The following is a 113,510-nucleotide window of genomic DNA, read 5'->3' as shown; positions in this document are numbered from 1 at the left end:
AACCACTTGCCGCTCTGCCACCGTCGGGCACCGCCGGCATCGATGCGCCTGAGCGGCAACACCGTTCCGACATCGGCGCCGAGGCCTTGTGCGAACACGCGGGCGAGCCGCTCACGCTCCATCGGGTCGGCGAGCTTGGCGTCCTCGACGACGACGTTCGCAGGCAGCCGCTGCTCGCGCCAGAGGTAGTAGTGCGTGTCCTCATGCGCCGCCATGGCGCAGCCGGGGTCGACCTGCAGCCGCTCGGCCAGCCGTTCGGCGAAGCGTCGGGCATCGGCTGCGGTCGCGGTGCCGCGATCATCGTCGGACGCGAGCAGCGCCTGGTCGCGCCACACCTTCTCGCCATCGGTGCGCCAGTGGCTGTAGAGCGACCAGCGCGGCAGCTGCTCGCCCGGGTACCACTTGCCCTGGCCGTATTGCAGCACCCCGCCCGGTGACCAGAGCCCGTGCAGACGGCGGAGGAGATGCCCCGCGATGCGCCGCTTGGTGGGGCCGAGCGCATCGGTGTTCCATTCGGCCGCATCACGATCCGAGGCCGCAACGAAGGTCGGCTCGCCACCCATGGTGAGGCGCACGCCGCCATTGGTCAGGGCACGGTCGACCAGCGCGCCCATCCGCTCCACCGCCTGCCACTCGGCGTCGGTATAGGGCTTGGTGACGCGCGGCGTTTCCGCCACCCGGGCAACGCTCATGGCAACGTCGAAGGTGGTCTTAGCCTTCTCGACGAGGCCGGTGATCGGCGCGGCGGAAATGGGATCAGGCGTGGCGGCGAGCGGGATGTGGCCTTCGCCGGCGAACAGCCCGGAGGTGGGGTCGAGCCCGACCCAGCCTGCGCCGGGGAGGTAGACCTCGCACCAGGCGTGCAGGTCGGTGAAGTCCGCCGTCGGGCCGGCTGGGCCGTCGACCGGCTTCTGGTCGGCGACGAGCTGGATCAGGTAGCCCGAGCAGAACCGCGCGGCGAAGCCGAGATGGCGCAGCGCCTGGACGAGCAGCCAGCCCGTGTCGCGGCAGGAGCCCTTCTTGTTGGCAAGCGTCTCCTCCGGCGTCCACACCCCCGGCTCGAGCCTGACGATGTAGGCGATGTCGGCCGCGAGCCTGGCGTTGATGCCGACGAGGAAATCCACCGTCCGCTGCGGCTCGCGCGGGATGGTGGCGAGGAACGCCTTGAGCAGCGGGCCCGGCGCCTCGACCTTGCGGAACGGCGCGAGTTCCTGATCGAGGATCGCGTCATAGGCGAAGGGCGTGTTCTCGGCTTCGGGTTCGAGGAAGAAGTCGAAGGGGTTGATGGTCGCCATGTCGGCGACGAGGTCGATCGTGACGTCGAAATGATCGACGCGTTCGGGGAACACGACGCGGGCGAGGAAGTTGCCCTGCGGGTCCTGCATCCAGTTGAGGAAATGCGGCTTGGGCGAAACGGTGAGGCTGTAGGAGAGGATGGGGGTGCGGCTGTGCGGCGCGGGGCGGAGGCGGATGGTCTGCGGCCCGAGGGTGACGAGCGTGTCATAGCGATAGGATGTCTTGTGCGTCAGCGCGACGTGAATGCTCATCGGTCCCCCGGCAGGTTCTGTGTCCAGAGCAGCGCCCGGCCTGCCCTGAACTCCACGCTTCCGGGGCGACATAGCACGCGCCGTGCCGTGTGGCGCTACGCGATCAGGCGCCCCGGATCCGCCAGCCGCGCGGCCTCGGCGAGCCCCAGCGCAGCCGGGTCGCGGCCGAGCACCAGGGCGGCGCAGAGCTTCGCGGCGGCAGGGGCGGTCTGGATGCCGTAGCCACCTTGGCCTGCCATCCAGAAGAACCCGTCCTCGCCCCTCGCAGGGCCGATCGCCAGCGAACGATCCGGCGTGAACGTGCGCAACCCCGCCCAGCGATGCTCGATCCGCGACACGGGAAGGTCGAGCGCCGCCTGGGCACGGTCGATCGCGAGTGCCAGGTCGAGCTCGTCGGGCTGCACGTCATGCGGCTCCATCGGCGTCTCGTCTGCCGGGGAAAGCATGAGCTTCCGCCGCGCCTCTGGCCGGGCGTACCAGCTGTGCGCCACATCGCCGACCAGCGGCCACGTCGCCGGATCATGCCCAGGCGGGCCGTCCACCAGCAGCGCCGTGCGCCGCATCGGGGTTAGGCCGATCGGCGCGACGCCGGCCAGCCGTGCCACCACATCGCCCCAGGCCCCGGCGGCGTCGACCAGCACGGGGGCGGCGAAGGCACCGGCCGGCGTCGCCACCTCCCACGCGCCGCCGCGGCGGCCGATCGCGTCCGCCCGCGCATCGGTCACCACCTGCCCATGGGCTGCGCGAAGCATCCGCAGATAGCCCTGGTGCAGGGCGGCGACGTCGATGTCGAACGCATCCTCCTCGATCGCCGCGCCCACGGCATAGCCCGGCCTGATCGCCGGCAGCAGCGCGCGCGCCTCGGCCTCGCTCAGCGGCCGCATCCCCTCGCCTTCCGCCAGCATCGCGGCGAGCTTCGCCTCCTGCCCCGCCGGGGCGAGGTTCAGCACGGCACGGCGGTGGGTGAGCGGATGGTCGACGAAGCCCGCGGGCGGGGTCTCGAAGAAGCCGCGGCTCGCGCCGGTGAGGATGCGCGCGTCGCGCGGCCCGTAGTTCAGGATCCAGAGCGCTGCCGAACGCCCTGTCGTGTGGTAGCCGGGCGTGCTCTCGGCCTCAAGCAGGACAACGCTGCGCCCGGCGGCGGCAAGTTCTGCGGCGACGGAGGCACCGGCGATGCCGGCGCCGATGACGATGATGTCGGTGCGGTGCATGGCGAGACCTTCGCCGCACCACCCGGCCCTGGCAAGACGGCTCAGCCGTCGGCGAGGCCGTCGCGCATCGCCCTGTTGACGGTGACGTGCAGCGAGAGATCGGGCTCGACCTCCTCGAGATCGCCGAGCACGACGGCGGCGAGCTTCAGCAGGTCCTCGCGCACATCCTCCGGCATCGCTTCGCCCGCTGCCGCGACATCGCCCAGCAACTGGCCCCAGAGCGCCTGCTGGTCGGCAAGCGCGCGGCGCCGGGCCAGCGGGTCTGCGCCCGCGGCAAGCAGCCCATCGGCGGCACGCGCAAAGGCTTCGACGGAGGGCAGGCGCAGATCGTCGTCGGCGAGTGTCATTGCTCCGCCCCGCGTGGACGGAACAGGGCGGCAAGCCGCTGCAGCAGGCTCGGCCGCGGCGGCACCTCGTCATCCCCCGCGGCGACGGCGAGTGCTGCGTTGAGGCTCTGGCGGTTGCGCAGCCGCCGCTGGTCGGCCGCGAGCCTGCCTTGCGCGAACAGCACCGCCCGGCGGGCTTCGGCGAGCGGCCCGGTGGGTACCAGCATCGCGGCGGCAAGCCGGGCCGAGGGCGCCTCGGCGATCGCGGCAAGGCTCTGGCGGATGTCATGCGAGGCGACGTAGATCGCCCCGCCGTCGAGGCCGGTGATCACGCGCAGGCCGCGCGGCGCGGAGCCGTCGAGCAGCGCGACGCCGTTGCACACGCCGCGCAGCCTGAGGCGGGCGGTGCCGAAGCCGCGCATCGCGGCGATCCGCTCCTCGCCCGTCGCGCGCGGATCGGCCAGGCTCTCGAGCAGCCAGCGCTGGTCATCGAGCAGGCCGGCGGCGCGGTCGAGCGCCGACAGCGCCTCGGCCACGGTGGCGATGCCGTTGGCGAGAGCGTGGTCGATCGCCGAGAGCCCTTCGGGAATGCCGCTGCCAAATGGTGCGGCAGCGTCGGGCGGGGCGAGGGTCGCGAGCCAGTCAGCCCTGACCGCGCCATGTCGGGCCGTGCCGCTTCCCGCCGTGCCTTTGGGAACGATGCGTCCTGTCTGAGCCATCGCCGCCTCACTCTCCTGCCGCTCGCCGTGCTGGCTGGCCGCCGCACCGTGGCCTGCCGCCCCTGTCATCAACCCGCGAGAGCATCGCAGGCTGCATTGAAGGCATGGTTAACCACACGAGACGCGTCTCATTTCCGCGTCCTCCGCCGTGTTGATCATGCCGCGCCCCGCATGAAGGTTACGTGACGAAGCGCACAGGCCATCGCGCGTGACGCATGTTTCGATTATCGTCGAATCATGGAAACAACAGAGGCCGCCAACATTCTCGCCGCCCTGGCACAGGAGACCAGGCTCTCGCTGGTCCGCCTGCTGATGGCGGCCGGGCCGTCCGGCCTCGCGGCCGGCGAGATCGCCGCGCGGCTCGGCGTCGTCCCCTCGACCCTCTCCTTCCACCTCGCCGCCCTCGACCGGGCCGGGCTGATCGTCGCGAGCCGCCAGGGGCGGTCGATCCGCTACGCAGCGCGCATCGTTGCGTTCCGCGCGCTGCTCTCCTTCCTGACCGAGACCTGCTGCGCCGGCAGCCCTGGGCGCTGCGGCGATCTCGCCAGCCTGTTGCCTGACATCCCCGATCCGGAGACCGAGACGATGACACCCGATCCACTGATTCCGGCCTTCAACGTGCTGTTCCTCTGCACGCGCAATTCCGCACGCTCGATCATGGCGGAAGCCATCCTCGGCAAGCACGGCGCCGGCCGGTTCCGCGCCTTCTCCGCCGGCTCCGACCCTGCCGCCACCCCTCTGCCGGAGGTGATGGAGAAGCTCGCCACCCTCGGCCATGACGTCGCTGGCCTCGCGAGCAAGTCGTGGGACCTTTTCACGGGGCCCGGCGCGCCGCGGATGGATTTCGTGATCGCGCTCTGCGACACGCTCGACAACCAGGCCTGCCCGGATTTCGGCGACCGTGCCGTCACCGGTGCGTGGCCGCTGCCTGACCCTGCCAAGTTCACCGGCAACGCGGCGGAACGGCAGACGCTGCTGAACGAGCTCTACGCCTCCTTGCGGCGGCGCATCGAGATCTTCATGAGCCTTCCTTTCGACACGCTCGACCGCATGGCGGCGAAGGCGCGCCTCGACGAGATCGGGGCCGGCGTGCCGCGCGGGGTCAACGCCTGATGCGCGTCGGCATCAACGGCATGGGGCGGATCGGGCGCCTCGCGCTCCGCGCGGCCATGGGGGGCGCGCACCGGCCGGGTGATGATCCCCGCGCCGCCAACCGGCTCGACATCGTTCACGTGAATGAGCTCAAGGGCGGTGCGGCCGCAACGGCGCACCTGCTGGAATTCGACACCATCCAGGGCCGATGGCGCACGCCGATCGCGGCCGAGGATGACGCGATCACCATCGCCGGCCGGCGCATCGGTTTCTCCGCGCACGCCAACCCGGCCGACATCCCCTGGGGCAAGGCGGGCGTCGACGTCGTGCTCGAATGCACCGGCAGGTTCGTCACGCCCGATACGATCGCGGGTCATTTCGAGCGCGGTGCGAAACGCGTGATCGTCGCCGCCCCCGTGAAGCACGAGGGTGCCCTCAACATCGTCGTCGGCGTGAACGACCATCTCTACGATCCGACGCGCCACCGCCTGCTGACGGCTGCCTCCTGCACCACCAACTGCCTCGCCCCGGTGGTGAAGGTGGTGCACGGGAAATTCGGCATCCGGCATGGCCAGATCACGACGATCCATGCGCCGACCAACACCAACGTCGTCGTCGATGCGCCGCACAAGGACCTGCGCCGCGCACGATCGGCCATGCTGTCGCTGCAGCCGACGACGACGGGTTCGGCCACCGCGATCGCACTGATCTACCCGGAGCTGAAGGGCAAGCTCAACGGCCACGCCGTGCGCGCGCCGATCCTCAACGCCTCGCTCACCGATTGCGTGTTCGAGCTCTCCCGCGCGGTAACAGCTGAGGAGGTGAACGCTGCCTTCGCCGCCGCCGAGGCTGGCGCGCTTGCCGGCATCCTCGGGCTCGAACACCGCGCCCTCGTCTCGGCCGACTATGCCGGCGACACGCGCTCCTGCATCGTCGATGCGCTCTCGACGCTGGTGACCGACGGCACGCTGCTCAAGGTCTATGCCTGGTACGACAACGAAATGGGCTATGCCTGCCGGATGGTCGATCTCGCCACCATCGTCGCCGACCGCGGGGTCTGAGGGCCGTGCGCAACTACGCCATCGTCACGGCAGCGTACTGGGGCTTCACGTTGACCGATGGCGCGTTGCGCATGCTCGTGCTGCTGCATTTCTTCCGGCTCGGCTTCTCGCCCTTCACGCTGGCCCTCCTCTTCGTGCTGTACGAGGCGGCGGGGATCGTCGCCAACCTGGTCGGCGGCTGGCTCGCTGTGCGCTTCGGCATCGCGCGCATGCTGGCGATCGGGCTTGCCACGCAGATTGCGGCGTTCCTGCTGCTCGCCGCCCTCGACCCTGGCTGGGGCCTCGCGCTGTCCGTCACCTGGGCTGTACTGGCGCAGGGCATCGCGGGGGTCGCGAAGGACCTGACCAAGACCGCCAGCAAGAGTGCCATCAAGCTCACCGCAGCCGAGACGGGCAACGCCGCGCTGTTCCGCTGGGTCGCGTGGTTCACCGGCTCGAAGAACGCGATGAAGGGGTTCGGGTTCTTCCTCGGCGGCGTCCTGCTTGAGGCACTCGGCTTCCGCCCTGCCCTGATCGCCATGGCCGGGGGGCTCGCGCTGGTGCTCGCGGGCGTGGTGCTCTCCCTGCCGCCGCTGCTCGGCCGCGCCAAGGCGTCGCGGACGGCGCGCGAGTTGTTCGCGAAGAACCGCGGCGTGAACCTGCTCGCGGCCGCGCGCATCGCGCTGTTCGGCGCGCGTGACGTGTGGTTCGTGGTCGGCCTGCCAGTGTTCCTCTACGCCGCCGGCTGGCGCTTCGCCGAGGTCGGGCTGTTCCTCGCGGTGTGGACGATCGGCTACGGCGCGGTGCAGGCGGCAGCCCCCGCGCTGGTTCCACGCTCGTCCGACGGGCTCACGCGCGAGGTACCGGCCGCGCGTGCCTGGGCAGCGGTGCTCGCGGCCATCCCGGCCATGCTCGCCCTCTTCCTCGCCTCCGACCTGCCGTGGCGGGCTGACCTCGTGGTGTGCGCGGGGCTCGGGCTGTTCGGCATCGCCTTCGCGGTGAACTCCTCGCTGCACTCGTACCTGGTGCTGGCCTATGCCGGGTCGGAGAAGGCGGCGGAGGATGTCGGGTTTTACTATGCCGCCAACGCGGCGGGACGGCTGATGGGAACGCTTGCCTCCGGCGCCCTCTATGGATGGGGCGGTCTCGGCGCGTGCCTCGCCGGCTCGGCGCTGCTGCTCGCGATCGCGGCGGCACTCTCCCTGCTGTTTCCCACCGTTGCCCGGGCGGAACCCGCCGCGGCCGATTGATCCGACAAACGTATCGGTTGCAAGACTCTGGCGTGACGCCCTCGTGTCCGTGTACGATAATTGTCAGGGGGTTGTGTTTATTGAGAGCGGGGGTTGACCGTGGCAGGAAGCCGCGGCCCTGGGGGCGATGGTTCGGGGGATTCGAGACCAGCCATGATGCCAGGGTCACACGCAACGCCAGAACCGGATGATGGGCGCGCGGCGACGCACGTCACGGTGCCGCCACCCGATATGCCACCCGATCTGCGTCCCGGGGCGTCTGACACGCATGGATGGGTGCTGATCGACGGTGTCGCGATCGGTCGCGCGCCGGCCGAGAGCAACATGGTCCTGCTGCACCCACAGTTCGGCTTGGCTTTGCTGCAACTCGAGCAGCATTTCAGCCCCGATGCGCTCTACCGCCTGCTCGAGCGCCTGGCGGTGACGGGCTTCCATGACGAGTTCCCCGGACGCTTGCCGAGCATCCACCGCCCGCTCAGGCCACAGGACGTTCCCTCGCTGCGCGCGAGCCTGGCGGAGTCCTTCGCCGGCCAGCCCGCGGTGTCGATCGCGGGGGAGGCGTGGATCGATGCCATCCGCCTCGCGTTGACGGGCGGCATCGCGCCGTGGATGCGGTCGGAGCGGAAGAAGGCCGCCGCAGCGGCCGCAGCCATGGGCACGGCAGCGGCCGAACCGCGCCCGCCAGCGCCAGTGATCTCGGCCCCCCCGCCGGCGATCGTCGCCGCCGCGGCACCACCGCGCGCGGAACCCGAGGTATCGGCTCCCGTGGCCGCGACACCGCCGGCACCGGCCAACGCACAAGGACGGTCGCGCTGGCCGCTGATGGCAGGGGCCGCGATCGCAGCAGGGATCGCGATCGTGATTGCGGTGCGCGTCGCGGCCCCACCAGCGCCCGACGGTGCGGTACCGGACGATGCAGCCCCGGCGGCGACGACGCAGCAACTGGCCGCGAACACCCGCGCGACGACGACGACCGACATCGCCGTGCGCACCGAGGCGCCGGCCACGCCCGCCATCGTCGTGGCAGCCGTGCCATCGCCCACTGCCCAGCTCCCCACTGCCCAACCGCCGAGTGCTGCGGTCCAGCCCGAGCAACCGATCGAGGAGCCGCCGCCCGCACTGATCGCCGAGGTGCTGGCCCAAGCGACCAGCCCGGCGACGACCGCGGCCCCGCCCCCTGCCCCAGTTGCAGTGCCAGTTGCAGCAGTTGCAGCACCAGTGGCAGCACCAGTCGCAGCACCAGTCGCAGCGCCAGTTGCAGCGCCAGTTGCAGCGCCAGTTGCAGCGCCGGGGCCCGAACCGATCGCGCCGCTGCCGGAACCCCCGCCCGCGCTGATCGCCGAGGCGCTGGTCCAAGCGACCAGCCCGGCGACCAGCCCGGCGACGACCGCGGCCGCGCCCCCTGCCCCAGTTGCAGTGCCAGTTGCAGCAGTTGCAGCACCAGTCGCAGCACCAGTTGCAGCGCCAGTTGCAGCGCCAGTTGCAGCGCCAGTTGCAGCGCCAGTTGCAGCGCCGGGGCCCGAACCGATCGCGCCGCTGCCGGAGCCCCCGCCCGCGCTGATCGCCCAGGCGCTGGCGGCACCACCGCCCCCGGAAGCACCCATCGCCGAACCACCCGCCCCCAACCTCGCCGCCGCCCTTGCTGCACCTCCGCCCCCCGTCGCGCCGATCGAGGAACCGCCCGCGCCGCTGATCGAGGCAGCGCTGGCCGCAGCCCCCCCTCCGCCGCTCGCACCGGTCGAGGAACCCCCGGCGGCGAACATCATGGCAGCGCTGGCCGCACCGCCGCCGCCCGAGGCACCGATCGCCGAGCCACCGATCGCAGAGATCGAGGCTGCGCTGGCCGCAGCTCCCCCTCCCCCGCTCGCCCCGGTCGAGGAGCCGCCGGTGCCCGAAATCGCAGCAGCCCTCGCCGCACCGCCGCCCGCCGAAGCGCCGATCGCCGAGCCGCCGCTGCCCAACCTCGCAGCCGCCCTTGCCGCCGAAGCCGCACGGCCGCCGGCGCCCCCAGAGGCGTCCCCACAGGCGTCCCCAGCGGCTCCCCGAACGGCACCCGTCATTGCCGCGCCGCCCGCGCCGTCCCAGCCAGCTGCGTCCGGTGCGGCCGCCCAGGCCCAGATCCCCGATCCACCCGCCGTGATCGGCGCGATGCTGCTGCGGGGCGAGGCATTGCTGACGCTTGGCGACATTTCGGGCGCGCGCCGCTTCTTCGAGCGCGCCGCCGCCTCGGGGAACGGCCCGGCAGCGCTCGCGATGGGCGGCACCTACGACCCCGGCGTGCTGGCCACCATCGGCGCGCGCGGTATCGCGCCTGACCGGACCGCCGCACTCGCCTGGTATCGCCGCGCCCACGCGCTCGGCGACCCGCGCGCGGCGGAACGCATCGCCACCCTCGAAGCATCACGGTGAGAGAGATGACAACAGCGCGACTGTCACGACGCAGCATTCTCGGCACATTCGGCGCCGCGCTCGCGCTGCCTGCAGCAGCGCAAGCTCCCGCACCTGCCGCGGCGCCGGCGGCATCAAGCCAGCAAAGCCTCGCCCAGACGCTCAGCGCCATGGCCGCGCGCGCCAATGCGGGCACCGTCGGCATCATCTCGGGCGGGGTGGACGGAACCTATGTCCGCTTCGCCGCCGACCTCGCCGCCGTTCTCGATGCCGGCGACAACCTCCGCGTCATCCCGGTGATCGGCAAGGGCTCGATCCAGAACATGCAGGACATCGTCCTGCTGCGCGGCATCGATATCGGCATCGTGCAGTCCGATGCGCTCGCCTTCGCGCGGCGTGAGCGGCTGCTGCCGGGCGTGACCACGCTGATCCAGTACATCACCAAGCTCTACGACGAGGAGATCCACATCCTCGCCCGCGAGGGAACGCCAGACCTCCAGGCGCTGGCGGGGCGCACCGTCAACGTCGATGGCCGCGGCAGCGGCACGGCGATGACCGCCTCGCTCGTGTTCGGCGCGCTGAACATCCCCATCACCGCCGCGAACGACCCGCAGGACGTCGCACTCGCCAAGCTCAGGCGCGGCGAGATCGATGCGATGGTGTTCGTCGCGGGCAAGCCCGCGCGGCTCTTCGCCGGCATCGAGCCTGGCTCCGGCCTTCGCTTCCTGCCCATCCCGGCAACCGCGGCCCTGCTGGAGACCTACCTGCCGACGGCGCTTCCGGCCGCCGACTATCCGAACCTCATCCCAGCCGGCGCGTCGGTCGAGACCATCGCTGTCGGGGCCGTCATGGCCGTCTATGCCTGGGCGCCGGGGACGGAGCGGCACCGCAAGGTGGCGCGCTTCGTTACCGCGCTCAACGCGAAGTTCGACCAGTTCCTGCGCCCGCCACGCCACCCGAAATGGCGCGAGGTGAACCTCGCCGCCCAGGTGCCCGGCTGGACGCGGTTCGACCATACCGCAGCGCCGCGCTGAACGGCGTCGGGGGGCGTTTCCCGCCACCCCACGCTTCGGCTATAGCGGGCGGATGATCCGCGTCCGCGACATCAAGCTGCCGCTCGACCATGCGCCGGGCGCGCTCGCCGCCGCTGTCGCCTCACGCCTCGGCGTGGCGGAAGCCACGCTCGGCGACGTCACGGTCGCGCGCCGGGCACATGATGCGCGGAAGAAATCGGCCATCGCGCTCATCTACACCGTCGATGTCAGCGTCGCCGACGAGGCCGCCCTGCTCAAGCGCAAGGCCGCCGACACGACGATCGGGCCCACGCCCGACACGCGCTACCGCCCCGTCGGGTCCGCCGGCGGCGGCGAGACGCGGCCCGTCGTGATCGGCTGCGGCCCGTGCGGGCTGTTCGCCGCGCTCATCCTCGCCGAGGCCGGCTTCCGGCCGATCATCCTCGATCGCGGCAAGGTGGTGCGCGAGCGGACGAAGGACACCTGGGGCTTCTGGCGGAAGTCGGAGCTCCAGCCCGAGAGCAACGTGCAGTTCGGCGAGGGTGGGGCCGGCACGTTCAGCGACGGCAAGCTTTACAGCCAGATCCGCGACCCAACCCATCTCGGCCGCAAGGTGCTGACCGAGTTCGTCGAAGCTGGCGCGCCGGAGGAGATCCTCTGGGTCGCCAAGCCGCATATCGGCACGTTCCGCCTGGTCTCGATGGTCGAGAAGATGCGCGCCAAGATCGAGGCGCTGGGAGGCGAGTACCGCTTCGGCACGAAGGTCGAGGACATCGTGGTCGAGACCGCGCGCGACGGCACGCGCGCGATCCGCGGCCTCGTGCTGGAAGGCGGCGAGGTGCTGCGCGCCGATCACGTCGTGCTCGCCGTCGGGCACAGCGCGCGCGACACCTTCGCGATGCTTGCCGCGCGCGGCGTGGCGATGGAGGCAAAGCCCTTCTCGATCGGCGTGCGCATCGAACACCCGCAATCTGTGATCGACCGGGCCCGCTACGGCGCCTTCGCCGGCCACAAGGTGCTGGGGGCCGCCGACTACAAGCTCGTCCACCACGCAGCGAACGGGCGGTCGGTGTACTCGTTCTGCATGTGCCCCGGGGGCACGGTGGTCGCTGCCGCCTCCGAGCCGGGGCGGGTGGTGACGAACGGGATGAGCCAGTATTCGCGGGCGGAGCGGAACGCGAACGCAGGCATCGTCGTCGGCATCAGCCCGGCCGATTACCCAGGCGGCCCTCTCGCCGGCATCGCGTTCCAGCGGCACTGGGAGGAACGCGCCTTCGCCGCCGGCGGCGGCACCTACGCAGCACCTGCCCAGCGCGTGGAGGATTTCCTCTCAGGCCGGCCCTCCACCGCGCTCGGCGCCGTCATCCCCTCCTATCGTCCCGGCGTGACGCCAACCGACCTTGCCGCCTGCCTGCCCGAATTCGCGGTCGCTGCGATCCGCGAGGCGCTGCCCGCGTTCGGCCGGCAGATCCCGGGCTTCGACATGGCGGATGCGGTGATGACGGGGGTTGAGACGCGCACCTCGTCGCCGCTGCGCATCGGCCGCGACCAGGCGTGCACGAGCCTCAACACGGCGGGCCTCTACCCGGCGGGCGAGGGGGCCGGATTCGCCGGCGGTATCCTCTCTGCGGGGGTCGATGGCATCCGCGTCGCCGAGGCCGTGATCGCGGCGCTGACATCCGCGCGCCAGCCCGCCCGCGCCGCGGGCTGAGCCTCGCCTTGAGGGATCGTTTACCCGGTCGCGCGTAGGGTCTTCCGAACTGGTGGTGGCACACGCCGCCGCGTGAGGAAGGACGATGATGCCAGGGGCCATCAACCCAGCTCAGACGGTGCTGATCCTGGACGACAACCCAGCCTTCGTGCGTGCCATAACGCTGGCCGCCGAAGCGTCGGGGCTTGCCGTGATCGCGACCGAGGAGATGGACGAGTTCGCCAGCTTCCTCGACCGCCCCGGCATCGCTGCCGCGATCGTCGATTGCCTGCTCGGCGATCACTCCGGCCTCGCCATCCTCGGCACGATTGCCGCGCACCGCGCCGACCTGCCAACGCTCGTCGTCTCCGGCTACGGCGAGACGATGCTCGCCCAGGCAGAACAGATCGGCCGCCGCCACGGGCTGCAGCGGCTCTCGACGCTGCCCAAGCCCTTCAGCATGGCCGATCTCCGCAGGTTCCTCGTCGGTGCCACGGCCGCTCAAGCCGCCTGAGACGGCGGCACCCGCATCGGGGCTGCACCGTCTCGGTGCGGCCGTTCCCTGGGCGATCGCCGCTCTCTCGCTCGCGCTTGCCATCGTCATCGGGGCGGGCGAGCTCTCACTGCGCGCCGCCATCATCGCCGATTCCGAGCGCGAGCTCCTGACGCTCAGCAAGACCATGGCGACCGCGACCGAGATCAAGCTCGCGAGCCTCGACAAGGCGCTGGAGCGCGTGGCCCGCCGCATGGGATCGATCGACCTCGCCGTCACGGCCGGTGCACGGCACGCCCATAATGCGCTCGCGCTCGAGCACCAGACGGCGTCCAGCATGCTCGCCATGCTCATCGTGTCGCCGGAGGGCGAGATCATCGCCTCCTCGCGCGCCGTCTTCGACGAGGGCGACCGCGAGCCGGCAGGGGCCTGGTCGAACCTCGCGGCGCTCGCTGCCGCACCAGCCGATCGCGCGGTCATCGGCACGCGCAGCGTCGGCACGGTCGAGGCGAGCCGTGGCATGGCGATCGTCACGATGTCGCGGCCGCTGATGGACGGGACCGCCTTCACCGGCGCCGTCGAGGCGCTGCTCTCGCTCGACACGAGCGACGGGCTGCTGCAGGCGCCGCCCTTGCCCGATGGCACGACGCTCACACTCGCGGCGGCCGATGGCGCTGTTCTCATGCGCCTCGGCGCGTCGCCAGACAAGGTGGAGGACGAAGTCGTCGCCACGACGGCGCTGCAGGGCTATGGGCTGACGATCGTCGCAGCGCGGCCGATGGCCAGCGTGCTGGGGGCCTGGCACCGGAACTTGCGGATCATGGGGCCCGTCGCGCTGCTGCTGTGCCTCGCAGGGCTCGCCGTCGCTTTGCTCGCCCGCTGGGCGATGGCGCGGCAGGCCTCCCTCGCCGAGGCGCTGGCGGAGCGCGCGCGCACGGCGGACGCGATCGCCGACTCGGTCGATGCGGTGCTGTGGAGCCTCGATGCGCGGACCGGCAGCTTCCTGCACATGTCGCCCTCCGTTGCGCGCATCACCGGCCATCCACCCGCGGTCCTGGTCGCGCGACCGGATGCGTGGCTTGACATCGTCCACCCCGATGATCGCGAAATCGCCCGCGCCGCCTTCGCCGACAAGCCCGAGCAGGTGACGATCGAGTACAGGATGGTGCAGGCCAATGGCGGCGAGGTGGTGCTGCGCGACAGCGCGCGCGCCGTGCGCGATGCCGCGGGCACCATCCTCCGCTATGACGGCATGGCGATCGACGTGACCGACCAGCGCCGCACGGAGGCAGCGCTCGACGAGGCGCGCGGCATCGCGCGGCTTGGCGTGTGGCAGATCCACCTGCCCGACTGGCGCCTCGAATGGTCGCCGGAGCTCTATGCGATGTTCGGCGTCGATCCCGCACGTTTCCGACCCTGCCTCGGCAATGTCATGGCCCTGGTCCACCCCGACGATGTGGCGGATGTGCAGGCGCGGCATCAGGCCGCACTTGGTGGCGAGGAGCAGGACTACACCTTCCGCATCCTCCGGCCCGACGGCGGCATCGGCTGGATCTGGTCACGCGTCAGGCTCGCGCGTGGTGGCGACGGGTCCAATCTCCGCCTCTGGGGCGTGTGCCAGGACATCACGGACCGCAAGCGGTCGGAGGAGCGCCTCGCGCGCTCCGCGCATCTGGCCGCGCTGGGCGAACTCACCGGCGGGATCGCGCATGACTTCAACAACCTGCTCGGCGTGGTCCGCCTCAACCTCGACCTGATCACGACGACGCAGACGCCGGCGGTGGTGGAGGAATGCGCGGCGAGCGCACTCGCGGCCGCCGAGAGCGGCGCGCGGCTGACCGCACAGCTGCTCGCCTTCGCCCGCCGCCAGCCGATGCGCCCGACCACCGTGCCGATCGACGCGGCGCTGGCCGGCGTCGCGCAGATGCTCGATCGCGCGCTCGGCAGCGGCGTGACGCTCACGGTCGAGACGCAGGATGATGACCTGGCGATCGAGGCTGACCAGGCGCAGTTCGAATCGGCATTGATGAACCTCGCACTCAATGCCCGCGATGCCATGCCGCGCGGCGGCACGATCACACTGCGGGCCGAGGTGGCGTTGCCGGATGCGGCGGAGCGCGAGGCCCTCGGCCCTGGGCCACATGTCGCGGTGTCGGTGATCGATGACGGCATGGGCATGCCGCCCGACGTACTGGCCCGCGCGGCGGAGCCGTTCTTCACGACGAAGGGTGGCGGCAAAGGCTCCGGCCTCGGGCTTGCGATGGTCTACGGCTTCGCGCGCCAGGCCGGTGGTGAGATGCGCATCGAGAGCAGGCTGGGTGCCGGCACGCGCGTGACGCTGTGGCTGAAGCGCGCAACCCTCGCCGCCAGCACCGAGGGCAACGCCGCGATGGGCAGCATCTGCCTCTGCGGCACCGCCGTGCTGGTGGAGGATGAGGCAGGGCTGCGGCGTGCAACCACGGCGATCCTCACCGGCGCGGGTCTCGTCGTGCATGAGGCGGGCTCCGCCGCGGAGGCGCTTGCGCTGATCGAGGCGCTGCCCACCCCGCCCGACCTGCTGCTGTCGGACGTGACACTCGGCGGCACGATGGATGGGTTCTCGCTCGCCCGCACCGTGCGCGAAGCGGTGCCCGGCATCGCCGTTCTGCTCGTCTCCGGCTATGCCGGGCAGGATGCGGTACCGGATGGCGAGACGGTGCTGCGCAAGCCCTATGGCGCGCCGACGCTGCTCGCCGCCGTGGCGGAAACGCTGGCCGCGCGGGAGGCCGGGGCGCGTGCCGCGGCCTAGGGCACCTTCCGACCGATTGGAATCAATCGACCGGAACGTCGTGCCCTGGAAACATGAATGGATAGACCAGCGCCCGACCCGATGGAGCCAGGCGGCTCCATCAGGTCGGGCCAAGCGCTGCTCTAGCGCGGGGTCATCGATGCAGAGCGCGGCAGCTGCGATGAGACTGCGTTCAACTCGGGGTAGTTGCTAAGCATTGGCGCCCCGAGCAGAGGCTTATGGGCACCCTGATGGCAACTCGCGCAATTGACCTTCAGCGCGTCGCCATGGGGGCCGAGGCGGGACATCGTTGCCGAGCCACGCTCAGGGGGACCGTTTCGGTTTGCGGCCCAGAGTGGGGTCAGCGGTTCGATATAGGTGTTGTTGATTTCCCGCACCATCCTGATGCCGTGCCACGCAGAATGCCGTTGCGGTGGCGCATCGTTCCAGTTCGCGAAGTTCTGTGTGTTATGGCAGAATGTACAGTTGGCACCTGTCGCCTGGGAGAAGTGCATCATCAGGCCGTATGTCCATTCGGTCTGCTTGATCGACGCACGATTGTCCGGGCCATGCGGGGTGGTGCCGGCAACCCGGATGGGGAGTGCGTCGCGGAAGAAGGCCGTGAACGGATCGTAGGGGAGAGAAGTCAGTCCAGCGGCAGACGAGACAACATTCTGCCCTGCCGAGCTTGCAAGCATCGATGAGCTGCGGCCTGGCTCGGTCGACCAGACATAGGCGGGGATGGGTTGACCGCGGTGGCAGGTGTAGCAGGTGACGCCGGTCTCCTGCACATGCGGCTTCCAATTGGTGTTGATCGCCTTGGTCATCTGGAGCATTCGCCGCGTCACGACCTTGGTGTAGACCTCGTCGGAAGCAAGATTCTCGGGATTGTGGCAGTAGTTGCACCCCTGTTCCGGCGACACCCACGCGGTGATCGCCGCCATCAGGCGAATGAACTGGCCTGCATCGAGATCCCCCAGCACCTGGACATTCTCGTAAACCTCGGACGATTTCTGTCCGATCGGGTCGACCGGCGGATCAGCCTCGGGGACCACGTTCCGCGCGGCAATCCGATCCACGGCACGGGTCGTGTACACGAGTTCCTGGGCCGTGCCACGAAAGCCCCGCTGCACGGTTTCGATCGGCGGCCTTTCGAATGTCAGGAAGGTGACGGCGGCGCCCACCACGGCGGCGACGCCAATCCCGCACTGAACGAAGATATTCATCGCGTCGCTCCCGGGAGGGTTGCTGGGTCGACCGCCGCCGGCCACACCGCCGGATATGCAGGCGCGAAGTCATGCTGCACGGCCCAGAGGTACCAGTTGTCGACGACGGTGCCGGTCAGGAGGATGCCGATGCCGCCCGCGAGCGGGCAGAGAACGGCAAACCACCAGGCCCAGCGATGGATCGACTCGTAGGTTGCATTGAACCCCATCGTCCAGCGCCAGAAGATCGCCGCGCGTTCCGCGCCCGTGCCGCGATCGAGTGAGAGCTCGATCTCACGCTCGCCGCCGAAGCGGCTGACGGCGAGGATCGTCGCGCCATGCATCGCGAAGAGGAGTGTCGATCCGTAGAGGAACACGATCGAGAGCGCATGGAACGGGTTGTAGAAGAGATTGCCGTAGCGGATTGAGAACGCGGCCGTCCAGTCGAGATGCGGGAAGATCCCGAACGGTACCGCCTCGGACCAGCTGCCCATCAGCACAGGGCGGATGAAGCCGAGCACCAGGTAGAGCCAGATCGCCGCAGCGAAAGCCCAGGCCACGTGCGTGCCCATGCCGAGCTGCCGCGCGCGGCGATACACCCGCGCCCACCAGAGGAGGATCGAGGCGGTGAGGAAGAAGCCCGCCATGAGCCACCACCCGCCCTCCGCCATCGGCGGGAAGGAGAGGCCGTACTGTGGTGCCGGCGGCTCGAGGGCGAGCCAGAAGAGCTGCCGCACGAACTGGACCGGGTCCCAGTTCACCGAGGCGAGCATGTTCAGCCCGATGATCTCGAAGGCGACAAGACCGCAGACCAGCGAGAGCACGCCGAGCCAGCCGAGATAGATCGGCCCGACCTGCGCATCGCCGATCATGCCGAAGAGATGGACGAAAGTCGGCTTGCCCTGGCGCGGATCATCGCTCCGTGGCAGGGGAACCCCGGCATAGGCAGGTCCACGGACCTGCACGCGGGTAAAGATGTTGAGATATTCGGCCATCGTTCCCTCCCTAGCTCCAGATCGGCAGGTTGAGCCACCAGCCCCACCACTCGGGCCAGCCGCGTGTCCAGAACGGACCGCTGATCACGATGCACACCGCGCTCCAGAACCCAGCCGAGAGGGCGAGGAAAAGGCCGAGCCGGTGAATGCCGAGCGTGCCGATCGAGTAGCCGATAATGTCGCGGAAGAAGGTGTTCTCATGCTCCGCCGTCTTCACCACCTGGCCCTTCGGCGGGTTCAGCGCCGAGAGCACAAGTCCGCCGTGCAGCGAGAGCGCCAGCGTCGTGGTGAAGAAGAACGTCACCGCGATCATGTGCGCCGGGTTGTAGTGGAAGTGCAGGTACTGGTAACCGACGTTCGACACCCAATCGAGATGGCTGAAGATGCCGTAGGGGAAACCGTGCCCCCAGGCGCCCATCAGGACGGGGCGGATCACCACGAGGGTGAAATAGGCGAAGACGGCCATTCCGTATGCGAACGGAATATGCAGCCCCATGCCGAGCTTGCGCGAGATCTCGGCCTGCCTGAGCGCCCATGAGATGAACGCGCCAAGTGCGCAGATCGTGATCAGCTGCCACAGCCCGCCTTCCTTGAGCGGTGCGAAGCCGAGGCCGTAGGAGAGATCGGGCGGGGCGATGTTGATCCGCCAGACGTTCCACGTGTCTCCGAGCGCCGCACCATAGAAGATCAGTGCCGTACCAAGGACGGTGAAAAACATCGTCGTGACGCCGAAGAAGCCGACATAGAAGGGGCCAACCCAGAAATCAAACAGGTCGCCCCCGACCAGGGTGCCTCCCCGGACTCGATATTTCTTTTCGAAACTGAGCATCGACATTGTCGAAACTCCCGGGTGTCGAGGTCGAGAAGGGTCGGCCTCACAGTTGCGGATCCCGGCAGCGGACGAGAGCGGGATTGGGACCCGCCTCTCGCCTGCCGCCGGGCTTGGGTCGCTAGCGTGACGGCGGCAGCGGCGACGCTTGCGACGTCACCGCGGCTGGCCGCGGCCCCTCGATCCAGTTGAACCTGTCGGTACCGAGCAGGATGAAGTGGATCAGGAGCGCCAGAACGAGCAGGAAGGTGGCAAGTCCAACCAGGACACGCCGGGGGTCGAAAATCAGCCAGATGCGCCACATGGCATCCCCCTCCTACACAAGGTACGTGAGAACCGTGGTCGCACTGTCGATCACCGACTGCGCGTAGCCGCTTGGCCCCGGAAACCAGGGACGCCACAGCCACACGAGGAAGTGCGCGACGATCGCGATCACGGTGAAGAGGACGAAGGACTGCACGAAAATTCCGTGGAACTCCCGCGCTTCGTTCTCCGTCAGCCCCGACAGCGAGCTGTCTTGCCTGTCAGCCATGAAAACTCCTCAAGGCTATCGTTACCGCGCACCTCCCGCGCGGCCGGGACCGCCGTGACCATCACGGACGAGACATGACCCGGGACCCCCGGGTGCAGAGGGAAGCGGCGATGCCGCTTGCTGAACTGGGCTTCACGCGGGCACGACTTCGGCTGGATCGCCGAGCGTCATGCGCACACGCGCAGGACCAATCCGATCTTCGCCGGCCATCCGCGCGTCGGCTTCGACACGCTCGCGCAACCGTTTGGCCGCTGAGATGCGCACCAGGAACGGCTCGCTCTCAAGATGCCGTTGCAGCAGCGCCGCGGCCGCATCGTCCCACTGGGCGGCCGCATGCATCTGCGGCCGCGCCGGTGTTGCCTCGACGCGGTCAAGATCGGTACCGAGCGGCAGGATATGGAACAACGCATCGAACAGCGCGTTGCAGTACTCCTGGATAACGTACGTAGCGCCCGCATATCCCATGAAGGGAGTGCCGGTGGCACGGCGGATGATCGCGCCGGGGAACGAGGCGGGAATGTACATCGACCGCGCTCCCGCTTCAGCCGCATACATGCGTTCGTTATAGCTTCCGAACATCACGAGCGGCGGCGTCTTCCTGATCGCCGCGCGCACGGCCGCATTGTCGGGCTTCTCGCCGGGCTTGCGCGCAAAGGCGAAGGCGCAGGGAACCCCCATCTCCTCCTCGAGGAAGCGGCGAAGCCCACGCTCGTAGGTCTCGGTCGCGACGACGGCGAACGAAGCCGACCCGAAGAAGTCCTGCGTCACGCTGCGCCAGAGATCCCAGATCGGCTTGATCGTCGTGTGCTTCTCGCGGGCGATGAAAGGCTCGGGGTCGACGCCGGCGAGTTCACCGAGCTTGCGGAGGAAATTCGTCGTGGCGAACAGGCCGATGGGCGCGCGCAACCAGGGCCGCTCAAGCGTTTCACAGAGCCGCGCCCCGAACTCACGGTACATGCAGATGTTCACATCCGCATCCGGCAGCTTCCCGATATCCTCGACGTGGCTGCCGAGCGGGAAGACCAGGTTGATCTCGCAGCCGATCCCTTCCACGAGGCGTCTGATCTCGGCAAGGTCGGACGGCATGTTGAAAGTGCCGTAGATCGGCCCGATGATGTTCACGCGCGGCTTCACGCCGGCAGCGCGTTCCTTGCGTGGGCGGATCTTCGTGCGCTTCGCGCCGAACTCAGTCCACAGCCAGTTGATGGCACGGTCGGCCGCCTGCCACTGGTCCTCATCGATCGTCCGCGGAATGAAACGCTGGAGGTTTGAACCCTCCGGCGTCACGCCGCCGCCGATCATCTCGGCGATCGAGCCGGTGACGACCACGGCGGGCAGGTCAGGGTCCTGCGTCGCGGCGGCGCGCTTCATCGACCCTTCGGTGCCGTTCTGCGACAGGCTGTCTTCGTCGAGGCCGGTGACGACGATCGGCAGCTCATGCGGAGGCAGCGCGTCGGTGTAGTGCAGGACCGCCGTCACCGGCAGGTTCTCGCAGCCGACAGGACCGTCGATCACTACGCGGAGGCCACGGACGGCGGAGAACGCGTAGACCGCCCCCCAGTAGCCGCCTGCCCTGTCATGGTCGAGGACGAGCATCGTTCAGGTCCCCACCGCTTCTTCCGACTTGGGCTTGGCCGCGCGCAGCTTACGCTGCCGTTCGCGAAAGCCTGGCGGATCGACGGGCTTGTCGGTGAACCCGTAGCCCGCCCCGTCCGGCGTACCGACGCCGTCGAAGAAGCCGACCATGCGCGCAAAACGTTCGCGGCCCTTCGTCTGCGCGGCGACTATGGCGGCCAGCGCTCCAGCTCCGGCGGGCCCGAACAGCGGCCGGGCAGAGACCATGTTCGTGAAATAGAGCGCCGGAATTCCGAGTTCCTTCGCCTTCTGCACGAGCGGCGTTGTGCCAACGGCGAGATCCGGGCGGGCATCCTTCATCGCCGCCACGTCCTGCTCGAGCGAGGCGCGGTACTGGACGTGAACGCCCTTTGCCTCGAGCCATTGACGGTCGACGTCAGACCACTCCGTCCGCGGACAGGCTGTGCCGACATAGGGCACCTCGGCGCCTGCCTCGATCAGCAGTCGCGCGACGAGCAGCTCCGACCCCTCATATCCCGACACAGTCACGCGTGCTGCAATCGGCGAAGCGGCAAGCGCTGCCTTGATGGCGGGAAGTGCACGAGCCTTGGCTGCGTCACGCGCGTCATCGGAGACGCCAGCCGCCGTCCCGATGGCATCGAGCCATGCGGCGGTGCCTTCGACGCCAACCGGCGCGGATCCGACAACCGGTCGCCCCGCTGCGCGGAACTCACGGACTGAAGCGGTGTAGAACGGATGCACGGCAGCAGCGACCACGCAGTCGAGTGCGGCATAGAGGTCACGCCACTCCCGCGCTGGGGTCTGCGGCGCGAGCGTGAGCCCCATTGGTGCGAGCAAGGCCGCCACGCCAGGCGGATCACCTGGAAAGAGTTCGCCGATCAATGCGACGCTGCGCGCCTCGTCGACGAGGTTGCGCGGCCGCGCCACGGGCCCCGCCTCGGCCTCGTTGCGCGCATAGCGCAGCATCGCACCAGCCAACACGTCCTTCGCTTCGGCATGCGTCGGCACACCGAAGCCGGGGACATCAATGCCGATGATGCGAACGCCATCGATCTCCTTCGGCAGAAGATCCAGCGGCACGCCGGATGCCGTGGGTACGCAGAGGTTGATGATGACGACTGCGTCGTACTCATCGGGCTTCGCCGTCTGGTGCACGGCCTCGCGGATATCCTCGAAGAGCTTGCCGGTGACCAGGGTCTCTGAATTGAAGGGCACGTAGCCGACGGTCCGGCGCGCACCATAGAAATGGCTCGTGAAGGTCAGGCCGTAGACGCAGCAGGCACTGCCCGAAAGAATCGTCGCCGTTCGCCGCATGCGAAGACCGACGCGGAGCGAACCGAATGCAGGGCACATCGATTGCGGCTGATCATGCGGGCCTTGCGGATAATCCGCCTTCAGCCGATCCATCGTCTCAGACTTGCCGGCAGCCCGCGCGGCCTCGCGCATCGTGTCACGCCCACCATGGCAGCCGGCCTCGGTCACTGGGGCCCCGGCTGGTTCCGGTGGGGTCACGGCGTTCATGCTCACGCGCCCTCGTAGACCACTTCGAGGGAAGGCCTCGTCACGAGCGCCGTGGCGCACATGTCTTCCATCGTCGCCGGGTTGAGCGTCACACCGCGGCCAACGGCTTCACCCTTGAAGAGGCCGAGCAGCGCGTCGTGCGTGAGCGGTGTCGGACGAACAGGAGGGGCCTCTGCCACCTGGCGGGCAAGTTCCTCGAACATCGGCGCCCACTGCGTGCCAGGCCGGCCGATGATCTCGTAGGATGCGCTCTTGCGGCGGATGTCGTCGTCGGCGGGGATTGCCGAAAGAACGGGAATGCCGGCTGCGGCGGCGAAGGCGGCTGCCTCGCCGGTGCCGTCATCCTTGTTCACCACCATCCCAGCGACGCCGACATTGCCGCCGAGCTTGCGGAAATAATCGACCGCCGAGCAGACGTTGTTGGCGACGTAGAGGGACTGAAGATCATTCGAGCCGACGACAATCACTTTCTGGCACATGTCGCGTGCGATCGGCAGGCCGAAGCCGCCACACACGACATCGCCGAGAAAGTCGAGCAGCACGTAGTCGAAGTCCCACTGATGGAAGCCCAGCTTCTCGAGCAGCTCGAAGCCGTGGATGATCCCGCGGCCGCCGCAGCCGCGGCCAACCTCGGGCCCGCCGAGTTCCATCGCAAACACGCCGTCACGCTTGAAGCAGACGTCGCCGATCGCGACCTGCTCACCAGCCGCCTTCTTGCGTGAAGACGTTTCGATGATGGTTGGGCAGGAGCGGCCGCCGAAGAGGAGCGACGTCGTGTCGCTTTTGGGGTCACACCCGATCAGCAGCACCCGCTTGCCCTGCTGCGCCATCATGTAGCTGAGGTTGGCAAGCGTGAATGACTTTCCGATGCCACCCTTGCCGTAGATCGCGATGATCTGCGTCTCCCGCTTCGGCTCCGCCGTGGAGGGGGGATCGGGCTCGATTGCAGCTTCCGCGCGCAACGCATCGACCTGCGAGCCATTGGGCGGCACAGCGGCGGTCGCGCCGCCTGACATGTTCACGGGCACGTTCACGAGCACGTCCTCCAATCGAGAATCATTTTCAGGCATGCGGGATCGCCGAACGCCGTGCGGTAGGCCTGATCGGCCTCAGTCGCCGGCTGGTGATGGGTAATCAGGCCATCGAGCGAGAGCCGCCCGTCCGCGATGAGTGCCGTGACGGCCTCGATGTCGGCTTCACGGAACTCCGCGGCGATCCGGATGCGGGCCTCGCGCATGAACGCAGGCGGAAACGCGAAGGACAGACGATCATAGAATCCGGCAAGCACGATCTCGCCACCCGGGCCGAGCCGTGCGATCAACGTGTCGAGGATCGTCGCATCGCCGCTGACATCCTGGATGCACCGATAGTCGCGCCGATCATCCGCGATCGGGTCGATCACGGCATAGCCGGCAGCACCATCGGCACGCGCGGGGTTGGTCTCCCACACGGTCGGCGAGCCACCGAGCGCGACAGCGAGCCGCGCAATCAGCCGACCCAGCACCCCATGACCGACGATCAGGTCAGGCAGCGCAGACCCTGGTGATATTGCATGATGAGCGGTCGCAGCGAGGGCAAGCAGCACACCACGCTCACCCAGATCCTCGGCGATTGGTCGCGCCTTGGCGCCCGGAACGACGAGGCGCGCCGCAGCACCCCCGAACAACCCGCGTACATCACCAAAACATCTCGCGCCGGGAACAAAAACGCGGGCGCCGACCGCTCTGCCAGCGGCCGGCCCTGCGGCAACGACCCGACCGACCGACTCGTAGCCGGGGACGAGGGGATAGCCCATCCCCGGGAAGGGCGGCATGCGCCCCGTGTAGAGCAGGCGCTCGGTTCCAGTGCTGATGCCCGACCATTCGATATCGACGATGACGTCCGCATCACCTGGCTCGACCAGCGGGAGTCGGCTCAATGCGAGACTTTCCGGTGCCTTCAGCAGGACAGCGAGTGTGTCCAATGTCCGCTTCTCCCATGATGGCGTGAAATGCAGACCGCTCCGTGTCCGCTTTCCGCCCTGCGCTCGAACCTTGGGGCTCGAGTGTCAGTCTAACTTGACGCCCAAGATGGTCAAGTAAGATTGACACTTGTTGAGGTAAACTATGTTGCTGTCGCCGCGATCAGGCTTGCGACGAGCGGCGTATGGGTTGCGACAAGGCGGGAAGACCCGAACCCCGCCTCGGCCAGCAGGTGCGTCAATTCGGAAACACTCCGCGCCCTGCCGCGCCCCATCGCGAGGAGATAGAAGCCGAAATAGGCTGCCCCAATCGGCTCCGCACCGGGGGTGTCGGCGAGTGGCTCGGCGATCAGCAGGGTGCCACCGATCGGCAACGCAGCCCGCGCGGCACGCAGGATCGCTGCGACACGCACCTCGTCATGGTCGTGCACCACACGAACGAGCGAGATCACGTCGGCCCCACGGGGCAGGGCATCGGTGAGGAAGTCGCCTCCGATGCAGCGCGCGCGCTCACCAAGCCCGGCTGCGGCGAGCTGTTCCTCACCTGCCCGCGCAACCGCAGGCAGATCGAACAACATCAGCGAAAGGTCGGGGTGACGTGCTCCGACGGCGGCCAGGAAACTGCCATTCCCCCCACCGACATCGAGCAGGCATCGATGGCCCGAGAAATCATAGGCAGCAAGCACTTCCGCCGAAACGAGCGGTTGTGTCGATGCCATCAGCGCGGTGTAGGGCGCGATCGCTGCATGATCGAGCGCCACGGGCGCTGACGCGCCGGCATACGGCCAGTAGGCGGCGAGCGCCGCCTGCCCGTTATCGCCTCGCAGCAAGGCAACAGGATCGGCGAGATCGCGATAGACGAGTGCATGGTGGGCGACCATCGCCGCGAGGCCGGGATTGCCCACCATGGCGGCTCCGAGCGGACCTATGGCCGCGCGACCATCGGCGAGGCGCCGAAGGAGCCGCAGGGACACCGCAGCATCGAGCAACCTGGCCATCCCCTCCTCGCTCATCCGCGACTCGGAGGCGAGCGTCGAGGCGGCGACCGGCCCTGTTGCCAGGCGCGAGAACAGCCCGAGCTGGACACATGCAAGAAGGACCTGGGAGTAGACAAAGCCCGCGCATAGATCGAACAGCGCCCGCGCCTCCCGCCGCGCGGTCGGCCGTGTCAGCGGAAAGCGGGCCGCCCAGGCGCGAAACCGCGGATCGGCGATCCGCCGGTCGCGCCATGCAAGCAGGCGCTCGTGAAGCAGCCCGAGGAGTCCGGGGCGCGTGCCGGCCAAACCCGAGACACCGGCGCTTGTGGCCTCCACTGCTCAGGCCGCGCTGAGTGACAGCTTCTCAGGCAGGAGCCGTCGTGCCTCGAGGCGGATCAGCGCACAGAGCGCTGCCTGCCCGGCGCAGGCCGGAACTGCCGCGACCGCGCCCTCGGCCAGCTCCTCGAGGCGCTTGACGGCTCCCTTGATGCCGAGGCTGCGCACGGCGGATGGCCTGTCATGCGCGACATCCTGACCGATCGTCTTGCCGGACTCGCCCTCTTCTGCGGTCGCGTCCGAGAGATCGTCAGCGACCTGGTATGCCTCGCCAAGCCGCTCGCCGAACAATCGCCAGGGTTCTGACTCGGCGCCCGCCGCTGCTGCGCCCGCCACTGCGGCGGCCGCAAAGAGCGAGCCCGTCTTCTGGCGTTGATACTCGGCCAGATTGACCTCGGGCTCACACTCCCAGGCCTGCCCGGCGACGATCCCGAACGGCATGCCGACACTGTCACCGACCGTCAGCATCAACGCCGCAGCGCGCGACGGGGCAAGCAGGGCGGCACGTGCGATGGTCTGAAACGCCATCACGATCAGCGCGTCGCCCGCAAGAACAGCGAGCGGTTCACCGAAGGCGCGATGGAGTGCCGGCTTTCCCCGTCGTGTCGCGGCATCATCGAAGCAGGGGAGATCGTCATGCACAAGCGAAGCGCAGTGAAGCAGTTCGATCGCAACAGCGCCGGCATCAGCCATCTCCGGGATGTCATCGCCGCAGGCCGCGGCGACGGCAAGCGCGAGACGAGGCCGAACGCGCGACCCGCGGGGAAACACGGCATACCGCATGGCCTCGCCGAGCCGCGGCGGCGCACCGCGCGCCTCGGTGGAGGACAGCGCCGCGGCAAGCGCACGTTCAATCCGCGTGATGGCATCCATCCGAAGGGCCTCCCGCAGGCACGGAGCGAATTGCGGGTGCGTCAAGCTCCGTTGTCAGTCTAGACTGTCAGCCGCAATTGACACTCGCGTCAACGCTTTTTTCCGATCAGCGCATGGCCTGCGCTCATGAAGCGGAGTCAACGTGGGGGGAGTGATGCCTGGACGGCGCGTCATCGTGATCGGTGCCGGCATCGGAGGGCTCGCCGCAGCGCTCGACCTGGCCTCGGGCGGTCATGACGTCACTGTGCTCGAACGCGCGACCGCGCCTGGCGGGAAAATGCGCGCGGTTCCGATCGCCGGCCGGGAGATCGATTCGGGGCCGACCGTGTTCACGATGCGCTGGGTGCTGGACGGCCTGTTCGCAGATGCGGGCCTCTCGCTCGACGATCACCTGGCGCTGACGCCGCTCTCCGTCCTCGCGCGACACGCCTGGATGGACGGCACCATGCTCGACCTTCATGCCGACCGCGGTGCGAGCGAGGACGCAATCGGGCAATTCGCGGGGGCAGCGGAGGCACGGGGCTACCGTGCGTTTGTCGGGCGCGCCGGGGCAATCTACCGCACGCTCGAGACCAGCTTCATGGGTGCGGAGCTTCCCTCGCCGGTCGGCCTTGCCAGACGTGTCGGCCTCCGCGGTCTGCCGGGCCTGATGCGCGTGTCCCCTTTCGCCACGCTGTGGGACGAGCTCGGGAAACATTTCAAGGACAAGCGCCTCAGGCAGCTCTTTGGGCGGTATGCGACATATTGCGGCGCCTCCCCCTTCTCGGCGCCCGCCACGCTGATGCTGATCGCGCATGTCGAGCAGGAAGGCGTGTGGGCGGTTGCGGGGGGAATGCACGGGGTCGCGCGCGCGGTCGCCGCAGCGGCCATGGGAGCCGGCGCTGCCCTGCGCTACAACACAGATGTTGCAGCAATCATTGAGCGTTCTGGGCGCGTCGCGGGCGTACGCCTCGCCTCGGGGGAGGAACTTGCCGCCGATGCGGTCATCGCGAACGCAGACCATGCCGCGCTCCGCATCGGCCTGCTTGGGACGAGCGCAGCCAAGGCCGCCGCAGGGAAAGCGCCGCCGCGCTCGTTGTCCGCCGTGACCTGGAGCTTGGTTGCGCAACCATCCGGGCTTGAGCCGTTGATGCACAATGTATTCTTTTCAGATAATTATGAGGCTGAGTTCGACTCACTTTTTAGGCATGGCCGCATCCCGGACACGCCGACGGTCTATCTCTGCGCCCAGGACCGCCGTGATCCGGGCATGCAGCCTTCAGCCTCCCCGGAGCGCTTCCTCTGCCTCGTCAATGCGCCCGCGACGGGCGATACATCCCCCCTGCCGCAAACGGAGATCAATCGATGCGCCAGCCGAAGCTTCGACATGATGGCGCGGGCCGGACTGACGCTCAGGCACGACATGGCGCAGTGCGTGACGACAACGCCATCGGATTTCGACCGGATGTTTCCCGGAACGGGCGGCGCCCTCTATGGCCGAGCCCTGCATGGCTGGGCAGCGTCGTTCCAGAGGCCGGGGGCGAGAACACGCCTGCCGGGTCTGTTCCTGGCGGGGGGCAGCGTGCATCCGGGCCCGGGCGTGCCGATGGCGGCGATGTCGGGCAGGCTGGCGGCGGCGGCGGCGGCGTCTTTTCTGGCTCCAGACCCCGCTTCGACACGCCGGTTCAGCCGGGCGGGTATCTCTGGTGGTACCTTGATGGGCTGAGCGATGACGGCCTGCACGGGGTGACCATCATCGGGTTTGTCGGCAGTGTCTTTTCGCCCTACTACGCCTGGGCGCGCGCGCGCGGCGGCGGCGTCGCCGCAGAGAACCATGTGGCGCTGAATGTCGCTCTCTACGGCCCTCGCCGCGCCTGGACGATGACCGAGCGCGGCCCAGCCTCTCTGGTGCGGTCGGCGGACCGGTTCTCGGTCGGCCCAAGCAGCATGGCTTGGGATGGAAACGCACTCACCGTCGCGTTCGACGAGCGCTCCTGTCCACTGCCACGGCGCGTCCAGGGCACAGTTCGCCTCATGCCCGAGGGCGAGGCAGGCGAGACATTCAGCCTCGACGCGGCAGGACGCCATCGGTGGACGCCGCTTGGCCCCAGGTCACGGATCGAGGTGACACTCCAGGAGCCTGCGCTGAGATGGTCAGGCCATGGTTACCTTGACACCAATATCGGCGACGAGCCGATCGAGCGCGGGTTCTCGCAATGGGACTGGTCACGGGCCACCGCCGGGGACGAGGCGACCATCCTCTATGATGCCGCCCGCCGTGATGGAACGCGCCTGTCGCTCGCACTCGCCGTGCGGCAGGACGGCACGATGGAGCGACGCGACATGCCTCCCCCCGCCCCGCTGCCCCGCACGCGGATCTGGCGGATCGCCCGCGCGACGCATGGCGACGCAGCGCGCGTTACGGCAACGCTCGAGGACACGCCGTTCTATGCGCGGTCGGTTGTGACCAGCCGGCTCTTCGGGCGCGATGCAACCTCTGTCCATGAGAGCCTCGATCTCGATCGCTTTTCGAGCCGATGGGTCCAGGCGTTGCTGCCGTTCCGGATGCCCCGGCGGGCGTAGGGCCGACCGGTCACTTCTTGGGCTGATCGCTCTCTCGCGCGCGCTTGATCTCGCGGCGGATGTTGCGCCACTCCCACAGAAGGATAGCGAGCGGCAGGCCAAGCAGGATCAACCACTCGTACCGGGCGATCGCGCTGAAATCCAAGGCGTTGCTCCCGCTGCAGTGATGACGAACAGATGATCGTTGCGTGTGCGGGGACATGGTAACCTGATCGTCGTGGACAAGGTCGATCGGGAGCCATGCGTGGCGAGCCGTCGTCGTTCTGCTGCACGCCCCCTCCCGCTGCCTTGCTGACGGACAGGCCCGCCCACGGCGATCGACCGAGGAGGACGGCAGATGGCGCAGGTGCTGACTGGAACACATCTTCCCACGGCAGCGATCACGCCGGAGATCCGCCGGATCGGCATCGCGGATCTTCGCCTCGCCGTGTCGCGCGGCATCGATGACTTCCTCGCCGCACCCACGCAGATTGCCTTTCTCTGCGTGATCTATCCGCTGGTCGGATTTGCAGCAGCGAGGCTTGCCGTCAATGGCGCGCTGATGCCGCTCATCTATCCCGCGATTGCCGGCCTCTCGCTGCTCGGGCCACTCACGGCGATCGGGCTTTACGAGATCAGCCGAAGGCGCGAGGCAGGGGCACAGGCCACCTGGCGCGACGCGTTCCGGGCGCTGAACGCACCTGGTGCACCTGGCATCGCGGCCCTTGGGCTCGCGCTGCTGCTGCTGTTCATCGCGTGGATCGGCGCGGCCCGGCTTGTCTTCCTTAATGCCTTCGGCACGCTCCGGATGTCGCCGTCCGATTTCCTGGGGGCGCTGGCAACGCCAGAGGGACTTCGCATGATCCTGATCGGCCATGCGGTTGGTCTCGTCTTTGCGATCATCGCGCTTGCGGTCACGGTCGTGTCATTCCCGATGATGCTTGACCGCGCCGTCGATGCGCGCACAGCCGTCACGACCTCAGTCCGCGCGGTCGCGGCGAACCCTGTGATGATGGCGGTGTGGGGCCTGTTCGTCGCCTTTACCCTCGCCGCGGGCACCCTGCCCCTCTTCGTCGGGCTTGCGATCGTGATGCCCGTGCTCGGGCATTCCACGTGGCACCTCTACCGGCGATTGGTCGTGTGATCAGGCCGGCCAGTTGAGGGCGAAGACGCAACTGGCGGTCGCTTCCGTCGCCCGTCGCCTTGCAGTGACCGTCGTGCGGGGATGGACGAGGGCGCGGAACAGCGCCTCGAACGTCGCCGCGTAATAGGCCGCGACACCGGCAGCCGCCGCCCCCGCCGCTCGCAGCGGGCCACCGGTGATCGTGACAATAACGGGCGGGCCGTCGCTCGCCTCGAATTTCCCACTGCCAACAAAGGTCCAGGCGTGGCGGCCGATCACGCGCATCAGCAGCCGTGCCGAAGGCGCTGCCGGCAGCAACCGCAGGACCAGGCGCACCGGCCCGGGAATCCGATGGGCCAGGAGGAAGGCCGCGGTCCTCCGCCCCGCAGACGCGGCAACGGCGCGGGCGTCCCGTTCGCCCAGGGCGGCCACGAGCGCCCGATGAAGCGCAGCCACGTCGCACTCGGGCACCATCGCTCCGGGCGGAGTGTCAAGCCAGCCGGAGATTCCAGCCGCAGCGAATACGGCACGGGCAACCCGCTCATCGTGTTCGGAACGAAGCGCTTCGGCGATGCGGGTAATCGCGTTCGGCCCCACGCGCGGTTCAGCAGCGCGTGCCAGGCCGTCGATCGTCCCCGCCGGAGCGACTGCGCCGTCACCCACCGCGTATTGTCTCCTCCGTCACGGCGGGTTGTTCCGCTCCCGCGCCGCAGAAAATCAGCATGGCACCGGAACGCTCGGTGCCGCCACCCCATCTTGCGGTGGCGCATGGTCTTGCACATCGCATACGCCGGAAGGCAGGATCGATCGACTCTTCGACTGCGGCCCCCAGGAGCCGACCTCGTTCGTATCCGTGAGAACCGACGCGCACGGATCATCCGGGGCGCCGATGGCCGGCACTGGGCCGACCGCTCATCGGTATCGGTCCGAAATGAACCGGCGTTGCCGTGGGTCAATCGACGTTGACGCCTTGGCGCGTCAGCGCGGCGCCTCGCGATAGCGCGTCCTGATGACGACCGACGTACCGTAGCCAGCCAGCAGAAACAGGAAGCCCGCCAGATCAAGCAGCGAGAAGTACTGTCCTGCCTCCGTCATGACCATGGCCAGCGCGACCTTCGCACCGACGATCCCGAGCACGAGCAGAATGATGGGGGGCATCGCGTCAGCCATCGCCTGGAGAGATGGGTTCAGCGGCGGCGCCGCATCCGGCCCCGCGGCGATCACCCGCCTGCGCCGCGCGAGTGCCGAGAACAGCATCCACGCCCCCGCCGCGATGAACACAAGCCCGATGATGTTCCGCATGGCCGCCCTGCCTCTCCGTCCGGCCGCCGACGGGCGTCAGGCCCTGCCCTGGCTCAGCCTGTCCTCACGCTGAAGGCGCTCTATCAGTCCGATCACCCATGTGATCCGATCTCCGATGCCGTCAACCTGGCGGTGTGGCGGGGTCGCGGCGACGGCCTGGACGAGAAAGCGCGTTTCAGCCAGCGGCGGGACAGTCAGCGCCGCACCGCTGCGGGCAAGCGGCGCAGCAGCAAGGCTGCGGGCGAGAAGCGCGAGCTTGCGGCGCCGCCCGACAACAGCGCGCGACGACACGCTGTCGAGGCCACGCCGCGCGACCTCCCGTCCAATCTCGGCATAGATCAGGCGTGCCGCCATGATCCCCGGGCGACAGGCCAGCGGCAGGGCGCCGATGCCCGCCAGGGCCCGATCATACAACTCCTCGGCCGTCGCCAGCAGCCGCGCGATCACCGCACCAAGCGCAGGGCTGAACATCGGCCGCGCGAGGAACGCATCGGGATCGATGCCCGCTTCCTCGAGCCAGTCGAGCGGCAGATAGAGCCTGCCCATGCGCGCATCCTCGCCGACATCACGCGCGATGTTCGTCAATTGCATCGCGACACCAAGATCGCAGGCCCGTGCCAGGGCCGCCGGGTCACGCACGCCCATGACCACCGTCATCATCGCGCCGACGGTGCCGGCGACCCGCGCGGCATAGGCGTTGAGCGCCGCGAGGTCAGCGTAGCGCCGGCCTTCTGCATCCCAGACAAGACCTTCGAGCAGGGCCTCAGGCAGGGCACGAGGCAGCGCATGCGTGACGACGACCGCAGCAAGCGCGCGGTCGCACGGGTTCGGATCCGGTCGGCCTTCATAGACGCGGGCAAGCCGCCCGGAGAGCTCAGCCAGAGCGGCAGGGCTCCCACGCTCGCCGTCGATCGCGTCATCGGCCAGGCGACAGAAGGCATAGAGTGCCGCGGCCGGCGCCCGCACGGAGGGCGGCAGGACGCGCGACGCGGCATGGAAACTCTTCGAGCCCTCGCGCAGCAGCGCGCGGCAAGCGGCGAGATCAGCCTGATGCATGGACGAAGGCCTCCGGAGCCGGCACGACGGTGTCGAGCACCCGCGCTGATGAGATGACGCCTGGAACACCGGCCCCAGGATGGGTGCCGGCGCCGACCAGGTAGAGATTTGCGACGTCCTCGCTCCGGTTGTTTGGCCGGAACCAGGCACTCTGGAGCAGGATGGGCTCGAGCCCGAACGCGGCGCCGTTGACGGAGAGCAGGCGGTCGCGGAAATCGAGCGGCGTCATCACCCGCGACGTCACGACCGAGGCGTCCAGCCCTGGCAGAAGCGAGGCCGAAAGTGATGCTGCGATCGCCTGGCGATAGGGCTCCGCCGCCACGGTCCAGTCGGTGTCACCGAGGAGGTTCGGCACGGGGGAGAGGACGTAGAAGCTGTCGCAGCCCGCTGGCGCAAGCGCCGCGTCCGTTGCTGTCGGACGATGGAGGTAGAGGCTGAAATCCTCGGCCAGGACCTTGCGGCGAAAGATGTCGGCCAGCAGTTCGCGATAGCGCGGCCCGAGCAGGATCGTGTGGTGCGCGACATCCTCATAGCGACGGTTCGTGCCGAAGTACCAGACGAACAGGCTCATCGACGAGCGGGCGCGGGCGAGCTTGCGGTCGGTCCAGCGGCGGCGCTTCTGGCGGCCAAGCAACGTGCCGTAGGTGTAGGAGGCATCGGCGTTGGAGACGACGATGTCGGCCGCGATCGTCTCGCCTCCGGCCAGTCGCACGCCCCGGGCGCGCCCGTCCGCAACCAGGATCTCCTCGACCGCCGCACCAAGCCGGACGGTGCCGCCGAGAGACCCGATCAGCGACACGAGGCCGGCAACGATCGCCCCGGTTCCCCCCATGGCCGAATGCACGCCCCAGCGCTGCTCGAGCGCGGCAATGAGGCAGTAGATCGATGGCACGGTGAACGGATTTCCGCCGATCAGCAGCGGATGGAAGCTGAACACCTGCCGCAGCCGCGGATCGGTGAAATGCTCCGCGACGATGGCATGGACGCTCTTCCACGCCTTGAGGCGGAGCAGATCCGGCGCGACGCGCAGCATGTCGACCGGCGAGCCGAACGGCACATGGCCAAGCTCCTCGAAGCCGATGCGGCATGTCTCGGCAGAGAGGCGCATGTACCGTTCCCATCCCGCGACATCGGCAGGAGAGAAGCGGGCAACCTCGGCGCGCATCCGATCCGCGTCGCCGCAATAGCTGAACACCGCGCCGTCATCGAATCGGATGCGATAGAACGGGTCCATCGGCACGAGCGTGACGTCATCGGCAAAGCGGCGACCGGCAAGTGCCCAGAGGTCCTCGAGCAGGAATGGTGCCGTGATGATCGTCGGGCCGGCATCGAACGTGAAGCCATCCTGGCGGAACACGCCTGCCCGCCCGCCCGGTTGGTCGAGCCGCTCGAGAACCGTGACGCGCCAGCCGCGCGCACCGAGGCGCACGGCTGCCGCGAGCCCGCCGAAGCCCGAGCCGATGACGACCGCATGGGGTCGTCGGTCATTCCGCGCGACAATCGGGGGGGCAGCGAGGGTGGCTCCGTCCATCACGCGTGAGTGTAACGCAAGGTTGACATCTACCGCCAGCGCAACCTGAGGTCCAACACGTGCGCGATCAGTGAGGCGAGCAGGGCAAGTCCCGTCCACCCCCACCACGCCTCCGCCAGCACCGTGCGGAGCGCAATGAGCAGGAACCCACCGGCGGCCAACGTGGCGACCAATGAAGCCGGACGGATGCCCCGCCCGGTGCGCAGCGCATAGAGTGAAAGCAGGATCCCCTGGGCCACGACGGCGGCAATGATCAGGTCGACCGCCAGCGGCGAGCGGACGAGATCGCCCACGGCCTCAGCCGAACGGCGCGTTCAGGCGCACGACGGCAAGGTTCAGGACAGCGGCGAAGGCGACCCACGCCAGATAGGGCACGAGCATCAGGGAGGCCGGGCGGCTGTAGCGGCGCAGCACGAGGATCAGCGCGAGCACCGAGAGCCAGAGCAACACGACCTCGACGAGCGCCCAGTCAGGCCTGCGGATCCTGAAGAACAGCGCGCTCCAGGCGATGTTGAGGACGCCATTGACGGCGAAGAGGCCCACCATCCACTCCCGCGCCGCCTGGTCAGGCGCGTCACGCCAGGCGGTGACGGCCGAGAGTGCGGCGAGCGCGAAGATCAGCGTCCAGGCGGGGCCGAACAACCAGTCCGGCGGCTGCCAGGAGGGTTTCGCCAGCGCCTGATACCAGGGCCCGATATCGGTCATCGTCGCGCCGACGGAGGCGACGAGGATCGCCGTACCGGCAGCGACAAGCACCGGCGCAAGCTTCCTTCCGCTGCTATCGCTCATGCAGCGGAGGACTGCGCGCCGGCCATGAGGTCCCAGAACGCCTCGACGTAAGTTCTGAACCAGACGCTATAACGATTTGGATTTGCAGCAATATCGGCACGAAGCGCATCGGCGTCGAACCAAGCGTACCCCTCGACCTCCGCTGGATCGGGCGTCACTGGCCCGTCCCAGACACTGCCAAAGACATGCACGAGTTCATGCTCGGTCAGTCCCGCACCGACGGGCGCATGGTAGATCGTCGTGAAAAGCTTCTCGAGCGAGGGCAGTTCGATCCCCATTTCCTCACGCAGGCGGCGCACCGCGGCGGCGGAGGTCTCCTCCCCTGGCCGTGGGTGGCTGCAGCACGTGTTCGTCCAGGTCCCGCCCGAATGGTACTTGCAGGCCGCACGCCGCTGCAGCAGCAACTGCCGCCCGTCAGCCGACCGCAACACGACGGAGAGGGCGCGATGGAGCCTGCCCTCGCGATGCGCGGTGAGCTTCTCCATGGTGCCGAGCGGCCGGTCGTGGCGATCGACAAGGACGACGTGTTCCTCCATGAGTGTCAGCCTAAGCTGACATTCCCCGCGATCCAAGCCTTTCGGCGATCCGCTCGGCGACTTTCGACAATGCGTCGGACGCGGGGGGGAAAAGCCGCGACAGCTGGATCGCGCCGTGGTGCAGGTTGGGGAATGCATCGAGCGTGAATGTCGCCCCCACCGCTTCGAGCCGTTCGGCGAGGTCCCAGGTATCGTCGGCGAGGATGTCGCACTCGGCGACAAAGAGGGCGAGCGGCGGCAACCCCTCGAGCGTCACGAGCCATGGCACTGCGCGCGGGTCATCCTCCCCCACGCCGCCCGGGAGGTAGCGATCCCAGAACCAGGCGAGCCGGGCGGAGGTCAATCCCGGGCCAGCGGCATAGGTCTGGTGGGAGTGCGTGTCGGTCCGCCGCGAAAACATGCCGTAGATCAGAGCCGCCGCGGCCGGTGGCGTCCCGGCCCCGTCACGGAGGGCGGCACAGAGCGCGAGCGCGAGGTTCCCCCCGGCACTGTCGCCGGCCATCGCAAGCCTTCGCCGATCGAGTCCAAGCGCGACGCAGGTCGCCTCCGTCGTCAACCAGTGCCACGTGGCAAGGCTGTCGTGATAGGCGGCTGGAAAAGGATGTTCCGGCGTGCGTCGATAGTGGGGCATCACCACGACCGCGCCGCTCCGCGCGGCCAGTTCCCGCGCCAGGCCCTCATGCGTCTCGAGGTCGCCGAAGGCAAAGCCGCCGCCGTGGAGATAGAGCAGCGCCGGGGCCGGGATGTCGGCCGCCTCGGGGCGGATGATCTTCACCGGCACAGGCCCAGCCGGGCCTGGAACGTCGCGCGAGACGATGGACGCCACCGAAGCAGCCTCGGCACCTAGATGCATGAGGTATCGGACATTGCCCGCCCTGGCCTCTGCGATCGGCATCGCCGTCGGGTCCGGGGACACGAGGCCCTGGTCAGCCAGGCCGGCGAGGACGGCCTCGAGAGCCGGGTCGATCGATCCATAGCGGCGCTGCACTGGCCCCTCCCCTTTCCGTCGTTCCTGTGACGCTAGAGCCTTTCCACGCTGCGGGAAACGCGCGTGAAGGGCTTCCACCACACGCATGGCCATGCCACATCGACGTAAGCCCGCGCAGGGAGGAGAACGAAGCCGATGGCCGCATTCACGACAATTGCGCAACTGCTCGAGGCAGGCGTTGACGATGCGCCCGCCATCCGGGCTCCCGAAGGTCGTGCGTCGCTCAGCCATGCCGGGCTCCGGGCGCTCGCCGCGCGCACCGTCGAGGCGTTGAATGCGCGCGGCATCGGGCGGGGCGACCGGGTGGCGATCGTGCTCCCGAACGGGCCCGAGATGGCCGCTGCGTTCCTCACCGTCGCCTGCGGCGCGACCACGGCTCCCTTGAACCCCGCCTACCGCGAGGACGAGTTCGCGTTCTATATGGAGGACGTGAAGTCGCGCGCGCTGATCGTGCAGCGCGGCGCCGCAACACCGGCCCGCGAGGCCGCGGCGCGCCTCGGCATCCCGATCATCGAGCTCGTGCCTGACCTTGGCTCCGGCGCCGGCGGCTTCACGCTTGAGGGTGGGCCGGAGGGGGTGGCGGCCCGGCCTGGCCTTGCCGGGACCGATGACGTGGCCCTCGTGCTCCATACCTCGGGCACGACGGCGCGGCCGAAGATCGTTCCGCTCACCCACGGCAACGTCACCGCCTCCGCGCGGCATATCGGCGCGACGCTTGCGCTCGGGACGGAGGATTGCTGCCTCAACATCATGCCGCTGTTCCACATCCACGGCCTGATCGCGGCCGTTCTCTCCTCGCTCGGCGCCGGCGGGGCGGTGTGCTGCACGCCCGGCTTCGATGCGCTGAAGTTCTTCCGCTGGCTCGATGAGGAACGGCCAACCTGGTACACGGCGGTGCCGACGATGCACCAGACGATCCTTGCTCGCGCCGAGCGCAACGTCGAGATCATCGCCCGCGCCCCGCTCCGCCTCATCCGCTCATCCTCCGCTTCCTTGCCGGGCCCGGTGATGCGCCAGCTTGAGGAGACGTTCGGCTGCCCGCTCGTCGAGAGCTACGGCATGACGGAGGCCTCGCACCAGATGGCCTCCAACCCGCTGGCCGGCCCCCGCAAGCCCGGCCTTGTCGGAGTGCCCGCCGGCCCCGAGGTGGCGATCATGGCCGATGACGGCACGATCATGCCGAAGGGCGAGATCGGCGAGGTCGTCATTCGAGGCCCGAACGTGACCACGGGCTACGAGGCGAACCCGGATGCGAACGCGAAGGCCTTCACCGGTGGCTGGTTCCGCACCGGCGACCAGGGGATGTTCGACGAGGATGGGTTCCTGCTGCTCACCGGCAGGCTGAAGGAGCTGATCAACCGCGGCGGCGAGAAGGTGTCGCCACTCGAGGTCGATGGCGTTCTCTCCGATCACCCAGCCGTGGCACAGGCGCTGACCTTCGCCATTCCTCACGCGAAGCTTGGCGAGGAAGTCGGCGCTGCCGTGGTGCTGCGCGAGGGCATGACGCTCTCAGAGCGCGAGCTGCGTGACTTCGCCGCCAGGCAACTCGCCGACTTCAAGGTTCCGCGCAAGGTGGTGTTCCTGCCCGAGATCCCGAAGGGCGCGACGGGCAAGCTCATGCGCATCGGTCTGGCCGAGAAGCTCGGCCTCTCTCTGTAGAGGAGCATTGGCAATGCGCATCTGCGTATTCGGTGCCGGCGCGATCGGCGGATTGATGGCGGCGAAGCTCGCCGCGAAGGGTGACACCGAGGTCACGATCGTCGCGCGTGGCCCGCACCTCGCCGCGATGCAGGACAAGGGGCTCGTTCTCCGCAGCGAGGGCGTGGAGACGGTCGTGCGCCCGCGCTGCGTCGCCTCCGCCGCCGAGGCGGGCCAGCAGGACTATGTGATCGTCACGCTCAAGGCGCACTCACTCGGCGGCGCGGCACAGCAGATGCAGCCGCTGATGGGGCCGGAGACCGCCATCGTCTCAGCCGTGAACGGCATCCCGTGGTGGTACTTCCACAAGCATCCCGGCGGGCTGCATGAAGGGCACCGGCTTGCCGCGGTCGATCCCGACGGCAGCGTGTGGACGCTGCTTCCGCCAGAACGCGCGATCGGCTGCATCGTCTATCCGGCAGCCGAGGTGGTCGAGCCCGGCGTGATCGAGCACACGTATGGCGACCGCTTCACCCTCGGCGAGCCCAGCGGGGAGAGGACGCCTCGGATCGCCGCGATCTCCGAGGCGCTGATCGCCGCCGGCTTCAAGGCCCCGGTGCGGCCCAAGATCCGCGACGAGATCTGGGTCAAGCTCTGGGGCAACCTCGCCTTCAACCCGATCAGCGCGATCACGACAGCGACCCTCGACGTGCTGACGGCCGATCCGGGCCAGCGAAGCGTCGCGCGCGCGATGATGCTGGAAGCGCAGGGCGTGGCGGAAGCGCTCGGCATCCGTTTCGCAATCGATGTCGACAAGCGCATCGCCGGCGCGGCAGAGGTCGGTGCTCATCGCACCTCGATGCTGCAGGATCTCGAGCGCGGCAGGCCGATGGAGATCGATGCGCTCCTCGGCGTCGTGGTGGAACTTGCGGCACTCGTGGGGAAGCCGGCGCCGACCTGCGACACGGTGCTTGCCCTGGTCCGCGCCCGCGCCCGCGCGGCTGGCTGCTACGGGTGAGCGGGGCAGCGGCAGCGCCCCGGCCCGGCTTCGTGCTGGGTCGTCTCTGGCGTGGCGAGATCCCTGTCCATGATGCGTTCTGGACCTGGGCCGTTGCGATCGCCCTTGTCGTCAATGTCGGAACCACCGTCGCCTGCTACATGCTCGCGATCGCCGATCGCCCGCTCGCCGCCCTTGCAATCGGCTACCTTCCATCCGTCCCATACAACATCGTCGCTGGAGTCGGCACGTGGCGGTCAGCCGGACATCCGGACGCCGACCCGCTCTTCGCCCGCTTCGTACGGATCGTCATCATTCCGATGATGGTGCTGTTCAGCGTGACCTGACCCTGGTTTGCGCTCGTCGCGCCAGGGCCCGACCCCTATGCTGGGCTGTCGAGGCGACAGGGGTTCACCGGTGATGAGGCAGCAGCAGCGGACGATGATGATCGCAGCCGCGCTCGGCATCCTGCTGGTCGGCGCCATGGCGCTGACCGGCCCGGTCATCGCTCCGGTGTTCTGCGCGCTGTTCCTGATCGCCGTCGTCTGGCCGATCCAGCGGGCGCTGCAGTCGCGCCTGCCAGCAGCACTTGCCGTCATCGTCACCGTGCTCGCAACGCTTGTCGCGGTCGGGCTTCTTGCGGCGATGGTCGCTTGGGGCTTCAGCCGCATCGCGTCGTGGGTGATCACCAATGGTGCGCGGCTGCAGGCGATCTTCCTGCAGCAGACCGACTGGCTGGACGCGCAGGGTATCGGCGTTGCCGCGCTGCTGGCGGAACATTTCGACATGCGCTGGATCGTCCGCGCCGCCCAGCAGCTCACCGGCGCCGTGCAGGGCTTCATCCGGTTCACGGTGATCACGCTGGTGTTCACCCTGCTCGGCCTGCTCGAGGTAGAGGCGGTGGCTCGCCGCATCGGCTCGCTCGGCGCCAGCGGCGTCGAGGCGGTGGCGACGACGAAGGTGCTCGCGCGCAAGCTCCAGGTCTACATGGCCGTGCGCTCGCTGATGAGCCTGCTCACCGGCCTCGCCATCTGGGCCTTCGCGCGGCTCGCGGGGCTCGAACTCGCGGTCGAATGGGGTGTGATCGCGTTCGCAATGAACTACATCCCGTTCATCGGCCCCTTGATCGCCACCGTCTTCCCCACCTTGTTCGCCGGGCTGCAGTTCGGCGAGTGGCAGATGGCAATCGCGGTCTTCCTTGGCATGAACGTGATCCAGTTTGTCGTTGGCTCCTATCTCGAGCCACGGATGACGGGGAAGATCCTGTCCGTCTCGCCGTTCGCGGTGCTGTTCGCTGTGTTCTTCTGGGCCTTGATCTGGGGGGTGCCGGGCGCGTTCCTCGGCACGCCGATCCTGATCGCGCTGCTCACCGTCGCCGAACGCAGCGAGGGGGCGCGCTGGCTTGCCGTCACGCTGGCCGGCGACGACGGCCGGCGCGCTCAGAATGAGCCGACGATGCTTCCAAGCACCAGCACGGCGACCAGCGCGAGCACCGGCCCGACGATGACCGACATCACGAGATCGCCATAGCTTTCGCCATGCGTCGTGCCACACACCTTCAGCAGCGTCACCACCGCGCCGTTGTGCGGCAGGCAGTCGAGCGTGCCTGAACTCATCACCGCGACCCGGTGCAGCAGCGCAGGATCGATGCCGTACTCTGCCGCGAGCCTGAGATAGGTCTCTCCCAGCGTGCCGAGCGCGATGGTCATTCCGCCTGACGCGGAACCGGTCAGCGCCGAGAGGATGTTGATTGCAGCAGCGAGCGAGACGAGCGGACCGCCGCCGATACCGAGCACCCAGTCACGCACCACGGCAAAGGCCGGCATCGCGGCGACCACGCCGCCGAAGCCCACAAGGCTCGCGACGCTGATCACCGGGAGCACCGATGCGTTCGCCCCCGCATCGACCGTCTCCTTGATCGCCGGAAGCCGGTGCCAGTGCAGCAGCAGCAGGACGAGGATACCGACCGCGAGCGCGACCAGCACCGACCAGACACCACCAACGGCAGCAAGCGACGTTCCACCCCAGCGTGCCTCGCCGAGGAAATCGGTATCCATGCTGGGCAGGATGACGAAGCTCATCGCGAGATTGACGGCAAGCACCGCGATCAGCGGCGCGGCCGACGCCCAGACGGGCGGCAGGCCATCACCCCGCTCGCCCTGCGCAAGCTCGGCCGGATCGAAGTCCCGCGCGACAGTGGCGAGTTCGCGCACGCGGACATCGTCGACCATCGCATCCGCCCCCGTGAGCGGGCCCTCGAACCCCTCGCCGGCACGCCGGGCGGAGGCTTCGCGGAGCCCGACCCACCAGAGGCCGAAGCCGAGCATGATGGCCGACGCAATGAGGCCGAGGCCAGGTGCCGCGAACAGCGTGGTGCCGAAGAACGGCATCGGGATCGCGTTCTGCAGCGCGGGTGACCCGGGCAGCGCCGACATCGTGAAGGTGAAGGTGCCGACGCCGACGGCCGCCGGCATCAGCCGGCGCGGGATGTTCGCCTCACGGAACAGCGCCTCTGCCATCGGCACGATGACGAAGAACGCGACCATCAGGTTGACGCCGCCATAGGTCACGCAGGCGCCGACCAGCACGACCGCCAGCACCGCACGCTCAGCCCCCAGCCGCTCCGACACCCAGGCGGCAATCGAGCGCACCGCGCCGCTGTCGTCCATCAGCTTGCCGAACACGGCACCCAGCAGGAACAGCGGGAAGAACTGCGCGACGAACCCCGCAGCCCCCGTCATGAAGGTCTGCGTCCAGTGGGCGAGCAACGGCTCTGACGCCGCGGCGGCTGCGATCAGCGCCGCAATGGGTGCCAGCAACAGCACGGACCAGCCGCGGAACGCAAAGCCGATGAGGATGACAAGACCGATGGCGATGCCGGCGAGCCCCATCGTTCAGCACTCCGTGCGCAGGATATCGATGTCGGAGGTCGAAACGCGGCCGAGATCGCAGCCGTGGGTGGTGAGGAACTCCGATGCCGCCCGCCGTCCCTCGTCGCGCAGCATGGTGAGGAACGCCCACTCGGCATTCAGTTTCGACGACTGGCCAAGATCGACCATCATGTCGGACATGATGCGGTGCGTGCGCACCTCCGCCCACCGCGCACCCTCGCCCGAGCCGGGGTCGACCACCTGGCGAAGCAGCGCCATCATGCGCAACTCCTTCAGCAGCGAGGCGTTGAACGACACCTCGTTGATCCGGTTCAGGATCTCGGCGGCTGAGCGCGGCGTACCCGGCCGTTCGCGCGGGTTGATCTGGATGAGGACGATATCGTTCGCATCGGATTCGCGGATGAGCGGCGTGATCGTCGGATTGCCGGCGTAGCCACCGTCCCAGTACGGATCGCCATCGATCTCGATCGCCTGGAACATCGTCGGCAGGCAGGCGGAGGCGAGCAGCACATCGGGCGTCAGCTGGTGGTTGCGGAAGATCCTGCCGCGGCCGGTGCGGACATTCGTTGCGGTGACGAAGATCTTCATCGGCGAGCGCGCAAGACGCTCGAAATCGATCGTCCCCGCAATGATCTCGCGCAGCGGGTTCAGGTTCCGCGGGTTCAGGTCATAGGGCGAGAACAGCCGCGTCATCACATCCATCGCGATGAACGTCGGCGAGGTATCGAGCGACCAGCGCCCAAGCAGCACGTCGAGGGGCCCGCGGCGAAGCGGGCTCATCGCGGCAGCATCGGACACGTTGCGCCAGAATGCCGTCAGCGCCGCACGTGCCCCCGCAGCCCCGCCGGCGACGTAGCCATCGGCGAGCACGGCGGCGTTCATCGCACCTGCCGATGTCCCCGAAATGCCCTCGATGCCAAGCCAGGGCTCCTCGAGCAGTCGGTCGATCACGCCCCAGGTGAAGGCGCCGTGCGAGCCGCCACCCTGGAGCGCGAGGTCGATCATCAACGGCTCGCGCGTCGTGCTGTTCGCTCCCGGCACCACGTCCGGCCCAGCCCTGCGCGTCTTGCCTGGTTTCCGCGCCATCGTCAGCCCCCGCGCTTGTTTCGCCGCGCATGGGCTGTAGCAGGCATGCTGCACTGCGGCAAAAGAAATCCGGGGGCGCCGGAACGCGCCCCCGGTGACGTGCCTGCTCAGGCCGACTTCGCAGCCGCCTGCGCTGCCTCGGCACCCGCGAGTGCCTCGCGCAGCGCCTCCTCCTTGGTCTCGTCGAAGGAGCTGCGCAGCACGGTGCCGCCGAAGCCATGCAGCTCCGCCAGCACCTTGTCGGTCGTCATCTTGCGGATGAGCAGGAAGAGCGCTGCGTTGCCTGAGTGCAACGTCATTGCCGCATCCTTCATGAACGCGTCATTGATGCCGAGATCAGCCAGCTTGCCTCCCATCGCGCCGGAGGCGGCGCCGATCGCGGCGCCAGCGATCGGCATCAGGAAGATCAGCCCAATCAGCGAGCCCCAGAGCGCGCCGGAAAGCGCGCCCGCCTTCACTGGCTGGAACAGCTGGTTCAGCTTCACCGAGCCATCGGCCTGCTTCACCGCGACGACGGCATCGCCAAGCTCGACCAGGTACTCCTGCTGCATGCCGAGCAGCTTGGTCCGCAGCGCCTCTGCCTGCGCCTCGGTGGGGAATTCAACGACGAGAAGATCAGCCATGGTTGTCTCTCCGGTTGTCATTGGCACCACGGATCCATGCCGCGGTGCGGGTGTGGGAACGTCAGGCAGGCACGGCATCGCCCTCGGGTGGCCAGAGGCGCTGCGCCAGCAGCCCAGCGGCTGCGGCGGTGGTGCCGAGAATGGCGAAGGTCATGCGCATCCCCGCGGCTGCGCCAAGCCAACCGGCCAGCGGGTAGGCGAGCAGCAGGCAGAGATGCGACAGCGCGAACTGGGCGGCGTAGAGCGGCGGCTTCTCCTCCGGCGCGACAATGGTGCGCCGGATCAGGAACCCATAGGGCGTCTGCGCCAACGCGCAGCCGGCACCGATCGCGAACCACAGCGGCAGCAGCAGACGCAAGCCAGGAGCCACCGTACCGAGAAGCAGGGCGGCCGCAACCATCGCCGCCCCAGGCAGCATCAGCGAACGCTCGGTGATCCGCCGCAGCAGGGCGGGCAGGACGAGGGTTCCCGCAATCGAACCGATGCCGAACGTTGCAAGCCCGATGCCGGTCGCGCGGTCATCATGTCCAAGGCGAAACTGCACCAGCACGACGGTGTTGACCGTGACCATTGCCGTGCCGGCGGCCACGGCGAGGTTGAGCGCGGCAAGCCCGCGAAGCCGCGGCGTCGAGACGAACATGCCGAAGCCGCGCTTCAGGCGCGGCAACATTCCTTCATCCTGCCGCCCGCGTGCCTCGGGCAGCTTGACGCGCAGGATCAGGAGCGCTGAGACGATGAAGGCGATGGCCGTGCTGAAGAACAGGGAACGCCCGTCAAGCACCTGCAACAGCAAGGCCGCGATGATCGGGCTGACCGGCCCCTCGAGCTCATAGGCCAGCCGCGCGCGTGCGAGGGCATTTGCATAGTCGTCCTCCTCCGGCAGCAGCTCAGGGATCGAGGCCTGGAAGAGCGGCATGAACACGGCGGACGCGGCCTGGAAGACGAAGATGAGCAGGTAGATCTGTTCGACGGACGTAACGAACGGCATCGTGCAGGCGATCGCGGCACGAACAAGGTCGCTCGCGACGAGCAGCATCCGCCGCGGCAGGCGCGCCGTTGCCGCAGCGGCAATCGGGGCGATGACGACGTAGGCACCCATCTTGATCGCAAGCGCGGTGCCGAACACGGCCCCTGCATCGGCGCCAGCAAGGTCGTAGGACAGAAGCGCCAGGGCAACGGTCGCGATCCCGGTGCCGAGCAGGGCGATCACCTGCGCGGCAAAGAGCTGCGTGTAGCCGCGCCGATCCGTCACCGGCGCGGCGGGCGCGTGGGCCGCTGCCATGGGTGGCCTCCCCCCCCTCCCCGACCGCTCAGCCCGCCGCGGCCCTGCGCCGTTCCACCCAGGTGAACCACGAGGCATAGACGGTCGGGAGGAACACCAGCGTCAGCAGCGAGGCGACGAGAAGTCCGCCCATGATCGCAAAGGCCATCGCGCCCCAGAACACGGTGGGCGCGATCGGGATGAGGCCAAGCACCGTCGAAAGCGCGGTGAGCAGGATCGGCCTGAACCGCGACGCCGAGGCATCGATCACCGCCTCGCGCACAGCCTTCCCTGCCTTCCGCTCCGCCTCGATCTGTTCGATCAGGATCACCGCGTTCTTGGCGATCATGCCGACGAGCGCGAGGACGCCGAGGATGGCGACGAAGCCAAGCGGCTGGCCCGAAAGCAGCAGGGCCGCGACCACGCCGATCAGCCCGAGCGGCACCACCGAGAGGACGATGGACATGCGCTGGAAGCTCCTGAGCTGGAACATCAGCACCGTCAGAACGATCATCATCATCAGGGGCACGACGGCGAACACCGAAGCCTGGCTGTCCGCACTCTCCTCGGCGAGGCCGCCAAGTTCGATGCGGAACCCTTCCGGCAGCCGCGTGTTGAGCGCCGCCATGTCGGCCTCGATCGCAGCGATCACCGTCTCGGGCAGCACGCCTGGTGCGACGTCGGACTGCACCGTCAGCGTCGGCACGCGGTTGCGCCTCCACACCTGCGGGTATTCCTGGTCGTACTCGAACCGCGCGAACTGGCTGAGTGGCACGGAGCGCCCGTTCGGCAGCGAGAGCTGCAAGGTGCGCAGCGTCTCGACCGAAAGTGTCTGCCCCTCGGTTTCGCGCACCACCACGTCAATCAGATAGATGTCGTCGCGCACCTGCGTCACGGTCGTGCCGGAGATCGCCGCGTTCAGTGCGGAGGCGACGGCGGCAGAACTGAGGCCGAGGCGGCGTGCCTCGTCCTGGTCCACGGCGATGCGCAGTTTGCGCGCAGGCTCCATCCAGTCGAAGTTGATCCGCCGCGTATCGGGCGAACGCGCCATCACCTGCGCGACCTCGAGCGCGATTTCGCGCACCTGCGAAAGGTCAGGCCCCAGCACGCGATACTGCAACGGCCAGCCGACCGGTGGCCCGAGCTCAAGCGGATAGACGCGCCCGATCGCGTTCGGGAATTCCTCCGCCAGCAGCTGCTCGAGCTTCACCTGAAGGCGTTCCCGCGCCTCGATCGATTTCGTGACGATGACGGACTGGCCGAAGAATGGATTGTTCAGCTGCACGTTGAGCGGCAGGTAGAAGCGGATCGCGCCGCGGCCGACATAGCTCGACCAGCGCGCGATGTCCTCATCCGCCGCGAGCCTCTCATCGAGGCGCTTCATCGCGTCGTTCGTGGCGTGGATCGAGGCGTTCATCGGCAGCTTCAGGTCGACGAGCAGCTCGACGCGATCGGACGGCGGGAAGAACTGCCGTGGCACCAGCGGCAGTGCCGCCAGCGCCGCGACGAACAGGCCGACGGCAGATCCAATCGTGATCCAGCGGAAGCGGATCGCGGTAGAGAGGAAGCTCCGGTAGGCCCGCACGACCGCGCCACCGTCATCGACCTTGCCGGGCTTCGGCGGGCGGAGCAGCAGCAGGCCGAGCAGCGGCGCAAAGATCACCGCGACGAACCACGACGTGATCAGCGCAAGCCCGACCACGGCAAAGATCGAGAAGGTGTACTCGCCCGCCCCGCTCTGCGCGAAGCCGATCGGCACGAAGCCCGCGATGGTGATGAACGTTCCCGACAGCATCGCGAAGGCGAGCGCCTTGTAGGCATAGACGGCGGCATCCTCCATCGCGTCCCCGGCGGCCAGCCGGCGCGTCATCGCGTCGATCGTCGTCATCGCATCATCGACGAGCAGCGCGAGCGCGATGATCAGCGCGCCGAGCGAGATGCGCTGGAGATCGATGTTGGCCAGTTCCATCAGCGGAAAGACGATCGCGAGCGTGAGCGGAATCGCGATCGCGACAACCGCGCCCGCCCGCACCCCGAGTGCGATGAAGCTGACGACGAGAACGATCAGGATCGCCTGCCACAGGCTTGCGGTGAAATCGTTGATCGCGTCATCCACCGTTTGCGCCTGGTCGGCGACGAGGGTCGCGTCGATGCCGATCGGGAGCTCGGCGACGATCTTTCGCATCTCCGCGCCGATGTTGCGGCCGAGTGCCAGGATGTCGCCGCCATCGCGCATCGCGACGGCAAGCCCGATTCCCTCGCGGCCGTTGACGCGGAACAGCGGCTGCGGCGGGTCGGCGTAGGCGCGGCGAACGGTCGCCACATCGCGCAGCCTGAGGATCCTGCCACCGACGACGAAGTTGACGTCGAGGATGTCCTGCTCGTTCTGGAATGCGCCGGAGACGCGCACCGACAGCGCCTCGTCACCCGTGCGCAGGATGCCGGCCGGCCGCACGATGTTCTGCGCGGCGAGTGCCGCGACAAGCTGGTCCGGCGTCACCCCGAGCTGCGAGAGCGCGGCGAAGGTGAATTCGACGAAGATGCGCTCGTCCTGCGCACCGAGGATCTCGATCTTCGACACGTCCGGCACGGTCAGCAGCTGCGACCGCGCGCCCTCGACCGCGTCGCGCAGATCCCGGCGCGAGAACCCATCCGCCGTGAAGCCGTAGATGATGCCGTAGGTGTCGCCGAACTCGTCGTTGAAGAAGGGGCCGAGAACGCCCTGTGGCAGCGTGTGGCGGATGTCGCCGATCTTCTTGCGCACCTCGTACCACGCATCCGGCACCGCCCGGCCCGACGCGGAGCCGACGAGATCGACGAAGATCACCGAGAGGCCCGGGCCCGTGTAGCTGCGCAACGTGTCGAGATGCGGCGTTTCCTGGAGCTTCCGCTCAAGCCGCTCCGTGACCTGGTTCAGCGTCTCGTCGAGCGTCGCGCCGGGCCACTGCGCCTGCACCACCATGGTGCGGGTGGTGAACACGGGATCCTCGGCGCGGCCGAGCCGGAGGAAGGTGAGCGAGCCGGCGACGATGGCGCCGATCATCAGGAAGATGACGATCGAGCGGTTCCTGATCGCCCACGCCGAAAGGTTGAAACCGCTCACGGGGTGGCGCCGAGCAGACGAACCTTCTGGCCAGGCCGCAAGGCCTGCACGCCTGCGGTCACCACCACGTCACCTGGTTCGAGCCCGCGCGCGACAATGACCTGTGCGAGATCGAACCGCTCCACCTCGATCGTGCGCAGCGACACCGTCCCCGCTGCCGGATCAACGATCCAGACAGCCGGGTCGCGGTTCGAGGCCGTGAGCGCGCTGTTCGGGATGCCGATGCCGGCTCCACCCTCGAGCCTGATCGAACCATTGACGGAGGAGCCGAGGCGCATCGCCTCCGGCGGCGCGGTGAGCCCCACCTTCACCTCGAAGGTGCGCGTGACGGGGTCTGCCTGCGGCGCGATCTCGCGGACACGCCCCGCCGCCCGCACCGAGGGGTCGGATGTGAGCACCACCGACACCACGGGGTCGCGCGGGGCGTTGGTGATCAGCTGCGCCGGAACGTCGAACACGGCGTCGCGCCCCCCTTCGCGGGCGAGCTGCACGATCATCCGCCCTGCAGCGACCACCTCGCCAGGCTCCGCGCCGCGGGCGGTCACATGCCCCGGCGCATCGGCGACGAGCTGCGTGTAGGAGAGATTGTCCTCGGCGATGGCGACCTGCGCGTGGGCGGCATCGACCTGGGCCTGCGCGCTCTGGAAGGCCTGCAGCGTCTGGTCATGCCGTGCGCGGGTGGTCCACCCATCCCGCAGCAGCTGGTCCTGCCGGCCGAACTCGTTCCGCGTCTTGGTCAGCACGCTCATGGCGGCGGCGAGGTTGGCGCGGGCTGCGCGCAGCGCGTTCTCCGCAGGCTCGGCTTCCAGCCGCGCAATCACCTGTCCTGCCTCGACCCTGTCGCCGACATTCACGCTGCGCGCGATCATCCGGCCGCCGACCCGGAACGACAGCGCGACATTGTCCTCGGCCTTCACCTGGCCGGTGAGCGTGACTGTCTCTCCACCTTCTCGCTTCTCAACGGTGATGACGCGCACCGGGCGAATGGGTTCCGCCGTCGGTGGTGCAGCCGGGCCGCAGGATGCAAGCAGCGACAATCCGAGCGCCACGGGCAGTAAGCGGCGATGCATGATGTCTGGTCTCCACAGCTTTTTCTTTGATCGGGAGCCTGAAGCCAAAGCAACAACGATGCTGCCGCAATCACACGGCCCGTATTGCATCATGGCCGAGCGGAGGAAAGCACACCGCTGCGCGCAACTTGCCCTGGATCAAGCTTTCAGTCCACGACCCTCGGGAGCTCGACGCGGACGCGAAGCCCAGGCCCAGGCCCAGGACCAGGCACAGGCCCAGGCCCAGGCCCAGGCCCAGTGCCGGCATCCTCCAGCGTCACCGTCATGCCGTGGAGCGCGGCGACGGCCCGCACAAGCGCGAGCCCAAGCCCGCTGCCCGGCGTCGCCCTGGCAGCATCGAGCCGGTGGAAGCGTCGGAACACACGCTCGCGCTCCTCGGCCGGAATGCCCGGCCCGTCATCCTCGATGATGACCTCCGCCCCCTCCCCCAGTGGCGACAGCAGAAGCCTTACATGCCCGCCATCGCGCCCGTGGCGGATGGCATTCTCCACCAGGTTCGCCAGCATCTGGGTGATCAGGGCGCGATCGCCGACGGCGGCAAGGCCCGCCGCGATCCCGGCCGACAGCACCTGCCCCCTCTCCTCCGCCGCCGGCGCATAGACTTCCGCGACCGACTCGACCACGGCTGAGAGATCGACACGCGCGAACGCGCTCCGCTGCGCTCCGGCCTCCACCTGTGCGATCCGCAGGAGCGCCGCGAAGAGGTCGAGGATCGCATCACACTCGGCTTCCGCCGCAGCCGCGGCCTCCTTCGCCGCCGCGGCCGTGGCGGCGCGCGAGACCTCATCGAGCCGCTGGCGAAGGCGCGTCAGCGGGGTGCGAAGGTCGTGGGCGATGTCGTCGGTCACCGACCGCAGCGCCGCCATCACGGCGCCGAGCCTGTCGAGCATGGCATTGATGCGGAAGGAAAGCCGGTCGAACTCGTCATCGCGGCCGGCAATCGGCAGCCGTCGGCCAAGGTCGCCGGCGCCGACGGCTGCCAGTGCCGCGTCCATCGCCGCCGTGCGCCGCGCGATCCCACGCCCGATCAGCAACCCACCGGCAAGCCCGATGACGACGGCGCCGAGCCCGACCCAGCCGGCAGCCGCCAGCAGACGCTGCTCGAGCGCCTGGACCGACGAGAGATCGCGCCCGACGAACACCGTCGCCCCGCCGGCGAGCCGGGCACCGAGCGCCAGAACGGGCACGACGTCTCCGCCAGCCCGGGACACGTCGAGGCGCTGCCAGCCGAGCTCGGGCGGCGCGCTCGCGAGGTTGCCGACCAGGCGCTGCCCATCGGGCGCCGCCAGCAGGTAGTACTCGACACCGGCACGATCGGCGGCCAGTCGCGCCTCGATCGAGAGGGCCACGCCGCGCAGGCCAGAGAGTGCCGCTGACTGGCCGAGCACGCGCATGCCGCGGTCGATTTCCTCGGACGCCTGGCGTGTTGCGAAGCCGACCGTCGCCCACCAGGCGATGGCGGCGAGCAGCGCCGTGCCGGCGAGGGTGAGGGCAAGGTGCAGCGCGGTGAGGCGGAAGGCCGTCGTCCGGAAAAGGCCGTGGCGCAAGAAACCGGGGCGAACGAAACCGGGGCGGGGTTCAGCCGTCATCGCGCACGACGTAGCCTGCCCCGCGCACTGTGTGGATCAGCGGCCGGTCGAACCCCTTGTCCAGCTTGGCCCGCAGCCGGCTGACATGCGTCTCGACCACGCTCGTCTGCGGGTCGAAATGGAAATCCCACACGCCCTCCAGCAGCATCGTCCGCGTCACCACATCGCCCTTGCGGCGCAGCAGGAACTCGAGCAACCGCCACTCGCGCGGCTGCAGCGCGATGCGCTGGCCGGCGCGCGTCACCGTGCGGCGCACGAGGTCCATCTCGAGATTGGCGAGCCGCAGCACGGTCGGTTCAGCCTGGAACGCCGGGCGGCGGCCGAGCGCGTTGATCCGCGCGACCAGCTCGGCGAAGGCGAAGGGCTTGGCGAGGTAATCGTCGCCGCCCGCATCAAGCCCCTCCACCCGATCGCCAACGCCCGCGCGCGCCGTCAGGAACAGCGCCGGCGCCATCACGCCGGCGGCCCTCAGCGCGCGGACGAGCGACAGCCCGTCGAGCTTCGGCAGCATGCGGTCGACCACCAGCACGTCGTGCCCGCCGCCGGTGGCAAGGAACAGCCCCTCCTGCCCATCGGCGGCATGGTCGACCACGTGGCCCGCCTCGGCGAGGCCGCGCTTCACATAGGCCGCTGTCGCCGCATCATCCTCGACCAGAAGAATCCGCAACACCCCACCTCCGCAGACACCATACGAAACCGTAAGCCGCCCGACAGGGGGCGACGAGGTGCAATGGCCTCTTCTGTCGTCGACCCCGCCACCTCGGCGTGGACATCGACGACAGTGACGGAGACCTCCCGATGCCGATCCTTCCCCTCAACGCGCGCCGCGGCGTGATCGCCGGCGGCATTCTCGCCCTGGCGCTGGCGACCACGGCACTGACTGGCATTCCCGGCTACGCACAGGATCGCAGCACCCCGGTCGCGGCCATCGCGCGCGCTGCCGGGCCCGATTTCGCCGATGCCGCCGCCCGCGTCGGCCCTGCCGTGGTGCGCGTTCTCGCCACCGAGCCTGCACGTGCGACGCGCACGGCAGAGGTGCCGCCCGAGCTTCGCGGTTCTCCCTTCGAGGAGCTGTTCCGCCGCTTCGGCCAGGGTCCTCAGGGTGGCGAGCGTGCCGAGGGCGAGGCGAGGCCCCGCACCGGCCAGGGTTCCGGCTTCGTGATCGACGCCGAGGGCTTCATCGTCACCAACGCCCACGTTGTCGGCAACGCTGCCGAGGTGAAGGTGGTGCTGGCCGATGGGCGCGAGCTTGCCGCCAAGGTGGTCGGCCGCGATGCGCCGACCGATATCGCACTGCTGAAGGTCGAGGCAGGCGGGAAGCTGACCGCGCTAGCGTTCGGCGACAGCGATGCCGCACGCGTCGGCGAGTGGGTGATGGCGATGGGCAACCCCTTCGGCCTCGGCGGCACCGTCACCGCCGGCATCATCTCCGCCCGCGGGCGGCAGATCGGCGCCGGCCCCTATGACGACTTCATCCAGACCGATGCATCGATCAACCCGGGCAACTCGGGCGGACCACTGGTCAATGCCGCCGGTGCAGTGATCGGCGTCAACACCGCCATCGTCTCGCCGTCCGGCGGCAATGTCGGCATCGGCTTCGCCGTGCCGTCGAAGATGGTCGAGCGCGTGGTGGCTGACCTCCGCGAGAATGGCCGCGTCGACCGCGGCTGGCTCGGCGTCTCGCTCCAGCCGCTCGATGCCGAGCTCGCCGGAGCGCTGAAGGCAGGGTCTGCGAAGGGCGTTCTCGTCTCCGCCGTCGAGCCTCGCGGGCCTGCTGCCGCTGCTGGCCTCGCGGCAGGTGACGTGGTGACGGCGCTGAACGGTGCGGCGATCGCCTCGCCGCGCGATCTCGCCACCGCCATCGGCGCGGTGAGGCCCGGCCACGCGGTGACGCTTGCCTGGCGGCGCGATGGCGAGGCGAAGGAGGCGCGCATCACCCTCGGCCAGCACCCCGCGAGCCGCGAGGCGGCACGGGTGGCCGAGGCGAAGGGCTCGTCGCTCGGGCTCTCGCTGGCCGAGACCCACGACGGCGGCGCACGGGTCGCTGCCGTCGAGCCGGGCAGCGCGGCTGCGAGCCGCGGCATCCGTGCCGGTGACGTGATCCGCAAGGCCGGCGGGCGTGACGTCGCTTCCCCGGCCGATGTCGCCGAGGCCGTGGCGACAGCGCGTGCGGCGGGGCAGGAGGCGATCGCGCTCCAGGTCGAGCGTGCCGCAGGCCAAGGTGCAGGCCAAGGTGCAGGCCAAGGTGCAGGCCAGAAGCGCTTCATCGCCGTACCGCTCCGCGCCGCCTGACGGCACGGAGGAACTGGCGCAGCCCGCTTGGCACGCTTCTGGGGAGGCGCGCGCCTGGCGCGGCACACGTCGGCGATGCCGGCCGCCAGCAATGGCGGCCGGCATTCGCCGTCGGGAGGATTGACCGCAAGAGGGGTTCCGCACGTTCGCACATCGGTTGACAGCCACGGCACGCGCTTGATCTAAGCAATGCCCCGGGACCGCACGGACAGGCATCATGATCAGGCTCGTCGCCACCCTTGCCGTCGCAACCTCGTTCGTTGTCAGCGGATCCGCACACGCCCAGACCCGTACGCCGACGCCACCCGACCCAGCCGGCACGTTCGCCTTCACGCTGGAGAACGATCTCTTCGCCGGGACCGACGAGGGCTACACGAACGGCTTCCAGTTCTCCTGGCGCTCGCCCTCCTACGATCCGCCGGCATGGCTGCGCTGGATGGGCGATCATTCCATCGTGATGCTGCCTTCCAACGGCGCCCTGCGCTGGGGCGCGGCCTTCGGGCAGAACATCTTCACGCCGTCGGACACCCAGCGTCGCGTGCCTGACGCGACCGACAGGCCCTATGCCGGCTGGTTGTATGGCTCGATCGTCGTCGCGTCCTACGCCAACCGCAGCCCGCGGGTGACGGAATATGGCGCGGTCGAGCTTCAGTTGGGCGTCGTCGGCCCCTCCGCGCTCGGCGAACAGGTGCAGAACAACGTCCATGACTTCATCGACGTCGACCGCGCGTTCGGCTGGGACTACCAGCTGAAGGACGAGCCAGGCGTGAACCTGGTGCTGTCGCGGCAGTGGCGGCTGAACCAGCCCTTCGATGCCGAGGACCCGCAGGGCCTTGCCGTCGGCGTCGTGCCGAGCCTTACGGCAAGCCTCGGCAACGTCCAGACCTATGCCAGCGCCGGGATGATCGTCCGGATCGGCTCGAACCTCTCGGCCGATTTCGGGCCGCAGCGCATCCGCCCCGCACCGGCTGGCTCTGGCTTCTTCCAACCTGACGGCCGCTGGGGCTGGTACATCTTCGGCGGCGGCGAGGTTCGCGGCGTCGCGCACGACATCTTCCTCGACGGCAATACCTGGCGCGATGGCCCCTCCGTCGACAAGCGCAACTTCGTGGGTGACGGCGTGTTCGGCGCTGCAATCATCATGCCCTGGGCGCGCCTGACCTACAGCCACACCTTCCGCTCCCGCGAGTTCGACACGCAGAAGGAGCTCGTCGAGTTCGGCTCCCTCTCGCTGTCCCTCCGCCTCTGACTTACGGAGGGCCTTGACTGGCCGGCGCCCGACATGGGCGCCCTGCCGCTGGCGATCCTGGCATCGTTGATCTGGGGCAGTGCCTTCGCGGCCGCCAAGTTCGGCCTTGCCGACTGCCCGCCCCTTCTCTTCCTCGTCACCCGCTTCCTGGTCGCCGGCGCGATCATGCTCGGCTGGGCGGCTCTTCGCGGCATCCGCACAAGCCAGCGCGAGCTTGCGATGCTTGCCGGGCTGGGCGTCATCAACTTCGCCACCTACCTCGGCCTGACCAACCTGGCACTTGCGCATGTGCCGAGCGCGATCGTCGCTGCCGTGATCGGGGTGAACCCGGTCTGCACCGTGGCCGCCGGTGCGGTCCTGCTTGGCGAGACGCCGACGCCGCGGGCACGTGTCGCCCTCGCACTCGGGCTCGCAGGGGTCGCTGTGGTAACGCTGCCACGCGTGCTCGACGCTCCCCCGGGCGCGGCGGGCGGCTATGCGATGGCGCTCGGCGGGCTCGCCGCCCTCTCGCTCGGCACGGTGCTGTTCCGACGCTTCGGCACACGGGCGGAGCCGGTCCTGGCCAACGCGGTGCAGAGCCTTGGCGCCGGCCTCGCACTCATCCCTGCCTCCGCGCTGTCCGAACGCTGGGGCGACCTCGCCCTGTCGCCAGCCTTCCTCGCGAGTCAGGCGTGGCTCATCGGCATCGTCAGCATCGTCGGCTACATGCTGTGGTTCCGCATGTTGCGCAGCGGCAGCCTCGCCGCGGCAGCAGTGGTGCAGTTCACCCTGCCGCCGCTCGGCCTCGCCTATGGCGCGCTGCTGCACGGCGAAACCCTGACCGTGACTGACATTGCCGGGCTCGCGCCGATCCTCTGCGCCCTGGTGGTTATCAACCGGCGGTAGAAGACATGCCATTGCCACCTGTCGAAAAAGATGACAGGCCCCGTGACTCCCCAAACAACATTACCACAATATCAGAGATTTATGTCCATGGCACCGAGCTTGCACCTGCTGCGATAGGGGCGACCACGCAACACGCGACGCTCGTACGGAACAGGCTTCAGGGGTATTGACGATGGGATACTTCAGGACGGTCACGGCCTCGCTCATGGCAGCCGGCGCTCTCTCCGCCGCACTGGCGCTCGCAGCGCCGGCGGCGGAAGCGTCGGTCGTCTGGGTGCGTGACGGCAATGGCGGCAACGTTTTCAGCGGCGGTCCAGGCTCGGTGAACCTGACGATCAACGTCAACAACAGCAACGTCTCGGTCGCGGCAGGCGCCTTCGTCCTGCAGTACAACTTCAAGCCGACCGCGCCCGCGGGCAACGACCCGAACTGGACCACCTTCCTCACCTACTGCCTCGAGCCTGACGAGTGGCTCGGCATCACCGGCACGACACCGAGGCAGGGCAGCTTCGTCGAGGGGATCGGCAACACTGCCGAGTACGCGGCGGATGCCGTGGCGCTGACGCGGCTCGTGAACACGCATTTCGCCGACTCGCTGACCTCGGCGAACAAGTCTGCCGCCTTCCAGATCGCACTCTGGGAGCTCGCGTTCGACAGCACGGTCAATCTCGCCAACGGCGCCTTCAAGTTCACCCAAGGTGGCGCGACGCCGACGGCCGTGCGCAACCAGGCGCTCACCTACCTGAACGAGGCGAATTGGGTGACCGGCGGCGACAACCTCGACGTGATCCTGCGGATCAACAACCAGGACCTGATCATCCAGGTGCCCGAGCCTGCCACCCTCGCGCTGTTCGGCCTCGGCCTCGCCGGTCTTGGCATGGCCGCTCGCCGCCGCCGCGCCACACGCGCCTGATCCGACCGACACGACCATCAGAGCGGGCGGGGAGCGATCCCCGCCCGCTTCGCATGCGCAGGTTTCCGCATCGCCGGCTTGCGCGATAAGGGATTTTCTGTTTCCACGCTTCCATGCCGGGCCTTTCAGTTCGCCTTTCCGCCACCGCCTGGGCCGTGCTGCTGGCAGCTGCGGCACTCTGGCTCGCTGATGCGCATGGCTGGCGGCAGGGCGCGCTCTGGCTGATCGGCGCGGGTCTCGGCGCAGCGCTGCTCCATGCTGGGTTCGGCTTCGCTGGGGGGTTCCGCGCGCTTCTGGCCGAGCGGCGCGGGGCGGGATTCCGAGGGCAGCTGCTGCTGATCGGCCTGACGGTCGCGCTCTTCGCCCCGGTCCTCGCGGCGGGCGAGGCGTTCGGGCAGCCGGTGCGCGGCTTCGTCTTCCCGGTCGGCGTCGCCCTGGTGCTCGGCGCCTTCCTGTTCGGCATCGGCATGCAGCTTGGCGGTGGATGCGGCTCCGGCACGCTCTATACCGCCGGCGGCGGAAGCCCGCGGATGTGGCTCACCCTCGCCGCCTTCATCGCCGGGGCGACGCTTGCCGCCTGGCAGTCAGAGCTCTGGAACGGCTGGTCCGCCCTGCCCCCCGTCTCGCTCGGCGACGCACTGACACCGTGGGGCGCGGCGGTGACCTCGGCGGCGATCCTTGCCGCCATGTGGGCCGTCTCGGCGAGGCTGGAGCGCGCGCGGCACGGCTCGGTCGCGCCGATCGGCGGGCGGGGCAGCATCGCCTTCGGCCCGTGGCCGTTGGCCTGGGGTGCCATCGCGCTCGCCCTTCTCTCACTGGCCACGCTCGTCGTCGCCGGGCGCCCCTGGGCGATCACGGCTGCCTTCCCCCTCTGGGGTTCACAGCTGGTCGAGACGCTGGGTGTCGATGATCCTGCCTTCTGGCCCTACTGGGAGGACCCGACGCGCGCCGAGGCGCTGCTCCGGCCGCTCTCGGCTGACCGGATCACCGTGATGGATCTCGGCGTCATGGCGGGTGCGGCCTTCGCCGCATGCCTGGCCGCCCGCCGCACCACGCTGACGCTGCCACGACCTGGCGAGGCGGCCGGATCGATTGTCGGTGGCCTGCTGCTCGGCGTCGGCGCGACGCTCGGGATGGGCTGCAACATCAGCGCCTATCTCGGCGGCATCGCATCCGGGTCGCTGCATGGCTGGGTGTGGATCGCACCAGCGCTGGCGGGCAACGCGGTCGGGGTCGGGCTGAGGCCGCTGTTCGGGCTGTCACCACGTTTTCCCGCTTGAATCATAAAACCACGTCATATAAATGCCCTTTATTGGGAACAACGCCGCCCAGGGGGAAAGTCATGCTGCCGGCCGTCGTGATTGCAGCGCTCATGGTCTCGCTGCCCGCCCTCGCCCAGGGGCCTGACCGGCCTCTCGCCGCCCTCTCCTGCGGCGGCTGCCACGGCGTCGGTTCCGCGGGGCAAGGGCCGATCGCGCCGCTCGCCGGAAGGCCGAAGGCAGAGCTCGTCGCCGCGATGACAGCGTTCCGGCGCGACGAGCGCCCGGGCACGATCATGGGCCGCATCGCCCGCGGCTATACCGACGCCGAGATCGACGCGATCGCGGCCGACCTCGCCGCCCGCCGCTGAGGACCGATGCACATGATCACCCGCCGCACCCTCGGCCTCGGCGCCGCCGCCCTCATCGCCGCCCCGGCGATCTCGCGCGCGCAGGCCCCCCTCCGCCTGCTGGTCATCGGCGGGGGCTTCGGCGGCGCGTCCGCCGCCCGCTTCGCCCGCGATTCCTACCCCGACGTGCAGGTGACGCTCATCGAGCCGCGCACCCGCTTCGTCACCTGCCCCTATGGCAACCTCGTGCTCGCGGGCACCAAGCAGCTCGACGCCATCACCTTCGGCTATGACGCCGTGCGCGCCCGCGGGGTGACGGTCATCCACGACCTCGCCAGCGGCATCGACCCGGTGGCGAAGTCGGTCCGCCTCGCCGGGGGGCAGGCGCTCGGCTACGACAGGCTGATCCTCTCGCCCGGCATCGCGCTCCGCTGGGGCGCGATCGAGGGGTATGACGAGGCGGCCGCAGGCCTCCTCCCGCATGCCTGGGTGCCGGGCGACGGGGGGCAGACCGCGCTGCTCCGCCGCCAGCTCGAGGCAATGGAGGACGGCGGCGTCGTCGGCATCGCCATCCCGCCGAACCCGTTCCGCTGCCCACCTGGCCCCTATGAGCGGATCAGCATGATCGCCTCGTACCTCAAGAAGGCGAAGCCGCGGTCGAAGATCCTGGCGCTCGACGCCAAGGAGGCGTTCAGCAAGCAGGGCCTGTTCCAGGATGCGTGGAACGCCCTCTATCCCGGCATGATCGAGTGGGTGCCCGGCAACCGCGACGGCAAGATCGTGAAGGTCGACGCCCGCGAGCGCGTGTTGGAGACCGAGTTCGGCGAGAAGCACCGCGTTGCCGTCGCCAACGTCATCCCGCCGCAGAGTGCTGCGCGCATCGCCATCGACGCAGGGCTTGCCAACGCATCCGGCTGGGTCGAGGTCGATCCCGTGACGTTCGAGGCGAAGGCAGCCCCCGGCATCCACGTGATCGGCGATGCGAACACCGCCCCGCCGATGCCGAAATCGGGCTTCATCGCCAACAGCACCTCGCGCCAGGCGGTTGCCTCGGCCATCGCGCTCGCGCGGGGGGCAGCGCCACCCGCCGACGCCAGCTACTTCAACACCTGCTACAGCCATGTCGGCGACGAGTACGGCATCTCCGTCGTCGGTATCTTCCGGCCGGGGCCTGCCGGCTTCGTCGAGACGCCGAACTCCGGTGGCGTGTCGCCACGCGGGAACCTGCCCGACCAGCGCCGGCTCGAAGCGATCTACGCCGATGCCTGGTACAAGAGCATCACCGACTACATGTTCGGTGCATGACGACGCGACGCACCTTCATCGGCTTCATCGCACTGCTGCCGCTGCCCTGGCAGGCGGTCGCGGCCGATGATGACGTCGCGGCAGCGATCCGCGAGGCGACGGGTGGGCGGGAGCCTGTCGATGGCGGCATCACCCTCACCCTGCCCGCGCGGGCGGAGAATGGCGGCCAGGTTCCCGTGACCGTCGCGGTGGAGAGCCCGCAGACGGAGGCGCTGTTCGTCACGGCGATCCACCTCGTCGCCACGCGCAACCCAACGCCCGGCATTGCGAGCTTCGCACTGACGCCGGCCGTTGCCCGCGCCGAGGTGACGACGCGCATCCGGCTGGCGGAGGACCAGCAGGTGATCGCGATCGCGGAGCTGTCGGATGGGACGCTCAGGCGCGCGGTGGCCGCGGCACGCGTCACCGTCGGCGGGTGCATCTCGTGAGCGGGCTTGCGACACCGCGCGTGCGCATTCCCCGCACCGTGCGCGCGGGCGAGGCGTTCGAGGTGCGCACCCTGATGGAACACCCGATGGAGACGGGGCTGCGCCAGGATGGCGGGCGCACGGTGGCGCGCAACATGCTCGCGCGGCTTGCGATCACCGTCGAGGGCAAGCCCGTGTTCGAGGCCGCCTTCCGCAACGGCACGGCGGCAAACCCGTTCCACGTCGTCCATCTCCGCCTCTCCCGCACCGCCGACCTCGTGTTCACCTGGACCGACGAGGCTGGCCGCACCGCGAGCACGACCCACCGCGTGACGGTGACCTGAGCCTCAGCGCAGCGGCAGCAGCAGCACCGGGCCGCTGCGGCGCGCCCAGAGCACGGCGTTCTGGCGGAAGGTGCTTCCCAGCACCACGGCATCTGCCCTGCAGGCGAGCGCGACCAGGGCGGAGGCTTCTGCCGGCCAGGATGCGTCCGTCCCGCTCCGCCCCTCGCCGCGGAGATGGCGGCGCCCGGTGCGGCGAAGCTGGGCGATGAACCTGCGGAACACGGCCCGCTCCGCCCCCGGCAGGCGTGACCGCCCGAACGGCGCGGCGGGCGTCACCAACGCAGCCCCCCGTGCCTCGCCCAGCCAGGCCCGAAGCCGTGGCGGCAGTGGCTCACCGACCGTGAGGCGAAGCGTCAGGCCGCGGAAGGCGACCTCGTAGCGGGCGGTGCGGTAGTTGCCCAGCAGCGTCGCCGACAGCCGGGAAGGCCTCACACCCGCTCCCAGCCGCGGCGGAGAAAGGCACGCTTCAACAGCACGGGGGCGAGCAGCGCGTAGAGCAGCCACAGCACGACGAGCAGCGGCCAGAACAGGAAGAACCCCGACAGCAGCATGATCCCGACGACGAGGATGATCGCGTGCGCCCAGAGGCCCTGGACCGCGAACCAGATCGGCCCGAACAGGAAGGCGCCGAGGATCGAGAGCGGCGTCACGCTCTCCTTGTAGCCATTCGCCGGATTGCGGAACCGTGGCATCGGCGATGCGTCAGTAGAGCCGCTCGACATAGGCCGCGAGCGTATCGGCCTCCGCCTGCGCCGGGTCGACGGTGCCCAACTGCTCCGCCACCATCCGTCCGATCGGCGGGATGGTGCCCGGCGGAACATGCTTCCCCGGGTTCCAGAGCTCCGAGCGGATCAGCGCCTTGCCGCAATGGAAGAACAGTTCCTCCACCGTGATGACGAGCACGGAGGCGGGCGCCTTGCCGCGCTCGCGCATGCCCTCGCGGAGCTGAGGCTCGGTGCTGATCACAGCACGGCCGTTGATGCGCATCGTCTCGCGCACGCCGGGGATCAGGAACAGCAGGCCCACGCGCGGGTTCGACGCAACGTTCAGCAGGGTATCGACGCGGTTGTTGCCCAACCGGTCAGGGATCGCGACCGTCACATCGTCGAGCACGCGCACGAAGCCGGGGCCGTCGCCGCGCGGCGTCGCATCACACCAGCCGCGCGCATCGGCCGAGGCGATGACGCAGAAGGGCGAAAGGGCAAGGAACTTCCGCGACCAGGCATCGAGCCTGTCGCGCGTCTTGGCGGCGGCGAGGACGCGCGGCGCGCCATAGGCCTCGCGCACGGCCTCGGGGCTCGCGAGCGTCTCGGGCGGGGCAGCTTCTGCATCATCATGGGCGCCGCGCGCAACGACCTCCATGCGCGTGATCGTCACCGGCCCGGCGCGCAGCAGGTTCATGGCGGAGACGATCATCTCCGCGAGTCGCGGCGGGGTGACGCTGTCCCCCTCGATGTCGAGCAGGAAGCCCTCCACCGCGGCGTGTCCGCCATTGGTGAAGTCGACCCGCGCGTCGAACTTCACGCGGAACCGGCTTGCCGGGTTGGCGCGGTAGGGTGGCGCGCAAGGATCGGGCGTGATCGTGTCGGGAAGGCCGTGGCCGGCGGTGTGTGCGTCGCTCATGCCGGGATGCTACCGTCAGATCGGAGCGGGTGCGAGGGAGGCGGATTCATGGCCAGGCGCATCGTGATCATCCAGGGCCACCCCGACCCGGCGGGCGGGCATTTCTGTCACGCGCTGGCCGACGCGTATGCCGCCGGGGCGCGCGAGGCAGGGCATGGCGTCGAGACGGTGACGGCAGCCACACTTGCCTTGCCGGCGCTGACCACCAAGCAGGATTTCGAGGCCCCACCCCCTCCAGAGGTCGCTGCAGTGCAGGCGGTGATCGAGGGTGCCAGCCATCTCGTGATCGTCTTCCCGATCTGGCTGGGCGGCATGCCCGCCGTGCTGAAGGGCTGCTTCGAACAGGTGTTCAGGCCCGGTTTCCTGCTGGTCGACCCGACCAAGGGCTGGCTCGGCAAGCGCAGGCTCTCGGGCGTCTCGGCGCGAATCGTCGTCACCATGGGCGCGCCCGGCTTCGTCTATCGCTGGTGGTTCGGCGCGCATGGCGTGCGCAGCCTCGAGAGCGCCATCCTAGGCCTGGCCGGCATCAGGCCGGTGCGCACCACGATGCTGGGCGGCGTCGAGGCAGCGGGCGATGCGAAGCGGCAGCGATGGCTGGCCGAGATGCGGCGCCTCGGATCAGCCGTGAAATGAAACGGGCGGGAGCCAAGGCCCCCGCCCGCTGTCTCGGAGCCGCCCTGCGGCCCTAGTGGCCGAGGCTCTGGACGATCTCTTCCGTCATCTTCTTCGCATCGCCGAACAGCATCATCGTGTTCGGGCGGAAGAAGAGCTCGTTGTCGACGCCGGCATAGCCCGAGGCCATCGAGCGCTTCACGAACAGCACGGTCTTGGCACGGTCCACCTCGAGGATGGGCATGCCGAAGATCGGGCTCTTCGGGTCGGTCTTGGCGGCGGGGTTGGTCACGTCGTTCGCACCGATCACGTACACCACGTCGGCGGTCGAGAAGTCGTTGTTGATCTCCTCGAGCTCGAACACCTCGTCATACGGAACATTGGCCTCGGCCAGCAGCACGTTCATGTGCCCTGGCATGCGGCCGGCGACGGGGTGGATGGCGTACTTCACCTCGACGCCTTCCTTCTTCAGCGTGTCGGCCATCTCGCGCAGCGCATGCTGGGCCTGCGCCACCGCCATGCCGTAGCCCGGCACGATGATGACCTTCGACGCGTTCTTCATGATGAAGCCCGCATCGTCGGCCGCACCCGCGCGGACCGAGCGGTCGCCGCCCGGGCCGCCGCCGGCACCGGCCGCCGAGGAGTCGGTACCGAAGCCGCCCAGCAGCACGTTCAGGATCGAGCGGTTCATCCCCTTGCACATGATGTAGGAGAGGATCGCGCCCGAGGCGCCGACCAGCGCACCGGCGATGATCAGCATCAGGTTGCCGACGGTGAAGCCGATGCCGCAGGCAGCCCAGCCCGAGTACGAGTTCAGCATCGAGACGACGACGGGCATGTCCGCGCCGCCGATCGGGATGATGATCAGGAAGCCGATCGCGAGGGCGAGCAGCGCGATCATCCAGAACACCAGGCGGCTCTCGCTGGTGGTGAAGATGATCACCAGCAGCACGAGAACGACGCCGAGCACGGCGTTCAGCAGGTGCTGCTTGGGGAACGTGATCGGCGCGCCCGACATCAGGCCCTGGAGCTTGGCGAAGGCGATGACCGAGCCCGAGAAGGTGACCGCACCGATCGCGAGCCCGAGGCTCATCTCGATCAGCGAGGCGGCCTTCATCGTGCCGGGCATGCCGAGGCCGAAGCTCTGCGGTGAGTAGAGGGCGGCGGCCGCGACGAACACCGCGGCAAGGCCCACGAGGCTGTGGAACGCCGCGACGAGCTGCGGCAGCGCCGTCATCTGGATGCGCGTGGCAATGTAGGCGCCCGCACCGCCGCCGATGATCACGGCGAGCAGGATCCAGTGGAACCCGCCCATGCCGGGCTTCAGCAGGGTGGCCACGATCGCGATCGTCATGCCGGCGACGCCGAGCATGTTGCCCTGGCGCGCCGTCTCTGGGTTCGAGAGGCCGCGGAGCGCGAAGATGAAGCAGACGGAGGCGATCAGGTACGCGATCGCCGTCAGGTTCGGGCTCATCGCGTCACTTCCCCTTCTTGCGGAACATCGAGAGCATGCGTTGCGTCACGATGAACCCGCCGAAGATGTTCACCGAGGCGAGCAGCACGGCGATGAAGCCGAACACCCGCGCGAGCGGATCATCGGCGAGGCCGACGGCAAGGACCGCGCCGACGATGATCACCGAGGAGATGGCGTTGGTGACACCCATCAGCGGCGAGTGCAGCGCGGGGGTGACGTTCCACACCACGTAGTAGCCGACGAAACAGGCGAGCAGGAAGATCGAGAGCAGGTAGAGGAATGGCTCGATGATCTCCCCTGTTCCCGCGGCGGCTCCGGCCGCTTGTGCGGCCAGTGCCTGCGCGCGGTCGGCGAGCGATGCGGCATCACGCGCGATGCCGCCTGCGGTCTCTGCGACCTGGCTCGGGTTCATGTCTCTCTCCCCCCCCAAATGGGTTCAGGTAGCGGGTTCAGGCTGCTGCTGCTGGCTTCGGCGCGAAGGCGGGGTGCACCACGGCACCGCCGCGCGTCAGCGCCACGCCCTGTATGATCTCGTCCTCGGGCTTCAGGTTCGGGCGCTTTGCGTCCTTGTCCCAGAAGGCCGTGAGGAAGGTCATCAGGTTCCGCGCATAGAGGGCGGAGGAGGCAACCGGAATGCGCCCCGGCCAGTTACGGTAGCCGAGGATGGTCACGCCGTTCGCCGTGACCGTCTTCTCGCCCGGCACGGTCAGCGCGCAGTTGCCACCCGCATCGGCCGCGATATCGACGATCACACTGCCCGGCTTCATGGAGGCGACATGCTCCGCCGTCAGCAGCTTCGGCGCCGCGCGGCCCATCGTCAGCGCGGTGCAGATGATGAGGTCCTGCTTCTTGACCGTCTCGGCCAGCAGCTCGGCCTGGCGGCGCTTGAAGTCCTCGCTCATCTCCTTGGCATAGCCGCCCGAGGTCTGGGCGGCGGCGGTCTCCTCGCTCTCGACGCCGATGAAGGCGGCACCGAGCGACTTGATCTCCTCCTTTGCCGCCGGGCGAACGTCGGTCGCGGAAACCTTCGCGCCGAGGCGGCGGGCGGTGGCGATCGCCTGGAGGCCTGCGACACCGGCACCCAGCACGAACACGCCCGCGGGCGGCACGGTGCCGGCCGCCGTCATCATCATCGGGAAGCCTCGGCCATAGGCGTTGGCACCTTCAAGAACAGCGCGGTAGCCGGCGAGGTTCGCCTGGCTCGACAGCACGTCCATGCTCTGCGCGCGGGTGATGCGGGGCAGCAGTTCCATCGAACAGGCATCGATGCCGAGGCTCGCGTAGGTGCGCGTCCTCTCCTCGTTGCCGTAGGCGCCGAGCGTGCCGATCAGGAGCGCGCCGCGCGGGATCAGCGCGAGCTCGTCGAGCTCGCCCTCTCCGGTGCCAAGCGGGGCCTGGACCTTGAAGACGATCCCGGCACCGGCCAGCGCCGACGCCGCATCAGGTGCGATCTCCGCCCCGGCGGCGGCATAGTCGGCATCGGGGATCGAACTTCCCGCCCCAGCTCCCGCCTCGACGGCGATGGTGAGCCCGAGGGCGGACAGCTTCTTCACCGTCTCCGGCGTTGCCGCCACCCTGGCCTCGCCGGGACGGCGTTCCTTCAGCACCGCAAGGCGCATCGGCGATGATCCTTCTCGTGGTCCCGTTACGGCTGGGAGGCTCCCGGCCCGGAAACATTGTCTCGCGACGTCGTGCGCGTCGGATATGCGGCAAGCCCTGGGGCAACGCAAGAGCATGCGGCAGGGCAGGATTGCGTCAGGCTCGTATGTCGTTTCTCTCGACAAGTTTGCCTGACGGCTGCAAACAGCACGTTAATCAAGGTATGCTGCACTGCACACGCCGCACCAAACTGCATCGGCTCCGGGGCACATGGCGGAGAAGGACGCGAACATGACGGCACGGATCGAGGTCGCTGGTCTCAAGGTCGCCGAGGAACTGCATCGTTTCGTGGCCGAGGAAGCAGCCCCCGGCACTGCGATCGCGCCGGACGCCTTCTGGCGGGGCCTGGCCGCGATCATCGCCGAGCTCGGCCCCCGGAATGCCGCGCTGCTGGCCGAGCGCGCCCGCCTCCAGGCCGAGATCGACGGCTGGCACAAGGCCCGACGAGGGCGCAAGCACGACCCCGCCGCCTACGAGGCCTTCCTGCGCGAGATCGGCTACCTGCTGCCTGACCCGGGCCCCGTGCAGGCAGAGACCGAGGGTGTCGACGACGAGATCGCACGCCTCGCCGGTCCGCAGCTCGTCGTTCCCGTGTCCAACGCGCGCTATGCGCTGAATGCCGCCAATGCCCGCTGGGGCAGCCTCTACGACGCCCTCTATGGCACCGACGCGATGGGCCAGGGCCTCCCGCAGGGCCCCGGCTTCGACCCGGGCAGGGGTGCTGCCGTGGTGGCCGAAGCCCGCCGCGTGCTCGACCAGGTGGCCCCGCTTGCGGCCGGCTCGCATGCCGATGCCACGCTTTATGCCGTCACGGGCGGGGCGCTCGCCGTCGCCCTCGCCGGCGGTGCCGTGACCGGGCTCTCGGACCCGTCCGGCTTCGTCGGCTTCGAAGGCGCGCCCGATGCGCCGCGGAGCGTCCTGCTCCGCCACAACCGCCTGCATGTCGAGATCAGGATCGACCGGGCGCATGCGATCGGCAGCACCGATGCCGCTGGTGTGGCGGATGTTGCGCTCGAGGCCGCCCTCTCGACGATCCAGGATTGCGAGGACAGCGTCGCTGCCGTCGACGCGGCCGACAAGGTCGCCGTGTACCGCAACTGGCTCGGCCTCATGAATGGCACGCTCGCGGCGAGCTTCCTGCGCGGCGATCGGATGGTGGAGCGCCGCCTGAACCCCGACCGGCAGTGGACGACCCCCGGAATGACACAGGGGGGCGGCGGCACGCTCACCCTGCCCGGCCGGTCACTCATGCTCGTGCGCAATGTCGGGCATCACATGATGACCGATGCCGTGCTCGATGCCGAAGGTCGCGAGACGGCCGAGACCATCCTCGACGCCGCGATCACCAGCCTCTGCGCCGTCCATGACCTGAACGGTGCCGGATCGTTCCGCAACAGCCGCACCGGCTCGGTCTACATCGTCAAGCCGAAGATGCACGGGCCGGCAGAGGTCGCGTGGGCGGATGCGCTGTTCGCGCGGATCGAGGACCTGCTCGGCCTCGCGCGCCACACGCTCAAGATGGGCATCATGGACGAGGAGCGCCGCACCTCGATCAACCTCCGCGCCTGCATCGCGGCCGCCCGCCACCGCGTTGCCTTCATCAACACCGGCTTCCTCGACCGGACGGGCGACGAGATCCACACCGCGATGGAAGCGGGCCCGATGATCCGCAAGGCCGAGATGAAGAACACGGTCTGGATCAAGGCGTACGAGGACAACAACGTCGATGCCGGTCTCGCGATGGGGCTCGCCGGCCGGGCACAGATCGGCAAGGGCATGTGGGCGATGCCCGACAGGATGGAGGCGATGCTCGCCCAGAAGGTCGGCCACCCCAGGGCCGGCGCCAGCACGGCCTGGGTGCCGTCTCCCACCGCCGCGACGCTGCATGCGCTGCACTACCACCAGGTCGATGTCGGCGCGCGGCAGCGGGAAATCGCCCGCCGCGTGGCAGCGAAGGTGTCCGACATCCTCGTGCTTCCCGTCGCCGACCGCCCGAACTGGGACCCGAAGGACCTTCAGGCCGAGCTCGACAACAACTGCCAGGGCATCCTCGGCTACGTCGTGCGCTGGGTCGACCAGGGTGTGGGCTGTTCCAAGGTGCCCGACCTCGACGATGTCGGGCTGATGGAGGACCGCGCGACGCTGCGCATCTCCTCCCAGCACGTTGCGAACTGGCTGCATCATGGCGTGGTGAGCGAGACGCAGGTGATGGAGGCGCTCCGCCGCATGGCAGCGGTGGTCGACCGCCAGAACGACGGCGACCCCGCCTATCGCCCGATGGCGCCCGGCTATGACGGGCCGGCCTTCCGCGCGGCATGCGACCTCGTGTTCAAGGGCCGCGCCCAGCCGAACGGCTACACCGAGTTCGTGCTGCATGCCCGTCGCCGCGAGGCGAAAGCTGCTTGAGCCCGTCGCCGCGAGGCGAAAGCTGCTTGATCCCGTCGCCGCGAGGCCAAGGCGGCCTGAGCAACCGTCAAGCGTGGCACGTGTGAGGGGGTTCACACGCTGAGCGTGCGCGGCTGACGCAGAGTGCGCCGGGGCCGATCCGGCCCGCACCCTGCGGAGCAGCACCATGCCGCGCCTTCCTGCGATCGGGGACATTGCCGCCCTCGCCGTGCCTGCCACGCTGATCGGCGGCATCCTGCTTCCGGACGCGGCGGCGGCAACACTGACCGTCCTGCCCGGCCTCGTCGCACTTCTCGTCTTCGCCGCGGTGATGGCGGCCGACGCCAAGCGCTTCGCCGCGGTGATACGCAGTCCCGTCAGGCTCGGGTTGGCTGCTGTGTTCATCCAGCTCGTGCTGCCGCTCGCCGCCGCGGTGGCCGGCACGCTGGGCGGCGCCGACCCCGCGCTCGTGCTGGCGGCCACGCTGATTCTCGCAGCGCCGGTCGGCACGTCGGCCCAGTTCTACGCCGCGATGGCAGGTGGCAACCCTGCCGTCGCGCTGTGCCTCTCGGCAGTCACGCTCGCCGCCGTGCCGGTCGTGCTGCCGCTCGTCGCGCTCGGCCTGCCGCTGGCCGGGCTCTCGCTCTCGCCCGCCGCGTTGGCCGGGCGGGCGGCGATGGTCGTGCTGCTGCCCGCACTCGCTGCCATCCTGCTGCGCTGCGTGATGGCACGGCGGGGTGGTGGCACCCCCACGACGCGGTGGGCCGCAACAGCATGGGCCTGGCTCGGCCTGGCTGCGCTGCTGCCAATCACCTTCGCCCGCACCACCGGCCTCGGTCCGCTGCTCGGGGCCGATCCGCTGCATGCGCTGGCGCTGACCGTGCTGATCGCGGCCCTCCTCGCCACGGCCTATGCGCTGACCGCCCTTGCCTTCTCCCAGGTCGGCGGCATCGATGCGCGCGGCATGGCGGTCGCGGCCATCTCACGCAACATCTCCGTCGCCTGGGCAGCGACCGCGGGCCTGCTGCCGATCGGCGCCGAGCAGATGCTCGCACTCTCGGCCCTCGTGTTCTATGGCATGCCGCCGGCGCTGAGGCTGCTCGCGAGGCTGAGCCCGCCGCGCCCCGCTGCCGCATGATCGCGCGCCGCGGCAACACGGCGTGCCGCGAGCCCAGCCCCCATCGCCTCGGCCAGCGCTTCACCACGATCGAACCCCTCGGCATCGCCCAGCACGCCGACGCGGCGGAGCAGATCCGGCAGGAAGGCCTTGCCGCCAAGCGCCATCGCGATCTCGATGCCGCGCCGGGCGGCGCTACTCGCCTCCTCCTCTTCGCCGGCCAGCGCCAGCGCATCGGCGAGCAGCCCCTGCGCGTAGGGCAGCAGCACCGCCCCCTGCGTGTCGAGATAGAGCGCGATGCCGGCCCTGATGCGAGCGACGCCATCGGCCGCGTCGCCCTCCACCGCGCGCACCCAGCCGGAATGGATACGCGCCATCGCCGTCCAGTACGTGATGCCGCGGTCGAGCGCGACGGCGTGAACCTCCTCGGCCAGATCGCGCGTCGCATCGAGATCGCCGAGCACGGAGGCGACGGTCGCGGCAAGCCCCCCGGCATAGGCGAGGCTGAGCGAGTGGCCGCCGCGCCGCGCGCGCCGCACGCCGGCCTCTGCCTCCGCCCGCGCCGTCTCGGCGGTGCCAGCCAGCATGGCATTCACCGCGAGGTTGCCATGCGCCATGGCGATCACGTCGCTGCCCGGCCCCTGGGGGACGGCAGCCGCATCCTCGACGACGCGGCGCAGCAGCGCCTCGCCGGCGGACAGTTCACCAAGGCAGGTGAGGCACCAGCCCATGCGGCGGCGCGCATCGCGCAGCAATGCGGGGTCGCCCGCCAACTCGGCCAGCGCCAGCAGGCGTTCGCCGAGCCTGCGCGCCTCGGGCAGCGGCCCGCGGACCATGTAGAACGCCTTCAGCCCCGACAGCACGGGGTAGAGGGCGGCGGCATCGGTCACGCCCTCGGCCAGCCTGCGGGCAGCCTCGAAGGCGGAGAATGTTTCGGGTGCGGCATATCCCTTCAGGGCGGTGAGAGCCGAGCCGAGCTGGAGCGTCAGTTGCAGCGAGAGCAGCCGCGTCTCCTCGCCCCCCTCGCCGCCGGCACCCGGCAGAACGGCCAACGCTGCGCGCACATGCCGCTCCGCTTCCTCGTTCGCGGAGGCGCCGAGCGCGCGCGCGGCAGCGACACGCCAGAGCGAGGCCGCGCGCCGCGCCTCGCCCGCCTCGGCCCAGTGCAGCGCGATCATCTCGGGCTCTGCGCGGGCGAGGTCCGGATGGGCGCGCGCGATCAGTTCTGCGGTGGCACGATGCAGCGCGCGGCGGCGATCGCGCCGCAAGCTCGCATAGGCCGCCTCGCGCAGCACGGCGTGGCGGAACGCGAAGGCCTGCTGCGGCGCATTGCGCGTCTGCACCAGGAGCCCGGCTCCAGCCAGGCGCTCGAGGTGCTGCGCCGTCGCTGCGTGGTCGAGGCCGGAGAGCGGCTCGAGCAGATCAGCCGTCACCTCGCGCCCGAGCACGGCGGCAACCTGTGCGGTCGCCTTCGCCTCGCCCACGGCATCGAGGCGCGATTCCAGCACCTCGGCCAATGTGTCGGGGAACATCGCCTCGTCGGCGGCGCCACGCTCGGCCGCGGCGCGCGCGAACTCCTCGAGGAACAGCGGCACGCCGTCGCACCGCGCGACGATCCGCCGCACCGTCTCCTCGCCCAAGGCGGCACCGATGCCAGCGGCAACGATCTGCCGCGCCTCGGAGGCCGGCAGCGGGCGGAGGGCAAGCCGCAGCACGTGGCGGTGATCGGGAACGTCGGGTGCGATATCGGGCCGGTGGGTGGCGAGCAGCATCACCCGCTGCCGCGGCACCTGCTCGACCAGCAGGCGAACAAAGGCGAGCAGCGAGGGGTCTGCCCAGTGCAGGTCCTCGATCAACAGCAGCAGCGGCGCCTGCTCCGCCTTCAGCGCGACGAAGGCGAGCAGCGCATCGAACACCACGCGCCTGATCGCCTCCGGCGTGATGTCGAGCGAGGCGGCAGACGGCAGGTCGCCGCCCTCGAGCAGGCCACGCAGGATCGGTGCGGCAGGCTCTGCCGGCAGGCGCAGCATGTCGACGAGGGAGGCGACGGCGGCGGCGATGTTCTCGTGCGACGCAGCCTCGCGGAGGCCGAGCGAACGGCGGAGCGCGACCACCATCGGCCGCAGCGCCGAGGTTTCCGTCTGCGGTGCGCAGGCAGCGACCAGTTCCTCATGCGCCACGCCACCGGCGAGAATGCGCTCGGTCAGCGCGAGCGTCAGCCGCGACTTGCCGATGCCAGCCTCGCCGGCGACGAACACCACCTGCCCGTCACCGGCGGCGGCGCGCTCCCAGCGCGCGGCGAGCGTGGCAAGCTCCCCCTCGCGGCCGACGAGTGGCGGCGCGGCACCATCGAAGCCGAGCCGCACCCGCGCGCTCGCCGCCCGTGCGGTGACGAGCTGCACGCGCATCGGCCGCGACAGCCCGGGCGGGGCAGCAATCTCCCGGCAGGTGAAATGCTGTCCTGCGACGCGCTGGGTTCCCTCGCCGATCACCACGCCGCCCGGCGGTGCCGCGACCTGGAGCTTGGCGGCGGTATTCGGCACATCGCCCACCACCGCATCGTGTTCGACGCCACCCTCCGGCCCGATGCTGCCGATGAGAACGAGCCCGCTCTCGATTCCGATCCGCACCGAGACCGGAAGCCCACCGGCCACGCCGCCCGGATAGCGCTGCGCGATCGCCGCGGCGAGTTCGAGCCCGCAGGCAACGGCCGCCTCGGCATCGCGGCCGAGCGCGCGGGGATAGCCGAAGGTCATCAGGATGCCATCGCCGACATAGCGGGCGATGTGCCCGCCATGGCGTCGGGCGCACCCCATCGCTGCCTGGCGGTAGGCAACGAGGAGGTCGGCGAATTCCTCCGGGTCCATTCGCGCGGCGAGGCGGGTGGAGCCGACGAGGTCACAGAACAGCACCGTGACGTGGCGGCGCTCGCCCCCTGCCGCCTGCGGTGCGGCGGCGGCGCCGACGCGCGCGCCGCAGGCAGGACAGAACCGCGCTGCCGGCGGCAGCGATGCGCCGCAGCTTCCGCACGTGTCCGTCATGGCGCCATCGTCTGGCATGGAGGCGTGGGTTCTGCCTGTCCGGGATGTTGCTCATCCAGTCAGCGCAAGCGGCCGCGCCGTGTCAACCTTCGCGCGCGGCGCGGCGCCGATGCACGCGATTGTGCGGTGAAGCCGCAACGGCCTACACTGTCGCCTCCGCACAAGCCGCCCCCGACGATGCCGACGTTGACGATTTCCCGATCATGACATTCCCGCGCCGGGACGATGGCGCCGAGAGAACCACGATGCAGCCCGCCTTCGCGAACCCCGTTCTCGAAACGCCGCCGAAGATCTCCATCTCGATCACCGAGGCGTGCCCACACGCCTGCGCGCACTGCTACAGCGATTGCGCCCGCGCACCGAAGGCGGGCGAGCTCTCGATACCCGCCTGGCGCCGGGTGATCGACGGTCTCACCGAGGAAGGCTTCATCCAGGCCTATTTCGAGGGCGGCGAGCCCTTCGCCAAGCCAGGCTTCCTCGACCTGATCGAGACGACCGCGCCGCGGATGATGACACTGGTGCGCACCAAGGGCGCCGGCCTCGACGCCGCCGTGGCTGACCGGCTTGCCGCCGCCCGTGTCGGCCGCGTGCTGGTCGACCTCATGGGGGCGGATGCGGCGACCCATGACGCCACGGCCGGTGCCGCGGGCGCGTTCGACCAGGCCATCGCCGCGATCGGCCATTGCGTGGCGCGCGCCATCCCGGTCGACGTGCTGGTGGTGCTGACGCGCAGCACCGCGCCGCAGCTCAACGCGATCCTCGCCCTCGCCCACGGGCTCGGGGCTGAGCGCGTCGGCATCCTCCGCCTCTACCCGCTCGGCCGTGCCAAGGCGATCTGGGGCGGGATCGCCCTGCCGCTCGCCGACCAGATGGCGGCACTGGCCGCGCTGGCGCCGCCACCGGGGCTGAAGGTGATGCAGTCCTGGCACCCGCGCGACCAGAATTGCTGCTGGCAGGCGGCCGCGCTCAACGCCTTCGGCGACATGATCGGCTGCCAGTATCTCCGCGAGTACGTGAACTACGGCAACATCCGCGACCGGCCGTATCTTGACGCCTGGCGGAACGATCCGCTGTACAAACAGATTCGATCCGGCAACGTCGAAGCCTCCTGCCCCGACTGCAGCGGCAGCCAGAGGAGCCATGGCGGCTGCCGGTCGACCGCCTTCGCCTTCCACGGGCGCTGGGAGGCGCCAGACCCGTTCGACGTGACGCTGAACGATGGGGTTGACCTTGCCGTCCTTCCCGACCGACTGCGTTAGTGCAGCACCGGGGCTGCGGCTGAGGCCGGTGCCGGAGATGGGCACCTGCCTCGCCTATGACCCCGACCGCGCGCGGCTGCACACGCTGAACCCGACAGCGTGGCTCATCCTGTCGCTCTGCGACGGCCGCCCGCGCGCCGCCATCGCCGCCGAATTCGCCACCACGCTGCGCGGACTTGCCGGCCCTGCGCCCGAGCAGGGCGCCTTCTCGCGCGGCCTCGCACGGCTCATGTCTCTCGGCCTCGTCATCACCGGCTCACCGCAGACCCGCTCTTCCAGCCCTCAGAAGGAGACAGCACCATGACCGACAGGATCACGCCACGCGAGCTTCTCGCCCGCCTCGGCGCCGGCGAGCCGCAGGCAGGCGAGATCGTCTCCGAGGTGCGCACGGAGGCGGCGCTGCCGTTCTTCCACGAGGGCAGCGGTGCACCGGCTGGCGGCATCACCGTCACCGGCTCGCTCGCGGCGATCGTCTCCGTCACGGCTGAGCTCTCCTGGCAGGGTGCGGCCGCGGTGCAGGACTGGCTGACCGATCCGCTGCCCGACGGCTCCCTCGGCACCAACGAGACCGAGCTGGGCGAGTTGATTTCGGAAGGCCTCTTCGCCGACAGCGAGCTCGCCGGCACCGCGCGCTATCTCGGCACCTTCATCGTCGCGGGCCAGGCCAAGCGCAGCGTGAAGCTGCTCATCGGCCTCACCCGCCCCGTGTCCGAGGCACAGTACGCGACCGCCTGGGCCAAGGCGCTCGCTGCCGCCAAGGGCGCTGATCGCGCGCGGTTCGACCGCATCCGCTCCGTGCTGGCGATGCTGCTCGACGAGGAGAACGTGAAGGTCGAGAGGCTGCTGCTCCTCTCCGGCGTCGGTGACCTGATCGGCCACTCGATCGCCTCCGGCCCGGCCGGCGGCTGATCGGCAAGGACGTGACGGAGACGGAGCAACGACCTCGGCGCCGGCGTGTCCCACCCGTCCCGCCGCGCGGCAAGCCGCGCGCGGGCGAGGTGTCGGCGCGCGGCTACAGCATGTCCTTCTCCGGTCGTGTCGCAGCCCTGCTCGATGCGCTGGCCGACGATGCGATGGACGAGACGGTGCGCGAGGGGCTCGCTGCACTGGAGGAGTACGCGCGGAAGGCGAAGATCTCGGCAACGCCCGAGCGCCTCGCCTTCCGCCGTGCCGCCGAGGCGCGCGCGGAGGGCCTCGTCACGCGGTTCGACCGCCAGCGCCCCTTCGCCGGCGTGCTGCTGCATTTCCTCGGCCAGAAGGCGGAACTCGAGGCCCTCGGCGCCGAGGTCGCGGCGCAGGCGGGCGACATCTTCGTCGCCTGGGTCAACGTCACCGGCCTCGTGCGCGTGCTCGAGCACCCTGCCACCGTGCGCGCCGAGCCTGGGCGTACGTGGCAGGCGGCGGCCACAGCCGTCGAGGTCGCGCGGGTGCACGCGCTTCCGCCGCACGGCATGGCCGCGGGTGGGCTGACAGGCGCGGGCACGATGATCGGGGTGGTCGACACCTTCATCGACGTGCTGCACCCCGATTTCCGCAACGCGGACGGAACGACGCGGCTTGCCTGGCTGCACGATCTCTCATTGCCGCCACGGGCGATTCCCGGCGCGCCAGCCATCGGCGCGCGCTACGAACGCGCCGAGATCGATGCGGCGATCGCCGGCCTCGCTGGCGGAGCACCGCCCACCGGCGCGCTCGACCATCTCGTCCGCGCGCGCGACCTGCCGCTTGCGCCGACCGCAGCGGGCGAGCGCCGTGTGCTGCAGACGCATGGCAGCGCAGTTGCCGGCGTCGCTGCGGGCGGGGGCCTGCTGCCGGCGCGCACGCTGCCTGGCATCGCACCCGAGGCGACGCTCGCCTTCGTCGCGGCGGCCGGGCAGGACGAACGACGCTTCGGCAACGAGGCGGCGATGCTGGCCGGCGTGGCCGACCTGTTCGCCACCGCAACACCCCTCGTCCCCTTCGCCGGTGTCGTGGTGAACCTCTCCAACGGCGACAATCTCGGCCCGCATGACGGCGACCTGCTCGGCGAGCAGTTCCTCGATGCGCTGCTCCTGCTGCCTGGCCGCGCCCTCGTCGTCGCGGCCGGCAATGAGCACCTGCTGCGGTTTGCCGGTACCCCGCCCGTGCCGATGCCGGCGCACGCGGTGGTGTCCGATGACGGCACGACGCGGGATGTCGGGCTGGCGCTCGAGTTCGCGCCGGGTTGCCTGTTCGCCGAGACCGCCGAGCTCTGGTTCGACTGCGCCGGCCCTGCTGCCGTGACCATCACGGGCACCCTCGCCGCGCGGACGATCGGCCCCGTCACCGTGCGCGAGTCGGACGGGACCGTTGCGGTCCCGGTCACCCCACCCGTCCTGCCCGCGGGCTTCACGGCCGAAGCACGGCTCGGGCCTGAGCCGGGGGGGCCATGGTGCCTCTCGCTCACGCTGCGCCCGGCCCCTGGGATGACGCTGCCGCGCGGCACGTGGCGCTTCACCGTGCATGCGGCGCGTGGCGAGGTGCATGGCTGGGTCGACCGCAACAACCGCGCGCTCCGCCGCTGGCTCGGCACACCCGGGGCCGATGGGATCGCTGGCGGAACGACGCTGAACGTTCCCTCGACCGCGCGCCGGGTGCTTGCCGTCGCCTCGCTCGATGCCAGGCCGCTTGGGCAGATGATGACGGTCTCGGACTATTCCGGCCGCGGCCCCGTGCGCGGGGACAGCTTCCCAAAGCCAGAGATCGCCGCGATCGGCGCCTTCGTCACCGCACCCTCGATGCGCGGCCTGATCACCGGCGCCTCGCCCGTTGCGTCGGGCGGCGGCACGAGCTTCGCCGCCCCGCAGGTCGCTGGTGCCGCGGCGCTCTACTGCGAGCGCATCCATGCCGCGACAGGCCTTGCGCCGGCAGCGGCCGATATCCGCCAGGTGCTGTGCGAGACGGCCAGCCGCGACGGGTTCGTGCTGCCGGCAGGGGCGCCAGGGCCCGATGCGTCCGGCTGGGACCCGGCGGCAGGCTACGGCGCGCTCGACATTGCCGCGATGGTCGCAGCCGACACGGACGCGATCGGGGCCGATCTCTGGCTGCAACGAAACGCCGGCGATACGGGCGCGGAGCCTCTGGTGGCGGAGGACCTCTGCGCCAGCCCCGCGATCACGCTCGCGGACGAGAAGGGGCGCCCGGTGACCGACCTCGGTGCCGCGGAGGGACCGCTCGTCGTCACGGTGCGCTACGGCAACCGTGGCGATGCGCCGGCCCGCGATGCGCGCCTGCTGCTCTGGGCGGCCCCGCCGCTGCTCGCGGCCACGCCGCCGACCCGCGACCGGCCGGGCCTGTTCACCCTGATCGGCGAGGCCAGGCTCGGCGACGTCCAGGCGCGCACGCAATCGAACGTGACAATCGCCTGGACCAAGCCCGATCCGGCGACGCCGCACCTGCTCGCCACGCTCGACAGCCCCGATGATCCGCTCAGCGCCGACGAACCGATGCCGGCGCGGAACAATACCGCCGTGCGCTCGCTTGCCACGGCGCGCACGGCCGGGGCCGGCACGCGGCTTCGGCTTCTCGTCACCGGCAGCGAGGATGAGGATGGGCTCGTGCTGCGCGCGACCGGCGCGCGCACGCTCAGGCTGGTGTTGCCGGCACAGGCACTGCCGCTCAACCGCGCAGCACTCTACGAAGGGCCCTGGGGCATGCGCGAGCGCCCCTATGCCGGCACGGCCGACGAGGCGCTCGACCCAGCGCTGCGCACACGCGATGAGGCGAAGGGAGAGGCAGCCGTCACGGCACTCACGGGCGCACTCGGGGCGAGTTCCTTCACCCTCGCGCACGGCATCGCGACACTCGATGGGCGCGATGGCATCGTGTTGCCGCGGCTTCGGCTCGCCACCGGGGCAACCCTCGCGCTTGCGCTCACCGCCGGTGCGGGGGCGGAACGGCTCGCGGGTCTCATGCTGTCGGGCGGGCGGCGCGTTGCCGCGTGCAACGTCAGGATGAGTAGGGCTCCCAAACGGCACGCTGGCTGAAGGTATCGATCGGCAATGGACAGCCACGCAATGCCGGAAGCCCTCGAAGCCGTGGTGGTCGCCGCTGCCTCATGGCTCAAGCTCGGAATCGAGGGGGTGAGTGTCGGGATCGTGCTCGTTGCGGTGGCGATCGCGCTCGCGCGCCTCGTGCTGCCCGGCGGCGGAGCCGCGGCATCGCGGATCGGGCTCGCGCGCGGCCTCTCGCTCGCCCTCGAATTCCAGCTTGCGGCCGATATCGTCGGCACGGCGATCTCGCCGGACTGGGAGCAGGTCGGCAAGCTCGCCGCCGTCGCCGCGATCCGGACGTTCCTGAACTACTTCCTGCAGCGCGAGCTCGCCGCGGAGGAGAAGGCGGGAACGAAGGTCTGAACCTGGAGTCTAGCCTGGGTCGCGACCGCCTTCGGCGAGGCTGCGGATGGACGCCTCGTCGCGCAGCGTCACGCGGCCGGGCACGAGGGTGACGAGGCCGCGTGCCTCCCACGCCTTCAGCGTGCGGTTGGCACTCTCGCGCGAGGTGCCGGCCATCTCGCCAAGCTGCTTCTGCGTCACCGCCACGGAGGTCAGCCGCTGCACGGCCGACAGCTGGAGCAGCGCACGGGCGATCCGCGGCCCCGTCTCCTGGAACATCAGCGCCTCGACCTGCGCCGAGGTCTGGCGCAGCCGCTCGCACAACACCTCCATCAGCGCGAGCGCGAGCGTGCCGTTCTCGGCAAGCAGCGGCAGCATGTCGCGCCGTTCGAGCAGCATGACCTCGCCGTCGGTGTCGGCCACCGCGTCGGCCGTCCGCGCATGGCCATCGAGCAATGCGATCTCGCCCACCACCTCGCCGCCGCGCACAAGGTTCAGCACCCCGTCGCGCCCCTCGCTCGACGGAACCGACACGCGGATCCGTCCCTTCACGACGACGAGCAGCCCTGTGCCCGGGTCGCCGCGCCTGAACAGCGTCTCGCCCTTCGCCATGGGGCGGAGATGCGCGAAGCCCGCGAGGCGCGTCAGCGCCTCGGCGGGCAGGCGGCGGAGCAGTGGCGTGCGCCCGAGCAGCGCGGCACGGTCGGCGAGAGATGCCGCCTCATGCGGAATGGCGGCGTCGGCGCCGTGCGGTGCGGCCATCGTAGCTAAGCCCCCGGATTCTGCCAGTTGACGTCACGGTTGCATTTCCGGGCAGCAGCGCAACCCGGTTTCCACTATGCTGCGCGCGCGCATCGCAGGAGGCAAGCCATGACACTCGCGGACGTGGACACGATCAGGCCAGGAAGCGGCGCTCCGGCGTTGATCGCGCCCGATTTTCTCCTCGCGGCGACCGACGGGCGCAGCCTCCGCCTGGCCGACATTGCCGGCCCGCGCGGCACCGCCATCGTGTTCATGTGCAACCATTGCCCCTATGTGAAGGCGGTGCTCGACCTGATGATCCGCGATGCGCGCGACCTTGCCGCCATCGGGGTCGGCTTCGCCGGCATCTGCAGCAACGATGGCGATGCCTATCCCGAGGACGGATTCGCAGCGATGCAGCGATTGGCGCGAGACGCAGGCCTTCCCTTCCCCTACCTGCATGATCCGTCGCAGGACATCGCGCGCGCCTATGGTGCCGTGTGCACGCCGGACTTCTTCGGCTTCGATGCGAGCGCGCGCCTCGCCTATCGCGGCAGGCTTGACGCTTCGCGCACCGCCGTGGTGCCGGGTGCGCGGCGCGAGTTGTTCGAGGCGATGAAGGCCGTCGCCGCCGGCAAGCCGATCCCCGCCCCGCAGCACGCGAGCATCGGCTGCAGCATCAAGTGGAAACGCGGCTGACGCCCCAGGCAGCAGCGCAACAACGCCTCAGGCCGCAGCCGGCACTCCGGCGCCCGCAAGTGCGGCCTGCTGGCGTGCGGCCATCGTCGCTGGGTCGAAATCAGCGATCAGGTCGTGGAACATGCGGTGCCAGTTCAGCTCCGCCCCCAGCCGCAGGAACACGCTGCCGAGCCCGATCGCGGCACGGTCCATCAGCACGAACTCGCGCGGCGGCTTGACGCCGCCGATCCGCTTGAGGCCGGCATGCACCTCCTCGGCGACGCGGCGGCCGAACTGCGGATCGTCGCTCTCCTGGATGCGGCGTGCGCGGTCCTGCATCAGCGGTTCGTAGAGGAATTCGGCCCAGAGGTTCAGCACCGCCATCTTCTCGCGGTCGAGGTTGGTGAAGCCCCAGGTCTCGTAGGCGTGGTAGGCCTTGTCCTCGTCCTTGTCGCGCACCGCCTCGTAGAGGTCGATCACGCCGCGGATGAAGTGCGGCTGGAACACGCGGATGCAGCCATAGTCGAGGAGGTTCACCCCGCCATCGCCGCGCACCTGGTAGTTGCCGAGATGCGGATCGCCGTGGATGACGCCGTAGCGGTAGAGGGGAACGTACCACGCCTTGAACAGGTTCAATGCGATCTCGTTCCGTTCCGCCTGGGGCGGATCCTCCTCGAGCCTGCGCATCAGCGCGCGGCCTTCGAGCCAGTTCATGGTGAGAAGCCGCGTCGTGCAGTAGCCCTCGATCGGGACCGGCACGTGCACGTTCGGCTCGCCCCCGAGCATGGCGCCATAGAGGCGCATGTTCGCCGCCTCCCGGGCGTAGTCGAGCTCCTCGCGCAGCCGCTCGGTCAACTCCTTGTAGATCTCGTCCTGCTGGATGGCGTTGTCCATCCGCTTGTAGACGGCCATCGCGAGCTTGAGCTGCCGGAGATCGGCTTCCACCACGCTCGCCATGTCCGGGTATTGCAGCTTGCAGGCAACGGCGCGGCCATCGGGCAGCGTCGCGCGATGCACCTGGCCGAGCGAGGCCGCGGCCGCCGCCTCGCGGCCGAAGCTCGCGAACTTCGTGCTCCATTGCGGACCGAGCTCGGCCTGCATGCGGCGGTTCACGAAGGGCCAGCCCATCGCCGGCGCGTTGGCCTGAAGCTGCGCAAGCTCGGCGGCGTATTCGGCGGGCAGCGCATCGGGGATCGTCGAGAGGAACTGCGCGACCTTCATCAGCGGGCCCTTCAGCCCGCCGAGCACGGCCTTCAGGTCCTCCGCATGCCCGACCCGATCGGTCTTGACGCCGAACAGGCGCTCACCCGCCACGCGTGCGGCGATGCCGCCGACAGCGCCGGAGGTGCGCACCACGCGCCGAAGCTGGCCGAAGATCGAGGCTTCTTCCGTTGCCATCCTGCAATGCTCTCCGTCAGCTCTGGGAAGGCATCGCTGCCTCGAGCTCGTCGATGAAGCCGCTGATCACGTCGAGCCCCTTGTTCCAGAACGCGGGGTCGGACGCATCGAGGCCGAAGGGAGCCAGCAGCTCCTTGTGGCGCTTGGTTCCGCCCGCGCGCAGCAGGTCGAGATACTTCTCCTGGAAGCGCGGATGGCCATCGCGGAACACGCCGTAGAGGGCGTTGACCAGGCAATCGCCGAACGCGTAGGCGTAGACGTAGAAGGGCGTATGGATGAAGTGGGGGATATAGGCCCAGTACATCCGGTAGTCGTGGGCGAAGGTGAAGGCGGGGCCGAGGCTCTCGGTCTGCATCTCCATCCAGATCGCGGCGAGTGCATCGGGCGTCACCTCACCGTTCCGGCGCTCGGCGTGCACGCGCTGTTCGAACCGGTAGAAGGCGATCTGCCGCACCACCGTGTTCAGCATGTCCTCGACCTTGCCGGCGAGCAGCACGCGGCGGCGGCGGGCATCGGTCTCGCCGTCGAGCATGGCGCGGAAGGTGAGCATCTCGCCGAACACCGACGCCGTCTCGGCGAGCGTCAGCGGCGTGCCCGACATCAGGTAGCCGTTCGGTGCCGCGAGAACCTGGTGCACCCCGTGGCCGAGCTCGTGGGCGAGCGTCATCACATCGCGCGCGCGGCCATGGTAGTTCAGCAACAGGTAGGGGTGGGCCGAAGGAACGGTCGGGTGCGCGAAGGCGCCCGAGGCCTTGCCGGGCTTCAGCCGCGCATCGATCCACGGCCCCGTAAAGAATTTGTCGCCGACATCGGCGAGCTCGCCCGAGAAGCCGCGATAGGCCGAGCGCACGCGCGCCACCGCATCGGGCCATGAGATGAGCGTATCGTCATCCTCCGGCAGCGGGGCGTTGCGGTCCCAGTACTCGAGCTTGGGGAGGCCGAGCCAGCGCGCCTTCAGCGCGTAGTAGCGGTGCGACAGGCGCGGGAACGAGGCGGTGACGGCGGAGACCAGGGCCTCGACGACCTCGTCCTCGACCATGTTGGAGCGGTTGCGGAAGCTCTCCGGCTTCCCGTAGCTGCGCCAGGTGTCGATGATCTCCTTGTCCTTGGCGAGCGTGTTGGTAATCAGCGCGAAGAGGCGCGCATTGCCGGCAAGCGTCGCCCCGATCGCCTTGGCCGCTGCCTCGCGGCGGGACCGGTCATGATCCGAAAGCCGGTTCAGCGCGTGGCTGAGCGTCAGCTCCTCGCCGTCGATGGTGATGCGAAGCCCTGCCATCGTCTCGTCGAACAGGCGGCTCCAGGCCGAGCGCCCGGTGACCTCCTTCTCGTGCAGCAGCCGCTCGAGCTCATCGGCGAGCTGGTGGGGGCGGAACACGCGAAGGTCGCGCAGCCACGGGCGGAAGCGGGCCAGCGCGGCGGCCGAGAGCTTCGCCTCGAGCACCTTGTCCTCGATCCGGTTCAGCTCGAGCGAGAAGAAGATCAGGTGCGAGCTGATCGTCGTCACCCGCTCGTTGCAGCCCTGGTAGAACTTCCCGATCTCGGCCGAGGTCGCGTCCTCGGCGAACAGGAGCTGGGCGTAGGACATCACCTTGCCCAACGTCTCCTCGATGCCCTGATACTCCTCGATCGCGGCAGCGAGGTCGGCACCCGACAGGGAAGCGAGCCTGCCCTTCACCTTCGCCGCGAACGCCTTGGCCTCCGCCTCTGCCTTGTCGAGATCGGTGGCGACGGCAGGGCTATCGGGCCCAGGGTAAAGGTCGGACAGGTCCCAGGAGGGGAGCTGTTCGACCCCGGCTGAGGTAATGGCGGCGGCTGCGGGCGCATCTGGCGCGGTGGTGATCGGGAAATTCGGATCGCGAGTGGCGTCGGGCACGATTGTTTCCTAACTCTGGGTTGCCCTGGCCTTGTGGCAACGATGAGGGATATGGCACCGGAAGAGCCTGGGGCAAGTTGAGACGACGCGCCCTCGCCTCGCTTCTGGACTGCTCCGCGACTGGGATTGGACTGGGTCCGGACTGACGGGATGCCACCAAGGCCGGCGGCGCGATGCGCACAACCGCGCGAGCGATGGGCGCAGGAACGACAATCGGGGGGGATGGACCAGCGTGGCAGTGTCGAATGACGAGCAGGGCGGCAGCCGGGGTTTCCCGAACGAAGCCGGGTTCGGTGCGGAATTCCTGGCCGGCGACGGCTATCCCACCTGGCCGAACCTGCCGGTGATGATGTTCTCGCGCGCGCTCGAATGGCGCGACAGGCCGGCCGTCTGGGCGAAATCGGGCGAGACCTGGCAGCCGACCACGTGGATCGAGCTCGGCCAGGCCGCCGCGGGGCTCGCCGCCTCGCTCCGCGAGGCCGGCGTCGGCCCTGGTGACCGCGTGCTGCTGCTGGCCGAGAATCGGCCGGAATGGCCGATCGCCGACCTGGCCATCATGTCGATCCGCGGCGTCGCGGTGCCCGCCTACACCACCTTCACCGCCGCCGACATCGCCCATGTGCTGGCCGACAGCGGGGCACGGGCGGCGGTGGTCTCGACCAAGGCGCTCGCGGGGCGGCTGATGGAGGGGGCCACGCTGTCCGCTGAGCGCGGCGGCGGCCTCGACCTTGTCGTCGCGATGGAGGATGCAGGCGACATCCCCGGCGTGCGCGTGCTCGGCTGGCAGGAGGCGACGGCGCGGCCGCCGCTGCCTGGCTTCCGCGATGAGGTGCTCGCCATCCCGCCGGAGCAGACGGCGTGCCTGATCTACACCTCCGGCACGGGCGGGGCGCCGAAGGGCGTCATGCTGCCGCACCGCGCCCTGCTGTCGAATTGCCAGGGGGCGTGGGAGCTGCTCAAGCCGCTCGACCTCCGCGACGAGACCTACCTCTCCTTCCTGCCGCTCTCGCACAGCTACGAGCATACCTGCGGGCAGTTCTTCCTCCTCTCCATCGGCACGCAGGTCTACTACGCCTCGGGGGCGGACAGGATCGCGCCCGAGATGATGGAGGTGCGGCCGACGGTGATGACGGCCGTGCCGCGGCTGTTCGAGGTGATCCGCTCGCGCATCCTCGCCGGGGTGAAGCGCGAGCCGAAATGGAAGCGTGACCTGTTCGTCGCAGCCCTTGCCCTCGGGGCCAGGAAGGTGCGCGGGCAGAGCCTGGGGCCGACCGGCTGGTTCGCCGACGTGGCGCTCGACTGGCTGGTGCGACGGAAGGTGCGCGCCCGCTTCGGCGGGCGTTTGAAGGGCATCATGAGCGGCGGCGCCCGGCTCGACCCCGATGTCGGCGGGTTCTTCCTCGCCCTCGGCATCCCGATCATGCAGGGCTATGGGCAGACCGAGGCGGGGCCGGTGATCTCGGCCAACCCGCCCGGGGGAATCCGGATCGACACGGTCGGGCTGCCGCTGCCCAACGTCGAGGTGCGCATCGCCGAGGATGGCGAGATCCTGGTGCGCGGCGACCTCGTGATGCAGGGCTACTGGAACAACCCCGCGGCCACGGCGGAGGCGATCCGCGATGGCTGGCTGCACACCGGCGATGTCGGCTCGCTCGACGATGACGGCTATCTCCGCATCACCGACCGCAAGCGCGAGATCATCAAGACCACCGGCGGCGACATGGTGAGCCCGGCGCGCGTCGAGGGCATCCTCGCGCAGCAGGGGGCGATCGCCCAGGTGGTGGTGGCCGGCGACGGCCGGGCCCATCTCGTGGCGCTGATCGTGGCGGCGGAGGGAAGCGACGAGAAGGAGGTCGCACGCGCCGTCGATGACGCGAACCGGGCGCTGACCGTGACCGAGCGCATTCGCTTCTGGCGCGCCGTGCCGGCCTTCACGATCGAGAACGGGCTGATGACGAGCACGCAGAAGATCCGGCGCCAGATCATCCTGCGCGAGCATGCGGCGATGGTGGAGGGGATGTACCGAGGCTAGCGCCGGTGGTCGTTCGTCAATGTTCTCCCGCTACGGTGCCCAGCGCGCCGGGCCTACCGCCGGGCTTGCAGCCGGGAGGGAACGACGGCGACATGAGCGACGACCAGCCACCGCATGCCATCGATCGCCGGCAGGCAGCGCGTGCCGTGACCGGCCTGACGCTCGGCGCGATGGCGCTCGCCGCCACGCCCGCCGCTGCCCAGCAGGTTCCCCCGCCGACAGCGCCTGCGCAGCAGGCAGGCGGCAGCGTCACCTATCGCCAGATCGCGCGCTGGGATGTCGCGCGGCTGAACCGCATCCTGGCCACCGACACGCCCGCCTTCTCGGGCATCCCGGTGACGTACACGCCGGCGCGCAACGCGGTGCGACTCTACCGCGTCAGCTATCCGTCGGTCGTGCCGGAGCGCGGGAACAGGCCCGTGACCCTCACCGGCCTCCTTGCCATCCCGGAAACGGACGCGACGACGCTGCCCCTCGTCTCGTACCAGCACGGCACGGTGTACGGGAAACAGCAGGTTCCCTCGTTCCCCGAGCAGTCACCCGAGACGCAGCTGATGATCGCGCAGTTCGCCGGGCAGGGCTACGCGGTGATCGGCGCCGACTATGTCGGCATGGGGGAGTCGACCGAGCCGCAGGGCTACATGGTGAAGGCGAGCCACCAGCAGGCGACGGCAGATCTCATTCCCGCCGCCCGCGCCGTGCTCGCGGCGAACCGGCTGTCGGACAGCCGCCTGTTCCTCGCCGGCTGGTCGCAGGGCGGCTACGTGACGATGACGATGCTCGAGCGGCTCGAGGCGATCGGCCTGCCGGTCACCGCCGCGGCCACCGCGAGCGCGCCGATCGACCCCTTCGTGGCGCTCTCCGGCTTCCTCAACTTCCCACGCCCGAATGACGCATCCTGGATCACGACGCTGTTCATCCTCACGTCGTTCTCCTTCGAGAATTATTACGCCCTGCCGGGCCTCGCGCGGTCGATGCTCAAGCCTGCCTACTACGACATCTGCCGTCAGGCCTATGAAGGCCAGGCCGTCGACCCGTCAAAGATCCCGACCGACCTGCGCAGCCTGATCGCGGATGAGTATTTCGACCCGCGTTTCTTCGAGACATCCGCCTTCGGCCGGCAGATGGCCGCCAACCACGGCTATCGCTGGATCATCCGCACGCCCGTGCGGAACCACTACGGCGAGAGCGACGAGGCGATCCGCCAGGGCATCGGGCGGCTGGCGATGACGTTCCAGCAGGCAATGGGCAACGACAAGGTCGAGGCCGTCTCGACCGGCCCGACGAGCCACCGCGGCACCTTCGCGACGGCAGTGCCGGCGTGGAAGACGTGGTTCGACGGCCTGGCCTGAGTGTATCTGCCGGTGGCCTAGCCCATCCCAAGCGCGCGCTTGTAGAGGTCGAGCAGGCTTTCCTGTTCCTCCACCTCCGCCTGGTCCTGCTTCCGAAGCCGGATGATCTGGCGCAGCACCTTCACGTCGAACCCGGCCGACTTCGCCTCGCCGTAGATGTCCTTGATGTCGCCGGCCAGCGCCTTCCGCTCCTCCTCCAGCCGCTCGATGCGCTCGACCAGGCTGCGAAGCCGGTCTGCCGCGATGCCGTAGGTCTGGTCGTCTGCGGGCTTCTCGGCGGCCTTGGCCATGGGAGCACTCCGTCAGCGGTTGGGCAGGGGGGCGGGAGGGATAGCGGTGCCGGCCGGGGGCCGCAAGAGCGAGGCGTGGGGCACCGCGGCAACGATCGGTTAAGCCAGATGCGACAACTTTGCGCTTATCGCACGTCAAGAACGGACATACCCCATGCCCCTCAGCCTGAGCCTCCGCCAGCGCATGATCCTGCTGGGCGTTATCCCTGCTGCCCTCGCGACCGCGCTCGGCGCCGCCGTGGCGATCACAGTGGTGCGCGGCCAGGTGGCCGAGGATGGGAGGGAGCTTCTCGAAAGTCGCAGCGCGCTGGCACAGGGAGCGGTCACCGACATCACGACGCGGATGGCGGCCTATGCGGCCTCGCTCCAGCTCCGGGGCGACCTGGCCGCGGCAGCGGCGGCGGATGACAGGGCAGCACTGCGGCAGATCCTCGTCGAGGCGCAGCGTGCGCTGAACGGCGTCGATCCCTCGGTGCGGACGGTCGAGGCGACCGACGCGCGCGGCGTCGTCTCGATGCGCGGCCACAACCCCGACAGGTTCGGCGACAACAAGGCCACCGCGCCAGAGGTCAGGGCCGCGCTGGATGGCCGTTCGGCCCGCATGCTCTCGACCTCGGCATCGAGCGGCGAGACAGCGCTCGATGGCACTGTTCCGCTCAGGGTGGGTGAGCGCGTGGTGGGCACGGTGAAGGTCGGCGCCATCCTCCGCCAGGACACGACCGCGGCGCTGAAGCGCAGCGTCGGCGCCGACATCGCCTTCCTGGCCGGCGGCCAGGTGCGGGGCAGCACGATCGAGGGCCTCGCGGCGGACGTCGTTCCCAAGGCGATGCTGGATGCGGCCCATCGCGGTACGCCGGCAACCGTCGCTGCCACGATCAAGGGCGTGCCGCACCTCGTCTCCCTCCTGCCGCTGCGCAGCCCCGGCGTGACGGATGGGCCGAGCCCGGCCGTGATGGCCGTGCTGGTCGACATCTCCGCCGGCGAGGCGCTGCTCGCGCGCATGACGTGGCTGATCGGCGCCGCATCGCTCGGAGCGCTGCTGCTTGCGGTCGTCATCGGCATCGTCGTCGCCCGTGGCATCGCCGCGCCGATCGGCCGGCTTGGCAGGACAATGAGCACCCTCTCGCAGGGACAGCTCGACACACCCGTCGGCGACACGGCACGCCGCGACGAGATCGGCGCCATGGCGAGCACGACCGAGGCGTTCCGCGTCGCGATGATCGAGAAGCGCGCGGCGGACGCCGCGGCAGCGGCAGAGGCAGAGGCGCGCGAGGCCGGGCGTCGGGCGAATGAGGCGCGCACCGCAAGCTTCGCCGCCGCGATGGAGACGATCACGGCCGATCTCGGCGCGATCGTCGGCAGCCTCGAGGCGGGCGCCTCGGCACTCGAGCGCGATGTCGGTGTCGCGGCCGAGCGGGCGGAGGCGATCACGAGCCATGTCGGGGAGGCGAACAGCCGCACCGCCTCGATCGCCGCGGGCACGGAGGAGCTGGCAGCGACCGTCGCCGAGATCGGCCGCCGCACGAACGAGAGTGCCGCGACCGTGAACCGCGCCGTGTCGGAGGCCGATGCCGCCGTCGCCGCCATCGGCACGCTGCGCACCACCGCCGTGGAGGTGGCCGATGTCGTCCGCCTGATCGGCGACATCGCGGCGCAGACCAACCTGCTTGCGCTGAACGCCACGATCGAGGCGGCACGCGCCGGCGAGGCGGGCAAGGGCTTCGCCGTGGTCGCCGGCGAGGTGAAGAACCTCGCAAGCCAGACGGCGAAGGCGACCGAGGAGATCGGCCGCCAGATCGGCGCGATGCAGGGGGCGACGGAACAGAGCGTGGGTGCGATCGGCGCCGTCCGCGAGACAATCGCCTCGATCAACGCGACGATCGCCGCCATCGCCGCGGCGATGGAACAGCAGGGGGCGGCGACGGCCGAGATCGCGCGCACGGTGGGCGAGACGGCGGCGAGCACGGGTTCGGCCGCGGAGGCAGCGACCAGGGTGAGCGAAGCGGCCAACGGCGTCGCGGGCACGACCTCGTCGGTGGTCACGAGTGCCGCGGCGCTGCGCCGCAGCGCCGACAGGCTCGGCGCCGATGTCGGCGGCTTCGTCAGCGGCCTCAGGGCCGCCTAGGGGTAAACGGGCGGGGGTGGGCTGGCCGTGCCCGCCCCCGCGTCGATCAATGGTCCTTCGGCGCGGCGGCGGCGAAAGTAGCGAGCTTCTCTTGGCTTGCCTCCTTCTGGTGCTGCGCCTGCCACTCCTTGTACGGCATGCCGTAGATGATCTCGCGCGCCTCGTCATAGGTCAGCGCCAGGCCCTTCTCCTCGGCAGCGGCGCGGTACCATTTCGAGAGGCAGTTGCGGCAGAACCCGGCGAGATTCATCAGGTCGATGTTCTGCACGTCGCTGCGCTCGCGGAAATGCTGCACGAGCCTGCGGAACGCGGCGGCCTCCATGGCCGTGCGGGTTGCCTCGTCGAACTCCGGTGTGGCCATCACGTCTCTCCTGTCCAACCTTCCCTCCCAACATGGCGCTGCCGCCCGCTCTTCGCCATACTCCGCGCCGCCCTTCGGTAGGTTCCGGCGGACAGGGGAGGACGGACGGCGTGGTGTGGACAGACGAGGCGGCGCGCGCCGCCTTGAGGGCGATCTTCGATGCCGCCGTCGCCGCGGCCGATCCACGGGTCGTCCTGCCGAAGGCGCTTGCCGGCATCGCGCGCCCGCGCGGGCGCACCATCGTGGTCGGCGCCGGCAAGTCGGCCGCCCTGATGGCGGCGGTGCTGGAGCAGAGCTGGGACGGCCCGGTTTCGGGTGTCGTCGTCACGCGCGACGAGCATGCGGTGCCGACGCGGCACATCACGGTGCTGGAGGCACGCCACCCCGTTCCCGATGCGCGGAGCGAGGAGGCAGCCGCCCGCATCCTCGCCGCCGTCAGCGGCCTCACGGCCGACGATCTCGTCATCGCGCTCATCTCAGGCGGCGGATCGGCGCTCATGTCCCTCCCCGCCCCCGGGCTGACGGCCGCCGACAAGCAGGCGGTGAACCGCGCGCTGCTCGCCTCGGGGGCGACGATCGGCGAGATGAACGCACTCCGGAAGCACCTCTCGGCGATCAAGGGCGGCAGGCTTGCCGCCGCGGCGGCGCCCGCACGGGTGGTGACGCTCGCGATCTCCGACGTGCCGGGCGACGACCCTGCCGTGATCGCCTCCGGCCCCACCGTGCCCGACCCGACGAGCTTCGCCGATGCGCAGGGGATCGTCGCCAAGTATGGCATCACGCTGCCCGAGGCCGTCGCCGCCCACCTCGCCGCGGCGGGAGAGGAGACGCCGAAGCCCGGCGACGCGCGGCTCGCCAACGCAACCTTCACCCTGATCGCGACACCGCGGATGGCGCTCGAAGCCGCCGCCACCGCCGCGCGCACGCACGGCCTCGCGCCGCTGATCCTCGGCGACGCGCTGGAGGGCGAAAGTGCCGTGATGGGCACGGTGATGGCCGGCATCGCTGCGTCGGCCGCGCGGCATGGCATGCCGGCAGCACCACCCTGCGTGCTGCTGTCGGGCGGCGAGACGACGGTGACGATCGGCAACGCAACACCGGGCCGTGGCGGGCGAAGTACGGCCTTCCTCGCCGGCCTCGCGCTCGCGCTGAAGGGCACGCCCGGCATCTGGGCGATCGCCGGCGACACGGACGGGATCGACGGCACGGAGGATGCCGCCGGCGCGGTCGTCACCCCCGACACCCTCTCCCGCGCCCGTGCCGCGGGCCTGGACCCTGCCGCACTCGCGGCCGGCTTCGACAGCTACAGCCTGTTCGCGGCCCTCGGCGACCTCGTCGTCACCGGCCCGACCTTGACCAACGTGAACGACATCCGCGCCATCCTCATCGCCCCCAAGTAGGTTCCGGACAGGATCAGCAGAAGCATGCGACAGAAACCCGCGCTGCGGCGCCACCGCCGCACCAAGATCGTCGCGACCCTCGGGCCGGCGAGCTCGACGCCCGAGGTGATCGAGGCGCTGTTCCATGCGGGCGCTGACGTGTTCCGCCTGAACTTCAGCCATGGCAGCCACGAGGACCATCTCGCGCGGCTGCACGCCATCCGCGCGCTCGAGAAGCGCGCCGGCCGCCCGATCGGCGTGCTGGCTGACGTGCAGGGGCCGAAGCTTCGCGTCGGCACCTTCGGCGGCGGTCGCGTGCAGCTGCAGACCGGGCAATCGTTCCGCCTCGATCTCTCCCCCGTGCCGGGGGATCGCTCCCGCGTGTCCCTCCCCCACCCCGAGATCATCGCCGCGGCACAGATCGGCTCGTCGCTGCTGATCGATGACGGCAAGGTGCGGCTGCGCGTGGTGCGCGCCAGGGCCGATCATCTCGAGACCGAAGTGGTCGTCGGCGGTGCGGTGTCGGACCGCAAGGGCGTGAACGTGCCCGACGTCACGCTGCCCATTCCGGCGCTGACCGAGAAGGACCGGCGCGACCTCGCCTTCGCGCTCGAGCACGGCATCGAGTATGTCGGCCTCTCCTTCGTGCAGAAGCCCGAGGATGTGATCGAGGCGCGCAAGATCATCGGCGACCGGGCGTGGATCATGTCGAAGCTCGAGAAGCCCTCGGCGCTCGAGGCGCTCGACGAGATCATTGCGTTGTCCGATTGCGTGATGGTCGCGCGCGGCGACCTCGGCGTCGAGCTTCCGCCCGAAGCCGTGCCGCTGGCGCAGAAGCGCATCGTCAAGACGTGCAGGCGCCTGGGCAAACCCGTCGTCGTCGCGACGCAGATGCTGGAAAGCATGATCTCCGCACCCACGCCGACGCGCGCGGAAGCCTCCGATGTGGCGACCGCCGTGTTCGACGGCGCCGATGCTGTGATGCTCTCGGCAGAAAGTGCCGCGGGCTCGTTCCCGCGCGAGGCGGTGGCGATGATGGACCGCATCGTCTCCCGCGTGGAAGCCGACCCGACCTGGCGCGAGATCGTGGAGGCCACGCGCAACCCGCCCGAGCGGCGCACGGCCGATGCGATCACCGCCGCTGCCCGCCAGGTTGCCTCGACCATCGAGGCCGAGGTGATCGCCACCTTCACCATGAGCGGGTCGACCGCGCTTCGCATGGCGCGCGAGCGCCCGGAGGCGCCGATCCTCGGCCTCACACCCAGCCCCGAGACAGCGCGGCGCATGGCGGTCGTGTGGGGCGTGCATCCCGTCGTGACGGCCGACGTTCATTCCATGACGGAAACTGTCTCCAAGAGCCTGCGCATCGCCGCGCAGGAGGGCTTCGTGAAGACGGGTGACGAGGTGGTGGTGATCGCCGGCGTGCCCTTCGGCACGGCGGGCACGACGAACGCGCTGCGCGTCGCCGTCATGCCGTGACGGCCGCCGGCATCAGTCGGGAAGACGAGGGGGCGCTGCCTAGCGCTCCGGCATTTCGGGCGCCGCATCCTCCCGCATGAAGCGGATCGTCACCCGCAGGCCGCTCTCGGATGAGGACTCGACATTGACCTTCGCCCCTGCGTTCTCCCGCAGCGACTGCACGATCAGCATGCTCAGGCGCCCGGGACTGGGCCAGGTCGTGCCCGGCGGCAGGCCAATGCCATCATCCGTGATTGAGACCTCGCAGCCGTCGGGATCGACCAGGCTGTGCAACGTGATGGTGCCGCCTGTGCGGCCGACAAAGGCGTGCTTCAGCGCGTTCGTCAGGACCTCGTTCACCACGAGGCCCGTGGGCATCGCGACATTGATCGAAACCGGCCAGGAATCCACCTTGAGGTCGAGGCGAATTCCCTCCACCGCATGGGCCTGCATGACAGCCGAGGCGATCTGGCTGAGGTAGGCGCCGAGATCGACGCAGTGGTCGCGCGTGTCTTCTGACATCGAGCCGTAGAGCAGGGCCAGCGCGTAGACACGCCCGGCCAGCCGGTCGAAGCACTGGCCCGTCTCGTCATCTCTCGCCCTGTAGCCCTCCATCCTGATCAGAGAGGTGATCAGCTGGAGGTTGTTCTTCACGCGGTGCTGCAGCTCGCGCAGCTGCAGGTCCGTTTCCCGGGCGCGCGCTTCAATGGCTTCGTCTTCGGACTGAGTTCGGGGGGTGACCGCCGCGAGTGCCACGAGGCGGAACATTGGCGTTCCGTGCTCGTCCTCGATGATGTTCGACCAGGCATCGAAGATGAGCTCTTCTTCGGCACCGTCCGGGACCAGGTGAAATCTGCCTATACGGTCCCCACCCGCGGTGATGGCGTCGCTGAGGCGGCGGTCATCGCCGTTGGCGCTGGCAATGGCCTTCAGATCGCTCCAGGGGCGGCCCTGCAACTCGACAACGGACTGCCCGGAGAGCCGTTCGAATTCGAGATTGGCGTAGATGACGCGCTCATGCGGGCGCAACGCGGCAACGGCGATCGCGAAGGGAATATGGTCAAGAAAGTTCTTGAATTGATCGGTGTCAAGCGCCGCGCCGATACTCGCGCCTCCGAGAAAAGCTCTCAGTGGTCTCGCGTCTCTGGCACTGGATGCCATGATCGTCTTTCCATGCATAGCGCATCGTACAGTAAGCGCGGGACTGATCGCAGCCCACTATTCGGTCCGAATGCCTCAGTATTTCTACCAAGGCAACAGAACGCAGGTTGTTCCACCTAACGCTTTATCGCGCCCAGGTTGTTTCTCGGAGTACGAACGGCGCACCGCGTGTGGCGGGAGCCCACGCCATCGTATGATCAGCTGAAGCTGATCATACCTGGGCTGACCCGCATCGCTCGTGCGCGCGGCGAGCGATGCAAATCAGGCGCTGGAGGCGCGCCGACTGCGCCTGGGCCCCACGGAAATCACGAGGATGTCAGGCGCTCAACAATTGAGACGCTTCAACGGATCGCGCGTGGTGTCCTCGGCGGGATTCGAACCCACGGCCCCAGGATTAGGAATCCTGTGCTCTATCCAGCTGAGCTACGAGGACGCAGCGCGTTCGGTAGCACAGCCGGCCGCGGCTGTGCATCCCTGACCTGTGCCCCCTCAGCCGACCATGCTGCGGACGTCGAGCGGCCTGATCCGCTCCACCGCGGCGAGCAGGGCCGTGCGGATGCCTGGTTCGAGCGCCGAGTGCCCCGCATCGGGAACCATCGTCAGCCGCGCCATCGGCCAGGTCTCGGCCAGCGCGAAGGCGCTCTCCGGCGGGCAGATCATGTCGTAGCGGCCCTGCACGATCTCGGCCGGCAGGTGCGCGATCCGGCCCATTCCCCCGAGCAGGCCACCCTCGGGCAGGAACAGGTCATGCGCGAAATAATGCGCCTCGATCCGCGCGAGGCCGAGGGCGGTGCGGTCCTCCGCGAAGGAAGCCACCGTCTCCGGGCTTGGCACCAGCGTACTGCATGAGCCTTCGTAGGTGCTCCAGGCCCGCGCGGCGGGGAGATGCACCTTCGGGTCGGGGTCATCGAGCAGGCGCCGATAGGCATCGAGCAGCGCCTGTCCGTCACCCTCCGCCACGCCCGCATGGCGCGCGAACGCGCCCCATGTCTCGGGGAAGAAGCGGGCGAGCCCTTCCATGAACCAGGCAATCTCGCGCCGCCGCCCGAGGAAGATGCCGCGCAGCACGAAGCCGGTGACGCGATCGGGGTGCGCCTGGCCGTAGGCAAGGCCGAGCGTCGAGCCCCAGCTGCCGCCGAACACGAGCCAGCGCTCGATGCCGAGATGCGCCCTGAGGCGCTCGATATCCTCGACCAGCCGCTGCGTGTCGTTGGCGACGATGCTGCCGAGGGGGCGTGACCGCCCAGAGCCACGCTGGTCGAAGATCACGACCTTGAAGCGCCGCGGGTCGAAGAAGCGTCGATGCACCGCCCCCGCCCCTGCCCCGGGCCCGCCGTGGAGGAACAGAAGCGGCAGGCCCGCGTCATGACCCACCTGCTCCCAGTACATCGTGTGGCCGTGGTCGAGCGGCAGGTAGCCGCTGTCGAACGGGGCAATGTCAGGGTAGAGGTCGCTGCGCGGCATCTTGCCTCCCGGGTCGCTCCCTGGCGTCTAACACGATGTGCAGCGGGCGCCCATGTCCAGCCCATGGTCCAGGCGGATCAGGCGGCAACCGGCTCCCGGCGGAACCTGACCCAGGCGGCGGCGAGCGCGAACAGGAGAAGCCCCGCCGCATCGGCCCGCCAGTCTGGCGCGACTAGCGTCAGGCCGGCTCCGACCAGCAGGGCACGCTGCCCAGCCGTGAGACGGCGGCCGAGCCACCCCTCGAGCCCGGCGGCCAGAGCGATCACGCCGATGAAGGTGACGGCGACCGCCCAGATGGCATCGAGCGGATCACCGGCCAGCAGCAGCGCGGGGCGGAACACGAAGCAGAACGGCAGCACGAAGGCGACGATCGCGAGCCGGCAGGCGATGAACCCGATGCGGATCGGATCGGCCTGCGCGATCGAGGCGGCAGCGAAGGCAGCGACCGCGACGGGCGGGGTGATCGCGCTCATCGACGCGTAGTAGACGACGAAAAGATGCGCGGCGAGCACCGGCACGCCGAGGCTGATCATTGCCGGTGCGGCGAGCACAGCGGCGAGCACGTAGACGGCCGGCGTCGGCATGCCCATGCCGAGCAGCAGCGTCACGCCCGCGGTGATCATCATCACGAACAGCAACTGGTCAGGCGCGAACCCGAACAGCAGCGAGCTGAACTTGCCCGAGAGATCGGTGATGGTGAGCGTGCCCACGACGAGCCCCGCCACGCCGCAGGCGATGCCGACGGGTGCCGCACGCCGCGCGCCATCCTGTGCGGCGTCGAGCAGCAGCCCGATCACGCGCACGGGCTCGCGGATCATCACGAACGCAAGTGCGGCGATCAGCACCACGGCGATGCCGCCGCCATAGACCGGCCTGTCGGCGGACACGACGAGCCACACCATCGCGCCGATCGGGATGAGGAACCACCAGCCGCGGCGCAGCACCAGGGCGATGCGCGGCCCCGCTTCCGCGAATCCGCCAAGCCCGTCGAGCACGGCGCGGGCATGCACCTGGTAGAACACCGCGACGTAGTAGAGCAGTGCGGTGGTGATCGCCGAGAGGGCGATGTCGGCATAGGGAATGCCGGTGAAATCGCTCATCAGGAACGCAGCGGATCCCATCACGGGCGGCAGGATCGCGCCCCCGGCGGACGCCGCCGCCTCGACCCCGCCGGCATAGGCCGGCGAGTAGCCGAGGCGCTTCATCATCGGGATGGTGAGGCTTCCCGTCGTCACCACATCGGCCGTCGGCGAGCCCGAGATGGTGCCGTACATCGCGGACGACACGACCGCCACCTTGGCAGGCCCCCCCGCCTGGCGGCCCACCAGCGCGCTTGCGAGATCATGGAAGAAATCGCCGCCGCCCAGCCTGTCGAGCATCGCGCCGAACAGCACGAACACGAAGACGAGGAAGGCAGCGACGGAGAGCGCCGGCCCGATCAGCCCGTTCGTGGTGAAGGCCAGGTGATCGACGATCTCGGTGATGCTGAGCGGCCGGTGCGAGAACGATCCGGGAACGTGATGACCCCAGACCGCATAGGCCAGGAACCCCGCGACGAGGATGCAGAGGGTGAGGCCGATCGTCCGCCGCGTCGCCTCGAGCACCAGCAGGCAGAGCAGGATCGCCGCCGTCATGTCGGTCGTCGAAAGCGGGCTGACCATCGGCCAGCGCAGCGCATGGACGGGCGCCATCCAGACGAAGTAGCCGCACGCGGCGATCGAGAGTGCCGCGAGCGTGTTGGCGAACCATGACCGGCCCGTCTGCCGCACCCCGTTGCCGGTGACGGTGAGGAAGCCGAGTGCCAGCACGGCGCCGAGGAAGGCAAAGAGGGTCGCGTTGCGATCGCTCTCCCAGCCGAGCGCGAGCGCTAGCATCCAGGCCGAGAGCCCCGTGCCGATGACGCGCGCGACGACGGCCTCTGGCCCCGGCAGGGTGCGTGACCTGCCGGGGCCGAGGAGGGCGATGACGCGCCCCGCTGCGCTCAGCTGAGCAGGCCCGCGGCGCGATAGGCGCGCGCCGCGCCTGCGTGCAGCGCCACGCCGCCGGCATCGGGCAGCGCCTTCGGTTCGAGCCGCGCCATGGTCGCGTGGCTGCGCTTGATCGAATCGAAATTGGCGATCATCGCCTTGACGATCGTCTCGACCGTGTCGTCGGCGAGGTCGGACGAGGCGAGCAGCACGACATGGGCGCGGAACGTATCGATCGCGTCAGGCTGGAACGGATAGCTACCTGCCGGGATCGTGACCGGTGTCGAGCCGAGGCGGGTGTTCACGCGCGCGATCACCTCGGGCCCCATCTTCAGGAAGCGCACGGGCAGGTCGCGCGTGGCGTTGATCACCTGGCGCGAGGGAAAGTCGACCACGTTGGTGATGATGTCGGCCTGGTTGTTCTTCAGCATGTCGAGCGCATCGTTCCAGGCGATGTAGTGCGTCTTGCCGCCCCAGCGCTCGACCTGCGCAAAGGGCGCGCCGGCTGCGGCGAAGGCCTCCTCGGTCGCGAGCGCCATCAGCGTGCCGCGGAGATTGGCCGTGACGCGCACGGGCGCCCGCTTCTGCGCGATCTCCTCGAGGCTCGAAACCGGCGCGCCCTCGCGCACCAGCGCCTGCCAGGCCGCCTCGCTGTCGATCAGGCTGACGGCGCGGATGTTCGGCATCGCCCGGTCGAAGGGTGGCTCTCCCTTGATCGCGCGCAGCGCGATCTGGGCGTGCGCGATGCCGAGCTGCACCCGCCCCTGCGAGACGAGCAGGACGTTCGCCGCATCCCGGCCCGGCTCGTAGCTGAAGGCGCTGCCCGGCACGGCGCGGCGGATGCTCTCTCCGATGGCGTTGCCGATCGCGCTCCACGCGCCACCGACCGACCCGCCGGCCAGCGTGATCCTGAGCGTCTCCTGAGCGGACAGTCCGCGCGCGGCAATCACCGCCGGCGCGGCCACGGCCGCGCCGAGCACCAGGCGTCGTTTCAGTCCCGCCACGTTCAGCCCAACGAGGTTTTCCGGCACCATGATCAGTCTCCCTGTTTTGGGCTCACGCCGCGCGCGGCGCGAACCAGGTCGCGACAGCTTCAAGGGCGGTATCGATGTCAGGCAGCAACCGCCACGCACCGTCGATGTCGGGGCGCAGCACGCCGCGGGCGCGAAGCCCCGCCATCATCGCCGCAAAATCCTGCCAGAACCCGTCGACGTCGACGAACAATGTCGGCTTCCGCGAGAGGCCGACGTCGAACCAGGTGATCATCTCGAGCGCCTCGTCGAGCGTGCCGACGCCGCCGGGCAGGACGAGGAAGAGGTCGGACAAGTCCGCCATGCGCTGCTTGCGTTCCGATAGCGTATCGACGAGGTGGATCTCGGCGATGTCGATGGCGGCACGCTCGCGCCCGGCAAGGTGGCGCGGCATGACGCCGACGACACGCCCGCCGCCGGCCACCGCGCCGCGTGCGGCAGCACCCATGAGCCCGCGCGAGGAGCCGCCATAGACCAGCGTGTGGCCGAGCCGCGCAATGCCGGCACCCGCCGCCTCGGCCGCGTCGCGCAAGCCGGCGGGCAACGTGTCATTGGCAGAGGCGAAGACGCAGACCGAGCCCATCCCAGACCTCGCCCCGCTCAGACTTCGATCGTCGCGTCGAGGCCGATATCGACGGCCGGCGCACCCTGGGTGATCCGCCCGACGCTGATGAAATCCACCCCGGTCTCCGCAATGGCGCGGATCGTGTCGAGGTTCACGCCACCTGAGGCTTCGAGCGGCACGCGGCCGGCGACCATCGCCACGGCCTCGGCCAGCATCGGCGGCTTCATGTTGTCGAGCATGATCACGTCGGCCCCGGCCGCCACGGCCTCGGCCACCTGGTCGAGCCTGTCGCACTCGACCTCGATCTTGGTCAGCAGCGGTGCCGCCGCCTTGGCGCGCGCGACGGCAGCAGTGATGCTGCCCGAAACGCTGATGTGGTTGTCCTTGATCATGATGCCGCCAGCGAGGTCGATGCGGTGGCTGCGCGCCCCGCCCACCGTGGTTGCGTGCTTCTCGATCGCGCGCAGCCCCGGCGTGGTCTTGCGCGTGTCGACCAGCACGGCCTTCGTGCCGGCGATCGCATCGACGTAGCGGCGCGTCAACGTGGCGATGCCCGACATGTGCGAGAGCAGGTTCAGCGCGGTCCGCTCAGCCGTCAGCAGCGCGCGGGCAGGGCCGGTGACGGTGGCCAGCACCGTTCCGGGCTCGGCGACGGAGCCCTCGGCGGCCCCCGCCTCGAAGCCGCAGGCGGGCGCGCGGGTGCGGAACACGGCTTCGGCCACCGGAACGCCGCAGACGATGATGCGCTCACGCGTGCGCATCACGAAGGTGGCGCGCGCCTCGGCCGGGATGACCGTTTCGCTGGTGAGATCGATCGCGCCGATATCCTCGGCAAGTGCCGCGCCGATGATGCGGTGAACAGCAGACCATTCAAGCACTGCGAGCCCCCAGTTCCCCTGACAACGTCCCCGACAACGTCCGTGCCAACGTCCCAGACAACATCCCTGACACACCGGTTAGGCCGGCAGATCGTTTGTATGCTTACGATCAGTGTGAAGCCGCCCTCGCGCCCCTGTCAACGGCATAGGCGCTTCGCTCACCGTCGCCGTGGCATCAGCGCGATGGCGTTGCCGGCCGCGACGAGCGAGGCGCCGAGCACCGCGAGCAGCGACCACCGGTAGTCCTCGATCAGCGATGACATCACCAACGACAACACCGGGACGACAACGAGCACATAGGCAGCGCGGTCCGCACCGATGCGTGTCTGCAACGTGAAGTAGCAGAAAAAGGACAGGATCGAGACGAGGAAGGCCTGGAACAGGAGGGAGCCGAGCCAGGTCGCGTCCAGCGGGATGGCGAGCGACTGGCCGCGCAGCAGGGTGACGATGGCGGCGAACACGCCGCCGATGATCAGCCCATCGGCAATCACGGCGAGCGTCGGCAGGCGCGCGCGGGCGTTGCGCACCGCGGCGATGTTCGCACCCGCGACCACGCAGGACCCGGCGACGGCAAGCCCGACGCCGCGCCAGGCGCCCCCCTCAGCGAGCACACCCCACTCGGGCGCGAAGACGAGGGCGAGGCCGCACGCCGCCACCGCCGCACCGGCGATGACGCGCGCACTGATCGGCAGGCCGAACGCGAGCCTGAGCCCGACGGCGTTCAGCGGGATGACCATCGCCACGATCACCGCGACGAGGCCGGAGGCGATGAAGGCCACCGCCTCGTAGAAGACGAGGTTGTTGATCGCGAACAGCCCGAGCCCCTGGATGGCAACGAAGGGCAGGTCGCGCCTCGCGAAGCCCTTGTGCCGCCCCGTGCCGCGCAGCCACGCCTGGAGCACGAGGCCGGCGAGCAGCAGCCGCCACACGACGGCCGGCCCGGCCGGGGCGATCGCGATCTGGAGCGTGATCACGGTCCATCCCAACGACCAGAGGATGGTGGTGACGCTGAAGAGGAGGACGCTCACAAGGCGGGCGGGCTCACTCGGCCGCCTCCGCCTCGAGAAGCGCGCGCTTCCGGGCGAGCCCCCAACGATAGCCGTGCAACCCGCCGTCCTTGCCGATGACGCGGTGGCAGGGAACCGCGAGCGACACGGGATTGCGCGCGCAGGCGGTCGCCACAGCCCGCACCGCGTCGGGCTTGCCGAGGCTCATCGCCACGTCCGAGTAGGTGCGCCGCTCCCCAGGCGGAATGGCGCGCAGCGCATCCCACACACGCTTCTGGAATGCGGTTCCCAGCAGGTCGAGTGGCAGTGCGAGGCCACGACGCGGCGCGTCGAGATAGCGCAGCACGGCGGCGAGGTGGGCGGCGAGCGCCACGTCGTCGGCGACCACGGTGGCGGCGGGAAAGCGCCGGCGGAGATCGGCCTCGAGGGCGTCGCGCGGCTCTGCGAAGCCAATGAAGCAGACACCGCGGCCTGTCGCGCCGACGAGAAGCGGTCCGAAGCGCGTGTCGGCCAGCGCGGTGCGGATCGTCTCGCCATGCCCGCCGCGACGTGCCCTGCCGGGGCTCATCCCGCCTGTCGCGGCGTAGGCCCCGCGGAGGCTGCCGAAGCCGGCGCCGAAGGCGGCGGCGGCGACGTCCTCGCCCCGCGAGAGCCCCTCGGCCAGGCGCCGCCCCTTCAACGCCGCGGCGTAGGCGCGTGGCGTCAGCCCGGTTGCGCCCTTGAACAGGCGCAGCAGGTGGAACGGGGAGTAGCCGGTACGGGCGGCGAGGTCGGCCAGCGTCGGCGTCTCCTCGGCGGCGGCGATCGCGTCCGCCACGGCGCGAACGACGGCAGCGGCGGCCGTCGCTTCAGGCGCCGCCCTGGGCACGCAGCGGCGGCAGGCGCGGAACCCGGCTGCCTCTGCGACCTCCGGCGAAGCGAAGAAGCGGAAATTCTCCCGCCGCGGCAGCCGCGCGGGGCATCCGGGCGCGCAGTAGATCCCGGTGGTGATCACGCCGGCGACGAAGCGGCCGCGCTGGCTTCCGTCACGCGCGGCGAAGGCGGCCCAGGCCTCGTCATCGAGCAGCGAACCGGTTCTGGCGAGGGCAGCGCGTGGCATCGGGGCATCCTCCGTCCTGGGGGTGAGCATGACTAGCCCCTCCCCTCCCCTGGCTGCGCCGCGCCGCTTGCGGTCGAAGCGTCGCTCCGGCCGGAATTGACATTTGTCCGTAAGCGATCACGACAGGGACTGTCGGGTAACGTTCCAGTGTATGTGATCGACGCGGATCCCTGACGGAGCAAATCATTGTAAAGATTGCGTTTTTTTAGTGGCACGACGTTTGCTTGAACGTTACTCGATTGGCCGTCACGCAAGCACAGCGGCCTCTCACAGGAGATAAAGCACATGAGAAAACTGCTCCTCGCGAGCGTCGTTGCAGTGAGCGCCAGCCTCGCCGCGACGAACGCCAACGCCCTCAGCATCGGTACGACACCAAGTGGCGGGTCAAACCCGAACAACGTGATCGGCGCCGTCGAGGGCTTGTTCGGCGCCACCTGGTTCCTCAATGCCGGGGCGGCGACGACGATCGACGTCTACTACCTCGGCTTCGAGGCTGGGGCGACGAACAGCTTCGCGCTGAACGGCAACACGAAGCAGACCGTCGGCGGCGGCAACACGGGCCTGTCGTCGCTGTTCGGCGGCGGCACCGCACCGGTCCTCGTCGGCTCGGAGCTCGTCGCCCCGGGGCTGATCAACTTCAGCTTCACGACAAGCTTCAACGGCCCGGCGACGGTGACCAACGCCAACAACCCGGAGCCGCCGGCGGTGCCGAACTTCTTCTCGACGGTCACGACCTGCGGCGCTGACATCAACACCTGCGTGTTCGACACGACCCTCAACGGCTCGACCGCGTTCGGCGGCAACACGCTGCTGATCGCCCTCGACGATGGCGGCGCAGGCGTTGACGACAACCATGACGACCTGGTCATGGTGATCAAGATCTCGAACGGTTCGTTCAGTGTTCCCGAGCCTGCCACGCTTGGCCTGCTCGGTGCCGGCCTGCTCGGCCTCGGCTTCGCCGCACGGCGTCGCCGCAACGCCTGAAACGACCCGAACCTACGGGTCAACTGGGGGGCGGCGCCATCTCGGCACCGCCCCCTTTCTTCGTCAGCGGGCCGCCAGAAGCTCGGGCACGCGGATCAGGAAGAACTCGTTGTCGGCGGCACGGTCGAGCGCGCGGCCGGACGAGAACGGCAGGTTGTTGTCGACCGCCACCATGATGTGCGTGTCATCGACGCGCATGACGTTCTCGATGGTGAAGAACGGCACGGTGTAGCGGCCCTGGAGCGGCGGGTTCGCCGCCGTGCGGATACGCCCCAGCCCCTCCGGGTCGGCCAGGTTCATCAGGTCGACATGGCCGATCTTCCTGACGAAGCCATTGGCGTCGACCTGGGCGAGATCGATCACATAGACGCGCTTGAACCGCGCCGGATTGGGGAAGCAATCGGGGCGCGGCTGGTTCGGCGCGGCGCAGGCGAGAGAGGGGTCGCCCTCGCCGTCGTCACGCTCGATCACCAGCGCGCGCGTGGCATCGATCATGTTGAAATCGCCGATCGCGGTCGCACCCTGCTCGAGGGCGTATTTCACGCTGCGGCCGGTCCAGCGCGCGGCGGCAGTATCGAACTCGATCACGCGGAGGACGTTGCCCTCCGCCTGCCCCTCGGCTGTCAGGATCGGCTTCTCGAGCATCGCCCAGAGGCGTGAGCCGTCAGGCGTCACCGCCATGCCCTCGTAGCCGCCGGTGCGCGGCACGCGCCAGTCACGCCCCGCGGCGGCCGGCTGGACGAGGCCCGGATGGTCGGGGCTGCGCAGCGCCTGGCCGTCGAGCATCGTCTCCCACAGGCCGGTGATGCGGCCATCGAGCGTGGCGCGGATCAGGTAGGGGCCGAACTCCTCGCCGATCCACACCGTGTCGCCGACCACCTGGATCGATTCGAGATCGAAATCGGCGCCCGTGAGATAGCGCTCGCGCGTGCCCTCGTTAATGATCCGGAACGGTACCACCTTGTCGGGGTCGCGGAGGAAGATCGTCTGGCGCAGCTCGACGCTGCCCTGCTGCCAGTTCGGCATCACGCGGTGGAAGAACAGCAGCGCATCGGGGCTGTTGCGGCGGTTGCCGAACCCGTTGTCGGTGATCGTCCAGAACGATCCGTCAGCGGCACGGTTCATCGCAAAGCCAGAGAAGCCCTGCAGCGGCTGGCCGATGAAGGGGAAGGAGATGCCGGTGGTGCGGTTGCCGTTCATCGCACCGGTGTTGCCCATCACGCTCATCGGCCGGTCGACGCGGAGATTGCCGGGGCCGGCGAACTTGCCGCTCACCCACGCATCGGCCGGCGCATCGGCCGGCGGGGCGATCAGGCTCAGAGCGGGGACGAAGGCATGGCCCGCGAGAGTCGCAGGGAAGCGCTGGTCGGCGGCTGCGGGCAGCGCGGCGAGCATCGTCGCCCCCAAAAGGGCAGCGGCAAGGCGGTGGCGGATCATCGGCATGTCCCTCCGGTTCCTGATCGAGGCGAGAGCGATACCGCGCGCCTGTTGCAGGGCCATGACGGCCGCGTGACGCTTCGGTGGACATGGCCTATCCGCGACGCGGCCGGGCGCGGCATACTCCGCCGCCATGGCCGACCAGCTGCGCAATCTCGACCTCAACCTGCTGACCATCTTTGCCACCATCATGGAGGAACGATCGGTCACGCGCGCGGGCGAACGGCTCGGCCTGTCGCAGCCGGCCACGTCGGGCGCCCTCGCGCGGCTGCGCGACACGTTCCGCGATCCGCTGTTCATCCGCACCGGCCGCAGCTTCGAGCCGACGGCACGCGCGTTCTCGCTCATGGAACGCCTCGGCCCCGCCATGGCGGCGCTGACCGAGGCAGTGGCACCCGCGATCCCGTTCGACCCGGGAACCGATGCGCGCGCCTTCCGCATCGCCTGTGCCGACGACATCGCCATCCCGCTGCTGCCGCGGCTGATGCCGGTGCTGGGCGAGGAGGCACCGCACTGCACGCTGACGGTCCGCAAGGGCGACTGGAAGACCATCCCCGGGCAGCTTGAGAAGGGCGAGGTGTCCACGGCGCTCGGCTACATGGCCGATGACCTTCCCGCCAACGCCAAGCGGCGCACGGTGGTGACCGGCCATTTCGTCGTTCTGCGCGCCGACAGCGACCCCGATCCGATCTCGCTCGACGCCTATGCCGCGCGGGCGCATGTCCTCGTGACACCGGCCGGCGACCTGCGCGGGAGGGCCGACCAGGCGATCGAGGCGCTGGGGCGAAGCCGCCGCGTCATCCTGGGGCTGACCGATTTCGCGCTCCTGCCCTCGGTGCTGGCGGGCACGGCGCTGGTCGCGACGGTGCCCAACTTCGTGGCCGAGACGCTTGCCGCCCAAGGGGGGTTGAGGATCGATCCCACCCCCTTCCCCGCGCCCGAGGCGATCATCTCCATGGCCTGGCGCGGTGCGACCGACGCCGACCCGGCGGAGCGCTGGTTGCGTGGGCGGATCGTTGCCGCCCTGAAAGGCGGCTGAGCTACAGCGCGCGGGCCCAGGTTTCCGATACCAGCGTGGGGCCGAAATGCTGCTCCTCCTCGCTTGCGACGCAGCAGAAGCCCGCCTCCTCGTTGGGCCGCCAGGCGGGGACCAGCGCGGCGTGGGTCCGGAGCTCCATGCGCCGATAGCCGGCGTCGCGCAGGACGATCTCCCTGCCGCCTGGCTCCTGGAGCATCCGCTCAGCTCTCCTCGCCAAGTGCCCTGCGGCGGAGCTCCTTCAGCCGTGCCTCAGAGCCTGCCATGCGCGGGTGGATGGTGAGCGCACGCTCATAGGCCCTGAGCGCGCCAGTATGGTCGCCGCGCCTTTCCTGGATGCTGGAGAGGCCGGCGAGCGCGCCGAAATGCCTGGGCTCGCGCGCCAGCGTCTCCTGGATGTCCTTCACGGCGTTGTCGTAGTCGCCCATCAGGAAATACGCGGTCGCACGCTTGTTCCAGCCCTCGGGCATCTCGGGGGCGAGCGCGATGACCGCGTCGAAATCCTCCACCGCATCGGGGAGCGAGCGCGTCTCGAGATGGCGGAGACCGCGGCGCATCAGGAGCTGCACGGCAGGGCTGCCGGCCTGCACCCATCTGTGCCAGATCTGTGCCTCCACCGCGCGGGCGGAGGCATCGTCCGGCGCGATCTTGAGCGCCTCGAACATCTGGTCGAGCGTGAGTTCGCGCCGCCGCGGCGGCGTCTGCGCAAGCGCGAGGCCGGGGACGGCAAGGACCGCGAGGATCAGCGAGCGGCGAAAGGGCGCCATGCCCACAGCATCAGGCGTGTCAGGCGGGTTCCGCAAGTCCCGCGTGCGTGAGGCCCAGCTGTGACAGCGCCGGGTGGGCGGCGAGCGCGGCAGGTACCGGGCCGCCTGCCATCCAGTCGAGCAGCAGCACCGAGTGGATCACCGGCGCGCCGCCCTCGGCAGCGTTCCGCGCGGAAAGCTGGGTGATGCAGCCGATATTGCCGGTGGCCACCACATCGGGCCTGGTGCGGGCGATGTTGCCGCGCTTGCGCTCGCGCAGGCGGCCGGCGATCTCGGGTTGGAGCAGGTTGTAGGTGCCGGCGCTGCCGCAGCAGATATGCCCCTCCGGCACATCGGCCACCGCAAAGCCGGCCTTCTTGAGCAGCGCCTTCGGCAGCGTCGTCAGCTTCTGGCCGTGCTGCATCGAGCAGGCGGAGTGGTAGGTGACGCGCAAGGGCGGCGGCGTGCGCGTCGGCGCGTAGCCGACCATCTCGAGCACCTCGGTGATGTCCTTCGCGAGCGAGGCGACCTTCGCTGCCTTGCCCGCCCAGGCAGGGTCCTCGCGCAGCATGAAGCCGTAATCCTTCACCGTCGTGCCGCAGCCCGACGCGTTGATCACGATCGCATCCAGCCCCTCGCCCTCGAGCTCGGCCGTCCAGGCGGCGACGTTCCGCTTCACCGAGGCGATGGCAGGGTCGTGCATGCCGAGATGGTGCACGAGCGCTCCGCAGCAGCCCGCTGCCTTCGGCACCACCACCTCGACGCCGAGCCGCGTCAGCAGCCGGATCGTCGCCTCGTTGATCTCGGGTGCGAGCACCTGCTGCGCGCAGCCGGCGAGCAGGGCCACGCGGAAGCGGCGCTCTCCCGCCGCCCTGTGCGTACCAGGCCGTTCGACCGCGCTCGGCGAAGGAACGGTGCGAGGTGCGAGGCTGAGCATGGCGCGCAGCCGTTGCGAGAGCGCACTGTTGCCGGGGATGAACCGCGCCAGCGGCCGGGCTGCCCAGGCGCCGAGGACGGCAAGGCGGAACAGCCCGACGCGCGGCAGGATGGCGGCGAGCACGCGGCGGATCGCCTTTTCCGGCAGCGGCCGCTCGAACGTTTCCTCCACGTGCCTGCGCGCATGGTCGATCAGGTGCATGTAGTGGACGCCGGAGGGGCACGTCGTCATGCAGGAGAGGCAGGAAAGGCAGCGGTCGATGTGCTGCACCACCTCGGCTGTTGCCGGGCGGCCGTTCTCCAGCATGTCCTTGATCAGGTAGATGCGCCCGCGCGGGCTGTCGAGTTCATCGCCGAGCAGCAGGAAGGTCGGGCACGTTGCCGTGCAGAACCCGCAATGGACGCAGGTGCGCAGGATGCCGTTGGCCTCCCGCGTATCGGCGTCGCGCAGCTGCTCGTCGGTGAAGGTGGTCTGCATCCGCGCTCAGCCATCCGCCCTGGAGGCGGCGTCGGCACCAGCCTTCGCACCGCCATGCGGCAGCGCCAGCAGCACGAAGGCGACGCCGAGCAGGACGAAGTTCATGCCGTAGATGCCCATGAACATCGTGAAGCTCTCGGTACGGAACAACTCGCCCGAGGCGATGTCCCACACGAGGCCCGCCAGCGCGAGGAACCCGAACACGAAGGCAAGCCCGTCACGCGCCCATTCCGCCCGCGAGCGTGAGCCCGCGTGCAGCACGTCGAGGAACAGGAGCGTCAGCCCCGTGAAGCCGAGAGCAAGCACGGGCAGAAGCAGAAGGAAAAACAGGATCGTCACGCGGGCCCCCTCATCCCAGCACCGGACACACAACCGACAGCATCATAGCCCGGCGAACACGCGGCCGGGACCGAGAATCCCCTTCGGATCGAACGCCGCCTTCACGCGGCGGCTCAGGGCCGCGAGCGCTGGCACCTCGTCAGGCACCACGGGCAGCGCGGCACGGAGGGGGCCGGGCGCGCGCATCGTCCAGAACACCCCAGCCGCCGCGCCCGCCGCAGCCATCACCGCGCGCTGCGAGGCCTCGGTGCCGGGGCCCGCCGCCCAGACGAGCCCGCCGCCCCAGTCGAGGAAGCCCCTTAGCCCCGCCTCGCCCAGCGCCGCCAGAGCACGCGCGCCGGCGGAGGGACGGACCGAGAGGCGCCACACGCCCTCGCCCGTGGACGGCGCCAGCGGCACCGCATCACGCACCGCGCGCCAGAGCGGGAGCGAGGCCGCCGTGTCGAGCCGATCGGCGCGCCCATGTGACGCGAGCAGGGCCGAGAGACTGTCGGTGCGGTAGGGGATGAAATCGGCGAACTCCTCGATGCGCAGCAGCGTCGCCGATCCGCCAGGGCCGAGCAATGCCGCCCCATCGGGCAGGAAGGCGGCACCGGTGACGCCGAAGGGAGAGCCGAGGCCGGCCGAGAGGGCACTGACCGCAGCCTCCGCGCCAAGGCCGCGCAGCACGAGCGTCGCCGTCGCCTCCGGTGCCGGCAGCACCTTCAGCGTCACCTCCGTCAGCACAGCGAGCGTGCCGCGGCTGCCGGACAGGAGCTTGCAGAGATCGAGGCCGGTGACGTTCTTCAGCACGCGCCCACCGGAGGTGATCACCTCGCCCATGCCGTTGACGGCGCGGATGCCCAGCACCTGGTCACGCATCGCACCGAGCGCGATCCGGCGTGGGCCGGAGAGGTTGCAGGCCACCGCCCCGCCGATCGTCGGCTTTCCATCAGCCATGCCGTCCTCGGGGCCGCAGATGGCAGAGAGATCGGGCGGCTCCGCCACCAGGTGCTGGCCCTTCTCCGCGAGCGCCTCCTCGATGTCGGCAACCGGCGTCCCGGCGCGGGCGGAGACGACGAGTTCCGCAGGGCTGTAGAGGGTGATGCCGGTGAGCGCGCGTGCGCTGACCGCACCCGCCGCCTGCACCGGCCGGCCGAACGCCGCCTTGGTGCGGTTGCCCCAGACGGCGAGCGGCGTGCCGGCCGCGTGGGCGGCGGCGACGAGAGCGGCAAGTGTCGCCTCGCTCGTGGGCGCGTCGACCGCAGGGGATGTGAGCTCAGGCATCGACGAGCGGGAACACCTTGTGCGGGTTCAGGATCCAGCCGGGGTCGAAGGCGGTCTTGATCCGCTTCTGCTGGTCGAGGTCGACCGGGCCGAACTGCGCGCTCATCAGGTCGCGCTTCTCGATGCCCACCCCATGCTCGCCCGTCAGGCATCCGCCGAGCGCGACACACAGGCGCAGGATGTCGGCGCCCAGCGCCTCGGCACGGTCGAAGCTCGCGGGGTCGTTTGCGTCATACATGATCAGCGGGTGGAGGTTGCCATCGCCGGCATGGAACACGTTGGCGACCTGCAGCCCATACTGTTCCGAGAGCGCACCGATGCCGCGCATCGCCTCGGGCAGGCGGCCCGGCGGGATCGTTCCGTCCATGCAGAGATAGTCGGGGCTGATGCGACCCACCGCGCCGAACGCGCCCTTCCGCCCCTTCCAGATCGCGAGGCTCTCCTCGGCCGTCGCAGCCACCCGCATGGTCGAGGGGGCATGCCGCGCGCAGATCGCCTGGAGGCGGGCGAGCAGCGCGTCCTGCTCCTCGGTCGAGCCTTCGACCTCGATGATCAGCAGCGCCTCGGCATCGAGCGGGTAGCCGGCATGGGCGAAGGCCTCGCAGGCATGGATGCAGGGCCGGTCCATGAACTCGAGCGCGACGGGAATGATGCCGGACGCGATGATGTCGGCCACCGCCTGGCCAGCCACATCCGTCGCGCCGAAGCCGACGAGCATCGCCCGCGCGCCTTCGGCGGCACGGAGGATGCGCACCGTCACCTCGGTCACGATGCCGAGCTGGCCCTCGGAGCCGGTGATGAGGCCGAGCCAGTCGAAGCCCGCCGCATCGAGATGGTCACCGCCGAGGGTGAGGATGTCGCCCTCGACCGTCACCATCGTCACGCCGAGGAGGTTGTTGGCCGTGACGCCGTATTTGAGGCAATGCGCGCCGCCCGAGTTCATCGCGACGTTGCCGGCGATCATGCAGGCAAGCTGGCTTGACGGATCGGGTGCGTAGAAGAACCCGTCCCCCTCGACAGCACGCGTGATGGCGATGTTGGTGACACCCGCCTGCACGCGGGCGAGACGGTCGGCATAGTCGACCTCGAGGATCGCGTTCATGCGCGCGACGCCGATCACCACCGCATCCTCGAGCGGCAGCGCACCGCCCGAGAGCGAGGTGCCGGCCGCGCGCGGCACCACGCGGATGCCGTTCTCGTGGCAATACTTCAGCGCGGCGGCGACCTGCGCGGTCGTCTCGGGCAGGACGACGGCAAGCGGCACGCGGCGATAGGCGGTGAACCCGTCGGTCTCGTAGGGCTTGAGGCGAAGCGGCTCGGCGATCACGTTGCCGGCGCCGAGGCGCGCGACAAGGGCTGCGACGATCTCCTCGCGCCGGGCGAGGATCTCGGCCTTCGGCTCCGGCATCGCCAGCATGGGTGTATCTCCGCTCCGCTCCGCTCCGTTCGCCCAGAAGTGACGCTTCGCGGGGCGGCGCGCAAGACGGCGATCAGCGATGGGCTGCACAAAGCAAGACCGCCGGGGCTGCCCACGGCGGTCGGAACATCAGCGACATGGCGCGGCCGAGGCAGCGCGGCAGGTGATCAGCGCGCCCGGCTCACCCCTGGCGGACCTTCATCCGCGGGTTCTTCTTGTTGATCACGTACAGCCTGCCCTTGCGGCGGACGAGCCGGTTGTTCTTGTCCCGCGCCTTGGCGGTCTTGAGCGAGTTGCGGATACGCATGGTTCACCTGTCAGGGCGGTCGGTTCGGCGCGAGGGGCGGGTGATAGGGAAGGCCGGCAATCCTGTCAACCGCAGGCGGGATCGGGCTGCTCAGCGCCTGATCGCGTGCCAGCGCATGAGTTTCAGCCTGCCGGAGCGGATCAACGCAAGGCGGCGCAGCCAGAGTTCCGCCTCCTGCACGATGGTCAGCGCCTGCTGCGCCGATGGGCGCTGCTGCTGCAGCAGCTCCACCATCGACCGCCAGCTGGCGGTGGCCTGGGCGACATGACGCGCACTGATCTCCTCGGCGATGCGGATGTCGAGCCCGTGCTTGGCGAGCAGGGCTGTTTCCTCCTTCGCGCCAAGGAGGTGGACGGGGTTTCGGTCAAGCCGCATCCAGGCCTTGGCCGTCGCGTCACTGGGGTCGAGCGGCGTCTCGCCGAGGGTGAGGTCGGTGATGACGACCTGGCCGGCTTGCTTCACGGCGGCCACGAGAGCGGCGACAACGCCTGGCTTGTTCTCGATCGTCCAGAACGCCTCCTGCACCAGCGCGTGCTGGTAGTAGTTGGCGCGGAACTTCGGCGCTGCCGGGTCGAGCGGCTTGATGTCGGCCTTCTTCTCGAGCTGCGCCTTCTTCGAGATGGCCGATGCGGCGAGGGCAAGGTCAGGTTGCTGCTCATAGCCGCTGACCCAGGCGCCGGAGGCCAGCGTGATCGCCCGCGCCGCGCCCCCGGTGCCGGCGCCGAGGTTCAGGAGGGAGTGGGAGGATTGGAGCCCTAGCGGCTTGGACAGGCGCAGCGCCTCCTCGTCGCCGCCAGGCCCGGTGTAGCCCTCGCCCCAGAGGGCGGCGACGAAGCGCAGCCGCGCCGGCGTCCACGCCCCAGGGGGATCGGGAACGGGGGTTGGCGGCGCGTCGTTCAGGGCTTCCGCATTCATGGCCTGCCGTCCGGGTTGCTGGCCCGCCGCGCGCGCGCGCGCCTGGGCCTTCTCTGCGCTGCCGTCGCCGAAGGCGCCAAACCAGTTCACCACGCCGGAAAGCGCGGTCTTCATAGGCCAGAATGCCCTGTCCGGTGCTGTTCCATCGCGTCCGTTATCGCCAGAGCGGATGGAGGAAGGCTTAACGCAGCCCGGTATGTCTACGTGCGCGGATGTTCGCCGAACTCGGTCAGCACGTAGCGGACGGGGCCTTCGCCCACGACCGAAGGCTTGTGGCGGTGCGCCTCGCCTGCGGGAATGTGCAGCATGTCGCCGGGGCCTGCCTCGACCGCATGGTCATCGAACTCGTAGCGCAGGCGTCCATCGAGGACGAAGATGCTATGGCCGGTGATGCACCAGTCAGACGGCGGGCCGCCAGGCCGCCGCTCCTGGAAGCGGAGCGCGATGCCGAAGCCGGGGAAGCTCGCTTCCTTCACCGCAAGCAGATAGCCGTCACCGAGCGTCGCGGCCTCCGCGCCGCGGACCAGGTAGGGGCTCTCCCTGGAAGGCACCGGCCTTACTCCGCCGCCGTGCGCCGGGCCGCCTCGCGCAGCCAGCCGTCGCGCGTCTGCGGAAGCCTGGTGCCGAGGATGCTGGCGGCGACGAGGTTGCGCAGGATCTGCGCCGTGCCGCCGGCGATGGTGAACATCCGCGCGTCCCGTACCAGCCGCTCCATCGGGTTGTCGCGGGCATAGCCGGCGCTGCCCCAGACCTGAAGGGCGTCGTTCGTCACCTTCACCGCCGTCTCGGCGGCGAGGATCTTGGCCTTGGCCGCCAGCACGGCGTCAGGAAAGCCGTTCGGGCCCTTCGACCGGGCGGCACGGTGCACCATCGCGCGGGCGGCATCGACCGCCACCGCCATGTCGGCCAGCATCCATTGCAGGCCCTGGAACTCGGCGATGGGGCGTCCGAACTGCTCGCGCACCTTGGCATAGGCGACCGCGTGCTCGAGCGCCCCGGCGGCGATGCCGAGTGCGACGGTCGCCGCGCCCACCCTCTGCGCATTGTAGGCGTCCATCAGCGCGGCGAAGCCGCGGCGGAAGCCGCCGGGGCTCGGCAGCACCATCGCATCGGGGATGAACAGGTCTTGGAAGTCGACCACCGTCTCGGGGATGCCGCGCACGCCCATCGCATGCTGCCGCGCGCCGATCACGAGGCCGCGCGGCTCGTCCTCGCCGCGGCGGATGGCGAGGAACCCGCCGATGCCCTGGTCGGTGCCGTCCTCGAACACGCGCGCGAAGATCAGGTGCAGCTTCGAGACGCCGCCGCCCGTGATCCAGTGCTTGCGGCCGTTGATGACCCACCCGCCGGGCCGGCGCTCGGCCCGCGTGGTCATCTCGGTCGCGGCGGAGCCGGCATCGGGCTCGGTGATGCAGATGGCGGGCTTGTCGCCCTCGCGCAGAACGAGGTCTGCGGCGAGGCGCTTCTGCTCGGCCGTGCCATAGGCCATGACGGCACCGAGCGCGCCCATGTTGGCCTCGACGGTGATGCGGCCGGCAACGGCACACCGTCGCGCCATCGCCTCGATCACCAGGACGGCGTCGAGATAGGATGCGCCATGGCCGCCCTGGTCGCGCGGGATTGTCATGCCGAGGAAGCCCTCGTCGCGCAGCGTCGCGACATGGTCCCACGGATAGGCTTCGGTGCGGTCGATCTCGGCGGCACGTGGGGCGATGCGGCTTTCCGCCACGGCTGCGGCACGTGCGGCGAGCGCCGCTTCCTGCGCGTTGAGCTCCATACTGCGCTCCCCCTGCTGATCGATCAGGGCCGGTCGATCACGGTTCATCGATCTGTGTAGTCGCTTCGGGCGGCGGCGTGAACAGGCCGAATTGCATGGAGGCCCATCAACACAAAGCCGGGAACCGTCTTTCAATCGAGACGCTGCGGGTCCATTAATGACGCATGATTGGGATGGGGGATCGCGGGCGCGGGGATGGCGCACGCATACGGATGCGGCCGGGACGCCGCGCGCTGATCAGTGCGCTCACCGGCGCGCTGGCTGCGCTCGCGATGCCGACGCTTGCCCGCGGCCAGGCACGCCAGTCGCCGCGCCTCGGCATCCTCCTGCGCGGCGGCGCGCAGGGCCTCATCGTCCGCCACGGCGCGAAGATCGCGGCAGAGCTCGCGAACCGCCGCGGCAGGCCGCTGGCACTGCGCTTCGCCGAGTCGGGGGGCGATGGCGAGGTAGCGCAGCGCGCCGTCACCCGGCTGATCGACGATGGCGCCGACGTCGTGATCAGCACCTGCGGCGAGGCAACGACGCTCGCGGCCCTCCAGGTGGCGGAGCGACGGGAGACGCCCCTCATCATCGCCTGCGCAGGCGCCCCGGGCCTCACCGACCGTGGCGCGCGCATGGTGGTGCGCAGCGCGCCGACGATGAGCCAGCTGATCGGACGCGGCCTCGGCCTGATGCGTGACCTGCATGCGGCGGCCGCCCTGCCGCTGCCACAGCGACTCGCACTCGTCCACAGCCAGTCGCCGGAAGGGGTGGTGATGCGGACGACGCTCAGCGCCGTCCTGCCCGCCACGAACCTGCCGATCGAAGCCTACACCGAGATCGCCCTGCCGACCGGACCGGTGCAGGCTGACGATCTGCTTGGCATTCTCGCCCTCCTGCGCGCCGCCGACGCTGACTTGGTGCTGGTCGAAGCGCCGCCGCGGGCCGCTGCCGCCATGATCGGGGCGATTCTGGCCGATGGCGTGCGGCCATCCGGGTTGGTCGCCTTCGGCCTCTCGGGCCTTGCCAGCGAGGCGGTGCTCACGCTGCCGCATGCGGCTGGCGAGAACCACATCACCTTCGCCCCCTGGCCGGAGCCGCGCAGCCCCGTGACGGTCGAGGTCAGGAGCCTCTTCGCCAGGCGGAACCCACCGGCGCGATTCGAACTCGTGCAGGGCGAGCTTGCCCTCACGGTCGATGCCGTGCTGCTGGCGAGCGAGGCGATGACACGCCAGCCCGCCGCCCGCGGCCCCGCACTCGCCGCCGCACTCCGCGCAACGGTGCTGACCCAGAAGATGATGCGCGGCCCGCCGATGCGGTTCGACGCACGCGGCCAGAATACCGCCCTGCCCTCGGTCGCGCTGCAGAACCAGGGCGGCAGGCCGGTCGTCGTGCTGCCGCAGGAAGGGGCGGAGGCTCCGCCGATATGGCCCAATCCGGCCCTGATAAAAATCTAGTTAAATCAGCCGGCTCCGAGTCTTTTTTCAATCTCTGCCGCAGCGCGTGCATCGAGCCCGGCGGCAGCGGAAAACGCCGTCAGCCAGGCCCGCTCGGCCGCCGCCACCTCGCCAGCCGCCAGATAGGCAGCGGCGTAGACCTGCGCGGCGAGCACAGGGTCGGTCACAGCGGCGGCGATCTCGGCGACACCGGCAGGGGCCGCGAATTCGGCCAGCACGAGGTCACGCTCGGCCTGGTCGAGGCCTGCCTCGTCGAGCTGTGCCGCGATGCCCCCACGCTCCGCGGCATCGAGGCTGCCATCGGCCTTGGCGCAGGAGATCATGGCGCGGAGGATCAGCAGCGCCTCTGCATCCTCGGCGCCCGGTGCCGATGCGGCGGGCGTGCGCGGCGTCCGGGCGGGCGAAGACCAGGGGTTCGCAAGGGGTGCAGCGGTGGGGGGCGGCGCCGGCGCGTGTGGGGGGGCGACATCGACTGGCGCGTTCCCCCTGCCGCTCCGCGACGGGGCTGGCGCCTGCGCCTGGCCGCCGCCGAACACCGAGCCGAGCACGGCGCCGGCCAGCGTGGCG

At 69.6% G+C, this 113,510-nt stretch carries 105 protein-coding genes and 1 tRNA gene (1 of these 106 running past the window's edge); 41 read left to right on the top strand and 65 right to left on the bottom strand.

Features of this window, described 5'->3' with window-relative positions; translation table 11 throughout:
• The 4 genes from Q0C38_RS11705 to Q0C38_RS11690 form a co-directional block, all read right to left on the bottom strand.
• A protein-coding gene (locus Q0C38_RS11705; protein ID WP_291297271.1) for a DUF2126 domain-containing protein crosses the window boundary here: on the bottom strand, nt 1-1,547 show its beginning. 1,750 nt of this gene lie to the left of the window's left edge; 1,547 of the gene's 3,297 nt are visible here — the first part of the coding sequence; the start codon lies at nt 1,545-1,547; its stop codon lies off the left edge, out of view.
• Nucleotides 1,548-1,642: 95 nt separating this feature from the next.
• A complete protein-coding gene (locus Q0C38_RS11700; protein WP_291297270.1) occupies nt 1,643-2,758 on the bottom strand; it encodes an FAD-binding oxidoreductase in 1,116 nt (371 codons plus the stop codon).
• 41 nt (nt 2,759-2,799) lie between these two features.
• Nucleotides 2,800-3,105, bottom strand: coding sequence for a flagellar biosynthesis regulator FlaF (locus Q0C38_RS11695; protein WP_291297269.1), 306 nt, complete (start codon nt 3,103-3,105; stop codon nt 2,800-2,802).
• Nucleotides 3,102-3,803, bottom strand: a complete 702-nt coding sequence (locus Q0C38_RS11690) for a hypothetical protein (RefSeq protein WP_291297268.1) — start codon at nt 3,801-3,803, stop codon at nt 3,102-3,104. The genes Q0C38_RS11695 and Q0C38_RS11690 overlap by 4 nt, the downstream gene beginning before the upstream one ends.
• Before the next feature lie 237 nt (nt 3,804-4,040).
• Between Q0C38_RS11690 and Q0C38_RS11685 the strand changes: the two genes are divergently transcribed.
• The 8 genes from Q0C38_RS11685 to Q0C38_RS11650 all read left to right on the top strand — a co-directional run bounded on the left by Q0C38_RS11685 (nt 4,041) and on the right by Q0C38_RS11650 (nt 15,557).
• The gene (locus Q0C38_RS11685; protein WP_291297267.1) at nt 4,041-4,916 is read left to right on the top strand and encodes a metalloregulator ArsR/SmtB family transcription factor; all 876 of its coding nucleotides are present in this window, start codon (nt 4,041-4,043) and stop codon (nt 4,914-4,916) included.
• Nucleotides 4,916-5,956 (top strand): ArsJ-associated glyceraldehyde-3-phosphate dehydrogenase, encoded by a 1,041-nt coding sequence (locus tag Q0C38_RS11680; RefSeq protein ID WP_291297266.1) that lies wholly within the window; start codon nt 4,916-4,918, stop codon nt 5,954-5,956. Before Q0C38_RS11685 ends, Q0C38_RS11680 begins: the two co-directional genes overlap by 1 nt.
• Nucleotides 5,957-5,961: 5 nt before the next feature.
• Nucleotides 5,962-7,185, top strand: coding sequence for an organoarsenical effux MFS transporter ArsJ (gene arsJ, locus Q0C38_RS11675; RefSeq protein WP_291297265.1), 1,224 nt, complete (start codon nt 5,962-5,964; stop codon nt 7,183-7,185).
• Between the two features lie 276 nt (nt 7,186-7,461).
• A complete protein-coding gene (locus tag Q0C38_RS11670; RefSeq protein WP_291297264.1) occupies nt 7,462-9,594 on the top strand; it encodes a hypothetical protein in 2,133 nt (710 codons plus the stop codon).
• A 5-nt stretch (nt 9,595-9,599) separates the two neighbouring features.
• The gene (locus Q0C38_RS11665; protein ID WP_291297263.1) at nt 9,600-10,607 is read left to right on the top strand and encodes a TAXI family TRAP transporter solute-binding subunit; all 1,008 of its coding nucleotides are present in this window, start codon (nt 9,600-9,602) and stop codon (nt 10,605-10,607) included.
• Nucleotides 10,608-10,659: 52 nt separating this feature from the next.
• Nucleotides 10,660-12,297 carry an NAD(P)/FAD-dependent oxidoreductase gene (locus Q0C38_RS11660; protein WP_291297262.1) on the top strand — a complete coding sequence of 546 codons (1,638 nt, stop codon included), beginning with the start codon at nt 10,660-10,662 and terminating at the stop codon, nt 12,295-12,297.
• Between the two features lie 88 nt (nt 12,298-12,385).
• Nucleotides 12,386-12,790: a response regulator gene (locus tag Q0C38_RS11655; protein WP_291297261.1), complete on the top strand. Its 405-nt coding sequence runs from the start codon at nt 12,386-12,388 to the stop codon at nt 12,788-12,790.
• Nucleotides 12,765-15,557, top strand: a complete 2,793-nt coding sequence (locus Q0C38_RS11650) for a PAS domain-containing protein (protein ID WP_291297260.1) — start codon at nt 12,765-12,767, stop codon at nt 15,555-15,557. Before Q0C38_RS11655 ends, Q0C38_RS11650 begins: the two co-directional genes overlap by 26 nt.
• 122 nt (nt 15,558-15,679) lie before the next feature.
• Here Q0C38_RS11650 and pufC read toward each other — a convergent pair whose 3' ends face one another.
• From pufC to Q0C38_RS11595, 11 genes are all read right to left on the bottom strand, one after another.
• Entirely contained in the window at nt 15,680-16,762 is a 1,083-nt protein-coding gene (pufC, locus tag Q0C38_RS11645; protein WP_291297259.1) for a photosynthetic reaction center cytochrome PufC, read from the bottom strand.
• Nucleotides 16,759-17,736: a photosynthetic reaction center subunit M gene (gene pufM, locus Q0C38_RS11640; protein WP_291297258.1), complete on the bottom strand. Its 978-nt coding sequence runs from the start codon at nt 17,734-17,736 to the stop codon at nt 16,759-16,761. Before pufM ends, pufC begins: the two co-directional genes overlap by 4 nt.
• A 10-nt stretch (nt 17,737-17,746) precedes the next feature.
• Nucleotides 17,747-18,571: a photosynthetic reaction center subunit L gene (gene pufL, locus Q0C38_RS11635; RefSeq protein WP_291297257.1), complete on the bottom strand. Its 825-nt coding sequence runs from the start codon at nt 18,569-18,571 to the stop codon at nt 17,747-17,749.
• 115 nt (nt 18,572-18,686) lie between these two features.
• On the bottom strand, nt 18,687-18,869 hold the full coding sequence (gene pufA, locus Q0C38_RS11630) for a light-harvesting antenna LH1, alpha subunit (protein WP_291297256.1): 183 nt from the start codon (nt 18,867-18,869) through the stop codon (nt 18,687-18,689).
• Between the two features lie 12 nt (nt 18,870-18,881).
• Nucleotides 18,882-19,097 carry a light-harvesting antenna LH1, beta subunit gene (pufB, locus tag Q0C38_RS11625; protein WP_291297255.1) on the bottom strand — a complete coding sequence of 72 codons (216 nt, stop codon included), beginning with the start codon at nt 19,095-19,097 and terminating at the stop codon, nt 18,882-18,884.
• A gap of 132 nt (nt 19,098-19,229) precedes the next feature.
• Nucleotides 19,230-20,693, bottom strand: coding sequence for a chlorophyllide a reductase subunit Z (gene bchZ / locus Q0C38_RS11620; RefSeq protein ID WP_291297254.1), 1,464 nt, complete (start codon nt 20,691-20,693; stop codon nt 19,230-19,232).
• 3 nt (nt 20,694-20,696) lie between these two features.
• Nucleotides 20,697-22,214 carry a chlorophyllide a reductase subunit Y gene (gene bchY, locus Q0C38_RS11615; RefSeq protein WP_408870026.1) on the bottom strand — a complete coding sequence of 506 codons (1,518 nt, stop codon included), beginning with the start codon at nt 22,212-22,214 and terminating at the stop codon, nt 20,697-20,699.
• 2 nt (nt 22,215-22,216) lie between these two features.
• Complete coding sequence (locus Q0C38_RS11610; RefSeq protein ID WP_291297291.1) at nt 22,217-23,230, bottom strand: chlorophyllide a reductase iron protein subunit X; 1,014 nt, start codon at nt 23,228-23,230, stop codon at nt 22,217-22,219.
• Between the two features lie 14 nt (nt 23,231-23,244).
• A complete protein-coding gene (bchC, locus tag Q0C38_RS11605) occupies nt 23,245-24,177 on the bottom strand; it encodes a chlorophyll synthesis pathway protein BchC (RefSeq protein WP_291297253.1) in 933 nt (310 codons plus the stop codon).
• A gap of 140 nt (nt 24,178-24,317) precedes the next feature.
• Nucleotides 24,318-25,487 (bottom strand): methyltransferase, encoded by a 1,170-nt coding sequence (locus Q0C38_RS11600; protein ID WP_291297252.1) that lies wholly within the window; start codon nt 25,485-25,487, stop codon nt 24,318-24,320.
• A gap of 3 nt (nt 25,488-25,490) precedes the next feature.
• Nucleotides 25,491-26,360 carry a polyprenyl synthetase family protein gene (locus Q0C38_RS11595; protein ID WP_291297251.1) on the bottom strand — a complete coding sequence of 290 codons (870 nt, stop codon included), beginning with the start codon at nt 26,358-26,360 and terminating at the stop codon, nt 25,491-25,493.
• A 154-nt stretch (nt 26,361-26,514) separates the two neighbouring features.
• Between Q0C38_RS11595 and crtD the strand changes: the two genes are divergently transcribed.
• Nucleotides 26,515-28,065: a 1-hydroxycarotenoid 3,4-desaturase CrtD gene (crtD, locus tag Q0C38_RS11590; protein ID WP_291297250.1), complete on the top strand. Its 1,551-nt coding sequence runs from the start codon at nt 26,515-26,517 to the stop codon at nt 28,063-28,065.
• 20 nt (nt 28,066-28,085) lie between these two features.
• A complete protein-coding gene (locus tag Q0C38_RS11585) occupies nt 28,086-28,922 on the top strand; it encodes a carotenoid 1,2-hydratase (RefSeq protein WP_291297249.1) in 837 nt (278 codons plus the stop codon).
• A 10-nt stretch (nt 28,923-28,932) separates the two neighbouring features.
• Here the strand turns inward: Q0C38_RS11585 and Q0C38_RS11580 are convergent, their stop codons facing one another.
• Nucleotides 28,933-29,067 (bottom strand): hypothetical protein, encoded by a 135-nt coding sequence (locus Q0C38_RS11580; RefSeq protein ID WP_291297248.1) that lies wholly within the window; start codon nt 29,065-29,067, stop codon nt 28,933-28,935.
• Between the two features lie 192 nt (nt 29,068-29,259).
• Here Q0C38_RS11580 and Q0C38_RS11575 point away from each other — a divergent pair, with 192 nt between their 5' ends.
• Nucleotides 29,260-30,045, top strand: a complete 786-nt coding sequence (locus tag Q0C38_RS11575) for a DUF2189 domain-containing protein (protein WP_291297247.1) — start codon at nt 29,260-29,262, stop codon at nt 30,043-30,045.
• Here the strand turns inward: Q0C38_RS11575 and bchJ are convergent, their stop codons facing one another.
• The 8 genes from bchJ to Q0C38_RS11535 form a co-directional block, all read right to left on the bottom strand.
• Nucleotides 30,046-30,687: a bacteriochlorophyll 4-vinyl reductase gene (bchJ, locus tag Q0C38_RS11570; RefSeq protein WP_291297246.1), complete on the bottom strand. Its 642-nt coding sequence runs from the start codon at nt 30,685-30,687 to the stop codon at nt 30,046-30,048.
• A gap of 315 nt (nt 30,688-31,002) precedes the next feature.
• Entirely contained in the window at nt 31,003-31,326 is a 324-nt protein-coding gene (locus Q0C38_RS11565; protein ID WP_291297245.1) for a hypothetical protein, read from the bottom strand.
• 36 nt (nt 31,327-31,362) lie between these two features.
• Entirely contained in the window at nt 31,363-32,382 is a 1,020-nt protein-coding gene (locus Q0C38_RS11560; protein WP_291297244.1) for a phytoene/squalene synthase family protein, read from the bottom strand.
• Nucleotides 32,369-33,913: a phytoene desaturase gene (locus Q0C38_RS11555; protein WP_291297243.1), complete on the bottom strand. Its 1,545-nt coding sequence runs from the start codon at nt 33,911-33,913 to the stop codon at nt 32,369-32,371. The genes Q0C38_RS11560 and Q0C38_RS11555 overlap by 14 nt, the downstream gene beginning before the upstream one ends.
• A 29-nt stretch (nt 33,914-33,942) precedes the next feature.
• Nucleotides 33,943-34,206, bottom strand: a complete 264-nt coding sequence (locus Q0C38_RS11550) for a hypothetical protein (RefSeq protein ID WP_291297242.1) — start codon at nt 34,204-34,206, stop codon at nt 33,943-33,945.
• 4 nt (nt 34,207-34,210) lie between these two features.
• A complete protein-coding gene (locus Q0C38_RS11545; protein WP_291297241.1) occupies nt 34,211-34,702 on the bottom strand; it encodes a TspO/MBR family protein in 492 nt (163 codons plus the stop codon).
• Nucleotides 34,699-35,238 carry an isopentenyl-diphosphate Delta-isomerase gene (idi, locus tag Q0C38_RS11540; protein WP_291297240.1) on the bottom strand — a complete coding sequence of 180 codons (540 nt, stop codon included), beginning with the start codon at nt 35,236-35,238 and terminating at the stop codon, nt 34,699-34,701. The genes Q0C38_RS11545 and idi overlap by 4 nt, the downstream gene beginning before the upstream one ends.
• A gap of 10 nt (nt 35,239-35,248) precedes the next feature.
• Nucleotides 35,249-36,226 (bottom strand): alpha/beta hydrolase, encoded by a 978-nt coding sequence (locus Q0C38_RS11535; protein WP_291297239.1) that lies wholly within the window; start codon nt 36,224-36,226, stop codon nt 35,249-35,251.
• Between the two features lie 135 nt (nt 36,227-36,361).
• Here Q0C38_RS11535 and Q0C38_RS11530 point away from each other — a divergent pair, with 135 nt between their 5' ends.
• From Q0C38_RS11530 to Q0C38_RS11515, 4 genes are all read left to right on the top strand, one after another.
• Complete coding sequence (locus Q0C38_RS11530) at nt 36,362-37,885, top strand: acyl--CoA ligase (protein WP_291297238.1); 1,524 nt, start codon at nt 36,362-36,364, stop codon at nt 37,883-37,885.
• A gap of 13 nt (nt 37,886-37,898) precedes the next feature.
• On the top strand, nt 37,899-38,882 hold the full coding sequence (locus Q0C38_RS11525; RefSeq protein ID WP_291297237.1) for a 2-dehydropantoate 2-reductase: 984 nt from the start codon (nt 37,899-37,901) through the stop codon (nt 38,880-38,882).
• Nucleotides 38,879-39,208 carry a hypothetical protein gene (locus Q0C38_RS11520; protein ID WP_291297236.1) on the top strand — a complete coding sequence of 110 codons (330 nt, stop codon included), beginning with the start codon at nt 38,879-38,881 and terminating at the stop codon, nt 39,206-39,208. Before Q0C38_RS11525 ends, Q0C38_RS11520 begins: the two co-directional genes overlap by 4 nt.
• A gap of 73 nt (nt 39,209-39,281) precedes the next feature.
• Complete coding sequence (locus Q0C38_RS11515; protein ID WP_291297235.1) at nt 39,282-40,391, top strand: AI-2E family transporter; 1,110 nt, start codon at nt 39,282-39,284, stop codon at nt 40,389-40,391.
• Here Q0C38_RS11515 and Q0C38_RS11510 read toward each other — a convergent pair.
• The 8 genes from Q0C38_RS11510 to Q0C38_RS11475 form a co-directional block, all read right to left on the bottom strand.
• A complete protein-coding gene (locus Q0C38_RS11510; protein WP_291297234.1) occupies nt 40,301-41,752 on the bottom strand; it encodes a GntP family permease in 1,452 nt (483 codons plus the stop codon). The two genes, Q0C38_RS11515 and Q0C38_RS11510, sit on opposite strands and share 91 nt — an antisense overlap.
• 3 nt (nt 41,753-41,755) lie before the next feature.
• Nucleotides 41,756-42,838 carry a patatin-like phospholipase family protein gene (locus Q0C38_RS11505; protein ID WP_291297233.1) on the bottom strand — a complete coding sequence of 361 codons (1,083 nt, stop codon included), beginning with the start codon at nt 42,836-42,838 and terminating at the stop codon, nt 41,756-41,758.
• 107 nt (nt 42,839-42,945) lie between these two features.
• Nucleotides 42,946-43,461 (bottom strand): DUF1269 domain-containing protein, encoded by a 516-nt coding sequence (locus tag Q0C38_RS11500; protein WP_291297232.1) that lies wholly within the window; start codon nt 43,459-43,461, stop codon nt 42,946-42,948.
• A 61-nt stretch (nt 43,462-43,522) separates the two neighbouring features.
• On the bottom strand, nt 43,523-44,743 hold the full coding sequence (locus tag Q0C38_RS11495; protein WP_291297231.1) for an MFS transporter: 1,221 nt from the start codon (nt 44,741-44,743) through the stop codon (nt 43,523-43,525).
• 28 nt (nt 44,744-44,771) lie between these two features.
• Nucleotides 44,772-47,825, bottom strand: a complete 3,054-nt coding sequence (locus tag Q0C38_RS11490; protein WP_291297230.1) for an efflux RND transporter permease subunit — start codon at nt 47,823-47,825, stop codon at nt 44,772-44,774.
• Nucleotides 47,822-48,895, bottom strand: a complete 1,074-nt coding sequence (locus Q0C38_RS11485) for an efflux RND transporter periplasmic adaptor subunit (RefSeq protein WP_291297229.1) — start codon at nt 48,893-48,895, stop codon at nt 47,822-47,824. Before Q0C38_RS11485 ends, Q0C38_RS11490 begins: the two co-directional genes overlap by 4 nt.
• Before the next feature lie 146 nt (nt 48,896-49,041).
• Nucleotides 49,042-50,442, bottom strand: a complete 1,401-nt coding sequence (locus tag Q0C38_RS11480; RefSeq protein WP_291297228.1) for a HAMP domain-containing sensor histidine kinase — start codon at nt 50,440-50,442, stop codon at nt 49,042-49,044.
• 31 nt (nt 50,443-50,473) lie between these two features.
• A complete protein-coding gene (locus Q0C38_RS11475; protein ID WP_291297290.1) occupies nt 50,474-51,151 on the bottom strand; it encodes a response regulator transcription factor in 678 nt (225 codons plus the stop codon).
• Between the two features lie 131 nt (nt 51,152-51,282).
• Here Q0C38_RS11475 and Q0C38_RS11470 point away from each other — a divergent pair, with 131 nt between their 5' ends.
• The 9 genes from Q0C38_RS11470 (at nt 51,283) to Q0C38_RS11430 (ending at nt 59,488) form a co-directional block, all read left to right on the top strand.
• On the top strand, nt 51,283-52,776 hold the full coding sequence (locus Q0C38_RS11470) for a Do family serine endopeptidase (RefSeq protein WP_291297227.1): 1,494 nt from the start codon (nt 51,283-51,285) through the stop codon (nt 52,774-52,776).
• A gap of 217 nt (nt 52,777-52,993) precedes the next feature.
• The gene (locus Q0C38_RS11465; RefSeq protein ID WP_291297226.1) at nt 52,994-54,025 is read left to right on the top strand and encodes a lipid A deacylase LpxR family protein; all 1,032 of its coding nucleotides are present in this window, start codon (nt 52,994-52,996) and stop codon (nt 54,023-54,025) included.
• Nucleotides 54,026-54,058: 33 nt separating this feature from the next.
• A complete protein-coding gene (locus tag Q0C38_RS11460) occupies nt 54,059-54,910 on the top strand; it encodes a DMT family transporter (protein WP_291297225.1) in 852 nt (283 codons plus the stop codon).
• A gap of 172 nt (nt 54,911-55,082) precedes the next feature.
• Complete coding sequence (locus tag Q0C38_RS11455; protein ID WP_291297224.1) at nt 55,083-55,823, top strand: PEP-CTERM sorting domain-containing protein; 741 nt, start codon at nt 55,083-55,085, stop codon at nt 55,821-55,823.
• 113 nt (nt 55,824-55,936) lie between these two features.
• Nucleotides 55,937-57,103 (top strand): YeeE/YedE family protein, encoded by a 1,167-nt coding sequence (locus Q0C38_RS11450; protein ID WP_291297223.1) that lies wholly within the window; start codon nt 55,937-55,939, stop codon nt 57,101-57,103.
• A 62-nt stretch (nt 57,104-57,165) separates the two neighbouring features.
• Nucleotides 57,166-57,453 carry a c-type cytochrome gene (locus Q0C38_RS11445; protein ID WP_291297222.1) on the top strand — a complete coding sequence of 96 codons (288 nt, stop codon included), beginning with the start codon at nt 57,166-57,168 and terminating at the stop codon, nt 57,451-57,453.
• A 6-nt stretch (nt 57,454-57,459) separates the two neighbouring features.
• Nucleotides 57,460-58,737 carry an NAD(P)/FAD-dependent oxidoreductase gene (locus Q0C38_RS11440; RefSeq protein WP_291297221.1) on the top strand — a complete coding sequence of 426 codons (1,278 nt, stop codon included), beginning with the start codon at nt 57,460-57,462 and terminating at the stop codon, nt 58,735-58,737.
• Complete coding sequence (locus tag Q0C38_RS11435; RefSeq protein ID WP_291297220.1) at nt 58,734-59,165, top strand: thiosulfate oxidation carrier protein SoxY; 432 nt, start codon at nt 58,734-58,736, stop codon at nt 59,163-59,165. Before Q0C38_RS11440 ends, Q0C38_RS11435 begins: the two co-directional genes overlap by 4 nt.
• The gene (locus Q0C38_RS11430; RefSeq protein WP_291297219.1) at nt 59,162-59,488 is read left to right on the top strand and encodes a thiosulfate oxidation carrier complex protein SoxZ; all 327 of its coding nucleotides are present in this window, start codon (nt 59,162-59,164) and stop codon (nt 59,486-59,488) included. The genes Q0C38_RS11435 and Q0C38_RS11430 overlap by 4 nt, the downstream gene beginning before the upstream one ends.
• A 3-nt stretch (nt 59,489-59,491) precedes the next feature.
• Here Q0C38_RS11430 and Q0C38_RS11425 read toward each other — a convergent pair whose 3' ends face one another.
• Genes Q0C38_RS11425 through Q0C38_RS11415 form a run of 3 tightly spaced genes read right to left on the bottom strand, consistent with a single transcriptional unit; the run spans nt 59,492 to nt 61,111 of the window.
• On the bottom strand, nt 59,492-59,920 hold the full coding sequence (locus tag Q0C38_RS11425; RefSeq protein WP_291297218.1) for a DUF3293 domain-containing protein: 429 nt from the start codon (nt 59,918-59,920) through the stop codon (nt 59,492-59,494).
• A complete protein-coding gene (locus Q0C38_RS11420) occupies nt 59,917-60,180 on the bottom strand; it encodes a hypothetical protein (protein WP_291297217.1) in 264 nt (87 codons plus the stop codon). Before Q0C38_RS11420 ends, Q0C38_RS11425 begins: the two co-directional genes overlap by 4 nt.
• A 10-nt stretch (nt 60,181-60,190) precedes the next feature.
• Nucleotides 60,191-61,111 (bottom strand): MSMEG_1061 family FMN-dependent PPOX-type flavoprotein, encoded by a 921-nt coding sequence (locus tag Q0C38_RS11415; protein WP_291297216.1) that lies wholly within the window; start codon nt 61,109-61,111, stop codon nt 60,191-60,193.
• A 48-nt stretch (nt 61,112-61,159) separates the two neighbouring features.
• Between Q0C38_RS11415 and Q0C38_RS11410 the strand changes: the two genes are divergently transcribed.
• On the top strand, nt 61,160-61,744 hold the full coding sequence (locus tag Q0C38_RS11410; RefSeq protein WP_291297215.1) for an NAD(P)H-dependent oxidoreductase: 585 nt from the start codon (nt 61,160-61,162) through the stop codon (nt 61,742-61,744).
• 52 nt (nt 61,745-61,796) lie between these two features.
• Here the strand turns inward: Q0C38_RS11410 and Q0C38_RS11405 are convergent, their stop codons facing one another.
• From Q0C38_RS11405 to Q0C38_RS11395, 3 genes are read right to left on the bottom strand one after another with little or no spacing between them, the layout of a single operon-like run.
• Complete coding sequence (locus tag Q0C38_RS11405) at nt 61,797-63,197, bottom strand: NAD(P)(+) transhydrogenase (Re/Si-specific) subunit beta (RefSeq protein WP_291297214.1); 1,401 nt, start codon at nt 63,195-63,197, stop codon at nt 61,797-61,799.
• A gap of 4 nt (nt 63,198-63,201) precedes the next feature.
• The gene (locus Q0C38_RS11400) at nt 63,202-63,609 is read right to left on the bottom strand and encodes a proton-translocating transhydrogenase family protein (RefSeq protein ID WP_291297213.1); all 408 of its coding nucleotides are present in this window, start codon (nt 63,607-63,609) and stop codon (nt 63,202-63,204) included.
• 37 nt (nt 63,610-63,646) lie between these two features.
• A complete protein-coding gene (locus Q0C38_RS11395; protein ID WP_291297212.1) occupies nt 63,647-64,816 on the bottom strand; it encodes a Re/Si-specific NAD(P)(+) transhydrogenase subunit alpha in 1,170 nt (389 codons plus the stop codon).
• Nucleotides 64,817-65,087: 271 nt separating this feature from the next.
• Between Q0C38_RS11395 and Q0C38_RS11390 the strand changes: the two genes are divergently transcribed.
• Both Q0C38_RS11390 and Q0C38_RS11385 read left to right on the top strand, forming a co-directional pair.
• Nucleotides 65,088-67,262: a malate synthase G gene (locus Q0C38_RS11390; RefSeq protein ID WP_291297211.1), complete on the top strand. Its 2,175-nt coding sequence runs from the start codon at nt 65,088-65,090 to the stop codon at nt 67,260-67,262.
• A 166-nt stretch (nt 67,263-67,428) separates the two neighbouring features.
• A complete protein-coding gene (locus tag Q0C38_RS11385; protein WP_291297210.1) occupies nt 67,429-68,379 on the top strand; it encodes a hypothetical protein in 951 nt (316 codons plus the stop codon).
• Here Q0C38_RS11385 and Q0C38_RS11380 read toward each other — a convergent pair.
• Nucleotides 68,313-71,399, bottom strand: coding sequence for an adenylate/guanylate cyclase domain-containing protein (locus Q0C38_RS11380; RefSeq protein WP_291297209.1), 3,087 nt, complete (start codon nt 71,397-71,399; stop codon nt 68,313-68,315). The two genes, Q0C38_RS11385 and Q0C38_RS11380, sit on opposite strands and share 67 nt — an antisense overlap.
• A gap of 245 nt (nt 71,400-71,644) precedes the next feature.
• On the opposite strand from Q0C38_RS11380, the gene Q0C38_RS11375 reads away from it, so the two are divergent.
• The 5 genes from Q0C38_RS11375 (at nt 71,645) to Q0C38_RS11355 (ending at nt 77,031) form a co-directional block, all read left to right on the top strand.
• Nucleotides 71,645-72,658 (top strand): radical SAM/SPASM domain-containing protein, encoded by a 1,014-nt coding sequence (locus Q0C38_RS11375; protein WP_291297208.1) that lies wholly within the window; start codon nt 71,645-71,647, stop codon nt 72,656-72,658.
• Between the two features lie 28 nt (nt 72,659-72,686).
• Nucleotides 72,687-72,962: a PqqD family peptide modification chaperone gene (locus tag Q0C38_RS11370; protein WP_366937258.1), complete on the top strand. Its 276-nt coding sequence runs from the start codon at nt 72,687-72,689 to the stop codon at nt 72,960-72,962.
• Nucleotides 72,959-73,567 carry a hypothetical protein gene (locus tag Q0C38_RS11365; protein WP_291297207.1) on the top strand — a complete coding sequence of 203 codons (609 nt, stop codon included), beginning with the start codon at nt 72,959-72,961 and terminating at the stop codon, nt 73,565-73,567. The genes Q0C38_RS11370 and Q0C38_RS11365 overlap by 4 nt, the downstream gene beginning before the upstream one ends.
• A gap of 110 nt (nt 73,568-73,677) precedes the next feature.
• Nucleotides 73,678-76,662, top strand: coding sequence for a S8 family serine peptidase (locus Q0C38_RS11360; RefSeq protein WP_291297206.1), 2,985 nt, complete (start codon nt 73,678-73,680; stop codon nt 76,660-76,662).
• 15 nt (nt 76,663-76,677) lie between these two features.
• Nucleotides 76,678-77,031, top strand: a complete 354-nt coding sequence (locus Q0C38_RS11355) for a DUF1622 domain-containing protein (RefSeq protein ID WP_291297205.1) — start codon at nt 76,678-76,680, stop codon at nt 77,029-77,031.
• Nucleotides 77,032-77,040: 9 nt separating this feature from the next.
• On the opposite strand, the gene Q0C38_RS11350 is transcribed toward Q0C38_RS11355, so the two are convergent.
• Entirely contained in the window at nt 77,041-77,772 is a 732-nt protein-coding gene (locus Q0C38_RS11350) for a Crp/Fnr family transcriptional regulator (RefSeq protein ID WP_291297204.1), read from the bottom strand.
• Between the two features lie 108 nt (nt 77,773-77,880).
• Between Q0C38_RS11350 and Q0C38_RS11345 the strand changes: the two genes are divergently transcribed.
• On the top strand, nt 77,881-78,450 hold the full coding sequence (locus tag Q0C38_RS11345; protein ID WP_291297203.1) for a thioredoxin family protein: 570 nt from the start codon (nt 77,881-77,883) through the stop codon (nt 78,448-78,450).
• Between the two features lie 27 nt (nt 78,451-78,477).
• Here Q0C38_RS11345 and Q0C38_RS11340 read toward each other — a convergent pair whose 3' ends face one another.
• Both Q0C38_RS11340 and Q0C38_RS11335 read right to left on the bottom strand, forming a co-directional pair.
• On the bottom strand, nt 78,478-79,827 hold the full coding sequence (locus Q0C38_RS11340) for an AarF/ABC1/UbiB kinase family protein (RefSeq protein WP_291297202.1): 1,350 nt from the start codon (nt 79,825-79,827) through the stop codon (nt 78,478-78,480).
• Nucleotides 79,828-79,843: 16 nt separating this feature from the next.
• On the bottom strand, nt 79,844-81,700 hold the full coding sequence (locus tag Q0C38_RS11335) for a M3 family oligoendopeptidase (RefSeq protein ID WP_408870025.1): 1,857 nt from the start codon (nt 81,698-81,700) through the stop codon (nt 79,844-79,846).
• A 232-nt stretch (nt 81,701-81,932) separates the two neighbouring features.
• On the opposite strand from Q0C38_RS11335, the gene Q0C38_RS11330 reads away from it, so the two are divergent.
• Both Q0C38_RS11330 and Q0C38_RS11325 read left to right on the top strand, forming a co-directional pair.
• Entirely contained in the window at nt 81,933-83,732 is a 1,800-nt protein-coding gene (locus Q0C38_RS11330; protein WP_291297201.1) for a long-chain fatty acid--CoA ligase, read from the top strand.
• Between the two features lie 92 nt (nt 83,733-83,824).
• On the top strand, nt 83,825-85,084 hold the full coding sequence (locus Q0C38_RS11325) for a S9 family peptidase (protein ID WP_291297200.1): 1,260 nt from the start codon (nt 83,825-83,827) through the stop codon (nt 85,082-85,084).
• Nucleotides 85,085-85,101: 17 nt separating this feature from the next.
• On the opposite strand, the gene Q0C38_RS11320 is transcribed toward Q0C38_RS11325, so the two are convergent.
• Nucleotides 85,102-85,374, bottom strand: a complete 273-nt coding sequence (locus tag Q0C38_RS11320; RefSeq protein ID WP_291297199.1) for a DUF2312 domain-containing protein — start codon at nt 85,372-85,374, stop codon at nt 85,102-85,104.
• Between the two features lie 154 nt (nt 85,375-85,528).
• On the opposite strand from Q0C38_RS11320, the gene Q0C38_RS11315 reads away from it, so the two are divergent.
• The gene (locus Q0C38_RS11315; protein WP_291297198.1) at nt 85,529-87,499 is read left to right on the top strand and encodes a methyl-accepting chemotaxis protein; all 1,971 of its coding nucleotides are present in this window, start codon (nt 85,529-85,531) and stop codon (nt 87,497-87,499) included.
• A 46-nt stretch (nt 87,500-87,545) separates the two neighbouring features.
• Here the strand turns inward: Q0C38_RS11315 and Q0C38_RS11310 are convergent, their stop codons facing one another.
• Nucleotides 87,546-87,860: a DUF1244 domain-containing protein gene (locus Q0C38_RS11310; RefSeq protein ID WP_291297197.1), complete on the bottom strand. Its 315-nt coding sequence runs from the start codon at nt 87,858-87,860 to the stop codon at nt 87,546-87,548.
• A gap of 110 nt (nt 87,861-87,970) precedes the next feature.
• Between Q0C38_RS11310 and Q0C38_RS11305 the strand changes: the two genes are divergently transcribed.
• Entirely contained in the window at nt 87,971-89,260 is a 1,290-nt protein-coding gene (locus tag Q0C38_RS11305) for a glycerate kinase (protein ID WP_291297196.1), read from the top strand.
• A gap of 24 nt (nt 89,261-89,284) precedes the next feature.
• Nucleotides 89,285-90,718: a pyruvate kinase gene (gene pyk / locus Q0C38_RS11300; RefSeq protein ID WP_291297195.1), complete on the top strand. Its 1,434-nt coding sequence runs from the start codon at nt 89,285-89,287 to the stop codon at nt 90,716-90,718.
• Nucleotides 90,719-90,757: 39 nt separating this feature from the next.
• Here the strand turns inward: pyk and Q0C38_RS11295 are convergent, their stop codons facing one another.
• The 9 genes from Q0C38_RS11295 to Q0C38_RS11255 form a co-directional block, all read right to left on the bottom strand.
• Nucleotides 90,758-91,858 (bottom strand): sensor histidine kinase, encoded by a 1,101-nt coding sequence (locus tag Q0C38_RS11295; RefSeq protein ID WP_291297194.1) that lies wholly within the window; start codon nt 91,856-91,858, stop codon nt 90,758-90,760.
• A gap of 356 nt (nt 91,859-92,214) precedes the next feature.
• Nucleotides 92,215-92,291, bottom strand: a tRNA-Arg gene (locus Q0C38_RS11290).
• Between the two features lie 56 nt (nt 92,292-92,347).
• A complete protein-coding gene (pip, locus tag Q0C38_RS11285; RefSeq protein WP_291297193.1) occupies nt 92,348-93,322 on the bottom strand; it encodes a prolyl aminopeptidase in 975 nt (324 codons plus the stop codon).
• Nucleotides 93,323-93,399: 77 nt separating this feature from the next.
• Entirely contained in the window at nt 93,400-95,196 is a 1,797-nt protein-coding gene (locus Q0C38_RS11280) for a TRAP transporter fused permease subunit (protein ID WP_291297192.1), read from the bottom strand.
• Nucleotides 95,197-95,303: 107 nt separating this feature from the next.
• On the bottom strand, nt 95,304-96,323 hold the full coding sequence (locus Q0C38_RS11275) for a TAXI family TRAP transporter solute-binding subunit (RefSeq protein WP_291297191.1): 1,020 nt from the start codon (nt 96,321-96,323) through the stop codon (nt 95,304-95,306).
• 22 nt (nt 96,324-96,345) lie between these two features.
• Nucleotides 96,346-96,903 (bottom strand): TIGR00730 family Rossman fold protein, encoded by a 558-nt coding sequence (locus Q0C38_RS11270; RefSeq protein WP_291297190.1) that lies wholly within the window; start codon nt 96,901-96,903, stop codon nt 96,346-96,348.
• A gap of 17 nt (nt 96,904-96,920) precedes the next feature.
• The gene (gene nadC, locus Q0C38_RS11265; RefSeq protein WP_291297189.1) at nt 96,921-97,763 is read right to left on the bottom strand and encodes a carboxylating nicotinate-nucleotide diphosphorylase; all 843 of its coding nucleotides are present in this window, start codon (nt 97,761-97,763) and stop codon (nt 96,921-96,923) included.
• Nucleotides 97,764-97,921: 158 nt separating this feature from the next.
• The gene (locus tag Q0C38_RS11260; protein WP_291297188.1) at nt 97,922-98,791 is read right to left on the bottom strand and encodes a DMT family transporter; all 870 of its coding nucleotides are present in this window, start codon (nt 98,789-98,791) and stop codon (nt 97,922-97,924) included.
• Between the two features lie 13 nt (nt 98,792-98,804).
• On the bottom strand, nt 98,805-99,869 hold the full coding sequence (locus Q0C38_RS11255) for a methylated-DNA--[protein]-cysteine S-methyltransferase (protein WP_291297187.1): 1,065 nt from the start codon (nt 99,867-99,869) through the stop codon (nt 98,805-98,807).
• A gap of 285 nt (nt 99,870-100,154) precedes the next feature.
• On the opposite strand from Q0C38_RS11255, the gene Q0C38_RS11250 reads away from it, so the two are divergent.
• Nucleotides 100,155-100,853, top strand: a complete 699-nt coding sequence (locus Q0C38_RS11250; RefSeq protein ID WP_291297186.1) for a PEP-CTERM sorting domain-containing protein — start codon at nt 100,155-100,157, stop codon at nt 100,851-100,853.
• Nucleotides 100,854-100,916: 63 nt separating this feature from the next.
• On the opposite strand, the gene Q0C38_RS11245 is transcribed toward Q0C38_RS11250, so the two are convergent.
• Entirely contained in the window at nt 100,917-102,290 is a 1,374-nt protein-coding gene (locus Q0C38_RS11245) for an esterase-like activity of phytase family protein (RefSeq protein ID WP_291297185.1), read from the bottom strand.
• A gap of 133 nt (nt 102,291-102,423) precedes the next feature.
• On the opposite strand from Q0C38_RS11245, the gene Q0C38_RS11240 reads away from it, so the two are divergent.
• A complete protein-coding gene (locus Q0C38_RS11240) occupies nt 102,424-103,329 on the top strand; it encodes a LysR family transcriptional regulator (RefSeq protein WP_291297184.1) in 906 nt (301 codons plus the stop codon).
• 1 nt (nt 103,330) lies between these two features.
• Here the strand turns inward: Q0C38_RS11240 and Q0C38_RS11235 are convergent, their stop codons facing one another.
• The 10 genes from Q0C38_RS11235 to acdA form a co-directional block, all read right to left on the bottom strand.
• A complete protein-coding gene (locus Q0C38_RS11235) occupies nt 103,331-103,525 on the bottom strand; it encodes a hypothetical protein (RefSeq protein WP_291297183.1) in 195 nt (64 codons plus the stop codon).
• Between the two features lie 4 nt (nt 103,526-103,529).
• Nucleotides 103,530-104,093, bottom strand: coding sequence for a tetratricopeptide repeat protein (locus Q0C38_RS11230; RefSeq protein WP_291297182.1), 564 nt, complete (start codon nt 104,091-104,093; stop codon nt 103,530-103,532).
• 19 nt (nt 104,094-104,112) lie between these two features.
• On the bottom strand, nt 104,113-105,486 hold the full coding sequence (glcF, locus tag Q0C38_RS11225; RefSeq protein WP_291297181.1) for a glycolate oxidase subunit GlcF: 1,374 nt from the start codon (nt 105,484-105,486) through the stop codon (nt 104,113-104,115).
• A gap of 6 nt (nt 105,487-105,492) precedes the next feature.
• Nucleotides 105,493-105,825: a hypothetical protein gene (locus tag Q0C38_RS11220; protein WP_291297180.1), complete on the bottom strand. Its 333-nt coding sequence runs from the start codon at nt 105,823-105,825 to the stop codon at nt 105,493-105,495.
• Nucleotides 105,826-105,867: 42 nt separating this feature from the next.
• Nucleotides 105,868-107,091, bottom strand: coding sequence for an FAD-binding protein (locus tag Q0C38_RS11215; protein ID WP_291297179.1), 1,224 nt, complete (start codon nt 107,089-107,091; stop codon nt 105,868-105,870).
• Nucleotides 107,084-108,508, bottom strand: a complete 1,425-nt coding sequence (locus Q0C38_RS11210; protein WP_291297178.1) for an FAD-linked oxidase C-terminal domain-containing protein — start codon at nt 108,506-108,508, stop codon at nt 107,084-107,086. The genes Q0C38_RS11215 and Q0C38_RS11210 overlap by 8 nt, the downstream gene beginning before the upstream one ends.
• Before the next feature lie 181 nt (nt 108,509-108,689).
• On the bottom strand, nt 108,690-108,815 hold the full coding sequence (ykgO, locus tag Q0C38_RS11205) for a type B 50S ribosomal protein L36 (protein WP_291297177.1): 126 nt from the start codon (nt 108,813-108,815) through the stop codon (nt 108,690-108,692).
• A gap of 90 nt (nt 108,816-108,905) precedes the next feature.
• The gene (locus Q0C38_RS11200) at nt 108,906-109,844 is read right to left on the bottom strand and encodes a hypothetical protein (RefSeq protein ID WP_291297176.1); all 939 of its coding nucleotides are present in this window, start codon (nt 109,842-109,844) and stop codon (nt 108,906-108,908) included.
• Between the two features lie 86 nt (nt 109,845-109,930).
• On the bottom strand, nt 109,931-110,281 hold the full coding sequence (locus tag Q0C38_RS11195) for a cupin domain-containing protein (RefSeq protein WP_291297175.1): 351 nt from the start codon (nt 110,279-110,281) through the stop codon (nt 109,931-109,933).
• Nucleotides 110,282-110,286: 5 nt separating this feature from the next.
• Complete coding sequence (acdA, locus tag Q0C38_RS11190; RefSeq protein WP_291297174.1) at nt 110,287-111,555, bottom strand: 3-sulfinopropanoyl-CoA desulfinase; 1,269 nt, start codon at nt 111,553-111,555, stop codon at nt 110,287-110,289.
• A 164-nt stretch (nt 111,556-111,719) separates the two neighbouring features.
• Between acdA and Q0C38_RS11185 the strand changes: the two genes are divergently transcribed.
• Nucleotides 111,720-112,943 carry an ABC transporter substrate-binding protein gene (locus Q0C38_RS11185; protein WP_291297173.1) on the top strand — a complete coding sequence of 408 codons (1,224 nt, stop codon included), beginning with the start codon at nt 111,720-111,722 and terminating at the stop codon, nt 112,941-112,943.
• A 5-nt stretch (nt 112,944-112,948) separates the two neighbouring features.
• Here the strand turns inward: Q0C38_RS11185 and Q0C38_RS11180 are convergent.
• The coding region (locus Q0C38_RS11180) for a DUF533 domain-containing protein (protein WP_291297172.1) at nt 112,949-113,510 on the bottom strand (562 nt) is incomplete at its 5' end.

The sequence above is a fragment of the Elioraea sp. genome, assembly GCF_022842375.1.
Taxonomy (GTDB): domain Bacteria; phylum Pseudomonadota; class Alphaproteobacteria; order Acetobacterales; family Acetobacteraceae; genus Elioraea_A.
Note: the sequence above shows the minus strand (reverse complement) of the source record. Positions and strands in the feature narration are given on the sequence as shown.

Excerpts from the sequence above, each read along its gene's own strand:
- Q0C38_RS11700 (WP_291297270.1), bottom strand. The coding sequence starts at position 2,758 with ATGCACCGCACCGACATCATCGTCATCGGCGCCGGCATCGCCGGTGCC.
- Q0C38_RS11695 (WP_291297269.1), bottom strand. The coding sequence starts at position 3,105 with ATGACACTCGCCGACGACGATCTGCGCCTGCCCTCCGTCGAAGCCTTT.
- Q0C38_RS11690 (WP_291297268.1), bottom strand. The coding sequence starts at position 3,803 with ATGGCTCAGACAGGACGCATCGTTCCCAAAGGCACGGCGGGAAGCGGC.
- Q0C38_RS11685 (WP_291297267.1), top strand. The coding sequence starts at position 4,041 with ATGGAAACAACAGAGGCCGCCAACATTCTCGCCGCCCTGGCACAGGAG.
- Q0C38_RS11680 (WP_291297266.1), top strand. The coding sequence starts at position 4,916 with ATGCGCGTCGGCATCAACGGCATGGGGCGGATCGGGCGCCTCGCGCTC.
- Q0C38_RS11665 (WP_291297263.1), top strand. The coding sequence starts at position 9,600 with ATGACAACAGCGCGACTGTCACGACGCAGCATTCTCGGCACATTCGGC.
- Q0C38_RS11660 (WP_291297262.1), top strand. The coding sequence starts at position 10,660 with ATGATCCGCGTCCGCGACATCAAGCTGCCGCTCGACCATGCGCCGGGC.
- Q0C38_RS11655 (WP_291297261.1), top strand. The coding sequence starts at position 12,386 with ATGCCAGGGGCCATCAACCCAGCTCAGACGGTGCTGATCCTGGACGAC.
- pufC (WP_291297259.1), bottom strand. The coding sequence starts at position 16,762 with ATGAATATCTTCGTTCAGTGCGGGATTGGCGTCGCCGCCGTGGTGGGC.
- pufM (WP_291297258.1), bottom strand. The coding sequence starts at position 17,736 with ATGGCCGAATATCTCAACATCTTTACCCGCGTGCAGGTCCGTGGACCT.
- pufL (WP_291297257.1), bottom strand. The coding sequence starts at position 18,571 with ATGTCGATGCTCAGTTTCGAAAAGAAATATCGAGTCCGGGGAGGCACC.
- pufA (WP_291297256.1), bottom strand. The coding sequence starts at position 18,869 with ATGTGGCGCATCTGGCTGATTTTCGACCCCCGGCGTGTCCTGGTTGGA.
- pufB (WP_291297255.1), bottom strand. The coding sequence starts at position 19,097 with ATGGCTGACAGGCAAGACAGCTCGCTGTCGGGGCTGACGGAGAACGAA.
- bchZ (WP_291297254.1), bottom strand. The coding sequence starts at position 20,693 with ATGCTCGTCCTCGACCATGACAGGGCAGGCGGCTACTGGGGGGCGGTC.
- bchY (WP_408870026.1), bottom strand. The coding sequence starts at position 22,214 with ATGAACGCCGTGACCCCACCGGAACCAGCCGGGGCCCCAGTGACCGAG.
- Q0C38_RS11610 (WP_291297291.1), bottom strand. The coding sequence starts at position 23,230 with ATGTCAGGCGGCGCGACCGCCGCTGTGCCGCCCAATGGCTCGCAGGTC.
- Q0C38_RS11595 (WP_291297251.1), bottom strand. The coding sequence starts at position 26,360 with ATGGATGCCATCACGCGGATTGAACGTGCGCTTGCCGCGGCGCTGTCC.
- crtD (WP_291297250.1), top strand. The coding sequence starts at position 26,515 with ATGCCTGGACGGCGCGTCATCGTGATCGGTGCCGGCATCGGAGGGCTC.
- Q0C38_RS11575 (WP_291297247.1), top strand. The coding sequence starts at position 29,260 with ATGGCGCAGGTGCTGACTGGAACACATCTTCCCACGGCAGCGATCACG.
- Q0C38_RS11565 (WP_291297245.1), bottom strand. The coding sequence starts at position 31,326 with ATGCGGAACATCATCGGGCTTGTGTTCATCGCGGCGGGGGCGTGGATG.
- Q0C38_RS11560 (WP_291297244.1), bottom strand. The coding sequence starts at position 32,382 with ATGCATCAGGCTGATCTCGCCGCTTGCCGCGCGCTGCTGCGCGAGGGC.
- Q0C38_RS11555 (WP_291297243.1), bottom strand. The coding sequence starts at position 33,913 with ATGGACGGAGCCACCCTCGCTGCCCCCCCGATTGTCGCGCGGAATGAC.
- Q0C38_RS11545 (WP_291297241.1), bottom strand. The coding sequence starts at position 34,702 with ATGAGCGATAGCAGCGGAAGGAAGCTTGCGCCGGTGCTTGTCGCTGCC.
- idi (WP_291297240.1), bottom strand. The coding sequence starts at position 35,238 with ATGGAGGAACACGTCGTCCTTGTCGATCGCCACGACCGGCCGCTCGGC.
- Q0C38_RS11530 (WP_291297238.1), top strand. The coding sequence starts at position 36,362 with ATGGCCGCATTCACGACAATTGCGCAACTGCTCGAGGCAGGCGTTGAC.
- Q0C38_RS11525 (WP_291297237.1), top strand. The coding sequence starts at position 37,899 with ATGCGCATCTGCGTATTCGGTGCCGGCGCGATCGGCGGATTGATGGCG.
- Q0C38_RS11515 (WP_291297235.1), top strand. The coding sequence starts at position 39,282 with ATGAGGCAGCAGCAGCGGACGATGATGATCGCAGCCGCGCTCGGCATC.
- Q0C38_RS11510 (WP_291297234.1), bottom strand. The coding sequence starts at position 41,752 with ATGGGGCTCGCCGGCATCGCCATCGGTCTTGTCATCCTCATCGGCTTT.
- Q0C38_RS11505 (WP_291297233.1), bottom strand. The coding sequence starts at position 42,838 with ATGGCGCGGAAACCAGGCAAGACGCGCAGGGCTGGGCCGGACGTGGTG.
- Q0C38_RS11500 (WP_291297232.1), bottom strand. The coding sequence starts at position 43,461 with ATGGCTGATCTTCTCGTCGTTGAATTCCCCACCGAGGCGCAGGCAGAG.
- Q0C38_RS11495 (WP_291297231.1), bottom strand. The coding sequence starts at position 44,743 with ATGGCAGCGGCCCACGCGCCCGCCGCGCCGGTGACGGATCGGCGCGGC.
- Q0C38_RS11485 (WP_291297229.1), bottom strand. The coding sequence starts at position 48,895 with ATGCATCGCCGCTTACTGCCCGTGGCGCTCGGATTGTCGCTGCTTGCA.
- Q0C38_RS11470 (WP_291297227.1), top strand. The coding sequence starts at position 51,283 with ATGCCGATCCTTCCCCTCAACGCGCGCCGCGGCGTGATCGCCGGCGGC.
- Q0C38_RS11465 (WP_291297226.1), top strand. The coding sequence starts at position 52,994 with ATGATCAGGCTCGTCGCCACCCTTGCCGTCGCAACCTCGTTCGTTGTC.
- Q0C38_RS11460 (WP_291297225.1), top strand. The coding sequence starts at position 54,059 with ATGGGCGCCCTGCCGCTGGCGATCCTGGCATCGTTGATCTGGGGCAGT.
- Q0C38_RS11455 (WP_291297224.1), top strand. The coding sequence starts at position 55,083 with ATGGGATACTTCAGGACGGTCACGGCCTCGCTCATGGCAGCCGGCGCT.
- Q0C38_RS11450 (WP_291297223.1), top strand. The coding sequence starts at position 55,937 with ATGCCGGGCCTTTCAGTTCGCCTTTCCGCCACCGCCTGGGCCGTGCTG.
- Q0C38_RS11445 (WP_291297222.1), top strand. The coding sequence starts at position 57,166 with ATGCTGCCGGCCGTCGTGATTGCAGCGCTCATGGTCTCGCTGCCCGCC.
- Q0C38_RS11440 (WP_291297221.1), top strand. The coding sequence starts at position 57,460 with ATGCACATGATCACCCGCCGCACCCTCGGCCTCGGCGCCGCCGCCCTC.
- Q0C38_RS11435 (WP_291297220.1), top strand. The coding sequence starts at position 58,734 with ATGACGACGCGACGCACCTTCATCGGCTTCATCGCACTGCTGCCGCTG.
- Q0C38_RS11420 (WP_291297217.1), bottom strand. The coding sequence starts at position 60,180 with ATGCCACGGTTCCGCAATCCGGCGAATGGCTACAAGGAGAGCGTGACG.
- Q0C38_RS11415 (WP_291297216.1), bottom strand. The coding sequence starts at position 61,111 with ATGAGCGACGCACACACCGCCGGCCACGGCCTTCCCGACACGATCACG.
- Q0C38_RS11410 (WP_291297215.1), top strand. The coding sequence starts at position 61,160 with ATGGCCAGGCGCATCGTGATCATCCAGGGCCACCCCGACCCGGCGGGC.
- Q0C38_RS11405 (WP_291297214.1), bottom strand. The coding sequence starts at position 63,197 with ATGAGCCCGAACCTGACGGCGATCGCGTACCTGATCGCCTCCGTCTGC.
- Q0C38_RS11400 (WP_291297213.1), bottom strand. The coding sequence starts at position 63,609 with ATGAACCCGAGCCAGGTCGCAGAGACCGCAGGCGGCATCGCGCGTGAT.
- Q0C38_RS11395 (WP_291297212.1), bottom strand. The coding sequence starts at position 64,816 with ATGCGCCTTGCGGTGCTGAAGGAACGCCGTCCCGGCGAGGCCAGGGTG.
- Q0C38_RS11390 (WP_291297211.1), top strand. The coding sequence starts at position 65,088 with ATGACGGCACGGATCGAGGTCGCTGGTCTCAAGGTCGCCGAGGAACTG.
- Q0C38_RS11385 (WP_291297210.1), top strand. The coding sequence starts at position 67,429 with ATGCCGCGCCTTCCTGCGATCGGGGACATTGCCGCCCTCGCCGTGCCT.
- Q0C38_RS11380 (WP_291297209.1), bottom strand. The coding sequence starts at position 71,399 with ATGACGGACACGTGCGGAAGCTGCGGCGCATCGCTGCCGCCGGCAGCG.
- Q0C38_RS11375 (WP_291297208.1), top strand. The coding sequence starts at position 71,645 with ATGCAGCCCGCCTTCGCGAACCCCGTTCTCGAAACGCCGCCGAAGATC.
- Q0C38_RS11365 (WP_291297207.1), top strand. The coding sequence starts at position 72,959 with ATGACCGACAGGATCACGCCACGCGAGCTTCTCGCCCGCCTCGGCGCC.
- Q0C38_RS11360 (WP_291297206.1), top strand. The coding sequence starts at position 73,678 with ATGTCCTTCTCCGGTCGTGTCGCAGCCCTGCTCGATGCGCTGGCCGAC.
- Q0C38_RS11355 (WP_291297205.1), top strand. The coding sequence starts at position 76,678 with ATGGACAGCCACGCAATGCCGGAAGCCCTCGAAGCCGTGGTGGTCGCC.
- Q0C38_RS11350 (WP_291297204.1), bottom strand. The coding sequence starts at position 77,772 with ATGGCCGCACCGCACGGCGCCGACGCCGCCATTCCGCATGAGGCGGCA.
- Q0C38_RS11345 (WP_291297203.1), top strand. The coding sequence starts at position 77,881 with ATGACACTCGCGGACGTGGACACGATCAGGCCAGGAAGCGGCGCTCCG.
- Q0C38_RS11340 (WP_291297202.1), bottom strand. The coding sequence starts at position 79,827 with ATGGCAACGGAAGAAGCCTCGATCTTCGGCCAGCTTCGGCGCGTGGTG.
- Q0C38_RS11325 (WP_291297200.1), top strand. The coding sequence starts at position 83,825 with ATGAGCGACGACCAGCCACCGCATGCCATCGATCGCCGGCAGGCAGCG.
- Q0C38_RS11320 (WP_291297199.1), bottom strand. The coding sequence starts at position 85,374 with ATGGCCAAGGCCGCCGAGAAGCCCGCAGACGACCAGACCTACGGCATC.
- Q0C38_RS11315 (WP_291297198.1), top strand. The coding sequence starts at position 85,529 with ATGCCCCTCAGCCTGAGCCTCCGCCAGCGCATGATCCTGCTGGGCGTT.
- Q0C38_RS11310 (WP_291297197.1), bottom strand. The coding sequence starts at position 87,860 with ATGGCCACACCGGAGTTCGACGAGGCAACCCGCACGGCCATGGAGGCC.
- pyk (WP_291297195.1), top strand. The coding sequence starts at position 89,285 with ATGCGACAGAAACCCGCGCTGCGGCGCCACCGCCGCACCAAGATCGTC.
- Q0C38_RS11295 (WP_291297194.1), bottom strand. The coding sequence starts at position 91,858 with ATGGCATCCAGTGCCAGAGACGCGAGACCACTGAGAGCTTTTCTCGGA.
- pip (WP_291297193.1), bottom strand. The coding sequence starts at position 93,322 with ATGCCGCGCAGCGACCTCTACCCTGACATTGCCCCGTTCGACAGCGGC.
- Q0C38_RS11280 (WP_291297192.1), bottom strand. The coding sequence starts at position 95,196 with ATGCTAGCGCTCGCGCTCGGCTGGGAGAGCGATCGCAACGCGACCCTC.
- Q0C38_RS11275 (WP_291297191.1), bottom strand. The coding sequence starts at position 96,323 with ATGGTGCCGGAAAACCTCGTTGGGCTGAACGTGGCGGGACTGAAACGA.
- Q0C38_RS11270 (WP_291297190.1), bottom strand. The coding sequence starts at position 96,903 with ATGGGCTCGGTCTGCGTCTTCGCCTCTGCCAATGACACGTTGCCCGCC.
- Q0C38_RS11255 (WP_291297187.1), bottom strand. The coding sequence starts at position 99,869 with ATGCCACGCGCTGCCCTCGCCAGAACCGGTTCGCTGCTCGATGACGAG.
- Q0C38_RS11250 (WP_291297186.1), top strand. The coding sequence starts at position 100,155 with ATGAGAAAACTGCTCCTCGCGAGCGTCGTTGCAGTGAGCGCCAGCCTC.
- Q0C38_RS11245 (WP_291297185.1), bottom strand. The coding sequence starts at position 102,290 with ATGATCCGCCACCGCCTTGCCGCTGCCCTTTTGGGGGCGACGATGCTC.
- Q0C38_RS11240 (WP_291297184.1), top strand. The coding sequence starts at position 102,424 with ATGGCCGACCAGCTGCGCAATCTCGACCTCAACCTGCTGACCATCTTT.
- Q0C38_RS11235 (WP_291297183.1), bottom strand. The coding sequence starts at position 103,525 with ATGCTCCAGGAGCCAGGCGGCAGGGAGATCGTCCTGCGCGACGCCGGC.
- Q0C38_RS11230 (WP_291297182.1), bottom strand. The coding sequence starts at position 104,093 with ATGGCGCCCTTTCGCCGCTCGCTGATCCTCGCGGTCCTTGCCGTCCCC.
- glcF (WP_291297181.1), bottom strand. The coding sequence starts at position 105,486 with ATGCAGACCACCTTCACCGACGAGCAGCTGCGCGACGCCGATACGCGG.
- Q0C38_RS11215 (WP_291297179.1), bottom strand. The coding sequence starts at position 107,091 with ATGCCTGAGCTCACATCCCCTGCGGTCGACGCGCCCACGAGCGAGGCG.
- Q0C38_RS11210 (WP_291297178.1), bottom strand. The coding sequence starts at position 108,508 with ATGCTGGCGATGCCGGAGCCGAAGGCCGAGATCCTCGCCCGGCGCGAG.
- ykgO (WP_291297177.1), bottom strand. The coding sequence starts at position 108,815 with ATGCGTATCCGCAACTCGCTCAAGACCGCCAAGGCGCGGGACAAGAAC.
- Q0C38_RS11200 (WP_291297176.1), bottom strand. The coding sequence starts at position 109,844 with ATGAAGACCGCGCTTTCCGGCGTGGTGAACTGGTTTGGCGCCTTCGGC.
- acdA (WP_291297174.1), bottom strand. The coding sequence starts at position 111,555 with ATGAACCGTGATCGACCGGCCCTGATCGATCAGCAGGGGGAGCGCAGT.
- Q0C38_RS11185 (WP_291297173.1), top strand. The coding sequence starts at position 111,720 with ATGCGGCCGGGACGCCGCGCGCTGATCAGTGCGCTCACCGGCGCGCTG.